Origin of the sequence: Haloarcula sp. CBA1122 (assembly GCF_009741785.1) — an archaeon.
Lineage (GTDB): Archaea > Halobacteriota > Halobacteria > Halobacteriales > Haloarculaceae > Haloarcula > Haloarcula hispanica.
In genome coordinates this window covers 1-110,987 of the sequence record NZ_WPCB01000006.1, presented here as the reverse complement: position 1 = coordinate 110,987, position 110,987 = coordinate 1, and the positions used below count along the sequence as shown (strand labels likewise).

The 110,987-nt window shown below is 64.2% G+C and carries 117 protein-coding genes, 1 tRNA gene and 4 pseudogenes (1 of these 122 running past the window's edge); 71 read left to right on the top strand and 51 right to left on the bottom strand.

Going from position 1 to position 110,987, the window contains the following annotated elements:
- Both GJ630_RS04235 and GJ630_RS04230 read left to right on the top strand, forming a co-directional pair.
- Positions 1-1,044: the 3' portion of an aminotransferase class V-fold PLP-dependent enzyme gene (locus GJ630_RS04235; RefSeq protein WP_014041378.1), read on the top strand. Its footprint begins 60 nt before the window's first position; only the last 1,044 of its 1,104 coding nucleotides appear in the window; its start codon lies off the left edge, out of view; its stop codon occupies positions 1,042-1,044.
- Positions 1,045-1,122: 78 nt separating this feature from the next.
- Positions 1,123-2,417, top strand: a pseudogene (locus tag GJ630_RS04230) (NUDIX domain-containing protein).
- Between the two features lie 18 nt (positions 2,418-2,435).
- Here the strand turns inward: GJ630_RS04230 and GJ630_RS04225 are convergent.
- Positions 2,436-3,182 carry an MBL fold metallo-hydrolase gene (locus GJ630_RS04225; RefSeq protein ID WP_129755628.1) on the bottom strand — a complete coding sequence of 249 codons (747 nt, stop codon included), beginning with the start codon at positions 3,180-3,182 and terminating at the stop codon, positions 2,436-2,438.
- 96 nt (positions 3,183-3,278) lie between these two features.
- Here GJ630_RS04225 and GJ630_RS04220 point away from each other — a divergent pair, with 96 nt between their 5' ends.
- A complete protein-coding gene (locus GJ630_RS04220; protein WP_371726941.1) occupies positions 3,279-4,415 on the top strand; it encodes a site-2 protease family protein in 1,137 nt (378 codons plus the stop codon).
- 178 nt (positions 4,416-4,593) lie between these two features.
- Entirely contained in the window at positions 4,594-5,448 is an 855-nt protein-coding gene (locus GJ630_RS04215) for a ZIP family metal transporter (protein ID WP_064288685.1), read from the top strand.
- Between the two features lie 17 nt (positions 5,449-5,465).
- On the opposite strand, the gene GJ630_RS04210 is transcribed toward GJ630_RS04215, so the two are convergent.
- The 5 genes and pseudogenes from GJ630_RS04210 to GJ630_RS04190 all read right to left on the bottom strand — a co-directional run bounded on the left by GJ630_RS04210 (position 5,466) and on the right by GJ630_RS04190 (position 10,179).
- Complete coding sequence (locus GJ630_RS04210; RefSeq protein WP_014041373.1) at positions 5,466-5,765, bottom strand: CPCC family cysteine-rich protein; 300 nt, start codon at positions 5,763-5,765, stop codon at positions 5,466-5,468.
- A gap of 68 nt (positions 5,766-5,833) precedes the next feature.
- Positions 5,834-6,118 (bottom strand): DUF6360 family protein, encoded by a 285-nt coding sequence (locus tag GJ630_RS04205; protein WP_004590818.1) that lies wholly within the window; start codon positions 6,116-6,118, stop codon positions 5,834-5,836.
- A 34-nt stretch (positions 6,119-6,152) separates the two neighbouring features.
- Positions 6,153-7,316 (bottom strand): nicotinate phosphoribosyltransferase, encoded by a 1,164-nt coding sequence (locus GJ630_RS04200; protein ID WP_064288686.1) that lies wholly within the window; start codon positions 7,314-7,316, stop codon positions 6,153-6,155.
- A gap of 52 nt (positions 7,317-7,368) precedes the next feature.
- On the bottom strand, positions 7,369-8,730 hold the full coding sequence (locus GJ630_RS04195; RefSeq protein WP_191449431.1) for an Hvo_1808 family surface protein: 1,362 nt from the start codon (positions 8,728-8,730) through the stop codon (positions 7,369-7,371).
- Positions 8,723-10,179: pseudogene (locus GJ630_RS04190) on the bottom strand (Hvo_1808 family surface protein). The gene GJ630_RS04195 and the pseudogene GJ630_RS04190 overlap by 8 nt, the downstream one beginning before the upstream one ends.
- A gap of 147 nt (positions 10,180-10,326) precedes the next feature.
- Between GJ630_RS04190 and GJ630_RS04185 the strand changes: the two are divergent.
- Positions 10,327-10,899, top strand: a complete 573-nt coding sequence (locus GJ630_RS04185; protein ID WP_014041369.1) for a cysteine hydrolase family protein — start codon at positions 10,327-10,329, stop codon at positions 10,897-10,899.
- A gap of 102 nt (positions 10,900-11,001) precedes the next feature.
- Here the strand turns inward: GJ630_RS04185 and GJ630_RS04180 are convergent.
- Positions 11,002-11,858, bottom strand: a pseudogene (locus tag GJ630_RS04180) (hypothetical protein).
- A 223-nt stretch (positions 11,859-12,081) separates the two neighbouring features.
- On the opposite strand from GJ630_RS04180, the gene GJ630_RS04175 reads away from it, so the two are divergent.
- The gene (locus GJ630_RS04175; protein WP_014041367.1) at positions 12,082-12,765 is read left to right on the top strand and encodes a lipoate--protein ligase family protein; all 684 of its coding nucleotides are present in this window, start codon (positions 12,082-12,084) and stop codon (positions 12,763-12,765) included.
- A gap of 24 nt (positions 12,766-12,789) precedes the next feature.
- Positions 12,790-14,118 carry a dihydroorotase gene (locus GJ630_RS04170; protein WP_191449430.1) on the top strand — a complete coding sequence of 443 codons (1,329 nt, stop codon included), beginning with the start codon at positions 12,790-12,792 and terminating at the stop codon, positions 14,116-14,118.
- Here GJ630_RS04170 and GJ630_RS04165 read toward each other — a convergent pair.
- The 5 genes and pseudogenes from GJ630_RS04165 to GJ630_RS04145 all read right to left on the bottom strand — a co-directional run bounded on the left by GJ630_RS04165 (position 14,110) and on the right by GJ630_RS04145 (position 20,999).
- Positions 14,110-14,475: a hypothetical protein gene (locus GJ630_RS04165; protein ID WP_014041365.1), complete on the bottom strand. Its 366-nt coding sequence runs from the start codon at positions 14,473-14,475 to the stop codon at positions 14,110-14,112. The two genes, GJ630_RS04170 and GJ630_RS04165, sit on opposite strands and share 9 nt — an antisense overlap.
- Complete coding sequence (locus GJ630_RS04160; RefSeq protein ID WP_014041364.1) at positions 14,475-15,404, bottom strand: ABC transporter permease; 930 nt, start codon at positions 15,402-15,404, stop codon at positions 14,475-14,477. The genes GJ630_RS04165 and GJ630_RS04160 overlap by 1 nt, the downstream gene beginning before the upstream one ends.
- Positions 15,401-16,483 carry an ABC transporter permease gene (locus GJ630_RS04155; RefSeq protein ID WP_014041363.1) on the bottom strand — a complete coding sequence of 361 codons (1,083 nt, stop codon included), beginning with the start codon at positions 16,481-16,483 and terminating at the stop codon, positions 15,401-15,403. Before GJ630_RS04155 ends, GJ630_RS04160 begins: the two co-directional genes overlap by 4 nt.
- A 20-nt stretch (positions 16,484-16,503) precedes the next feature.
- Positions 16,504-18,229 (bottom strand): annotated as a pseudogene (locus GJ630_RS04150) (ABC transporter substrate-binding protein).
- A 97-nt stretch (positions 18,230-18,326) separates the two neighbouring features.
- Entirely contained in the window at positions 18,327-20,999 is a 2,673-nt protein-coding gene (locus GJ630_RS04145; RefSeq protein WP_191449429.1) for an ABC transporter ATP-binding protein, read from the bottom strand.
- An 86-nt stretch (positions 21,000-21,085) separates the two neighbouring features.
- Between GJ630_RS04145 and GJ630_RS04140 the strand changes: the two genes are divergently transcribed.
- The gene (locus tag GJ630_RS04140; RefSeq protein WP_050007271.1) at positions 21,086-21,604 is read left to right on the top strand and encodes a hypothetical protein; all 519 of its coding nucleotides are present in this window, start codon (positions 21,086-21,088) and stop codon (positions 21,602-21,604) included.
- A 33-nt stretch (positions 21,605-21,637) separates the two neighbouring features.
- On the opposite strand, the gene GJ630_RS04135 is transcribed toward GJ630_RS04140, so the two are convergent.
- Together GJ630_RS04135 and GJ630_RS04130 are read right to left on the bottom strand one after the other, a co-directional pair.
- Positions 21,638-22,063 carry a hypothetical protein gene (locus GJ630_RS04135; RefSeq protein ID WP_146416874.1) on the bottom strand — a complete coding sequence of 142 codons (426 nt, stop codon included), beginning with the start codon at positions 22,061-22,063 and terminating at the stop codon, positions 21,638-21,640.
- 11 nt (positions 22,064-22,074) lie between these two features.
- Positions 22,075-22,806: a DUF5806 family protein gene (locus GJ630_RS04130; RefSeq protein ID WP_011224094.1), complete on the bottom strand. Its 732-nt coding sequence runs from the start codon at positions 22,804-22,806 to the stop codon at positions 22,075-22,077.
- Between the two features lie 115 nt (positions 22,807-22,921).
- Between GJ630_RS04130 and GJ630_RS04125 the strand changes: the two genes are divergently transcribed.
- Entirely contained in the window at positions 22,922-23,293 is a 372-nt protein-coding gene (locus GJ630_RS04125; protein WP_014041358.1) for a universal stress protein, read from the top strand.
- Complete coding sequence (locus tag GJ630_RS04120) at positions 23,290-23,811, top strand: GNAT family N-acetyltransferase (protein WP_008307801.1); 522 nt, start codon at positions 23,290-23,292, stop codon at positions 23,809-23,811. Before GJ630_RS04125 ends, GJ630_RS04120 begins: the two co-directional genes overlap by 4 nt.
- Here GJ630_RS04120 and GJ630_RS04115 read toward each other — a convergent pair.
- The gene (locus GJ630_RS04115; protein WP_008307802.1) at positions 23,808-24,248 is read right to left on the bottom strand and encodes a universal stress protein; all 441 of its coding nucleotides are present in this window, start codon (positions 24,246-24,248) and stop codon (positions 23,808-23,810) included. The two genes, GJ630_RS04120 and GJ630_RS04115, sit on opposite strands and share 4 nt — an antisense overlap.
- A 124-nt stretch (positions 24,249-24,372) precedes the next feature.
- Between GJ630_RS04115 and GJ630_RS04110 the strand changes: the two genes are divergently transcribed.
- From GJ630_RS04110 to GJ630_RS04100, 3 genes are all read left to right on the top strand, one after another.
- Positions 24,373-24,837, top strand: a complete 465-nt coding sequence (locus tag GJ630_RS04110; RefSeq protein WP_014041357.1) for a universal stress protein — start codon at positions 24,373-24,375, stop codon at positions 24,835-24,837.
- A gap of 43 nt (positions 24,838-24,880) precedes the next feature.
- Positions 24,881-25,972: a DHH family phosphoesterase gene (locus GJ630_RS04105; protein WP_050007269.1), complete on the top strand. Its 1,092-nt coding sequence runs from the start codon at positions 24,881-24,883 to the stop codon at positions 25,970-25,972.
- Between the two features lie 79 nt (positions 25,973-26,051).
- Positions 26,052-26,489 carry a hypothetical protein gene (locus GJ630_RS04100; protein WP_050037104.1) on the top strand — a complete coding sequence of 146 codons (438 nt, stop codon included), beginning with the start codon at positions 26,052-26,054 and terminating at the stop codon, positions 26,487-26,489.
- 9 nt (positions 26,490-26,498) lie between these two features.
- On the opposite strand, the gene GJ630_RS04095 is transcribed toward GJ630_RS04100, so the two are convergent.
- Complete coding sequence (locus tag GJ630_RS04095) at positions 26,499-26,930, bottom strand: DUF5807 family protein (protein ID WP_191449428.1); 432 nt, start codon at positions 26,928-26,930, stop codon at positions 26,499-26,501.
- Between the two features lie 117 nt (positions 26,931-27,047).
- On the opposite strand from GJ630_RS04095, the gene GJ630_RS04090 reads away from it, so the two are divergent.
- The gene (locus GJ630_RS04090) at positions 27,048-27,470 is read left to right on the top strand and encodes a dCTP deaminase (RefSeq protein ID WP_050007268.1); all 423 of its coding nucleotides are present in this window, start codon (positions 27,048-27,050) and stop codon (positions 27,468-27,470) included.
- 101 nt (positions 27,471-27,571) lie between these two features.
- On the opposite strand, the gene GJ630_RS04085 is transcribed toward GJ630_RS04090, so the two are convergent.
- From GJ630_RS04085 to GJ630_RS04050, 8 genes are all read right to left on the bottom strand, one after another.
- Positions 27,572-28,450, bottom strand: a complete 879-nt coding sequence (locus GJ630_RS04085) for a CheF family chemotaxis protein (RefSeq protein ID WP_191449427.1) — start codon at positions 28,448-28,450, stop codon at positions 27,572-27,574.
- A 100-nt stretch (positions 28,451-28,550) separates the two neighbouring features.
- A complete protein-coding gene (locus tag GJ630_RS04080; protein WP_014041351.1) occupies positions 28,551-28,979 on the bottom strand; it encodes a hypothetical protein in 429 nt (142 codons plus the stop codon).
- Between the two features lie 4 nt (positions 28,980-28,983).
- Complete coding sequence (locus tag GJ630_RS04075) at positions 28,984-29,373, bottom strand: 30S ribosomal protein S6e (protein ID WP_014041350.1); 390 nt, start codon at positions 29,371-29,373, stop codon at positions 28,984-28,986.
- 74 nt (positions 29,374-29,447) lie between these two features.
- Positions 29,448-30,311, bottom strand: coding sequence for a CheF family chemotaxis protein (locus GJ630_RS04070; RefSeq protein ID WP_014041349.1), 864 nt, complete (start codon positions 30,309-30,311; stop codon positions 29,448-29,450).
- Between the two features lie 59 nt (positions 30,312-30,370).
- Complete coding sequence (locus GJ630_RS04065; protein ID WP_191449426.1) at positions 30,371-31,603, bottom strand: HEAT repeat domain-containing protein; 1,233 nt, start codon at positions 31,601-31,603, stop codon at positions 30,371-30,373.
- A gap of 6 nt (positions 31,604-31,609) precedes the next feature.
- Entirely contained in the window at positions 31,610-32,419 is an 810-nt protein-coding gene (locus tag GJ630_RS04060; protein WP_191449425.1) for a protein-glutamate O-methyltransferase CheR, read from the bottom strand.
- The gene (gene cheA, locus GJ630_RS04055; protein ID WP_014041346.1) at positions 32,416-34,395 is read right to left on the bottom strand and encodes a chemotaxis protein CheA; all 1,980 of its coding nucleotides are present in this window, start codon (positions 34,393-34,395) and stop codon (positions 32,416-32,418) included. Before cheA ends, GJ630_RS04060 begins: the two co-directional genes overlap by 4 nt.
- A gap of 2 nt (positions 34,396-34,397) precedes the next feature.
- Positions 34,398-35,507 carry a chemotaxis response regulator protein-glutamate methylesterase gene (locus tag GJ630_RS04050; protein ID WP_023843419.1) on the bottom strand — a complete coding sequence of 370 codons (1,110 nt, stop codon included), beginning with the start codon at positions 35,505-35,507 and terminating at the stop codon, positions 34,398-34,400.
- 170 nt (positions 35,508-35,677) lie between these two features.
- Between GJ630_RS04050 and GJ630_RS04045 the strand changes: the two genes are divergently transcribed.
- The 18 genes from GJ630_RS04045 (at position 35,678) to flaJ (ending at position 52,261) form a co-directional block, all read left to right on the top strand.
- Positions 35,678-36,112, top strand: coding sequence for a chemotaxis protein CheW (locus tag GJ630_RS04045; protein WP_008307828.1), 435 nt, complete (start codon positions 35,678-35,680; stop codon positions 36,110-36,112).
- An 88-nt stretch (positions 36,113-36,200) separates the two neighbouring features.
- Positions 36,201-36,926, top strand: a complete 726-nt coding sequence (locus GJ630_RS04040) for an ATPase domain-containing protein (protein WP_050037098.1) — start codon at positions 36,201-36,203, stop codon at positions 36,924-36,926.
- Between the two features lie 155 nt (positions 36,927-37,081).
- Positions 37,082-37,417, top strand: a complete 336-nt coding sequence (locus tag GJ630_RS04035) for a helix-turn-helix domain-containing protein (protein WP_004515272.1) — start codon at positions 37,082-37,084, stop codon at positions 37,415-37,417.
- Between the two features lie 83 nt (positions 37,418-37,500).
- Positions 37,501-37,776, top strand: coding sequence for a hypothetical protein (locus GJ630_RS04030; RefSeq protein WP_008307830.1), 276 nt, complete (start codon positions 37,501-37,503; stop codon positions 37,774-37,776).
- A 375-nt stretch (positions 37,777-38,151) separates the two neighbouring features.
- On the top strand, positions 38,152-38,775 hold the full coding sequence (locus GJ630_RS04025; RefSeq protein WP_191449424.1) for an archaellin/type IV pilin N-terminal domain-containing protein: 624 nt from the start codon (positions 38,152-38,154) through the stop codon (positions 38,773-38,775).
- Positions 38,776-39,106: 331 nt separating this feature from the next.
- Positions 39,107-39,733 (top strand): archaellin/type IV pilin N-terminal domain-containing protein, encoded by a 627-nt coding sequence (locus GJ630_RS04020; RefSeq protein ID WP_191449423.1) that lies wholly within the window; start codon positions 39,107-39,109, stop codon positions 39,731-39,733.
- 90 nt (positions 39,734-39,823) lie between these two features.
- On the top strand, positions 39,824-40,399 hold the full coding sequence (locus GJ630_RS04015; RefSeq protein ID WP_014041342.1) for a hypothetical protein: 576 nt from the start codon (positions 39,824-39,826) through the stop codon (positions 40,397-40,399).
- Between the two features lie 129 nt (positions 40,400-40,528).
- On the top strand, positions 40,529-41,011 hold the full coding sequence (locus tag GJ630_RS04010) for a hypothetical protein (RefSeq protein WP_064288699.1): 483 nt from the start codon (positions 40,529-40,531) through the stop codon (positions 41,009-41,011).
- The gene (locus GJ630_RS04005) at positions 41,008-43,035 is read left to right on the top strand and encodes a hypothetical protein (protein WP_191449422.1); all 2,028 of its coding nucleotides are present in this window, start codon (positions 41,008-41,010) and stop codon (positions 43,033-43,035) included. Before GJ630_RS04010 ends, GJ630_RS04005 begins: the two co-directional genes overlap by 4 nt.
- Positions 43,036-43,121: 86 nt before the next feature.
- Complete coding sequence (gene cheY / locus GJ630_RS04000) at positions 43,122-43,481, top strand: chemotaxis protein CheY (RefSeq protein ID WP_004515265.1); 360 nt, start codon at positions 43,122-43,124, stop codon at positions 43,479-43,481.
- Positions 43,482-44,699 carry a chemotaxis protein CheC gene (locus GJ630_RS03995; RefSeq protein ID WP_014041338.1) on the top strand — a complete coding sequence of 406 codons (1,218 nt, stop codon included), beginning with the start codon at positions 43,482-43,484 and terminating at the stop codon, positions 44,697-44,699.
- Positions 44,699-45,220 carry a chemotaxis protein CheD gene (locus tag GJ630_RS03990; RefSeq protein ID WP_014041337.1) on the top strand — a complete coding sequence of 174 codons (522 nt, stop codon included), beginning with the start codon at positions 44,699-44,701 and terminating at the stop codon, positions 45,218-45,220. Before GJ630_RS03995 ends, GJ630_RS03990 begins: the two co-directional genes overlap by 1 nt.
- Before the next feature lie 241 nt (positions 45,221-45,461).
- On the top strand, positions 45,462-47,189 hold the full coding sequence (locus GJ630_RS03985; protein WP_191449421.1) for a FlaD/FlaE family flagellar protein: 1,728 nt from the start codon (positions 45,462-45,464) through the stop codon (positions 47,187-47,189).
- On the top strand, positions 47,173-47,610 hold the full coding sequence (locus GJ630_RS03980) for a flagellar protein F (protein WP_014041335.1): 438 nt from the start codon (positions 47,173-47,175) through the stop codon (positions 47,608-47,610). The genes GJ630_RS03985 and GJ630_RS03980 overlap by 17 nt, the downstream gene beginning before the upstream one ends.
- Position 47,611: 1 nt before the next feature.
- Positions 47,612-48,064, top strand: coding sequence for a CARDB domain-containing protein (locus GJ630_RS03975; RefSeq protein ID WP_014041334.1), 453 nt, complete (start codon positions 47,612-47,614; stop codon positions 48,062-48,064).
- Complete coding sequence (locus tag GJ630_RS03970) at positions 48,061-48,822, top strand: ATPase domain-containing protein (protein ID WP_014041333.1); 762 nt, start codon at positions 48,061-48,063, stop codon at positions 48,820-48,822. Before GJ630_RS03975 ends, GJ630_RS03970 begins: the two co-directional genes overlap by 4 nt.
- A gap of 14 nt (positions 48,823-48,836) precedes the next feature.
- Positions 48,837-50,510, top strand: a complete 1,674-nt coding sequence (locus GJ630_RS03965; protein ID WP_023843417.1) for a type II/IV secretion system ATPase subunit — start codon at positions 48,837-48,839, stop codon at positions 50,508-50,510.
- Between the two features lie 2 nt (positions 50,511-50,512).
- Positions 50,513-52,261: an archaellar assembly protein FlaJ gene (flaJ, locus tag GJ630_RS03960; protein WP_191449420.1), complete on the top strand. Its 1,749-nt coding sequence runs from the start codon at positions 50,513-50,515 to the stop codon at positions 52,259-52,261.
- 264 nt (positions 52,262-52,525) lie between these two features.
- Here flaJ and GJ630_RS03955 read toward each other — a convergent pair whose 3' ends face one another.
- Positions 52,526-53,623, bottom strand: a complete 1,098-nt coding sequence (locus GJ630_RS03955) for an aminopeptidase (RefSeq protein WP_191449419.1) — start codon at positions 53,621-53,623, stop codon at positions 52,526-52,528.
- A 244-nt stretch (positions 53,624-53,867) separates the two neighbouring features.
- Here GJ630_RS03955 and gnd point away from each other — a divergent pair, with 244 nt between their 5' ends.
- Positions 53,868-54,791: a phosphogluconate dehydrogenase (NAD(+)-dependent, decarboxylating) gene (gene gnd, locus GJ630_RS03950; protein WP_256369579.1), complete on the top strand. Its 924-nt coding sequence runs from the start codon at positions 53,868-53,870 to the stop codon at positions 54,789-54,791.
- Positions 54,792-54,809: 18 nt separating this feature from the next.
- Here the strand turns inward: gnd and GJ630_RS03945 are convergent, their stop codons facing one another.
- On the bottom strand, positions 54,810-55,259 hold the full coding sequence (locus GJ630_RS03945) for a type IV pilin (protein WP_129755612.1): 450 nt from the start codon (positions 55,257-55,259) through the stop codon (positions 54,810-54,812).
- Between the two features lie 145 nt (positions 55,260-55,404).
- Between GJ630_RS03945 and GJ630_RS03940 the strand changes: the two genes are divergently transcribed.
- The 6 genes from GJ630_RS03940 to GJ630_RS03915 all read left to right on the top strand — a co-directional run bounded on the left by GJ630_RS03940 (position 55,405) and on the right by GJ630_RS03915 (position 59,906).
- Positions 55,405-55,989: a 2Fe-2S iron-sulfur cluster-binding protein gene (locus GJ630_RS03940; protein WP_014041327.1), complete on the top strand. Its 585-nt coding sequence runs from the start codon at positions 55,405-55,407 to the stop codon at positions 55,987-55,989.
- Between the two features lie 49 nt (positions 55,990-56,038).
- Positions 56,039-56,111, top strand: a tRNA-Arg gene (locus GJ630_RS03935).
- Between the two features lie 114 nt (positions 56,112-56,225).
- The gene (locus GJ630_RS03930; RefSeq protein WP_050007261.1) at positions 56,226-57,110 is read left to right on the top strand and encodes an NAD(P)H-binding protein; all 885 of its coding nucleotides are present in this window, start codon (positions 56,226-56,228) and stop codon (positions 57,108-57,110) included.
- 43 nt (positions 57,111-57,153) lie between these two features.
- A complete protein-coding gene (locus GJ630_RS03925; protein WP_014041325.1) occupies positions 57,154-58,056 on the top strand; it encodes an NAD(P)-dependent oxidoreductase in 903 nt (300 codons plus the stop codon).
- A gap of 112 nt (positions 58,057-58,168) precedes the next feature.
- Positions 58,169-59,566, top strand: coding sequence for a selenium-binding family protein (locus GJ630_RS03920; RefSeq protein WP_014041324.1), 1,398 nt, complete (start codon positions 58,169-58,171; stop codon positions 59,564-59,566).
- Between the two features lie 22 nt (positions 59,567-59,588).
- Positions 59,589-59,906 (top strand): 2Fe-2S iron-sulfur cluster-binding protein, encoded by a 318-nt coding sequence (locus GJ630_RS03915; protein WP_014041323.1) that lies wholly within the window; start codon positions 59,589-59,591, stop codon positions 59,904-59,906.
- Positions 59,907-59,922: 16 nt separating this feature from the next.
- Here GJ630_RS03915 and GJ630_RS03910 read toward each other — a convergent pair whose 3' ends face one another.
- Positions 59,923-60,147, bottom strand: a complete 225-nt coding sequence (locus GJ630_RS03910; protein ID WP_050007275.1) for a hypothetical protein — start codon at positions 60,145-60,147, stop codon at positions 59,923-59,925.
- A gap of 215 nt (positions 60,148-60,362) precedes the next feature.
- Between GJ630_RS03910 and GJ630_RS03905 the strand changes: the two genes are divergently transcribed.
- Positions 60,363-60,695 carry a hypothetical protein gene (locus tag GJ630_RS03905; RefSeq protein WP_014041321.1) on the top strand — a complete coding sequence of 111 codons (333 nt, stop codon included), beginning with the start codon at positions 60,363-60,365 and terminating at the stop codon, positions 60,693-60,695.
- A 61-nt stretch (positions 60,696-60,756) separates the two neighbouring features.
- Positions 60,757-62,085 (top strand): M28 family peptidase, encoded by a 1,329-nt coding sequence (locus GJ630_RS03900; RefSeq protein WP_050037085.1) that lies wholly within the window; start codon positions 60,757-60,759, stop codon positions 62,083-62,085.
- Positions 62,086-62,551: 466 nt separating this feature from the next.
- Here the strand turns inward: GJ630_RS03900 and GJ630_RS03895 are convergent, their stop codons facing one another.
- Complete coding sequence (locus GJ630_RS03895) at positions 62,552-63,241, bottom strand: hypothetical protein (protein ID WP_371726923.1); 690 nt, start codon at positions 63,239-63,241, stop codon at positions 62,552-62,554.
- A 134-nt stretch (positions 63,242-63,375) separates the two neighbouring features.
- Here GJ630_RS03895 and GJ630_RS03890 point away from each other — a divergent pair, with 134 nt between their 5' ends.
- The 4 genes from GJ630_RS03890 to queC all read left to right on the top strand — a co-directional run bounded on the left by GJ630_RS03890 (position 63,376) and on the right by queC (position 65,703).
- A complete protein-coding gene (locus GJ630_RS03890) occupies positions 63,376-63,654 on the top strand; it encodes a hypothetical protein (RefSeq protein WP_371726922.1) in 279 nt (92 codons plus the stop codon).
- Between the two features lie 94 nt (positions 63,655-63,748).
- Positions 63,749-64,198 (top strand): 6-pyruvoyl tetrahydropterin synthase family protein, encoded by a 450-nt coding sequence (locus tag GJ630_RS03885; protein WP_050037084.1) that lies wholly within the window; start codon positions 63,749-63,751, stop codon positions 64,196-64,198.
- On the top strand, positions 64,198-64,980 hold the full coding sequence (locus GJ630_RS03880) for a 7-carboxy-7-deazaguanine synthase QueE (RefSeq protein WP_191449416.1): 783 nt from the start codon (positions 64,198-64,200) through the stop codon (positions 64,978-64,980). The genes GJ630_RS03885 and GJ630_RS03880 overlap by 1 nt, the downstream gene beginning before the upstream one ends.
- 24 nt (positions 64,981-65,004) lie before the next feature.
- Positions 65,005-65,703, top strand: a complete 699-nt coding sequence (queC, locus tag GJ630_RS03875) for a 7-cyano-7-deazaguanine synthase QueC (RefSeq protein ID WP_129755607.1) — start codon at positions 65,005-65,007, stop codon at positions 65,701-65,703.
- A gap of 35 nt (positions 65,704-65,738) precedes the next feature.
- Here the strand turns inward: queC and GJ630_RS03870 are convergent, their stop codons facing one another.
- The 4 genes from GJ630_RS03870 to GJ630_RS03855 all read right to left on the bottom strand — a co-directional run bounded on the left by GJ630_RS03870 (position 65,739) and on the right by GJ630_RS03855 (position 68,167).
- The gene (locus GJ630_RS03870; RefSeq protein ID WP_050007260.1) at positions 65,739-66,122 is read right to left on the bottom strand and encodes a methylglyoxal synthase; all 384 of its coding nucleotides are present in this window, start codon (positions 66,120-66,122) and stop codon (positions 65,739-65,741) included.
- Positions 66,123-66,172: 50 nt separating this feature from the next.
- Complete coding sequence (locus tag GJ630_RS03865) at positions 66,173-66,451, bottom strand: HalOD1 output domain-containing protein (protein ID WP_014041313.1); 279 nt, start codon at positions 66,449-66,451, stop codon at positions 66,173-66,175.
- Positions 66,452-66,676: 225 nt separating this feature from the next.
- Positions 66,677-67,336, bottom strand: a complete 660-nt coding sequence (locus GJ630_RS03860; RefSeq protein WP_005537411.1) for a helix-turn-helix domain-containing protein — start codon at positions 67,334-67,336, stop codon at positions 66,677-66,679.
- Positions 67,337-67,558: 222 nt separating this feature from the next.
- Positions 67,559-68,167 carry a deoxyuridine 5'-triphosphate nucleotidohydrolase gene (locus GJ630_RS03855; protein ID WP_079891625.1) on the bottom strand — a complete coding sequence of 203 codons (609 nt, stop codon included), beginning with the start codon at positions 68,165-68,167 and terminating at the stop codon, positions 67,559-67,561.
- 15 nt (positions 68,168-68,182) lie between these two features.
- Between GJ630_RS03855 and GJ630_RS03850 the strand changes: the two genes are divergently transcribed.
- The 8 genes from GJ630_RS03850 to GJ630_RS03815 all read left to right on the top strand — a co-directional run bounded on the left by GJ630_RS03850 (position 68,183) and on the right by GJ630_RS03815 (position 74,829).
- Complete coding sequence (locus GJ630_RS03850; RefSeq protein WP_008307889.1) at positions 68,183-70,156, top strand: aconitate hydratase; 1,974 nt, start codon at positions 68,183-68,185, stop codon at positions 70,154-70,156.
- A gap of 644 nt (positions 70,157-70,800) precedes the next feature.
- On the top strand, positions 70,801-71,298 hold the full coding sequence (gene rimI / locus GJ630_RS03845) for a ribosomal protein S18-alanine N-acetyltransferase (RefSeq protein WP_371726918.1): 498 nt from the start codon (positions 70,801-70,803) through the stop codon (positions 71,296-71,298).
- Between the two features lie 132 nt (positions 71,299-71,430).
- Entirely contained in the window at positions 71,431-71,886 is a 456-nt protein-coding gene (locus GJ630_RS03840; RefSeq protein ID WP_044952035.1) for a DUF5810 domain-containing protein, read from the top strand.
- A gap of 23 nt (positions 71,887-71,909) precedes the next feature.
- Positions 71,910-72,323 (top strand): DUF5809 family protein, encoded by a 414-nt coding sequence (locus GJ630_RS03835; protein ID WP_014041308.1) that lies wholly within the window; start codon positions 71,910-71,912, stop codon positions 72,321-72,323.
- Positions 72,323-72,736, top strand: a complete 414-nt coding sequence (locus GJ630_RS03830; RefSeq protein WP_050037081.1) for a hypothetical protein — start codon at positions 72,323-72,325, stop codon at positions 72,734-72,736. The genes GJ630_RS03835 and GJ630_RS03830 overlap by 1 nt, the downstream gene beginning before the upstream one ends.
- Positions 72,733-73,275, top strand: coding sequence for an NUDIX hydrolase (locus GJ630_RS03825; protein WP_050037080.1), 543 nt, complete (start codon positions 72,733-72,735; stop codon positions 73,273-73,275). The genes GJ630_RS03830 and GJ630_RS03825 overlap by 4 nt, the downstream gene beginning before the upstream one ends.
- A gap of 38 nt (positions 73,276-73,313) precedes the next feature.
- Positions 73,314-73,700 (top strand): rhodanese-like domain-containing protein, encoded by a 387-nt coding sequence (locus GJ630_RS03820; RefSeq protein WP_191449414.1) that lies wholly within the window; start codon positions 73,314-73,316, stop codon positions 73,698-73,700.
- A 343-nt stretch (positions 73,701-74,043) separates the two neighbouring features.
- Positions 74,044-74,829, top strand: a complete 786-nt coding sequence (locus GJ630_RS03815) for a hypothetical protein (protein WP_014041304.1) — start codon at positions 74,044-74,046, stop codon at positions 74,827-74,829.
- A 42-nt stretch (positions 74,830-74,871) separates the two neighbouring features.
- Here the strand turns inward: GJ630_RS03815 and GJ630_RS03810 are convergent, their stop codons facing one another.
- The gene (locus GJ630_RS03810) at positions 74,872-75,876 is read right to left on the bottom strand and encodes a phosphate uptake regulator PhoU (RefSeq protein WP_014041303.1); all 1,005 of its coding nucleotides are present in this window, start codon (positions 75,874-75,876) and stop codon (positions 74,872-74,874) included.
- A gap of 330 nt (positions 75,877-76,206) precedes the next feature.
- Here GJ630_RS03810 and GJ630_RS03805 point away from each other — a divergent pair, with 330 nt between their 5' ends.
- Genes GJ630_RS03805 through thiE form a run of 7 tightly spaced genes read left to right on the top strand, consistent with a single transcriptional unit; the run spans position 76,207 to position 84,547 of the window.
- Positions 76,207-77,358, top strand: coding sequence for a substrate-binding domain-containing protein (locus GJ630_RS03805; RefSeq protein ID WP_191449413.1), 1,152 nt, complete (start codon positions 76,207-76,209; stop codon positions 77,356-77,358).
- 59 nt (positions 77,359-77,417) lie between these two features.
- Positions 77,418-78,539, top strand: coding sequence for a phosphate ABC transporter permease subunit PstC (gene pstC / locus GJ630_RS03800; protein WP_050037077.1), 1,122 nt, complete (start codon positions 77,418-77,420; stop codon positions 78,537-78,539).
- On the top strand, positions 78,536-81,190 hold the full coding sequence (pstA, locus tag GJ630_RS03795) for a phosphate ABC transporter permease PstA (protein ID WP_191449412.1): 2,655 nt from the start codon (positions 78,536-78,538) through the stop codon (positions 81,188-81,190). Before pstC ends, pstA begins: the two co-directional genes overlap by 4 nt.
- Complete coding sequence (gene pstB, locus GJ630_RS03790; protein WP_014041299.1) at positions 81,183-82,124, top strand: phosphate ABC transporter ATP-binding protein PstB; 942 nt, start codon at positions 81,183-81,185, stop codon at positions 82,122-82,124. Before pstA ends, pstB begins: the two co-directional genes overlap by 8 nt.
- Positions 82,125-82,127: 3 nt before the next feature.
- Positions 82,128-82,805, top strand: coding sequence for a phosphate signaling complex protein PhoU (gene phoU / locus GJ630_RS03785; protein ID WP_050037074.1), 678 nt, complete (start codon positions 82,128-82,130; stop codon positions 82,803-82,805).
- 2 nt (positions 82,806-82,807) lie between these two features.
- On the top strand, positions 82,808-83,869 hold the full coding sequence (locus tag GJ630_RS03780) for a phosphate uptake regulator PhoU (RefSeq protein ID WP_064288719.1): 1,062 nt from the start codon (positions 82,808-82,810) through the stop codon (positions 83,867-83,869).
- 42 nt (positions 83,870-83,911) lie between these two features.
- Positions 83,912-84,547 (top strand): thiamine phosphate synthase, encoded by a 636-nt coding sequence (gene thiE, locus GJ630_RS03775; protein WP_014041296.1) that lies wholly within the window; start codon positions 83,912-83,914, stop codon positions 84,545-84,547.
- An 84-nt stretch (positions 84,548-84,631) separates the two neighbouring features.
- Here the strand turns inward: thiE and GJ630_RS03770 are convergent, their stop codons facing one another.
- Together GJ630_RS03770 and GJ630_RS03765 are read right to left on the bottom strand one after the other, a co-directional pair.
- Positions 84,632-84,928: a hypothetical protein gene (locus GJ630_RS03770; protein ID WP_044952033.1), complete on the bottom strand. Its 297-nt coding sequence runs from the start codon at positions 84,926-84,928 to the stop codon at positions 84,632-84,634.
- A 106-nt stretch (positions 84,929-85,034) separates the two neighbouring features.
- Positions 85,035-85,289: a glutaredoxin family protein gene (locus tag GJ630_RS03765; RefSeq protein ID WP_050007255.1), complete on the bottom strand. Its 255-nt coding sequence runs from the start codon at positions 85,287-85,289 to the stop codon at positions 85,035-85,037.
- An 86-nt stretch (positions 85,290-85,375) separates the two neighbouring features.
- Here GJ630_RS03765 and GJ630_RS03760 point away from each other — a divergent pair, with 86 nt between their 5' ends.
- From GJ630_RS03760 to GJ630_RS03750, 3 genes are all read left to right on the top strand, one after another.
- On the top strand, positions 85,376-86,317 hold the full coding sequence (locus tag GJ630_RS03760; protein WP_191449411.1) for an oxidoreductase: 942 nt from the start codon (positions 85,376-85,378) through the stop codon (positions 86,315-86,317).
- 83 nt (positions 86,318-86,400) lie between these two features.
- Entirely contained in the window at positions 86,401-87,477 is a 1,077-nt protein-coding gene (locus tag GJ630_RS03755; RefSeq protein ID WP_014041292.1) for a hemolysin family protein, read from the top strand.
- A 39-nt stretch (positions 87,478-87,516) separates the two neighbouring features.
- Positions 87,517-88,302: a hypothetical protein gene (locus tag GJ630_RS03750; protein WP_252718713.1), complete on the top strand. Its 786-nt coding sequence runs from the start codon at positions 87,517-87,519 to the stop codon at positions 88,300-88,302.
- Positions 88,303-88,307: 5 nt separating this feature from the next.
- Here the strand turns inward: GJ630_RS03750 and GJ630_RS03745 are convergent, their stop codons facing one another.
- From GJ630_RS03745 to GJ630_RS19875, 3 genes are read right to left on the bottom strand one after another with little or no spacing between them, the layout of a single operon-like run.
- Positions 88,308-88,610 carry a cupin domain-containing protein gene (locus GJ630_RS03745; RefSeq protein ID WP_014041290.1) on the bottom strand — a complete coding sequence of 101 codons (303 nt, stop codon included), beginning with the start codon at positions 88,608-88,610 and terminating at the stop codon, positions 88,308-88,310.
- Between the two features lie 57 nt (positions 88,611-88,667).
- Positions 88,668-89,435 carry a hypothetical protein gene (locus GJ630_RS19880; protein ID WP_252718712.1) on the bottom strand — a complete coding sequence of 256 codons (768 nt, stop codon included), beginning with the start codon at positions 89,433-89,435 and terminating at the stop codon, positions 88,668-88,670.
- A complete protein-coding gene (locus GJ630_RS19875; protein ID WP_252718711.1) occupies positions 89,435-89,899 on the bottom strand; it encodes a hypothetical protein in 465 nt (154 codons plus the stop codon). The genes GJ630_RS19880 and GJ630_RS19875 overlap by 1 nt, the downstream gene beginning before the upstream one ends.
- 152 nt (positions 89,900-90,051) lie before the next feature.
- On the opposite strand from GJ630_RS19875, the gene GJ630_RS03735 reads away from it, so the two are divergent.
- Entirely contained in the window at positions 90,052-90,231 is a 180-nt protein-coding gene (locus GJ630_RS03735; protein WP_191449410.1) for a ribbon-helix-helix protein, CopG family, read from the top strand.
- A gap of 28 nt (positions 90,232-90,259) precedes the next feature.
- Here the strand turns inward: GJ630_RS03735 and GJ630_RS03730 are convergent, their stop codons facing one another.
- The 3 genes from GJ630_RS03730 to GJ630_RS03720 form a co-directional block, all read right to left on the bottom strand.
- Entirely contained in the window at positions 90,260-91,495 is a 1,236-nt protein-coding gene (locus GJ630_RS03730; protein WP_191449409.1) for an MBL fold metallo-hydrolase, read from the bottom strand.
- Positions 91,496-91,908: 413 nt separating this feature from the next.
- Positions 91,909-92,214, bottom strand: coding sequence for a hypothetical protein (locus GJ630_RS03725; RefSeq protein ID WP_008307932.1), 306 nt, complete (start codon positions 92,212-92,214; stop codon positions 91,909-91,911).
- Between the two features lie 497 nt (positions 92,215-92,711).
- Positions 92,712-93,572, bottom strand: a complete 861-nt coding sequence (locus GJ630_RS03720; protein WP_014041285.1) for a sulfurtransferase — start codon at positions 93,570-93,572, stop codon at positions 92,712-92,714.
- A gap of 263 nt (positions 93,573-93,835) precedes the next feature.
- On the opposite strand from GJ630_RS03720, the gene GJ630_RS03715 reads away from it, so the two are divergent.
- Positions 93,836-94,636: a sulfurtransferase gene (locus tag GJ630_RS03715; protein WP_129755598.1), complete on the top strand. Its 801-nt coding sequence runs from the start codon at positions 93,836-93,838 to the stop codon at positions 94,634-94,636.
- A gap of 20 nt (positions 94,637-94,656) precedes the next feature.
- On the opposite strand, the gene GJ630_RS03710 is transcribed toward GJ630_RS03715, so the two are convergent.
- Together GJ630_RS03710 and GJ630_RS03705 are read right to left on the bottom strand one after the other, a co-directional pair.
- On the bottom strand, positions 94,657-95,661 hold the full coding sequence (locus GJ630_RS03710) for an AI-2E family transporter (protein ID WP_014041283.1): 1,005 nt from the start codon (positions 95,659-95,661) through the stop codon (positions 94,657-94,659).
- Between the two features lie 64 nt (positions 95,662-95,725).
- Entirely contained in the window at positions 95,726-96,808 is a 1,083-nt protein-coding gene (locus GJ630_RS03705) for a geranylgeranyl reductase family protein (protein ID WP_151103804.1), read from the bottom strand.
- A gap of 199 nt (positions 96,809-97,007) precedes the next feature.
- On the opposite strand from GJ630_RS03705, the gene GJ630_RS03700 reads away from it, so the two are divergent.
- Positions 97,008-97,394: a hypothetical protein gene (locus tag GJ630_RS03700; protein ID WP_064288728.1), complete on the top strand. Its 387-nt coding sequence runs from the start codon at positions 97,008-97,010 to the stop codon at positions 97,392-97,394.
- Positions 97,395-97,436: 42 nt separating this feature from the next.
- Here the strand turns inward: GJ630_RS03700 and GJ630_RS03695 are convergent, their stop codons facing one another.
- From GJ630_RS03695 to GJ630_RS03685, 3 genes are all read right to left on the bottom strand, one after another.
- A complete protein-coding gene (locus GJ630_RS03695; protein ID WP_191449408.1) occupies positions 97,437-98,411 on the bottom strand; it encodes a hypothetical protein in 975 nt (324 codons plus the stop codon).
- 101 nt (positions 98,412-98,512) lie between these two features.
- Complete coding sequence (locus GJ630_RS03690) at positions 98,513-100,420, bottom strand: prolyl oligopeptidase family serine peptidase (protein WP_191449407.1); 1,908 nt, start codon at positions 100,418-100,420, stop codon at positions 98,513-98,515.
- Positions 100,421-100,525: 105 nt separating this feature from the next.
- Positions 100,526-101,293 carry a hypothetical protein gene (locus GJ630_RS03685; protein WP_014041278.1) on the bottom strand — a complete coding sequence of 256 codons (768 nt, stop codon included), beginning with the start codon at positions 101,291-101,293 and terminating at the stop codon, positions 100,526-100,528.
- Positions 101,294-101,420: 127 nt separating this feature from the next.
- On the opposite strand from GJ630_RS03685, the gene GJ630_RS03680 reads away from it, so the two are divergent.
- Both GJ630_RS03680 and GJ630_RS03675 read left to right on the top strand, forming a co-directional pair.
- On the top strand, positions 101,421-101,717 hold the full coding sequence (locus GJ630_RS03680) for a UPF0175 family protein (RefSeq protein WP_050007252.1): 297 nt from the start codon (positions 101,421-101,423) through the stop codon (positions 101,715-101,717).
- On the top strand, positions 101,714-102,295 hold the full coding sequence (locus GJ630_RS03675; RefSeq protein ID WP_151103799.1) for a DUF3368 domain-containing protein: 582 nt from the start codon (positions 101,714-101,716) through the stop codon (positions 102,293-102,295). The genes GJ630_RS03680 and GJ630_RS03675 overlap by 4 nt, the downstream gene beginning before the upstream one ends.
- Here the strand turns inward: GJ630_RS03675 and uvrA are convergent.
- A complete protein-coding gene (gene uvrA, locus GJ630_RS03670; RefSeq protein WP_191449406.1) occupies positions 102,292-105,273 on the bottom strand; it encodes an excinuclease ABC subunit UvrA in 2,982 nt (993 codons plus the stop codon). The genes GJ630_RS03675 and uvrA overlap by 4 nt on opposite strands.
- A 134-nt stretch (positions 105,274-105,407) precedes the next feature.
- On the opposite strand from uvrA, the gene GJ630_RS03665 reads away from it, so the two are divergent.
- Together GJ630_RS03665 and GJ630_RS03660 are read left to right on the top strand one after the other, a co-directional pair.
- The gene (locus GJ630_RS03665) at positions 105,408-105,986 is read left to right on the top strand and encodes an LURP-one-related/scramblase family protein (RefSeq protein WP_014041276.1); all 579 of its coding nucleotides are present in this window, start codon (positions 105,408-105,410) and stop codon (positions 105,984-105,986) included.
- A gap of 45 nt (positions 105,987-106,031) precedes the next feature.
- Positions 106,032-107,438, top strand: a complete 1,407-nt coding sequence (locus tag GJ630_RS03660) for an LVIVD repeat-containing protein (RefSeq protein ID WP_191449405.1) — start codon at positions 106,032-106,034, stop codon at positions 107,436-107,438.
- A 29-nt stretch (positions 107,439-107,467) separates the two neighbouring features.
- On the opposite strand, the gene GJ630_RS03655 is transcribed toward GJ630_RS03660, so the two are convergent.
- From GJ630_RS03655 to GJ630_RS03645, 3 genes are read right to left on the bottom strand one after another with little or no spacing between them, the layout of a single operon-like run.
- On the bottom strand, positions 107,468-108,868 hold the full coding sequence (locus tag GJ630_RS03655) for a DUF402 domain-containing protein (RefSeq protein ID WP_191449404.1): 1,401 nt from the start codon (positions 108,866-108,868) through the stop codon (positions 107,468-107,470).
- A complete protein-coding gene (locus GJ630_RS03650) occupies positions 108,865-109,239 on the bottom strand; it encodes a hypothetical protein (protein ID WP_014041273.1) in 375 nt (124 codons plus the stop codon). The genes GJ630_RS03655 and GJ630_RS03650 overlap by 4 nt, the downstream gene beginning before the upstream one ends.
- Positions 109,240-109,283: 44 nt before the next feature.
- Complete coding sequence (locus tag GJ630_RS03645) at positions 109,284-109,445, bottom strand: preprotein translocase subunit Sec61beta (RefSeq protein WP_004514908.1); 162 nt, start codon at positions 109,443-109,445, stop codon at positions 109,284-109,286.
- 115 nt (positions 109,446-109,560) lie between these two features.
- On the opposite strand from GJ630_RS03645, the gene GJ630_RS03640 reads away from it, so the two are divergent.
- A complete protein-coding gene (locus GJ630_RS03640) occupies positions 109,561-109,827 on the top strand; it encodes a co-chaperone YbbN (RefSeq protein ID WP_008307970.1) in 267 nt (88 codons plus the stop codon).
- A 48-nt stretch (positions 109,828-109,875) separates the two neighbouring features.
- On the opposite strand, the gene GJ630_RS03635 is transcribed toward GJ630_RS03640, so the two are convergent.
- Positions 109,876-110,628, bottom strand: coding sequence for a response regulator (locus tag GJ630_RS03635; protein ID WP_014041272.1), 753 nt, complete (start codon positions 110,626-110,628; stop codon positions 109,876-109,878).
- Positions 110,629-110,987 lie beyond the last annotated feature (359 nt).

Genomic DNA, 110,987 nt, shown 5'->3' with positions numbered 1-110,987 from the left:
ACGGGGGCAAGCGGGCCGACGCCGCGCCCCGTAGTCGACGCTGCGACGGCGTTTCTCGAACGCCACGCCTTCGATGCACCTGCCGGCGACGGCCCTTACACGGTTGCGTGGGACGCTATCGCGGCGGCCCGCGAAGTCGTCGCCGGCCACATCGGAACCGAGGCCGCCAACGTCGCGTTCACTCGCAGTACCGCCGATGGGGTCAACATGGTTGCAGGGGCTATCGACTGGCAGCCCGGCGACGTAGTGGTCCGGACCGACCTCGAACACCCCGCCGGAACGCTCCCGTGGGACCGGCTGGCCGACACCCACGATATCGAGGTCCGCGTACTGGAAACCGAGGGTGGTCGGCTCGACATGGCTGACGTAAAAGACGCCGTGGCCGACGCCAGACTGGTGGCGCTGAGTTCGCTCACCTGGACACACGGGACCAGACTTCCGGTCGGGGATGTCGTCGACGTGGTCCACGACGCCGGCGCACAGGTGCTCGTCGACGCCGTCCAGTCCGTCGGGCAACACCCCGTCGACGTGACCGAGTGGGGCGCGGATTTCGTGGCCGCAGCGGGGCACAAGTGGTTGCTTGGTATCTGGGGCGGCGGGTTCCTCTACGTCGACCCCGACGCCTACGACCGACTGCGCCAGACTCGCATCGGCTACCGGAGCGTCGAGAATCCCACTGGGGACGGATACGAGTACTACCCGGGCGCGCGCCGGTTCGAGGTCGGCACTACCTCACCGGTCCCGTACGTCGCGCTCGCGAACGCCATCGAGACGGTCGAGGCCGTCGGATTCGATACGATTCAGGCCCGCGTCGAACGGCTGACCGACCGGCTCAAGGACGGCCTCGGCGACCGGCTGCTGAGCCCCCGCGACTACGAGTCGGGACTCGTGACGTTCACTGCCGACGACCCCGAGGCGACCGTCGAGCGACTCGCGGCCGAGGGTGTCATTATCAGGTCACTCTCCCACCCCGAGGCGCTTCGGGCGTCGGTCCATGCGTTCAACACGGCTGACGATGTCGACCGCTTGCTCGACGCGCTGTAGTTCTCTCAACGCATCCCGCCTCGACTGTGGCTCTCACTGGCCCGGACTTTATTGCCCCGGCCAGCCGTTCACGCCCGTATGGAGACACGCCCTGTCGTGACGTGCTTCCTACGCAGCGATGGCGAGGTGTTGCTGTTGCGCCGGAGCGATGCAGTCGGCTCGTATCAGGGCCAGTGGAGCGGGGTCGCGGGACACGTCGCCGACGACGCCGGGCGAGATCGGGACCCGGAGACGGCCGCACGGGCCGAAATCGACGAGGAGACCGGGCTGGTCGACGCGGTGACGCTCGTCCGGCAGGGCGACTCGTTTCGGGTCGCTGACGACGACCGGGGCGTCGATGGGTCGTTCATCCGTTCCTGTTCGACTGCGAGGCCCGCACAGTCGCGACTAACGAAGAGACGACCGAGACTGCGTGGGTCCACCCACCCGACATACTGGTCCGCGAGACGGTCCCGCGGCTGTGGACCTCCTGGGACCGCGTTCGCCCGCGAGTGGCGACAGTACGCGAGGACCGGACCCACGGCTCGGCGTGGCTGTCGCTCCGGGCACTGGAGGTGCTGCGCGACGAGGCCGCCCTGGCCGATGCCGGACGGTCTGACGACCTGGAGACGGCCGAACGGGACGGTGACGGCTGGGACATGCTCGCTGCCCTCGCCGCTGAAATCCGCGAAGCGCGCTCCTCGATGGTCGTCGTCGCGAACCGTCTCAACCGAGCGATGGCTGCCGTGACCGATGAATCGCCAGCGGCTGTCGAGCGGGCGGCGACCGAAACGCTGAATCACGCGGTGACCGCCGACCGCGTCGCCGCCGCCGTCGCCGCCGAGCACGTCGGTGACCGCCTCGCGACGCTGTCTCGCTCCGGGACAGTCCGTGCAGTGGTCGACGCCGCTGCCCCAGCGGCCGTGCTCGTCGCCGAGTCACGGCCCGGCGGTGAAGGCGTTGGCGTCGCGGAGACGTTCGCCGACAGCGCCGCGGTGACGCTGACTACTGACGCAGCGTTCGGTCACGAACTGGATGTGTGGAATGCCGACACGCTCGTCGTCGGGGCCGACCGAGTTCTTCCGGATGGCCGCGTGGTCAACAAAGTTGGAACCTGCCCAGCAGCTCTGTCGGCGGCCGCCGCGGCCGTGGACTGCTACGCCGTGTGTGCCACGGACAAGATCGCGCCACGCGCTGCGTGGGGCCGAGAAGAGCGGGAGCCAGAGGAGGTGTACGACGATGACGCCGACATCGCTGTGTCCAACCCCACCTTCGACCTGACGCCGGCATCGGCAGTGACGGTCGTCACCGAACGCGGCGTTCTGGGGACGGACGACATCGAGGAGATCGCCGAGGCCCACCGGGAGCGGAGCGGGTGGGCCGACGGTGGCTAACGCCGATCTTTCGCCCGCTCACTGCTCGTCTAACACGACCGGGACGCCGGCTTCGGCTACGTCGGCAGCGAACTCGCGGGAGTCGGCTTCGAGGTTGGAAAAGGTGTTGTAGTGGACCGGCATCACGAGGTCCGGGTCGATGGTCGCGGCCAGCGAGGCGGCCTCGTGGCGGTCCATGGTCGCCCGCGGGCCGATAGGCGGACACAGCAGCGATACCTCAAGGGTCCGATGCCCCGGCAGTACGTCCGAATCGCCCGGATAGAACGCTCTGGTCCCCTCGACGGCGATCATGAAGCCACAGCCGAAGCCCTCCGGGTGGTAGGGCGTTCCATCGGGGAGCGTATGCGGGCCGTCCGGTTCGTTGTACGCCGGCGTCGACCAGATCGGTACGTCCTTGACCGTCGTTTGCGATTTCATGCCGACTTCGACCACGTCGTAGGGCAGTGAGGACAGCGGCGGGAGGTCCCGGTCGCCCACGCGCTCGTCGATACCCTCGTAGGCGACGATGGTCGCGTTCTCGCTCGCGACGCGCTCGATGCCGTCTGGGTCGTAGTGGTGGACGTGGGTCACACACACCACGTCGCCGTCTTCCGCGCGGTAGTCGCTGCTTGGCGGGTGGCCGATACCGTCCGTGTGGGGCTCCCATTCGCCGGTGAGCACGCCGTACCGGCCCGGGTCGACGTACACCACCGTGTCGTCGCTGGCGAACCGGAGCGTCGCGTACCCCAGCCAGTCGACGATCAGCCCGTCGTGTCGAACTGTCATTAGGTGTCCGTACACGCTACACCCTGAATAAGGCCGCTACTCGCTGGCGTCGCCCCCATCAGAAGATATACCCGGCCACTGTCCGTTTGCTTGCCCGTGCGAAACTTCCACATCACGACGGTCTGGGGGATTCCGATACGGGTCAACGTCTCGCTGCTGATTTTCCTGCCGGTGCTGGCCTGGATTATCGGTAGCGGGGCTCAGATATCGGTGTACGCCGGCATCGTGAGCGCTCTCTCCGGCGTGACGCTCGACCTCACGGTGCTGACCGCGGGCCAGACGCCGTGGCTCATCGGCACCGCCGCGGCGGTGGGTCTGTTCGCCAGCGTCGCACTGCACGAACTGGGCCACGCCTGGGCGGCGATGCGCTACGGGCTCCGGGTAGAGTCGATCACGCTCTGGATTCTCGGCGGCCTTGCCAGCCTCGAATCCATGCCCAAGGAGTGGAACCGGGAACTCGTCATCGCGCTGGCCGGCCCGGCCGTGAGTATTCTGACCGGGCTCGCCTGCTACGCCGCGCTGTTTGCCCTGCCGGCGGGCGCGCAGGTGACGCTGTTCGTCGTCGGCTGGCTGGCCGTCACCAATCTCTTCCTCGCCGTGTTCAATATGCTGCCGGCGTTCCCGATGGACGGCGGCCGCGTCCTCCGGGCGCTGCTCGCGCGAAAGCGACCCTACGCGACGGCGACTCGCATCGCCGCTCGTATCGGGACCGGGTTCGCCGTGCTGTTCGCCGTCGTCGGCGTCCTCTCGTTCAGCCCGCTGTTGTTGCTGCTCGCGCTGTTCGTCTACGGTGCTGCGTCGAGCGAATCCCGCACGGTTGCCCTGGCCGCCCTGCTGGAAGGGCTGACCGTCGACGACGTGGCCAGCCCGCTCGACGCGACTATCGAGGCCAGCGCCAGTATCGAGGACCTCGTCGACCGGATGTTCGCCGACCGGCGGACGGAGTTCGCTGTCACGCGCGGCGGCGACGTGGTCGGCGTCGTCACCGTCGGCGATTTCAGGGAACTCTCGAAGGCCGAACGTGAGGCCGACACCGTCGCCGACCTGATGGAGACCGACCTGCCGCGCTTTGCCTCGGAAACTGCCGCTTTCGACGTGCTCGTCGAACTCGACACCGCCAGAGCCACCGCCGCCTTCGTCGACGGCCCCGAGGGGACCCGTGTGGTCTCCCGCGAGGACTTCTCCAGTGCGATGGAGATGCAGCGGCTCGTTGGGTCGCCGGAACCGTTCTAACACAGCGTTTACTCGCTCGAATATGGTCCCTACCAGCTAGAAGGCGCTACCTGAAGCCGGCTGGACAACCTGGGCGAGCCGGGGTTTTCCGATTCTGTACGGAGACGACGCCAGAACCTGAGACGCCACCTCCCGACTGCCGGTACATCCAAGAGGGGGCGACGTCCACTACTCGACAATGCAAACCGGGTTCGTCGAACTGTTTGTCGACCTCGTCGGCACCGACCCGCTCATAAACGGCCTCGTAGGTGGGACCATCATCGCGACGATGAACCTCTTCGGCGCGTCGCTCGTGCTGGTCTGGCGTGACCCCTCGGAGCGGGCGCTGGACACGGCGCTCGGGTTCGCCGCCGGCGTGATGCTGGCCGCCGCGTTCACGAGCCTTATCATCCCCGGCATCGAGGAGTACTCGGGCGGGAACCCGATTCCGACACTCGTCGGTGTCGCACTGGGGGCGCTGTTTCTCGACCGCGCGGACGGCCTCGTCCCGCACGCCCACTACCTCCTGACCGGGAGCCGGCGGTCGGACGCCGCCAACCCCAGCCAGGACCTCTCGATTGACGAATCCAAACTGACGGGCGTCATCCTGTTTATCCTCGCGATCACGCTGCACAACATCCCGGAAGGGCTGGCCGTCGGCGTCGGCTTCGGCGCGGCCGCCGGCGACCCGCTCCGGATCGGGGGCGCGCTCTCGCTGATGCTCGCCATCGGCATCCAGAACATCCCCGAGGGGCTGGCCGTCTCCGTCGCAGCGATCAACGCTGGTCTGGACCGTCGGCTCTACGCCGTCTTCACCGGGATTCGTTCCGGCGTCGTGGAAATCCCGCTCGCGGTGCTCGGCGCTGTCGCCGTCGTGACCGTCGAACCGCTCCTGCCCTACGCGATGGGGTTTGCGGCGGGCGCGATGCTGTTCGTGATTTCCGACGAGATAATCCCCGAGACCCACCAGCGCGGCTACGAGCGCGTCGCGACGCTCGGACTGATGGCGGGCGTCATCGTCATGCTGTACCTAGATATCGCGCTCGCAGCTTGAGTCCTGTTTCGTATCTGCTATTCCTCGTAAGGCCAGTTCGGGTCGCGGTCGAGGCCGGTCGGCTCCTCGCAGTCCCCGGCCTCGTCGGGGGAACACGCCCCGTGTTCGCTGAAGTTCTCGCGCGCTTCCGTCAGCGACACATGGTTCGTATCGCTGACGAACTCCGCGTCGCCGAACTGGATTGGGTCGTCGAGCCAGTGACACACCGGACACATCTCGTACGACCCGGGCCGCCCCTCGGGGAGTGTCTGGTAGCCACAGCACGGGCAGTAGCCCAGCTCCCGTGCGGCTGGATTACCGGGCGTCTCGGTTGACATATTTCGTGGTATGTGTCTTCACACCATAGAATTACCGACCCGTAGCGGTGCACGCTGAGACGAACAGACTACTCCGATTGCGCGTCTTCGACCTTCCCGGCGTACTCCTCCAGTTCGGCGGCGAGTTCGCGTGCCTGGGCCGCCGACAGCGTCACTGAGTCCGCGTGTGGCTTCACTGCGTCGAGATCGGTGTTGTCCATCTCTAACTGGAGTTCGACGTGGTCCGGGTTCTTCCGCGGCGCGGTCACGTTCAGCACGGCCAGGGCCTCCTCCTCGAAGCCGTGGCCCTCTACCTCACCGTCGAGCAGGTCGAAGGTCGTGTACGCGTTGACCTTCATGATGCGGTCGACCATACCGCGTGTTCGCGGGCCCGAGACTTAACGCCCGTTACTCGGCTGCGGTCGCGCCTTCGTAGTCGACCCGTTCGGCGTCCGCCGCCGCGCGGTCGATGGCCCCGTCGAGGTCGAACTCCCTGACGATGTCTCCGTCACGAATCAGTGGGTCCAGTAGCGATTCGGCGTCCTCCGGCGCGTCGCGGTCGGCCAGGCCGATGTGGTGGCCGCCGTCGGCGGTACGGTACACCGATTTTGTGCCGGTAAGCTTCCCCCGCTTGGCCGCCGGCTCGCCGTCCAGTTCCACGATATCCAGCGCGAAGTCCAGCGGATCGGCGTTGGCGACGTAGCCCCCGACGCCGAAGCCGTCGGCCACGTCCCGTAGCTCCCGGAGCGTCGTCGGGGTAAGTCCGCCGGAGAGGAACAGGTCCACGTCCTCGTGGCCGTGGGCGTCCAGCGTCCAGCGAACCTCCCGGACGATGTGGCGGAAGTCCCCGCGGCGGGATCCAGTCGTATCCAGTCGGACGCCCGCGAGGTCGTCGACGGCTTCCGCTGCGCGGAGCGCCTCGTCGACCTCGTCGCTGTAGGTGTCTGTCAGCGCGATGCGGGGCGTCTCCTCGGGGACGGCGGCGTCGAACGCCTGCCACGCCTGTTCCTGATTACCGCGGCCGAAACAGATCATGAGCGCGTGGGGCATCGTCCCACCAGCGTCCCGGTCGATGACCTCGCCCGCAGCGACGTTCGAGATACCGTCGAGACCGCCCAGCAGCGCCGAGCGCTCGATCATCGCCGCTATCGACGGGTGGACGTGACGCGAGCCAAAGGAGAGCACCGTCGACTCCGGTGCGGCGTAGCGGGCCTCTAGCGCCCGCGTCGCGATGCCTGTCGGATGCGAGAGAAAACCAAGGAGCGCCGTCTCCAGGCGACAGAACTCCCGGTACGGCCCCTCGATTCGCATTACCGGGCCGCCGTCGAACAGTTGTCCTTCGGGGAGCGCGTCAACGTCGACGCTCCGTCCTTCAAGCAACTCGGCGGCGTCTTTCAGCCCCGCCAGCAGCTTCCACTGCCCCGTCGCGAACTGGTTCGCCGTCACTTCGGCGACCACGTCCGGGTTCTTTCCGGCGTGTTCCAGCGTCTCCATTGTCCGGTCGAAGTAGGCGTCGGTCGCCCGCCCCTCGCGAATCGCCTCTGGCGAGACGACGTCGAACTCCTCGGTCATAACACGGTGTTTTCAGTGTGGCGAAAAAAGCGGTCCGGTCGGCGACTGGCCCTCAGGACTCCGCTGGCTGGTGAATCTCGTCGAGATCGCTCACTGTCGGGCCGTTGACGATGCGGACGGTCTTGCCGGACCGGACGACGCGGAAGGCGTCGTTGAACTGGTCGTCCGCTGGGACGACGTAGACGTTACTCCGGGGCTGGCTGGCGTCGTGTTCCTCGGTCAGTGCCGCCCGATACGCCTGTGCGAACTCGCTGGCGTCCTCCTCGGTATCCCAGCGGATCTCCCAGACGTAGCCGTAGCCGCCGGAGCCGTTGCGGTAGGGAACGACGAGATCACCGCCCCAGCACGCCGACATCTCGCTCTCGTAGCTGTAGCGGTCGCCCTCCGTCTGGCCGTTGTGGTACATCATCGCGTAGATCGAGGTCTCCCCGACCGTGTCGCCGACCGGGTCGTGGTCGAAGCGGCTCCACTCGTCGGTCGAGCGGTCAGCGACGCTGACGTTCACGGGCTCTTCGTCGGGATATTTCTCCGGATGGAGCACCTGCTCGGTGCTGTCGGGGAAGTCGTCGTGGAGGGCGTCGACGGCGTCCCAGCCGCCGTCAGCGCGCACCTGGTCGACGAACCGCGGCCCGGTGACGTACGGCTGGTAGAGGACGGTGAACAGCCCCTCGTTGTAGCTCGGCTGCTGGCTGGCGTCGTCTCCGTCGCTGCTTCCGCCGTCGTCACTGGTCCGGTCCGGGAGCGCGATACAGCCCCAGCCGTCACCACAGCGGCGCTCGTAGAGGATGCGGACGTAGTTGGCCTCGCCCTCGGTGACGCCCTGCCGTGACAGTTGCGTGTCCTGCGTCTCCGCGGAGCCGTTCAGCCCGAAGTGCTGGTCCTGCAGGGCGTGAACGAGTTCGTGTGAGAGCGTGCGCCGGTCGATCTGTGGCGTCTCCGTCGGGCTGACGATGACGATTTCGTCCTCGCTCGGTGAGTAGTATCCCTGGACCGTCGTCGAGAGCGTGTCGTCGATTTCGTCGCTGCTACCGGAGTCCTCGCCGATGAGCAAGAGCGCTTCCCACACCTGGTCGTTCCAGGGGTCCTGTGGACGACTGCTGCCGCCGCCCTCGTTGCCCCCGGACCGGTTCTGGTACTCGGCCCGGGAGATGACCGAAACCGGGACTGGCTCTTTGAATTCCAAGTCACGGACCTGCTCGACGCGGGCCATCGTCCGGGCGACGACAGCCTCTCGCTCCGTCTCGTTCAGGCCGTCGTCGGTCGTCACCGACACCGAGTCGTCGTACCAGTAGCCGCTCTCGTAGCCGATGGCATCGTCACCGGTCGGTGTTGCAGGGTGGTCGCTGCCGCCGAAGGATGGGACCGTACAGCCCGCCAAGACGACCGCCAGCGCAATGAGCAGTTCCTTACGCATCGTGGACCTCGTCGAGTTCGTCGGCTGTCGGCGCGTTCACGACGGTGACCGTCTCCCCATCGACTCTGACGGCGACAGCGTCGGTGTAGGGGCTATCTTCCTCGATGACCCAGTGGCCCTCCGCGGTTCTGGTACCGCCCCAGTGGGCGATGACCGCTTCCCAAGCGTCAGCGAACTCGCGGGCGTCGGCCTCGCTGTCCCAGGTCTCTTCCAGACGTAGGCCGTCTCGTCGCCGTTGTCGTAGATGTGCATCCGGCCGCCCTGCCAGCCGTCGGTGGCGGGCAGGTCGTAGTTGTACGGGTCGTCGCTGTCCAGCGATCCGTCCTCGTAGTTGATGACGTCACGCGTCCGGACGACGCTCGACTCGTTGTAGTCATCGGCGATGGTGTACGCCATCGACCCGGCGATGGCAGAGGGACCGACGACGGCGTAGTCGGGCCGGTCCCGGTCGGTCGAGGGTCTGACCCGCTCCCAGTCGTCGCTGGACCGGTCCGCCAGCGAGACGGACTCGGGTTCCCATTCGGGGTAGCGCTCGGGGTAGGTCACTTCGGCGGCCCCGTCGGGATAGTCGTCGTAGGCGTCGTTGACAGCACTCCAGCCGCCGCGTTCTCGGAGGGCTCCAATCAAGCCGGGACCGTCGCTGTAGGGGAAATACTGCATGAAGTTGATGCCGAAGTGACGGTCGCCGCCGCCACCGCCGCTCTGGGCGGGCCTGTCGATACAGCGCCATTCCTCGCCACAGCGGTCGGTGTAGGTCTGGGTGACGGCGACGGCGTCGCCTTCGACCATTCCGTTTCGACCCTGCACCTGATCCCGCGTCCGCGCGTCACTTTCGAGGCCGAAGTGCTGGTCCTGCAGGGCGTGGACGAGTTCGTGGGCCAGCGTCCCCCGGCTTATCGTCGGCGTCTCGGAATCACTGACGATGACGATTTCACCGCGCTGGCTGCTGTAGTAGCCAAGCACGCTCTCCCCGCGGTTGCTGTTCTGGACGGCGATGGAGTCGCGGTCCTCGCCGATGAAAAACAGCGCCTCGAACTTCGCGTTGTCGAACCGACGCAGCGAATCGCCGGTTTCGCCGCCGCCCGTGTTGTTTCGATACTCGGCTCGCGAGACGACGGAGACCGGCACTGTCTCCTCGAACTCCAGCCCGCGAATCCGCTCGACGCGGGCCATCGTCCGGGCGACGACGGCTTCCCGCTCCGTCTCGTTCAGCCCGTCCCCGGTTGTTATCGACAGCGATTCGTTGTACCAGTAGCCATTCTCGTAGCCCAGCCGGTCCGTCGCAGGCGCTGGCGGGGCGGAGTCGTTGCTCCCGTAGTCGGTCGCGGGCTCACTTGGCGTCAGGTCGTCGCCACCAGTTTCCGTCTCGGGCGACGCACTGGGTGCCTGACAGCCCGCCAGTAACAGCACAACGGCACAGAGAACGACGAGGGCGAAAGGGCGGCGCATCTACCTTTACGCTGGGTTACCACAGTGAAAAGTCACACGCTAATCGCGGGAACGTTCGTCGGTCAGAAAGACTGCTCGTGTTTGTTCCCGCCGTCCGAAATTCACCGTGGGAGTAACTTTCGTAGTCGCGCCCTCCCAAGGTCCCGCATGGAACTCGACCCAGCACAGACCGCTCTGGTCGTCGTCGATATGCAGAACGGCTTCTGTCACCCCGATGGAAGCCTCTATGCACCGGACAGCGAAGCAGCCATCGAACCCTGTGCCGAACTCGTCGACCGCGCCCGTGAGGCCGGCGCGAAAGTCGTGTTCACTCGCGACGTGCATCCGCCCGACCAGTTCGAGGACACCCACTACTACGACGAGTTCGACCGATGGGGCGAACACGTCGTCGAAGGTTCCTGGGAGACCGAACTCGTCGAGGACCTCGACCCGCAGGACGAGGACCTGACCGTGGTCAAGCACACCTACGACGCCTTCTACCAGACGGAACTGGAGGGATGGCTCGACGCCCACGGCGTCACGGACCTGGCTATCTGTGGCACGCTCGCGAACGTCTGCGTGCTCCACACCGCCTCTAGCGCCGGCCTGCGGGACTACCGCCCGATCCTCGTCGAGGACGCCGTCGGCTACATCGAGGACGACCACCGCGAGTACGCACTAGATCACGCCGACTGGCTGTTCGGCGAACTGACCGACCGGGGCGAACTCGCCTTCGCCTGAGATGGGGGCTGACCCATTCGCGGCGACATGGCCGAGGTCAAGGAAGGTCCCGAGTACGACCTGGACTTCCGCGCACATCCCGAGCGGTACGACAAATCGTAGTTACAGAGACGCCTCGTCACCGGTCGTGGCCTGCTCGATAGTCACCTGCACCTCGTCACCGACGGCGAGGTCGATGGTCTCACCGACGAGCTTCGCGCCGAAGCGTTCGCGGCCACAGAACAGCGCGATGCCGGTTATCGGTTCGCCGTTTGCCAGGACGGTCAGGTCGTCCCATGTGACCGTGCGGCCGTCCGCTGTCCCGACGTGCTGGCCTGCAAGGGCTGCGGCGTCGGTTCCGTCACGGCCCAGCAGCCCGCCTCCGAAGTAGTGTGGGAGCCCGCCGTCGAGGACTCCGGAATCGCCGCCGTCGGCGTCGTTGGCGATGCCGACGAAGGATTCACCAGGTGCCGGATGAGCAGGTTCGTCAAGTCGGACCCACGTTTCGCCGCCGGCGACGACGGTGCCGGTCCCGTCCCAGGAAAGCGGCGTCACGTCGACAGCCACGTCGACCGGCAGCGACCCCGACGCCCGGTAGGGGTTCGCGTCGGGATCACGGAAGCCGAGGTGGATGTGGTTCGGGACCCACGGCGCGAAAAAGCCCGCTCGGACCAGCGCTCCGAGGTCGTCGCCGACGGCCACCGTCTCGCCGGGTTCGACGGCGGGGTCGACATGCAGCAGCCGTGCCACAGTGTCGCCGGTGTCGACCAGGATGAGATGGTCGTGTTCGGCGGCGTAGGCCTTCGGCGGGGCCTGCACCGTCTTCGTGTCCAGCACTTCGCCGGCGCCGGCGACGGCGCGCGCTCGCCGTCTGGGTAGAGGTCGATGGCACACCCCTTGTCGTGGGCGTCGAACGGCGAGTTGTACAGGGAAAAGCGGTAATACTGAAAGAGTACGCCTCGCGGTATCGTGACGACCATCGGCGGCGATTAGGCGTGTGTCGGTATGGCTCTGTCGCCCGAGAGTTCAAGACCCATGCCGAGGCCACCGGTTCGTGTGCGCTGACGACGACCGCGGCGGGGACAGCGGGAGCGCGACACGTCCCGCCGCGACGGCCATGTGTCGCCTGTTCGCTATCCACCGCTGAGGGGTATCTGCTTGACCGGCGGACCGTTTTAAGCCCGAGGAGCCATACGGTCCGCTATGCGTCTGCTACGGGGTCGCACCGCCGACCCGGAAACCGACTTCGAGCGGACCCGCGAGATGGCCGAGACGGTCGCCGAGGACCGCGAGCCAGCCCTGCGAGCCTGGCGACCGCACAGACAGGTCGCATTCGGCCGCCGTGACACGAACAGCGACGGCTACGACCGAGCGCGCCGGGCCGCTCGCGACCGGGGCTACACCGTCACCGAGCGCGCCGTGGGGGGTCGCGCCGTCGCCTACACCGGGTCGACTGTCTCGTTTTCCATCGCCGTCCCGACCGATGACCCGCGAGGGTCTATCGATGACCGCTACGAGTGGGCCAAAGCCGCTGTGAAGCGCGCGCTCGACGACTGCGGCGTCACCGCTCGGACGGGCGAACCGGACGCCTCTTTCTGTCCGGGGAGCCACTCGCTGCAGGCCGATGGCAAAATCGCGGGGCTCGCACAGCGCGTCCGCCAGTCCGTCGCTGTCGTCGGCGGCATCGTCGTCGTTCGGGACCACGAGGCTATCGCCGAGGTGCTGGCTCCCATCTACGAGGCAATCGATGTCCCGTTCGACCCCCAGAGCGTCGGGAGCGTCGCCAACGCTGGGGGAACCGACGACCCCGAACAGGTTATCGTGGCGCTGGAGCGGTCGCTGGCTGACGGCCCCGACGTGTCGGTGAGCGCTATCCGAGAGACTTAGGGGTGCGCCCGGCCGACTGGGCGTATGCTCATCCGTAACGCGACGCTGCCGGACGGCCATCAACGCGATGTCCGGGTGCGTGGCGAGTCCATCGTCGAAGTCGGCCGCGACCTCGACGCATCCGACCAGCACGTCATCGAAGCGACTGGCAAGCGTCTGTTCCCGGGAATGATTGACGCTCATGTCCACTTTCGCCAGCCCGGCTACCCGCACAAGGAAACGTGGGAGACGGGATCACGGTCGGCGGCGGCCGGCGGCGTCACGACGGTCGTCGACCAGCCAAACACCGACCCGCCGACCGTCGACGGTGAGGCGTTCGACCAGAAAGCCGAGTTCGCCGCCGACTCCGTCGTCGACTGGGGTATCAACGGCGGCGTCACGGCCGACTGGATTCCGAACGTCCTCCTGCGCCGTCGCCTGTTCGCACTCGGCGAGGTGTTCCTCGCGGATTCGACCGGCGACATGGGTATCGAGGCCGACCTGTTCGCCGACGCGCTGGAGGCCGCTGCTGACACCGACGTGCCGGTCACGGTCCACGCCGAGGACGCCGACTACTTCAACGACGATGCCAAGGCTCGCGACGACGCCGACGCATGGAGTGCGTTCCGGACCGCAAAGGCAGAAGCGGAGGCCGTCGAGCGGGCCTGTACAGTCGCGAAAGAACACGACGCGACCATTCACATCGCTCACACCTCCACGCCGGAGGGCGTCGACATCGCCAGCGAGGCCGGAATGACGACCGAAGTGACGCCCCATCACTTGCTGCTCTCTCGGCGCGACCTCTCGGAACTGGGGACGTTCGGGCGAATGAATCCGCCACTGCGCCGCGAGAAGCGCCGCCAGAAGCTCTACGAGCGTGTCGTCGACGGCACCGTCGACATGATCGCGACGGACCACGCGCCACACACCCGCGAGGAGAAAGACGCCAGCATCTGGGACGCGCCGTCGGGTGTTCCCGGCGTCGAGACTGTCCTCCCGCTCCTACTAGCCGAAGCCCGGGACCCGGACAGCGGGCTCACCTACGAGCGCGTTCGGGACCTCACTGCACGCAACCCGGCCGACGTGTTCGACATCCCACAGAAGGGTGCCATCGAAGCCGGCAAGGACGCCGACCTCGTGCTCGTCGACACGACCGAGACGAGTGAGATCAGCGGTGCGGCGCTCCACTCGAAATGCGACTGGACGCCGTTCGAGGGCCACGATGCGGTGTTCCCTGAATGGACGATGGTCCGGGGGACGGTCGTCTACGAGCGCGGCGACGCGTTGGCTGACGATGCAACGCCGCAGGAAGACGTGTTCTACGACCATCAGGGCGAGAACGTCCGCGGCGCGGACAGCGAGCGGCTAGAGTAACGCCGCGACGACTGAGGTCCCGACCATTATTCCGCCGCCACCGCCACAGAGTCGGGCCATCGCCCGCCGGGAGTCGCGTTCGGTCCAGTTGCTTCGCGTGTCCATGTGTTCCTGCATGGCTTCGATGCCGCGGCCGGCGAGTATCGACCCCGACCAGCCCAGCAGGCCGAAGCCGAACACGAGCGCACCGATGGCGAACACCGTCGCTTCACTCGACCGTGCATCACCGGTGTAGAGCGTCCAGCCCGCCGTTCCGAGGCCGCCAAGTACCAGCCCAACGACCAGGCCGCTCCCCACCAGTCGTGCCCGGGCCGCAACGTACTGCCGGAGTCGGGGTGGGTCACCGCTCTGGGCCATCAGTCGATCGCGTCGCGCATCCGCGGGTCGAGCGCGTCACGCATCCCGTCACCGAGCAGATTGAACCCGAGGACGGTGATAGCGAGGAACAGCCCCGGGAAGAAGGAGAGCCACCACTCACCAGTCAGGAGGCCGTTCTCGACGCCTCGGGAGAGCATCAGGCCCCACGATGGCGTCCCGGCCTGTGCGCCGAATCCGAGGAAAGACAGCGCCGCGAGGTCGATGATGGCGAGCCCGAAGTTCAGCGTCGACTGGACGGTGATCGGCGCGAGCGTGTTCGGCAGGATGTGCCGGACGAGCACCCGCGGGTCGGTCGCGCCGAGCGCAACTGTCGCGTCGACGTACTCGTCTTCGAGCACTTTGAGCGCGGCTCCGCGGACGACCCGAGCGAACCGCGGCGTGTACACCAGCACGAGCGCCACCACGGCCCGCCAGAGCCCAAGGTCTCGCGGGAAGATGGCGACCAGCGCAAGTGCGAGCAACAGCGGCGGGAACGCCAGTAGGACGTCCATCGTTCGCATGATGACGTTGTCGGTCACGTCGCCGTAGTACGCCGCAATAATACCCAGGCCGACACCGACGGTAGTCGATGTACCGACGGTAATCGTCCCGAACTTCAGGGCCAGCCACGCGCCGTACAGGCTCCGCTTGTAGATGTCACGGGCCGCCGCGTCCGTCCCGAACAGTTGTTGATTCGCGGGCGCGGGACCGAGCCAGCCGGGCGGTGCGCGGTCAGCGATCTCAGTACCGAGCTGTGAGCTGGCAAGCGCGCCGAGGTCGTAGGTCACGCGGGCGTAGATGGCGACAGCGGCCATGCCGAGGATGATCGTCAGCCCGACGACGGCGAGGCGGTTCGTCAGCAGGTCGGCGAGGAACGGGGACGCCCGCAGGCGTCCCAGCGTGCCCCGTGTCTCGGTGTCCGTACTCATTGTTGAATCCGTGGGTCGAGATAGCTGTATGTGACGTCGACGAAGAGGTTCACGAGCGTAAACAGCAGGGCGAAGGTGAGCACCGTTCCCTGTACGACCGGGTAGTCCGAGACGCCGATGGCGGTGACGATAGTCAGCCCCATCCCGTTGATACCGAACACGGTCTCGGTCAGGACTGCCCCGCCCAGCAGCGTCCCGAACTGGATACCGATGACGGTGACGACCGGAATCAGCGCGTTCCGGAAGCCGTGTTTCATCAGCGTGATTTTCGCGCCCTGACCCTTCGCCCGCGCGGTCCGGATGTAGTCCTGCCGGATGACTTCGAGCATCGAGGAGCGCATCATCCGCGAGATCAGTGCCGTCGAGTAGACGCCGATGACCACCGCCGGCAGGAACAGGTGATGCGCCGCCGAGAGGAAGGCCTCGGTGTTCCCGAGCAGTATTGTATCGACTGTTATCATCCCGGTAAGGGGCAGCTCACGGCCGAGCAGCGTCCAGGTGTCGGGCAGAAATAGCGTTGAGGCGATACGCCCGCTGGTCGGGAACACGTCAAGGTACGTCGAGAACAGCAGGATGAGCAGCGGACCGGACCAGAATATCGGGACGGAAATACCCGTCAGTGCTCCGATTCGGGTGACGTGGTCCGTCAGCGAATCCTGCTTGACCGCGGAGATGATGCCCAGCGGCAGTCCGAGCAGGATACCCGCTGCCTGGCCGTAAATCGCGAGTTCGAGCGTGATCGGGAGTCGGTCGGAGATGACCGAGCGGACGCTGTTCCCGCGGCTAATGCTGTAGGACTGTCCGAAGTCGAACCGTGCTGCGTCCCACAGGAAGGTCAGGTACTGCTCCCAGAGCGGCCGCCGAAGTCCCAGTTCAACACGTATCTGTTCGAGCTGTTCGGCCGACGCTCGCTGGCCGGCGATAATGATAGCCGGGTCGCCCGGAGCCAGGTGGAGGATCGCGAAGACGACTGACGCGACGCCGAACAGCACCGGGATGAGCAACAGCAGTCGCTTGATGACGAACCGTGGCGGTACCACCGGCTCAGCCAGCCTGAAAAGAAACTGTGTCCAGTTCATTCGGAAGTTCCCTTGAAGCGCTACTGCAGTTCGACTGTGTTAAGATACGGGCCACCTACGGAGCTGATCGTGTAGGTGTCTTCGACGACAGCCTCGTTGACCGCCCGGAGCGTCTCGGCGTAGTCGATGAACACCCACGGGGACTCGTCGTAGGCTATCTGGCTGGCCTCTTCGTACATCGTCTCGCGGTCGCTCTCCGCGTAGGTCTTCTGGGCTTCCCGGACCAGTTCCATGTAGTCGGCGTTGGCCCAGCCGGACACGTTGAGGGTGTTGTACCCGTCGGCGTCGAAACTGACCCAGTCCTGCCCGTCGGGGACGGCGTCCATCTCGACCTGTGGGTCCAGCAGGACGTACAGGAAGTTGTCCGGGTCGGCGTTGTCGGTGTACCAGCCGAGGAAACACGCGTCGTGTTTCCCGGCCGACGTGTAGTCCAGATACGGCCCGAAGTTGGAGAACTGGTTGATGTTGACCGTCAGACCGATTTCCTCCAGGTCAGACTTCACCTGGTTCGCCGTGTTGACCGGGCTGGGGTTGTATCCGCGAGGGTTCGAGAACGTCGCGAGTTCGAACTCGAAGCCGTCGCCGTAGCCCGCCTCTTCGAGCATCGACTGGGCCTTCTCCTTGTCCGTCGGATACGGATCGAGGTCGTCGTTGTGCCCGAGCACGTCCGGTGGGAGCGCTGGGAGGCCTGGGTCGCAAAGCCCTGGTAGATCTGGTTGACGATGGCCTCGGTGTTGACGGCGTGGGCGATGGCCTGGCGGACCTGCCGGTCCCGGAACGCTCGAACCGCGCCATGTTCATCGCCATGTAGCCGTGGTTGATGCCGTCCTTCCGCAACAGCGTCGCCGTCCCGCTTTCCTCGGCGCGCTGGAAGCCGGAGGAGTCGAGGTTGTCTGTGATGTGTGAGGCCCCGTTGATGACGTCCTGCACTCGCGTGCTGTTTTCGGTGATGGTCTTGAAGATGACCGTTCCGACGTTCGGGCCGTCGCCCCAGTAGTCGTTGTTGGCCCGCAGTCGGATGCGCTCGTTCGGGTTGTCGAGCGTATCGAACTGGAAGGCCCCGGTGCCCGCGGGTTCGCTTCCGAGGTCGGCCTGATTGTCGCCCATCGATTCGATCTGGGCTTTCGAGAGGACTGCCGAGGCGAACATCGCGAGGTTCCGAAGGAACGGCGCGAACTGCTGTGTAAGCTCGATTGTCAGCTCGTAATCCTGGCTCGCGTCGACGCTTTCGATCCAGTCGCCGAGCGTGAACGGACCGTACCCCGACCGGGTATCGTCGCCGAGGTAGTACTCGTAGTCGCTCTGGGTGAACCGCTGCCAGGTTGCCTTGAAATCTGACGCGGTGAACTCTTCGCCGTTGTGGAAGGTTACACCTTCGCGAAGCGTCAGCGTCGCGGTAGTTCCCTCGAGAGTGTAGTCGGTCGCGAGCGCGTCTTCGAGTTGGCCGCCGCTCCCGGCCGCGAACTGGATGAGGGTATCAAACACCTGATTGGTGACCTTCGCCACCTCGCCGCTGGTCGACTGCTGTGGGTCGTAGTTTTCCGGGTGGTCACCGCGGGCGTACACGAGCGTCTGGTCGCTTCCGCCGTCCCCGCCGTCGCTACCAGTGCCGTCGCCACCGTCTCCACCTTCGGTTCCGCCACCATCGCCGCCGTCGCCGGAACAACCTGCGAGCGTTGCGGCTGCCGCGGCACTGCCGGCCGCGGTAAGGAAGCTCCGTCTGTCCAGAGAATCACCGGATGACATGGAACTTTGTTCAAACAGATATATTATAATTGTACCGGATAGATCAATGATTCTGCTATATATATGTTGATAGTTATGTGCAGCTAAGTAATATTATTCAGTTACTGCTTTCGTCCTCCTGTTCGTAGAGGTGACACGCTGCTGGGTGGGAGTCCGGTTGCAGCTCGGGGTGCTGTGTCTCACAGACGCTTTCGAATCGATCCCGTAGCGCCGACGCGGCGGCGTCCCAGTCCTCGTCCGCGAGATGCTCAATCGACGTTTCGACGACGCGGCGGTTCTCTCCGGTCAGGCTCGTTTCGAAGAACCGGTCGACCATCGTCTGTTTGAACGCTGCCATCGGTACCTCTCCCCTGCCGCTCGGGGGCTCGGTAAGGTCTGCGCCACCGTCCGTCGCCGCTGTGGCACTGTCGGCTTTTCGGGCCTGCTTCCGAACTGCATCGATGGCGATGGCCTCGTCCTCGACCCGTTGCCGGTAGTCCATTACCTCGCGGTACATCTCCTGTTCGATGTCGATGTCGGGCGGGATGACTTCGGGACAGCGTGTCCGGAAGTGACAGCCCGACGGCGGGTCGATCGGCGACGGAACGTCGCCTTTCAGCAGTATCCGGTCGGCCTCCACGGTCGGGTCCGGTTCCGGGATCGCCGACATGAGTGCCCGCGTGTAGGGATGTTTCGGGTCCGCGAACAGGTCCGGCGTGTCGGCGACTTCGACCACCTCACCGAGATACATCACCGCGACCCGGTCACAGATGTGGCGAACCACGCTCAGGTCGTGGGCGATAAACAGATACGTTAGGCCGAACTCATGCTGGAGGTCCTCCAGAAGGTTGATTATCTGTGCCTGGACGCTCACGTCCAGCGCCGAAACGGGTTCGTCACAGACGATGAAATCGGGGTCGACGGCGAGCGCGCGAGCGATGCCGACCCGCTGGCGCTGTCCGCCTGACAGTTCGTGCGGGTAGCGGTCGTACTGGTCCGGATCGAGCCCCACCGCCTCCATGAGGTCGGCCACGCGGTCGACCCGCTGTTCCCGGCGTGAGCCGTCACCGGTGTCTTCCGGCAGGTCGTGGATCTTCAGCGGCTCCATGATCGTCTGGCCGACTGTCATCCGCGGGTCGAGGCTGGACATCGGGTCCTGGAAGATCATCTGCAGGTCCCGACGGACTTCCCGCAGGCCATCCTTGTCGAGGTCCGCGAGGTCTTGGCCGGCGAAGACCACGGTCCCGTCTGTCGGTTCTAGCAGTCTGAGGATGGTCCGGCCAGTCGTCGATTTCCCACAGCCGGACTCGCCGACGAGCCCCAGCGTCTCGCCCTCGTAGATATCCATCGAGACGCCGTCGACGGCCTTGACCGACTCCGGCTCGCGCCCGATGTACTTGTCGAGCAGGTCGTCGGCCCGCGAGAAGTGTTTTTTCAGCCCGTCGACCTCCATGAGCTGTCTGTCCGTTCGCGTCGTCTCCGTCGCGGCGACGCCGGCGTCGCCAGTACCGTATTCGTCTGTATCGAACGATTCGAGGATACATTTCGAGCGGTGGGTGACGTCGTCCGGCCCGTGCTGGAGATACGGAATCTCGCCCTCGCGACACTCGGGCTCGGCCCACGGACAGCGGTCAGCGAAGTGGCACCCTTCGGGCATGTCGATGAGGCTGGGAACGTTTCCTTCGATTGGAGTCAGCCGCTCCGTTCCCTCGCCCGGTATCGATTCCAGCAGCGTGTACGTGTAGGGATGTGACGGGTTCTGGAATATCTCCTCGACCGGCCCCTCCTCGACGATTTCGCCGGCGTACATCACGGCGACGCGGTCGCAGGTCTCGGCGACGACGCCGAGGTCGTGCGTGATGAACAGGACCGACATCCCGAGGTCCGCCTGGAGGTCGTCGATGAGGTCCAGAATCTGTGCCTGGATAGTCACGTCGAGCGCCGTCGTCGGCTCGTCGGCGACGAGCAACTTCGGGCGGCACGCCAGCGCGATGGCGATGAGGACGCGCTGGCGCATCCCGCCGGAGAACTCGTGGGGGTACTCGTCGACGCGGTCGGCCGGCTCCGGGATTCCGACCTCTTCCAGCAGCGAGATAACGTCCGACCGGATCTCCTCGTCCATCTCGCTGCCCCGGCTGAGCGAGGGCGTAATCTCCCGGACGGCGTTGAACCACGAGTCGTTCCGCTTGCTCCCGTAGCGGTGGAGGCGCAGGCTCTCCGCGACCTGCTCGCCGACCGTTATCGCGGGGTTCAGCGATGTCATCGGGTCCTGGAAGATCATCCCCATATCGCCGCCGCGGATGTCCCGCATCACCCGCTCCGGGGCTGCCGTCAGGTCGACGTAGCCGTCGGTGATCGTGACGGGCGCCTCGCCGCCCTCCGGAAGGGCCTTTTTCGGAGCTTTCCGAATGAACTGCTCGGCGAGCGTCCTGTCGTCAGCCGTCGTCGAAACCGAGTCGGGGACACGGTTCCGGTCGACCGTCGCCGCGTCGATGGTGATGAAACCGCTGTCGCTGTCGGCCGTCCGTACTGCCTTCGGATACTGCCGAGACAGCCGTGTGACTGTCTCAAGCGCGCCGAACCGGATCTCCCCGCCGGCGATGTGTCCGGGCTCGTCGACGATGTCCATTGCCGATAACGCTGTGACGGATTTCCCTGATCCCGACTCGCCAACCAGACCGACGGTTTCGCCCTCCCTGACAGTGAGGTCGATGCCGTCGACGGCTTTGACGGTGCCGCGGTCCGTCTCGAACTGGGTTCGGAGGTCAGATAATGTTAAGAGGTCGCGCATCTGTCGCCTTCTTCTCAAAATACCAGTAAAACTGTTGTGCCACTGGCCCACCAACAATTTATCCCGGCCGCCGCCACACTCGACGTATGAACGACCCTGTCGACCCCGAGTCTAACCCCTTCGACCGTGTCGTCGGTCACTGGGAGCAGGTCATCGAGGACATGGCGGCCACGGCGACACAGTACCGCGACGACGGGCGCGAGGCTATCGAACTCCACCCCGGAGACGTGGCGGTACTGACCGGCGAGCCGCGAACGATGGCTGAACAGACTGGCGAATACGAGCCGGAGACCCGGCGGCTCGGTTTCGATGTCGTGGTTCCCGGCGACGAGTTCCGGCGGGTCGCCGACGCGCTCGAAGACCGCACCGTCGAGCGCAGCGAGGTGTTCCGGGCGACCGACGACGGGATGGTGTTCCTGCTCGTCGCGCTGGAATGTGGCGACGACCTCGCCGTGCTCGTGCCGCTGTACTACGACAAGACCGACCGCGCGGACCTCTCGCAGGTTGCCGCCGACCACGGACTGTACTCACACATCCGACCGCTCACCGACGACGAGGTTGTCACCGTCACCCACGAGGACCCTGAACCGTTCTTCCCCGAGTGAAATCTGGTTCCGGATGGGTCACAGACCGCTTAGCTACGAGGTCTCTCGGACTCGGTTCAGCCGGTATGCCGGCACGCCGAAAACGATCCCGTAGAGCAGCCGGTTGCCGATGACACCGACACCGAAGCCCGAGAGAACGGCCGCGAGTACGAGTGTCACCGACGCCTCGGAAAGCGTCACGAGGCCGGCGACAGCCCCGGACAGCACGATGAACGCCGCCAGTGCGGCGACCTCCGGGTAGACGCCCGGGACCGCGTCGTGTTCGACGACAGCCACCGTGATCCCCGTCAGGAGTCCGAACCCGACAACCACCGCCAGTACGTCGACCAGTGCTGTCCCCGCCTCCGCGTAGCCAAGCACCGCCCCGCCGATGCCAATGGCGAGGTCGGTCCGCAGCACTTTCTGTGTCGCTTCGTGGACCGACATCGATGGCTGTGTATCGGGGTCGATACCGTCCATTTCAGCCGTGTCTACTCGTCGACTTGGAATTCATTCCCACACTCCGGACAACACACCTCGTCGTGTCGCAGCGCCGCGGACTGCTCGCGGACCTCCCGCATCACCGAGGAAATCCGGTCTTCGGCCTCCATCTCGTCCTCGACGGCGAGGTCGACACCCTCGACTTCGAGGAGGAACTTCGCGACCTCGGTGGCCTCGTACATCACGTCGTCGAGGTCCTCAGCGGTGAAGAAGTCACACATCGCGCCGTAGAGGAACGTCGCCCCGGCCTTCCGGACCTTGTCCTCGAAGGCCGCGCGGGCCTGATTGACCGCCTGTGGCGTGTACGTGTCCGTCATGAACGGGACGAGTTCTGGGAGGTTCTCCCCGATTTTCGTCATCTCGACGCCAGTTTCGGTCCGGAAGTCAGCACAGAGGCGGGCGATGGCCCACTCGCGGGCGGTGATGTACGTCCGGTCCCGGAGGAAATCGTTCGCGCGGTCGTAGGTCCCGCCCTCGATTTTCTTGAAGCGGTCGTACTTTTGTACGTCGGACGGGACGTCACTGGCTTCAGAAACCGCTGTCCCGCTGGTTGGCTCGGCCGGTGCTGTCCCCTCGGTGGCCGAGTCGGCGGGGCCGCTTTCCGTGGTCTCGCCGTCGTCGGCCCCGTCATCCGCGGCCGCCGGGTCGTCCGGCTGGTGGCCGGCCGAACCGTCGTCTGCCGCCTCGACATCCGTCTCGTCCGGCGGTGCGCCCTCAGTCATAGCCGGGAATGCGTGCCCGCGGTGAAAAAGGGTATCGCCGCCGCCCCGCTGTCATTGTCTCCAACCGACAGTTCAGCCGGGTGGCTTTTTTACCGCTCCCATGCATGGCCCGACTATGAAAATACTGCTCGGTGTCGGGGGCAGCGAACTGTCCTACCAGGCACTGACCGAGACACTCGAACGCGTATCGGAAACAGGCGACGAGCTGACCGTCGCTGTCTTCGAAAACGGCGACATCGACGCCGACCTCGAAACGGTCCAGCAGCGGATACAGGAGTATATCGACGAAAGCGGGCTCGAGCCGCCGATCCGCCACGTCGAAGGCACCTCGCCGGGCAGCGAGCTGGTGAACATCGCCGAGAGCGAGGAGTTCGATAGGATCGTCCTCGGCGGTGGCGGCCGCTCGCCGCTCGGGAAGATACAGCTCGGCCCCATCGTCGAGTTCGTCCTGCTGAACGCACAGACGCCAGTGACTCTCATCCGATGACTCGAACGTACCCAGACGAACCCGCCGAAGAGTTCCCACAGCCGCCACGGACGATCACCGACCGCAAGGACCGTCCCATCGACGTCATTCCCGCCGACGACGCCGATACGGAGAGCCTCGTCGAGATGTATCTCGACTTCGACCCTGCCGACCGTGCGCAGGGCATCCCACCGGTCAAAGAGGAAGCGATCCGTGAGTGGCTCGAAACGATCCTCGACGGCGACTGTGTCAACGTCGTCGCCAAACACGACGACACTGTCGCCGGCCACGCGACGCTGGTCCCGGACAACGAGGACGAGCACGAACTCGCTATCTTCGTGCTACAGGCCTACCAGGGCGCTGGTATCGGGACGGCGCTGGTCGAGACGCTGCTGGGTCACGGTCAGGCCGAGGGCATCGACCACGTCTGGCTCACCGTCGAGCGGTGGAACGACCCGGCGATATCGCTGTACGAGAAGGTCGGCTTCGAGATCAGTAGCGCCGAGAGCTTCGAGATAGAGATGGCGATCCGTCTCTAAACGGTGAGCACTGGCTGGCTGGCGTACTCGATGACGTAGATCGCCGCGCGCCCGACGGCCTCTTCGCCCTCGCTTCTCTCCTCGCGCGGGACGACGATGAAATCCGCGTCGACGTCCTCCGCCACATCGAGGACGACGCTGCCCGGTGTCTGCATCAGTCGTGTCTCGGAGAACGCGGTCGCGGACGACGTTTCGAACGTGCCGTCGTGGACGTCGCGGAACCGTTCCCGGATGCTCTCGGTGAACGCTCGATGCTCCTCGGCGATCGCGGTTGCGCTCACGTCGCCGCTGTCGATATCCTGGTGGAGCCGTTCGTCGATGACGAACAGCAGGTGGAGATCGGCGTCGTACCGCTCCGCGACGGCGATCGCGTACTCGGCCGCTCGTTCCGACTGGTCGCTGCCGTCGACCGGCGCGAGTACGAGGTCGATGTCCATCACTCGCCAGTGCGGCCCCGGCCGGCAAAAATCCACCGAGGTTCGTGCCGACCCCGTGGCGTCATCCGGAGCGTCCCTCGCCGTGACCAACAGTGTATTTAGTCGCGGCTTCGATGCGTGGTGTATGTTCGATACGGTGGTCATCGCCACGGACGGCTCCGGCAGCGCAGAGCGGGCCGTCGAAGCGGCGCTGGACCTGGCAGCGCGCTTCGACGCAACTGTCCACGGGCTGTACGTCGTCGACACCGGCGAGGTTGAGACGACTCCCGAAGAGGTTCGCGAGGCGCTGGAGCGCGCGCTGGCGACCACTGGCGGCCGCGCCCTCTCGTTCATTCTGGAGGCCGCCGACGCCGAGGCAGACGAGGAGCTCGTCACTGCCGTCCGGGAGGGTGACCCGGCCGACGAAATCTGCAAGTACGCGGCGGAACACGACGCCGATGTCATCGTCAGCGGGACTCGGGGCCGCCACGGCGAACATGGATTCCTGCTGGGAAGCGTCGCCGAGGAACTCATCCGGGAGGCCCCCATGCCGGTGCTGACGGTCCGCCAGCTCGAAGGCGAGCCAAACCCCGAGCGCGAGGACGTGTAACGGAACCCGACGGCTTCTTGACGCCCCGCCCGCTTGCTGGGGCATGGACGATTGGCTCATCGACGACGACCGTCTCTCTATCGGCCGCAAATCCGTACTCCCCGGCGAGGGGTTCTTTATCCCGGATTCCTACGAGGAAGAGCAAGCCGAAGCGGAAGCCGCCGAGACGCTGGACGACGCCGGTGTCATTGTTATCGCCGACCCGGACGCAGACGGACTGGCCTGTACCGCACTGATTCGCGAGGCCCACGGAGAAGGCGCACTGCTGCCTGCCGGCCCACACGAACTCACCGAAGCGCTCGAATGGACCGCCGAGTACGCCGACCCCGACGCGACCGTCTTCATCTGTGACCTCTGTCCCGACCGCGAATCCGACATCGCGCCCCTCGATTCGCTGATCGAGCGCGTCGAACGCGTCGTCTGGTTCGACCACCACCAGTGGCCCGACGACCTCGCCGCCGACGTGGACGCGGCCGGCGTCGAGCGCACCGTCGGAGATAGTGAGGAAGTGTGTACCGCTGACGTGGCGCTGTCGGAACTCGACTACGACTTCGACGAGCAGTGGGCCGACCTCGCCGCCGTCACCCGCGACCACGACCTCTGGATCCGCGACGACCCCCGAAGCGACGACCTCGCGGACCTCTCGTACTGGAGCGAACCCGAGGAGTACATCGAGGCGGTTCGCGACCACGGCCCCGACCTCTCGCCGGAGTTCCACGAGTTCCTCGACGAGAAGCGCGTCGAGAAGGAGGCGCTCATCGAGAAGGCCGTCGAGCGGGCCGAACTCCGCGACGTCGGCGAGTGGACGGTCGGCGTCACCTACGGCCGCTGCTCACAGAACGAGGTCGCCGAGGCGCTGCGCGAGCAGGGCGCTGACGCCGCCGTCATCGTCAAGCCCGCCGGCTCCGCCTCGATTCGTGGGACGGATAACTTCGAGCGCGCCCACGAGGTCGCCCAGCAGGTCAACGGCGGCGGCCACCCGAAGGCGGCGGGCTGCAAGCCCGACATCTACGACGACATGATGGACTACGCCCACCACTGGACGACGCAAGGGGCCGTGGCGAAACAGGCTATCGTAGACGCCTTCCGACGGCTGCCCGAGGAAGAAGCGGAAGGCGTCGATACCGACCGATAGGCGGGCCCGTGAACGAACTGAACGGTATCTCGCCCCCTGACACAACGTTGATTTATCTCTCCCCCGTCACTGCCGGGTGATGTCCGAGTCCCTCCACACGCGAATCGCGCGCGAAACAGCTGTGCGACGGCGACTCGGAAGCGCCGTTGCCGTCGGCGTGACGCTGTACGTCCTCGACGGCTCGGTACGGTATGCTGCGGTCGCAGCGGCGCTCGCCTTCTGTGTCTGGCTCGTCGCCGACGCCGCCCAGGCCACTGTCGGCGACTACGCCGACCACATGGTGTTCGGGCTCCTCGTGTTCGGCTTCGTGGCGTACACGGTCGCGGCCGCCGGCCTAACGTGGGTCGTCGTCCCCGGGGCGCTTCTCGGCTGCTGGTTCATGATTGACGGCATCCAGCACCTCCGGCACGGCGTCACCCGCAATGAGGTCGGGGTGTCGTACTCACACGATGGCGGCCCCGTGACGGGCCTGCCGAAGGCACTGCTTGTCAGACTTGCCGAACCGTTCCTGCTGTAGGCCCGGGGACTACTCCCCGACGACCCACTTGTCGCTGTACCGTTCTCCACAGGCACAGACTGCGTAGGCGTGGACCACGTCTCCCTCGGCGTAGAGCCCGCCTACGTCCTCGTTCTGTTCCTCGGCGAAGGCGAAGACGAATCGGGTCGTGTGGTCGCTCTCCGACTCCTCCTCGGCGATCGGACAGACCGCGTCGGTCAGGTCGTCGTCGATGTCGCCCTCCGTACCCATCGCCTGCTGAGCCAGTCCCATCGGGTCGATGCCCGTCGCCGACTGGAACGCGCTGCGGCCGTCGTCGCCCGGCAGGACGAGGACGTGGCCGTCCTCGACTTCGTCTGCGTACTCGGCCAGCGCGCCGGGGTTCGAGACGGCGTCCTCGTGCAGGAAGAAGAGCACGTCTTCAGGCCGCTCGCCCGCCAGAAACTCCGTGTGTTTGGTCATGCAGGGGGAGAGTCACTCGCCGGGCAAAAGTGCCGCGTTCCGCTCGGGAACGAGACGCGCTGTGTCGCCGCCCCTTCCAGCCTCACTTTTAGGCTCACTCGTCTGGTATCGTCGTCCATGACCGACTTCGGCGAGTACGTCACGGATATCGTCCACGAACCGACCCAGACCGACAGCCCGGGGTTCGACCTCACCGTCGGCGAAGTGTACGAGGTCGTCGAGCCGGGGCGGATCGACTTCGGCGGCGGCGAACTCGACGCGGCCGGCGTCACACCCCATTCGAGCGAGAAGCGGAATCCGGACGACGACTACGAGTGGTGGACGCTGCGGGCCGGCCAGTATCTCGTCGAGTACAACGAATCGCTGACCGGCGCGGCGACGGTGACGCTCCAGCCGCGGACGGAACTGCTCGAACGCGGCGCGACGCACCCGACACTGCACGTCGACGCGCTCCCGCGCGTGCCGCTATCGGTCGGCGGCGCGGGGCTACAGCTCAAAGAGAATGCCAGAGTCAGTACGATTGTCGCGGCCGAGGAGTAAACAGGTAGACAATCCGTCTCATACGGATTGTTGTAGCGATTTACCGGTATGTGTCGACCCCGTGATCGGCACTATCCGGAAATAATCTACAACAATCCGTATCAGGCGTTGACGTCTTCGAGATGGCGGCTGGCGACGACCTTGCCAGTCGGCGTGAGCGTCGGCCCGTCGGCCGCGTCCTGAACGAGGCCGTCCTCGGCGAGGTCCTGGAGAATCATCGATACCTGTGAGGAGTCCTTGCCGAGAATGCTCGCTAGCGGCATCCCGTCCATGTCGCCGGTCGAGTACATGGCGACCAGCACCTCCTTCTTGTCCTTGGTGAGCTCGACGTTTTTGAGCTCCTCCATGAGCTCGGCGTACTCGCGGCGGAGATAGCGCCCGAGGATCGACATCTTTCGACTCGAAGCCATCGCGGCCAGCGTCGTCATGGCTGTCCCGTCTTTCATGTGCCGGACTGTCAGCACCGGCCGGCCCGTGCCGTTGATCTCCCGCGTGTTCCGGTCGAAGTCTGACACCGTTTTGAGATCGACGTTGAACGATCCGTCCTTGCGTCGGAACTCGACGTTACCGGGTGTGAGAAAGAGCTTCGCAGTCTTGAACGACTCGTCGGTGACGCGGCCACCGACGCGGGCGCGCTCTTTGACCGTCGTTTCGGTGCCGTTGATGACAGCCTTGAACAGCACTGTCCCGAACTTCTCGATCTTCTCGTCGCCAGCCTCGATGGCTGCGACGAGCCGCTTCCCCCTGTGTTCGAAGGCGATCGTCACCGTCGAGTCGAAGAAATCGCCCAGGTCGGGCGGGACCTGCCCGATGGCAATGTCGAAAATCGAGTCCAGCGGGATCGTCAGCTTGTCGTCCTCGCTTGCGGCCAGTACCAGCCGCTTTTGCGAGAGGACGATCCGACCCCTGATAGGGTCGCCCCGACCGGCCACTTCGGAGTTGAATTTGCCGACGAAATCCGCGATCACTGATTCCGACATTCGTCCGTTACCCGATGTACATCAGCACTGATATTGAGCGTTTCGCGCGAGTATCAGCAGCAAAAATCGGCTTCATTCGGGAGAACGGGGGCTAACGGCGTCAGTTGTCGAGGTTTCGAGCAATATCTGACAGCGAGGCGTCCGGCCCGCCGGTCGCCGTATAGACGACGCGCTTGCCCGGCGTTCGGAGGCCGTACTCGGTTCCGTCGGTTACCACGTCGAGATGTGCTGACCCGCCGAGCGAGACTTCGCCGTCGGCGACCCACTCCGCGAGGCGGTTCGTCCCGTCCCGTTCGCGGGCCAGTCGGCGGTTGTCGGCGACGTGTGAGAGCACCGGCTCGCCGTCGAGATTCGTCTCGACGACGGCGTGGTACCGGTCGCCGTCCAGCGCGAGGCGGACGGTGTCGCCGTCGTCGAAATCGAGTTCGTCCGGGAGCACGACCCGGGGTCGGTCGGTTCGGCCGACCGACTCGACGGGAACGCGATGCGTCTCGACGGTTTCGTGGTCACTGGGAACGCGGTCCGGCACTGACTTACTCGTCGTCGTCGCCGAGGAGTTCGGCCACGTCGTCGCTGCCGCGGGCCGTGATCTTCGCGTTGATCTGGCGCGTGTCGTCGCTGACCTCGCGGCCGCGGACGGTGATGCGCTTGCGCTCGCCGTCGGTGGTCGGTTTGAAGCCGACGCCGCCGTCGGACATGATTTCTTTCGTCATGACGCCGCGAACGTCGGGTCGCATCGGTCGGCCCGAGGTGTCCGACCCGCCGGTCAGTTCGAGCGTGTAGCCATCGAGGCCGACAGCGCCGCCGTCGACCTCGTCGCCGAGCTCGCGGCCGATGAAGCGGTTTGCGTCCTGTCCGTCGACGTCGATCTGGTAGGTGTGGCCGTCCTCCGGATCGGAGACGGCGACCGTGAATTCTGCCATACCTGTTCTCAATCAACCGCGCTTCAAAAACGCGTCGAACCGTCCGTCCCGGTCGCACCGTCTCAGCGTCACGGTTACTGGTCAGCCATCGCATCGCTCGCGATTGAGCGGCCGCGGGCCTCAAGCTGGACCTCCCGGCGTGTCCGGACCGGTTCGAGGATATCGGCTTCCATCAACCGGTCGTACACGGCTTCGACTTCCTCTATTTCCATATCGACGAAGTCCGGAATCTTGAACGGCGAGATGCCGGAGTACAGCGCCATCAGCACCTGCGTCTCCTTATCCGAGAGGTCCACGTCGTCGGCGATGTTGCGCTGCTCACCTTGCCGGACGAGTCCCTCGATGAGCGAGACGTGACGTGGCGTCCCCGAAATGTGAGTCTCGACGCTGGTCCCTTCGATGGTGTGTTCGACCTCCAGCAACGGTCGCTCGTCGCCCCGAATCGTCTTCTCCTTGGCCTCGACGGTCCCCACGTCGTCGATGTCAAGTTCGACGAACGTACCGCTGGCGATGGCCAGATTGATGCAGTCGCCGTCGAGTTTGAGTCGCCCCTTCTCCCAGCCGCCGTCCTGAACAACGCCACCCTTGACTGCGGGGTGGTTGACGAGGACGACGGTCTGGTCGAGCAGCGTGCTGTAGAGGTTCTCCTGAAATTCCTCGGCCTTTTTCGCCGAGATGAGCGTCACGTTCCGGCCGGCCTGCACCTTGATGTAGCTGTCCACCTGTGCGAGGGGCTGGTTCATCTGGCTGGCCGTGACGCTGCTGACTTTCGACAGTGGGATGGTCCGCTTGCCGTCGTTGGTTGCGAGGACGAGACGCTTGTTCGAGAGGAGTATCCGACCGGGTAGCCACTCGATGTCGTTTCGCTTGCGCCCGTCCGAGACGACCTGGACGAACTTCCCCTTCGTATCGACCAGTGCGTGTTCTCCGTCGCTCATCGGTTAGCCAGCTATCGCTCTGGTGTACGCCCCGCCGCGTCTTAATCCACTCGGCTGACTCATCCGCGGCCACCGAGCTTCGAGATAGCCGAGAACGCCTTCTTCCTGACCACGTCGTGTTCGGTTTCGTCAATGAGCTTATCCAGCGTCTTTCGGGACCGCTCGCTGCCGACCTTCCCGAGCGTGAAGATGGCCTGGCCCCGAACCTCGGGGTCGACACCGTCGTCCTGGACGATTTTGAGCAGCCGCCGCTCCACCATGTTGTCGTCGTCGCCGAGTTCGGCGAGGCTCGTGGCGGCGAACTGCCGGAGCATCTGGTCGTCGTCGTCGAGCGCGTCGACCAGTGATTCGATGACGCGGTCCCGCTCTTCCTGACTGGTGACCCGGCCGAGCATCCAGGCGGTGTTGCGCCGCTGGGCGGCCTGCGTGCTCTCTTCGAGAATCTCGACCAGCGGCACGACGACGCTCCGGTCGTCCGTGTTTGAGAGTTTCTCGACGACGGTGTCGCGGATTTCGTGGCTCTGGTCGGTCGGGACGTTCGACAGGAGTTCGATGAGCGAGTAGACTGCCGTCCGCCGAACGGCAGCCGACTCGTCTGAGAGGGCTTCGATGAGATAGTCCACCGGCCGGTCGTTGCCGAAGTTCCCGAACGCGCCGACGGCGATGCGCCGGACCCGTTCGTCGTCGTCCTCGTACAGCGGCAACAGCGCCTGGAGCGCCTGCCGGTTCCCGATGTTCCCCAGCGCGTCCGCTGCCTCGCGCCTGACGGCGGCTTTGGGGTCCGACAGGACGTTTTCGAGCGGGTTCGTCGCCCGCGAGTCGCCGATCTTCCCGGCTGACCGGGCCGCTCGCGCCCGCACTCGTGGGTCCGGGTCCTCGAAGCGCTCTGCGAGCTTCGGGACCGCGTCGGCCTGGTCTAAGTTTCCGAGGCCGTTCGCGGCCGCCATCCTGAGTTCGGGCACATCGGCGTCAAGCACCTGCATGTACGCCTTCGCCTTCACCCAGTCTGCGGCGTCGTCTTCGAGGTCGACGCCGGCCATTCCCCCGATGAGTTGCGTGATGGCGTCGTCGCCGAGTTCGTCCAGCGAGTCGATAGCCGCGCCGGTGATCGCGTCGCTGTCGCTCTGGGCCGCGTCCACGAGCGCGTTGACCACGTCGCGCCGGTCGTCGTGGTCGTCGAAGTTCCCCAGTAGCTCCGCGGCGCGGGTCTTGACCCGCTCGTTGTCGCTTTCCCTGAGGAGGCGGATGAGTTCCTGTGCCTTGCCGTCCCGTTCCAGTTCGTAGAGGCTCATTGGTCGCTACACACGCCGGTAGATGCGGTGTCGTTTGTCGACCGCTTCGAAGGAGTCCCGACACTCCGCGGGCAGCGTCTCGGTCATGCCGATCATGAGATATCCGCCCTCGCGGAGCGACCCACGGATCGTCTCGAAGATGGGGACCTTGAACTCCGAGTCGATGTAGATGAGGAGGTTCCGGCAGAACACCAGATCGAAATCGCGCTTGGGGTCGCCCCGGATGAGGTCGTGTTGCTCGAACGTGACCATCTCCTTGACCCGGTCCCGAACCTCAAACGTGTTGCCGTCCTGCTCGATGTACTTCGTGTAATCGTCCAGCGGCTCCAACTCGTCTGCGATGTCGGTCGTCTGGGAGGTCGCATACGTCCCATCGCGGGCTTCTTCGAGGATGTCGGCGTTGATGTCCGTCGCCGTGATCTCGACCCGCCGGGCGTCGATCTCGGGGTCGTCGAGTGCCAGCATCGCCGCCGAATACGGCTCGCGGCCGTCGGCACTCGGGGCCGACCAGAGCCTGACGCGACGGTTGTTCTCCGTGAGTTCTCGGAGGACCGGACGGAGCCGCTCCCACGCCTCTGGGTTCCGGAAGAAGCTGGTGACGTTGATCGACAGCGAATCGAGCAGTTCCTCGCGCTCGCCGTCGTCGCGCTCCAGCAGTCGCTGGTAGGACTGGTAGTCCTCGGTGTCGGTCCGGCGCATCCGCGCGGTGATGCGGCGGTCGAGATACGAGTCATTGTAAAAGCCCGACTCGAAGTCCATCTCCTCGCCGATGAACTCCACGAGGTCGTTGAAGGTGCGCTCGCTACCTTTGTTCATAGCGTCACCACGTCGAGGATGTGGACGATGTTCCCGTCGCCGAGAACGGCCGTGCCCGAGAGGCCGGGTGTTCCCGAGAGGATACCCTCCAGGGGCTTGACGACGACCTCCTCCTGGCTGTTGACCGAGTCACAGTGGAGCGCGACCTGGCGTTCGGACTCGCGGATGCGGACGAGCATCCCGTCGCCGTTTGCCGTCTCGCCCTCGATGTCGAAGGTGTCGTCGAGGTGGATGACCGGGTAGATCTCGTCGTTGTGCTTGATGACTTCCTGGCCGTTGACCTGCTTCGCCTCCTCTGTTCCGGTAATCTCGTCGACGTTCTTGATCGGGACGCCGTACTCCTCGCCGCCGACCTTGACGAACAGCACTTTGACGATAGCCATCGTCACCGGCAGGCGCAGCGAGACCGTCGTTCCCTCGCCCGGTTCGGAGTCGACGCTGACCGACCCGTCGAGCTGGGAGACCGTGTCGTGGACGACGTCCATGCCGACGCCGCGCCCGCTGGTGTCAGTCACTTCGTCGGCCGTCGAGAAGCCGGGGTGGAACACGAGGTCGTACACCGCGGAGTCGTCCATCGCGTCCAGTTCCTCGGGCGAGCGGACGCCCTTTTCGACGGCCTTCTCCCTGATTCCACTCACGTCGAGCCCGGCCCCGTCGTCTTCGACTTCGATGATGACGTGGTCGCGCTCGCGGGAGGCCCGGAGCGTGATGTGGCCCGTCGGGTCCTTGCCTGCCTGTTCTCGCTCCTCGGGCGACTCGATGCCGTGGTCGACGGCGTTCCGGAGGATGTGCATCAGCGGGTCCGAGATCTCGGTGAGGATGGTCCGGTCGAGTTCGATGTCCTCGCCCTCGATATTGAACTCGATGTCCTTGTCGAGTTCGCGCGCGAGGTCGCGGACGAGCCGCGGGAACTTCCCGACGACCTTCTTCAGCGGGATGAGTCGCATATCCATCACCGTGTTCTGGAGGTTCGCCGTGATCTTGTCCAGTTCGTTCAGCGTCTCGCCAGTGGAGTCGAGGTCGTCTTTCTCGACGCCACGCCGGAGCTTGATTCGGCTCGTGACCAGTTGCTCGACGAGCCCGTGGAGGTCGTCGAGCTGGTCCACGTCGACGCGCACGGACTTGATCTCGTCGACGCTGTGTTCCTCTTCGGCACCCGGGTCGGGGTCCGAACCGGAATCAGCGTCCGTGCCGCTATCGTCGACAGCCTCTGCGTCGCTTACCAGTTCGTCGGTCACGTCGGTCACGTCGAAGCTGTCGACCTTCCCAGTCGTTCCCAGTTCGGCGTCGACGGTCGCCGCGTCGGGGCCGTCGAGATACAGGACGAACGTGTCCTCGAACTCGCCGTCCTCGATATCGGCACGGCTCGGACTCGAATCGAGAATGTCGAACCGCCCCTCGATGGATTCGACGGCCAGCATCGAGTCGACGCCGAGCATGTCAGACTCCCCGACGCTGATTTCGGCCTGCAGGACTCGCTCGTTGACAGCGTCGGCGTCGATGTCGGCATCGCTGACGCTGGCATCCGCGGAGAGCGACTCATCGCTGTCCGAGGAGCCACCGTTGTCTGCCGTTTCGGTGTCGCCCGCGGCGGCGGCCCCCTCTTCGAGAACGGCTCGGAGTTCCTCGACCATCTCGTCGGTCTCCGTCCCCGATTCGCCGTGCTCTTCGATCTCCCCGACGATGACCTCGATCTTGTCGACGCCGGCGAAGACGAGGTCCATCAGGTCCGGCGTGACCTCCATCTTGCCCTGGCGCATCTCGTCGAGCAGGTCCTCCATCGCGTGCGCGAGGTTCGCTGCGTTGTCGAAGCCCATCGCTCCGAAGTTGCCCTTCAGCGTGTGGGCTGTCCGGAAGATCGAATCCATCGCCTCCGTGTTGGAGGGGTCGGATTCGAGTTCGAGCAGCGAGTTGTTGAGTTCGGTAATCGCTTCTTCACTTTCACGGATGAATGCGTCTAAATACTGGTCGTCCATTGTCAGGTCACCTCAGTGGTAATCGTGTCGATAATGCCGTCCGCAATGTCGTCGATAGGCAAGACAGTGTCCACACAGCCCGTCTCGGCGGCGCGCTTTGGCATGCCGTACACCGCGGACGTGGCCTCGTCCTGTGCGATGGTCTTGCCACCGGCTTGCTTGATCCGCCGAATCCCGTCTGCGCCGTCTTCGCCCATCCCAGTGAGGATGAGTCCGACGAGCGGGTCGTCGATTGTCTCCGCGGCCGTTCGCATCGTCACGTCGACGGCCGGCCGGACGCTGTTGACCGGTTCGTCCTGTGTCAGCTTCGTCCGCAGTCGGCCGTTCCGGTAGTTCTTGACCTCCATGTGCCGGTCGCCGGCAGCGACGAGTCCCTCGCCGCCGCCGATGCGCGCCCCGTCTGTGGCCTCCCGGACCTCGTAATCGCTTCGCGTGTTGATCCGCTCGGCAAACCGGCCGGTGAACCCCTCCGGCATGTGCTGGATGATGAGCACCCGGAGGTCAGCCTCGATGGGGAGGTTTTCCATTACCTGTTCCACCATCTTCGGGCCGCCGGTCGAAGAGCCGATGACGAGCGTCGGGTTCGCAACGTAGGTCGTCTGACTCGACGAGCCTCCGGTTGCCCTCCGGTCAGTGGCTGAACCGCCGGCTGTTGGTGAGCTCGCGCCGCTGTCGCTGCTTGTCCCGCCGTGGCTGTGTGTCGCGCCGACATCGACCGCCGCGACGGAGCTGACCATCTCGACCAGCTGGTCTTTCAGGCGTGACATCTCCATCGATACCTCGCCACCGGGCTTGGTGAAGAAGTCGACCGCACCCTTATCGAGCGCCTCGAACGTCACATCGGCGTTCTCGTCGGTGTGTGCCGACAGCATCAACACCGGTGTCGGAGACTCCGACATGATGCGCTCCGTCGCCTCGATGCCGTTCATTACCGGCATCTCGACGTCCATCGTCACGACGTCCGGTTTGTGTTCGATAACGGCCGACACCGCCTCCTCGCCATCACGCGCCTGCGCGACGACATCGATACCGCCATCGCTGAGGATATCAGAGATGACACTCCGCATGAAGTGAGAGTCGTCTGCGACCACGGCGCGGACACCATCTGCCATATCACCAACGCTCCCGTCGGCCAGGAGACATCGGCGAACGAGACATCCTCATACCTACTTCCAAATCCCGTCCGGCCCCGAAATAAATACTCCGCCCACGTAATCAAAGTTGATAGCCCAGCAGGCACCTTTATGCGCCCCTGTCCGCGACAGTTTGGATAAGAACCGCAATGGCAGCACAGTCAGCCACCACCGGCCAGGTACTCGAGTTCCAGCTCGGCTCGGAAACGTACTGCGTGAGTATCGACTACGTGACTGAGATCGTCGATATCGGCGAACTCACGTCCGTCCCGAACGCCCCGCCGCACGTCCGTGGCGTCATGGACCTGCGCGGGCGCACGACATCAATCGTCGACCCCAAGGTCGTTTTCGGTATCGAGGACGAGGGCGAAGAGAAGCGCATCATCGTCTTCGACCCGGAGATCGTCGAGGAACAGGGTGCGGCCGGCTGGCTCGTCGATGAGGTGTATCAGGTAGTCCAGATCACGCCGGAGCAGGTCGACCGGTCCCCCGCGAACGACGCCGGCTCAATCCGGGGCGTGATCAAGCGAGATGACAGTTTTGTTATCTGGGTGGACCCCGCCATCGTCCACGCTGGTGACTGATTCCGGTTTGTTTAGCGACACACCAGCAAGACTTTTTAACATTCCCGACAGAGAAGTATCTAATCAACTTCCAGTTCCTTCCGAAACTATGATTGAGCAAACCAAAACGGGGATCGAGGGCCTCGACGACATTCTGAACGGCGGTATTGTGAAGAACTCAACGACACTGGTGAGCGGTAACCCCGGTGCCGGAAAATCGATCCTCTGTCTCCAGTACATCTACAACGGCGTCGAAAAATACGACGAGAAGGGCATCTATCTCTCCTTCGAGGAAGACGCGTCGGACCTCCGAGAGGCCGCCGAATCCATCGGCTTCGAAAACTGGCAGGATCACGTCGACAACGGCGACATCAAGGTGTACGACAAGCAGGTACTCCTGCGCGAGAACGACTTCACGTCCTCACTGGATATTCTCCTGGATGAGCTCGAAGACGGCGACTACGACCGGTTGGTGCTCGACTCACTCGCCATGTTCGAACTGTTCTTCGAAAACGAGAAGGAGAAGCGGACGTATCTCCTGAAGTTCACCGACATCCTCAGCGACAGCGGTCTCACGACGCTGATGACCAACGAACAGGGGGCCGTCTTCCCGGACACCGAGATCGGGCTGGAGAACTATCTGACCGACGGCAACATCTACCTTATCCAGACGCCGACTGATACCGGTGTGAACAGATATGTCTGGGTCGCCAAAATGCGAAAGCAAAACATCGAGACGGACATCTATCCGATGGAGATCGACCGCGGCGGTATCGATGTCCACCAGAACGCCAGCGCCTTCTCGATGATGAGCGAGGAAGAATCACCAATTTAGCGATACAATAAAGCCATTATTACTCGGTAGAACGATGGATACAGCGGCACAGGCCGCTGTTTTCGCACGAGCGTCCTGTAGTGCGTGTTTGTCTCCTTTCAGTCGATATCACAGGCGATAGCTTTATTATCGACTGAATTTATTATTTGATAACGATGGATTCAGGGGAGATTCTTCAGACGCTTGGCAATAAATACAGTGCCGAAATCCTCGACGCGACGGACGAACCGGTCTCCGCACAGGAACTCAGCGACGAACTCGGAATCCCCATCGCGACGTGTTACCGACGCATCGACGAACTGACCGAACACGACCTCCTGGAACTACACGACAACATCCTCTCTGACGACCGCCGACGTATCAAGGTGTATCGGCGGAACGTGGACGAGGTCCGGGTCGATTTCGACGACGAACTGACTGTCCACATCGAAGAGCGGTCGGAAGTGACCAACAAACTCGACGAGGCGTGGCGGACCCTATCTGAGCGGTAGAACGCCTCTTCTCGGCGTTATCACGAAAGATATTTTCGAGCGTGGATTTAATAACGGGTTCGCTGTAGCCCTGTACAGTGCTGATGATAGAACTTCTCTATGCCATATCGACGCTGGTGTTCGTCGTGGCCGGACTGACAATGGTCGGGATGGCCATGCGGGCGTACGTCCAGACATCCCGGCAGGCGATGCTTCACCTCTCGGTGGGATTTTCGCTTGCAATCGCGGGCGCGGCCGCGACGATGATTAGCGCGTTCATCAACGACTTCGAGGGCGTACGGTCGTTGTTGCTAGTCAACAGTGGGTTGACGACGTTCGGCTATCTGTTCGTGATGTACAGTCTCGTCACGTACGAGTGAGTGTGTTTCTCGACTGCATCAGTTGACCACCCTGCCCGTGAGCGGATTTCTCTGTGACTCATCTCTCTGTCGACTCCGGTTTCAACGTCTATTTTCGTATAGACCGCCCCAGCTTGCACGCAACACGATACCTCCCGACCATACACCAGACAACCAGCTATTTCCATCGCTGATACCGACCTATAGAAGCAATTAAATCTGATTCTTAGAGGCGACGTAGCTCAGTTATCTTCTTCAGACCTAATTATATGTATTCTTCTGGTAAAAACCTCCACAGCCCCTCAGGACCCTATTATCAAGTAATATAATTTGGGGGGAGGTATTATTACTGACGAAAAGAACGGTTGGATAGGGTCAGACAGACCCGGATTAACAATGCTAACGGAACTAACGAACGACGACGACCGCGGGCAGGTCGGTATCGGCACCCTGATCGTGTTCATCGCGATGGTGCTGGTGGCGGCAATCGCTGCGGGCGTCCTGATTAACACGGCTGGCTTCCTCCAGAGCAGTGCGGAGGAGACCGGCCAACAGAGCAGTGACCAAGTGACGAACCGACTGCAGCTCGTCAACGCCGTCGGTGAAGACATTCAGTCATCCAGCAGTACAATCAACACGGTCAAGCTGACGGTGAAGAAGGCACCTGGTGCAGGGAACATTGATCTCGGCAGTACGATCGCCCAGTGGGTCGACTCCAGTGGCTCGTACGACCTCACCTACGAAGGAACCTACGACGGTGACCCGGGCGCGAGCGAGTTCTCCGTCGCTGACGTCCAGGACGATGACGGATCGATTTCGGGAAGTCAGGTTCTGAACGACCCGTCTGACCGCGCGACGATCATCTTCAGCGCCGAAGAGATCCGCGGCGGCGCTGCTGATGACGGCCTCGGTGAGGGTGAGACGGCGACGGTTCGTCTGAACACCCAGTCCGGCGGCACGACGACCGCTCGGTTGGTCGTCCCGGAGACTCTGTCTGGTAACTCCGCAGTCACCCTCTAAGGCGTCATATCTTTCAGTTTCAATTGCTGATATACTCGTAGCTTATTTCTGCCTTCTGCGTGCTTTCCACCGGTTAGCTTGCGGCACACTACTGGCTCCGACACGTAACGGTCATTTAGGAGTCCTCACACGGCCAGACGTTTTTGTTGACTACTGCTCTCAGAGATAGAATTCAGCGCTCCGTCTATTCTCGGACAAATATCTGCTTTGGCCGCTGAGACTGTTGCTTACGACGATCAGTGACTTGGTTATCAAGACGTATAATTTGAGAGGAGGTATTATTACCCATGAAAAGAGTCAACAGATAGGGTCAGACAGACCCGGATCAACAATGCTAACGGAACTAACGAACGACGACGACCGCGGGCAGGTCGGTATCGGCACCCTGATCGTGTTCATCGCGATGGTGCTGGTGGCGGCAATCGCTGCGGGCGTCCTGATCAACACGGCCGGCTTCCTCCAGAGCAGCGCCGAGGAAACCGGACAACAGAGCAGTGACCAAGTGACGAACCGACTGCAGCTCGTCAACGCCGTCGGTGAAGACATCGATTCTTCAAGCAACACGATCGACACGGTCAAGCTGACCGTGAAGAAGGCACCCGGTGCGGGCAACATCGACATCGGTAGTACGATCGCCCAGTGGGTCGACACTACTGGCTCGTACGACCTCACCTCGTCTGGCTACAGTGACATCCCGGACCCCGACGGGTCTTCCTTCGCTGTCGCTGATGTGCAGGACGACGACGACTCGATTTCAGGGAGCCAGGTCCTGAACGATCCGTCTGACCGCGCGACGATCGTCTTCAGCGCCGAGCTGATCCGCGGAAGCGGCACCGGTGATGGCCTCGGTGAGGGTGAGACGGCGACGGTTCGCCTGAACACTCAGTCCGGTGGCACGACGACCGCTCGGCTGGTCGTCCCGGAGACTCTGTCTGGTAACTCCGCAGTCAGCCTCTAAATTCGGTTATCCTTTCGGTTCGACGTAGTTCTCTTTTCGTCCACCCTGACCAGCGACGGAGTTATACGATAGCCTCACACACTAGTACCTATGGCTCGGCGGTCAGACGAACCGAATCCAGAGGAGGGCAAGGTACTCTCGCCCGAAGAGCTCGATATCGCCGACGACGAGCACGTCACTGAAATCGACGAGGGCCGCTACGTCGTTTCGTCGGACGTCCGCACTGACGACTCCTACGGGAACCACGTCTCATCGGATTCGGCGTCTGAATCCCCGCCGTCTCCTGCACCGGACCCGGAGCCGTCGACTCCCGAGTTCTCCGATGCGAACGTCCACGAGTGGCTTGCCGAACAGATGGCCGACTCGAACGCCAGATACGGCTTCGACGTGACCGCGAAGTTCGACGGCGACGTCGACCAGCAGCAGCTCGCTTCCAACGACATTGTCACTGTTTTCGAGAGCTTCATGCTCTGGTACGGTCGCCAGATGGACGGGTCGACACCGGTCGAAGAAGTGCTGGGTATTCTGCTGTCGGAATCGAACGTGCCGGTTCGCTATCCGCCGGCAGTCATCAAACAGCTCGTCCGGTCGACGCAACTGACGCCGGACGATTCTATCGCTGATCTCTTGGAAGCCGTCGAGGCCGCCGACGGTGCCGAACTCTGAGACGGGCCGCTGTAGGTCATTTCCACAACGACCACCTGCAATCGAGCAGCTATCGCGATGAACAGGGGCAGCAACCTGCCCAACCGACGAGGGATTTAAATCCGGGCACGGCAGTGTGTAGGGTAGATAATGGTCCCGCGCCATCCGCCGACGGCCGTTGCCCTGTTCGTTCTGGTAACGCTCGTCGTGACGGGACCGCTCGTCGGCGTCGACGCTGTCAGGCCACAGCCGACGACTATCGGCGACGGGACGGCGACTGTCAGTTCCGTCCAACTGCCGACGTCGGAATTACGGTTCACGGACGGCCGATTCGGCACGAACGTCGTGTATCTCAGAGTGCCCGATGCCAGCGTGTCCGTCGACTCCGTGACGGGGCGTCCGAGACTGCTGTATCAGGTCGCAGTCCCTGCGCTCGACATCTCCCTCGAAGACGAACAGGTCCTTTCGGACGGTCAGTCCGGGACGTACCGGCTCGCACCCGGTGACAGAGCGGTCACGCCGTCGTCACTGGAGCGGGACGTGTACAGGGGAACCGTCCTGCTTCGGGTCCAGAGCTTCGAAACCGCTGAGACAATCGTTGCTGAAAACGTGACAGTGCAGGTGGAGCAATGATTCGAGACATCGAACGGCTCACTGGCCGCTGTCGCCAGGTCGGAACGGCAATCTTCGGTGACCGCTACGGCTATGTCCTCTGGCTCGGCCTGCTCGTGACGTTCGGACTCTACTGGCGCGTTGGCATTTTCGTCACCGACACGTACACCACTGCCAACGCCCTCGTCGCTGTCTCGAACGGGCACCTCCACATCGTAGAGACGCCGTACTCCCTGACACTCGGCGCGCAACCGGGTCTGCACGAGGCCGGCGGCAGGCTTTACGGACGCAACTACGGCCAGATACTTCTGGCTGTCCCGCTGGTCTGGGCGTTGCAAGCGCTGTCCGTGCTCATTACACCCCGGCTACTGCTCCTTGGACTCTGGTCGGGCACTGCGCTCGTCTTCGTGGCTCACGTCAGCGTGCTCGGACAGCGCCACACCAGTATCACCAAGCGCACAACTCTGTGGGTCGGTAGCGGTCTGGTTGCGGTCCTGTTTCTGATCGGTGCGCTGACAGCGACAGCCCTCCCGGACACTTCGCTCCCAATAGCCGCGTTCCAGATATCGACGATGCTCGCAGCAGCGACGACCAGCGTCGTCCTCTACCGCCTCGTCGGAATCTGGCACGACCGCTCAGTCGCCCTGGCGGCTGGTGTCGCAATCGGTATCGCCTCGTCTGTCGGGTTCTGGGCTTCGCTTCCGAAACGGCACGTTCTGGTAGGGCTATTGACACTGACGACGGTGTATCTGTTCGCTCGGAGCCGAGTTGCGTATGCCGACGCCGAATTTCGGCTCGGGCTGGGTTTTCGTGCCGGCGCGTACATCGCCGCTGGTCTAGTAACCTGGACCCACGCCTTCGAGGGCTTTTTCCTCGTGGTGACGCTGGCTCTCGTAGACCTTGTCACTGCAAGGCGAAACTCGCTTCTCCATCTGGCCGTTGCCGCCCTCGCGCTCTTCCTCGGCTCGCTCCCGATGCTCGTGACGAACTTCCTTATCTCTGGTAACCCGGTCAAACCGCCGCGGTTGCTCTCCGCCGTCGGGGGTGCGAACGTCGAATTCACACCTGAGACCGGCGGCGATGCCGGAACCGGTGGCGGTAGCGGCACTGGCGGCACTGAGGGTGCCGGAACGGACGGTGGGACTGGCGGGGGTTCCGACGGGAGTGATGGCGGGTCTAGTGGTGGCAGTGATTCCACAGGGGCGGACAGTGATACCGGAACGCCGATCATAACACCGATTCTCGGCCTGTTCGACCGGATCATGGGACCTGCGGCCCCCGCGATGGTGTTCGTTTCGGATGCGGTCAGCCGTGGTCTCGACGTCCTGGCTACGCCCGAGCGACTGTCACAGATTTTCCTGCGGAGCGGCTCCGCGCCACAGATCAACTACACCCCGAACTCCTACGAGGCGATCGAACTCACGATGGTCGAGGCCGTCCCGCTTTTCGGCGCGGTCGCGGCACTCCCCGTGGTTCTAGTCCGGTCAGCTGTTCAGCGGATGCGGCAGTGGAATGTCCGTCCGTCGTACTATTCCCCCCGAACCCAGACCGATATGCTCGTTGCGACCCTCGCAACTGTGTTCACGCTCGTCTATCTGAGCCGCCTGCCACTGCACACACAGCTCACTGTTCGATATCTGCTGCCGACGGTCCCGCTGATCATGTACGGCGTCGTTCGGATTCCGGCGGTCCACGAAACCGTCAGCGACGCGAAGCGGTGGCTCGCCGGCGGGTACGCTGCGAGTACAATTGGTGGTCTCCTCATCGGACTCGGCGTCGTTGCCGGACTTGATCTGGCGCTCGGGGAAGCGGTACAGTTCCACGCACTCCTCAATCTCGGTGGTGCTGGTGTCTGTGCTGGGACTGTACTGGGCCGCACACTCGTTCCCGACCGCGTCCCGTCCAGAGTAGTCGCACTGGGTCTGGCGCTCCCGGCGGGGCTGACGACAGCGTACCTCCTCCTCTCGGGGCTCGTGTACTTCCAGTATGGCCCCTTCGCGCTCGATTTCATTCGCGTTCTCACACCGCATCTCCCCGCGGTGTAACTGGGTTTCGGGACCCACCGATATCACACGCGATAATTTACGGGACACCTTTATCTAACTCATCACGATATGTAGGCTTGATAGGCATGCCAGACGTACTGATCGCCGACGATTCAGAGTTTATGCGTAACCTCCTCCGCGAGATTCTCGAAGAAGACCACGAGATTGTTGGGGAGGTCGAGAACGGTGTCGAAGCTGTCGAAGTGTTCAAAGAAGAAGGGCCAGACCTGGTGATGATGGACATCGTGATGCCCATCCGGGATGGCATCGAGGCCACGGACGAGATCAAATCTTCCAATCCCGATGCGAACGTCATCATGTGTACAAGTGTCGGCCAGGAAGAGAAAATGAAGGAGGCAGTGAAAGCGGGGGCTGACGGATACATCACCAAGCCGTTCCAGAAACCCAGTGTGATGGAGGCCATCGAGGACGTCGTCCCCTCATAGATGAACGTCGATATTCAGTCGCTCGGTACGTTCAACCAACTCGCTCACGAGGGGGCCGAACAGGCCACGCAGTCGATGGGCCAGATGACGGGCATCGATGCCGTCGTCGACGTAACCAAGATAACGCTGCTCGACAGAGCAGATGTCGGCGAGGAACTGGCCGGCCGTGACTTCGTCGGCGTCCAGTTCTCTTTCGATGGCGTTCTGGAGGGCGATACCGTTCTTGCCTTCGACGTAGACAGCGCCGGCACGATCACCGAGGAGATGATGCCCGGTAGCAGCGACGACGAGGCGATGGCCAGGAGTGGCATCGAGGAGATCGGCAACATCATGATGAGCGGTTTCATCGACGGTTGGGCCGACTACGTCGGTGCGACCATCGATCACTCGCCGCCGGAGTACATCGAGGAGTCCGGCGGTGACGTGCTTCCCGATGCACCCGAGAACGGCGACCACCAGCAGGTGTTCGTGTTCAAATCGGAGATCGAATGGATCGACGAGTCGGTGAACTTCTACATCTACATGCTCCCTGAGTACGAAGCGCTCACGGAGATGATGATGGACCACGTCGACACGGACGGCGACGCCATCCCCATCGACAAGCTCCAGACGTTCAACGAGATGACGACTAGCGGCACCCAGAAAGCCGCTGACAACGTCGAGATGATGACCGGCATCCCGACCGAGTCGGAGGTGACTCAGATCAGTTTCGCCCCCATCGAGGACGTGCCAAAGCAGATCGGCACGGACACGTTCGTCGGGACGGTCGTCGAGTTCACCGGGACGCCCAGTGGCTACCTCATGGTGCTGTTCGACGAGGTCTCCGCGATCAACGTCGCAGAGGCGATGATGCCCATCGAGATGGACAGCGACGAGCTAACCGACCAGCACAAGGCCGCCATCGAGGAACTGGGGAACATCATGACGAGCGGGTTCGTCGACGGCTGGGCGAACGTCCTCCAGACGTCAGTCGAGCACACGCCGCCGCGGGTCGTGCACGACATGGGGCGGGCGATTATGGACCCGCTGGCGGCGCAGGTCGGACAGTATCAGGAGCACGCGTTCATCATCGACTCCCAGATGCGGACCGACGACATCGAGTTCCAGGCTGAGATTCACGCCCTGCCCAACGAGAAAGAGTTACGCGCCGCCCTCGACGACCTCGATGTCGAGCGGGCGACCGAGACGGGCGCGGACGTCGAACAGATATTCAAATAATGAAAGTATACGATGGTAGCCAAACAGAGAGTCCCGAACAAAGTACGCCCGAGCGCATCAAAGTCGGCATCGCGGAGTACAAAGTGACCACAGAGCCGGCTGTGCTGACCACGAGCGGGCTGGGCTCCTGTATCGGTATCGCGGTATACGACACCCGTAACACGGTGGCCGGGCTCGTTCACGTCATGCTTCCGTCGGCGGCTGATATCGACGGCGGCAACCATGCGAAGTTCGCGGACACGGGCATCGAAGTGCTCATCGAGGCCATGGCGGATGCCGGGGCGTCGACGGAGGCGATGGAGGCCAAAATCGCCGGCGGGAGCGATATGCTCGACTTCTCCGAGAACGGCTCCTCTATCGGTTCGCGAAACGCCAAGAAGGTGCGCGAGACGCTGGATGCACACGGCGTTCCCGTTGTCGGCGAAGACCTGGGTGGCGACCACGGCCGGTCCGTCAAACTAGAAGCGGACACCGGCAATTTCATCGTCAAAAGCGCGAACACGGATTCGATAACGCTGTGACGTCTGCGAGCAGGACTCGTGCGCGACTCCGGACGTCAGACGGGTGACTGCCGTTCGTCTGCCGGGGGCGCACTGACACACTCTGTTCCCCGATCTTCCGTCCGAAATTAATCTGAAATGTAATGGGCTAGTACTTGAATAGTTAATTTACTGTATCTGAGCCGGGAAAATGGGGTATTATTATCAAATATGATACGCTAAGGGGAATATTCAAGAGTAGAAACAGCATGAGATACAAGAGATGAGTAGTCTCGCTCTCGTGCCGCTGGCTCCAGCCGTCTCACCGGAACTGGTTGGACTGGCACCCGCCCTCTTTGTCTTGCTGACCGGCGGGCTGGTCGGTATGAGCATCAAGAATATGTTCGATTCGATCCTGTCGGACGACGAGAGCGGGGATGCGAGCGAGGACGGCGGTGGCGGCGAGATGGCCGACGGCGGCGGTCTGATGGCTGACGACGGCGGTGGCGGCGACGACCTCGGCGGTCTGGGTGGGCTCGACGACGGTGGCGACGACATGGGTGGGTTCGGTGACGACGAGTTCGGCGACATGGAAGACGCGAGCGGACCCGACACCGACGAACTGGAACACCGTCTCGACGAACTGGAAAACGAGGTCGGTAGCCTCTCTTCGACGGTCAACACGGTTCGGACAGAAAACGAGAGCATCTCCGAGTCCGTCGAAGAGACCGAGGAGAACGTCCGGAAGCTGCTCGATATCTACGAGATGGTCACCCGTGGCGTCAACCCCTTCGCCGACGACGTCGACGGCGGTATGGGCGGCATGGGCGAAGGCGGCGGCTCTTTCGGCCTGTTCGACGACGACGGGAGCGACGATACAGAGGAGGACATCGACGACGACGTCGCCAACGCCGACGCAGAGGGCTTTTTCGACGAAGACCTGACGGAGGACACTGGCGGCGACATGTCGATGGACGACGGCGGTGTCGACGACATGTTCCCCGACGACGGTGGCGACGACATGGGCGACTTCGAGGACGACGGCGGGTCGTTCGACGAGGAGTTCGACGACTTCGACGACACGGAGGACGACATGAGCATGGACGATGGGATGAGCATGGACGATGGGATGAGCATGGACGACGGGGAGAGTATGGACGAGGACAGCGACGACGGCGACGGCGGCAAATCGTTCGCAGAGCTCAAAGACGAGTACGAGTCCGGCGACGCCGAGTGGGCCGAGGGCGAGGAACCCGAGGAAGAAGCGGACGACGACGATGACCTGCTCGGCGAAGGCGATGACGACCTGCTGGGCGAGGAGGACGATATGCTGGGCGAGGAGGATTCGGACGACGATATGGGCGGGCTGGAAGACGACGACCTCTTCGACGAGGTCATCGAGGACGACGGGAGTGACGAGGCCGAGGCGGCTACGGAAGCCGAACCGGAACCGGAGCCAGAGCCGGAACCCGAGCCAGCCGTGGAACCGGAACCCGAGCCAGCCGTGGAACCGGAGCCCGAGCCCGAGCCGGAACCGGAACCGGAGCCCGAGCCCGAGCCGGAACCGGAGCCCGAGCCAGAGCCGACCGCCACGCAAACGGACACGGCAGCCGCCGGCAGCGGCGATGAATCAACGGTAGACGACAGCTCGGCCGCAGATGCGGACGACGACGGGAAACCGTACCTGGCGACGATGCCGGAAGGGTTCGCGGCGGACCTCATCATCGTCGAGTGGCTCGAGTTCCTGGTCCAGCACTCGGGCTACCGTGAGACGGCTCGCGCTATCGACTACTACGAGACTATCGACTGGATCGACGAGTCGGTCGCGGACCAGCTCAAGGAGTACCTCCGCGGCTTCAACGACGTGAACGACACCGGGGATGGGCTGTCTATCGACCACCACACGGAGAGCCTGCACTACATCTCGCAGCTTGACAGTGACAGCGGGGCTGACGCCGTTGCGCTCTCGAAACTGGTCGGTGGAGGTGGTTCCGATGGGATTCAGCGTTAGCGGCTCGGCAGCCGTCATCTTCGTGGCCGCGTTCATCGGCTTCGGAATGTTCTACTCCGCGACCGCGAACAGCTTCGAGCGCGTCAACGACGCTCGCGAGGACCAGCGAGACCAGCTGCTCGACCAGCAAAACACCGACATCTCGCTTGTCTCGGCGACATGGAACGCGAGCGGCAGCGAGAATCTCGTCGTGACCGTCGACAACACCGGCTCCGAGACGCTGTCGGTCGAAGCAACCGACCTGCTGGTCGACAACGACTATCAGGCGGGCTATGACACGACCGTTGACACCGACCCCTCGACGGATATCTGGGCGTCACAGGAGCGGTTAGAGATTACCGTCACCTCACTCAGTAGTCAACCCGACCGGGTGAAAGTCGTCACCGAGAACGGCATCGCCGAAACGATGGTGGTGAGCTAACATGGCGAGCGTTTCCGTCTCTCACCTGATCCTGTTCATCGCGTCGATGGCTATCGCCGCGAGCGTGGCCGGCGTCTTTACGAGCAGTATCGGCGAGCTGAGCAACGCTGTCTCGGAACAGGGGCTGGACGTGAGTAGCGACGTTCGGACCGATGTCGAAATCATCTCCGACAGCGGCAGCAACACCATCTATGATAACGGCGCAAACACAATCACGATTCACGTCAAAAACACCGGCTCAGAGACGTTAGCGCCAGTCCCCGGGCAGATAGATGTGTTCGTCGATGGGGCCTTCACCAGTGACTACACGGTGACGCTGGAGCCGGACGGCGGTAACAGCTGGCGGCCCGGTGAAGTCGTTCGCATCGACATCAACGGCAACCTTGACGGTGGCGACCACCGCCTCAAGCTGATTGTCAACGGCGACGAGGAGGTGTTCGAGTTCAACACATGAGTATCGCAAGTACTGACCTATTCTCGCTCGGACTGGACGATCACGACCGACTGAACAAGGAACTGGGCGGCGGTATCCCGCCCGGCAGTATCATCCTCGTCGAGGGTGACTACGGGGCCGGCAAATCCGCCATGAGCCAGCGGTTCACCTACGGCCTTTGTGAGGAGGGCCACGAAGTGACCTACCTCTCGACGGAACTCACCGTCGGGAGCTTCCTCGACCAGATGCACTCGCTGTCGTATGACATGGTCGACCACATCCTCGACGAGGACGTGCTGTTCCTGCACGCCGACATCGGCGAGTCGAACGCGCTCACCGGCGGTGACGAACAGTCCGAGCGGAAGGAACTCCTCAAGCGGCTGATGGAGGCTGAAGTGATGTGGGACGCCGACGTCGTCGTCATCGACACGTTCGACGCCATCCTCCGGAACGACCCCAAGTTCGAAGCCCTCGTTCGGCAAAACGAGGAACGACAGGCCGCACTGGAGGTCATCTCCTACTTCCGGGACGTCATCTCACAGGGCAAATGCATCATGCTCACCGTCGACCCGTCGACGCTGGACGAGGAGGCTATCGGTCCGTTCCGGGCCATCGCCGACGTGTTCATCGAACTGGAGATGATCGAGGTCGGCAACGACGTGCGCCGGCAGATCAACGTCCTCCGATTCGCCGGCATGGGCGAACAGGTCGGTGACACCATCGGGTTCTCGGTCCGCTCGGGAACCGGCATCGTCATCGAATCGCGCAGCGTCGCCTAGAGGTGATATAAGATATGACAGACCACGGACGTGCGAAACCGTCGGACGAACTTCGGCAGATGGCAGCGCGGCGGCCCCACCTGCGGGACCACCTGAAGAAGTTCAAGCAGATCACCGGTGAGTTCCCAATGCTCATCGACGAGGCCGACGACGAGTACGAGACGAACCGGCCGAACGTGCTCTACCCGGTCGGCGGCCCCATCTTCTGTCATATCTACGGCGACGTGGGCCAGGACATGAAGTACTACGCCATCGAGCCGGAACTCGACGAGGACGAGCGGGCCGTCTTCGGAAAGGTCCGGAACCGTCTGCTCCAGCGCAGCGTCAACAAGCCCGCGCCCGAAAACGAGGCCCAGTTCGACGACCGTATCGAGGAACTCCTGCAGGAAACCACCAAAGTCCGAGACGAAGACAGCGACAGCGGCGTCCTCACGCGCCTGTCGAACCTGACCGACGTGAACAGCGTCGAGGTCACACAGGAGACCTACGAGAACATCCTCTACCGGCTGAACCGCGACATCGTCGGCCTCGGCCCGCTCGAACCGGTCATGCGCGACCCGGCCAACGAGGACATTCACGTTATCGGCCGCAGCGAATGTCACGTCGACCACGGGGTCTACGGGATGCTCGAAACCACTGTCGAGTGGCAGAGCGAGGAGGCCTTCGACCAGTGGCTCCGCAACATGGGCGAACGGATGGGTGACCCGGTCTCTGACTCGGACCCTATCGTCGACTCGACGCTGCCGGACGGGTCGCGTCTGAACCTTATCTACTCCGACGACGTGAGCCTCAAAGGCCCGTCGCTCACCATCCGTCAGGGCGACGACGTTCCGCTCTCGATTTTCCAGATTACCAAGTGGATGACGCTGTCGCCGCAACTGGCCGCGTATCTCTGGCTCTGTCTGGAGAACGAACAGACGGTGTTCGTGGTCGGGGAGACGGCGTCCGGGAAGACGACGACGCTGAACGCCATCACCTCGTTCATCCCCGACGACGCGAAGATCTACACCGCGGAGGACACCGCCGAGGTGCTGCCCCCGCACAACACCTGGCAGCAACTCCTCACTCGTGAGGGCGAAGACGAGGGGACCAGTATCGACATGTTCGACCTCGTCGCCGCTGCACTGCGTTCCCGCCCCGACTACATCATCGTCGGGGAGGTTCGTGGTGAGGAAGGACGGATGGCGTTCCAGGCCGCCCAGACCGGCCACCCGGTGATGCTGACCTTCCACGCGAGCGACATCGTCTCGATGATTCAGCGCTTCACCGGCGAACCGATCAACGTCCCCGAGACGTTCATGGACGTGGCCGACGTGGCGCTGTTCCAGAACCGCGTCAAGCAGGGCGATCAGGTCCTGCGCCGCGTGACGAGCGTTCAGGAGATCGAGGGGTACTCGAAGGAGATGGACGGTGTCGTCACCCGGCAGGTGTTCAACTGGGACCCCGTCGAGGACGAGATCATCTTCCAGGGGATGAACAACTCCTTCGTCCTCGAAGAGCAGATCGCGACCCTCCTGGGGTACGAGGACACGCGTGACATCTACGACGACCTCCAGTTCCGTGCTGACATGATCGAGCGGGCCATCCAGGAGGGGATTCTGGGGTATCACGAAGTCAACGACTTCATCTCGGACTTCCAGCGTGACGGCGTCGAAGGGATTCCGTTCAACATCGCCAGGCCTGACTAACGATGGCACAGGGCGAAGCCGAAAGCGGACTCGACCTGACGATATCCGAGACGATCCAGTCGCTCGTGGAGTCCTACCGCCAGATGACGATCCCGCTGGAGCGGTATCTCTTCCTCATCCTGCTACCAGCCGTCGCCTTTTTCGTTATTTCGACGGTCGTCGCCTTGCTGCTGGATCAACCCCTTGCGGTCCGAGCACCGATTCCCCTGCTTGGATTTCTGGTGATGGCGTCGGCGATTTTCTACCCAAAGATCCTCCTGAGCCAGCGCAAACGCGAACTCAACAACCGGTTTCACCTGCTTATCACGCACATGACCGTGCTCGCGACGACGAAAATCGACCGCATGGAAGTGTTCCGAACGCTGGCCGAGGAAGACGAGTACGGCGAACTCGCGATGGAGATGCACCGCATCGTCCAGCTAGTCGACACCTGGAACCTGAGTCTCGACGACGCCTGCCGTCGCCGGGCCAAACAGGTCCCGAGCCGCGCAGTTTCGGACTTCTTCGACCGCCTCGCGTACACGCTCGGGGCCGGACAGGGACTCGACGATTACCTCCTGACTGAACAGGAGCAGATCATCCAGCACTACTCGACGGTGTACAAGAGCTCGCTCGACAGCCTGGAAGTCATGAAGGACCTCTACCTCTCGATGATTCTGTCGATGACGTTCGCGCTGGTGTTCGCCGTCGTCCTGCCGGTGCTGACCGGAACGAACCCGACGATGACCGTCAGCGCCGTCATCGTGATGTTCGTGTTCGTCCAGACCGGCTTCTACCTCGCCATCCGCTCGATGGCCCCCTACGACCCGGTGTGGTTCCACCCGGTCGACTACCCGTCGCCGATCGAGTCCAAACTCAACAAATCGATGGTCGCCGGCGTGGGACTGTCGATGCTGCTCGTGTTCATCACGCTTGGGGGGATGCTCGGCATCTCGCCGATCACGCTGAACGACCTCTTTTTCATGTTCGACGAGGTGCCGCTGCCGCTGTACGCCGCCGCGCCGATCACGCCGATGCTCATCCCCGGCATCGCCTTCCGACAGGAAGAACAGCGCATCAAGGACCGGGACTCCGAGTTCCCGAACTTCATCCGTGCGCTCGGGGCGACCGAGGGCGCGAAGCAGTCGACGACCGGTGCGGTGCTTCGTACCCTCCGCAAGAAGGACTTCGGCGCGCTCTCGCCCAACATCGATAATCTCTACAAACGACTGAATATGCGGATCGAGCCGACCTCTGCCTGGCGCTTTTTTACCGCCGACTGTCGCTCCTATCTCATCCAGACCTTCTCCGAGATGTACCTCATCGGCCGCGAGATGGGTGGATCGCCAAAGCAACTGGGCGAGCTTATCTCCGAGAACATGAATCAGGTGCTGCAACTCCGCCAGAAGCGCAAGCAGGCGGCAACGACGCTTGTGGGCCTCCTCTACGGGATGACCGCCGCGTCGACCTTCGCCTTCTTCATCGGCCTGCAGGTCGTCAACATCCTCGCTGATATGTCGCTCAACCTGAGCACCGGGAGCCGGCTCGACGCTGCCTCGCTTATCAACACTAGCGTCTACAACATCCCGCTCATCGAGTTCCTGCTGATCATCATTATCATGTTCGGCGCGATGCTGTCGTCGTTGATGATTCGGACTGTCGATGGCGGCCACAACGCCAACACGTACATGCATTTCGTGGTGCTCTCGTGGATCGGTGCTATTACTGGGACGTTCACGAAGTGGCTGGTGTCGCAGTTCCTCGCAATCTGAAGTACCTTTTTACTGCAGGGGGTTTCCTCGCGCCTGCGGCGCTGCGGGAACCCCCTGCAGTAAAAATCTACGCTAAAAACAACCTCCGAGTCGCGGCCTGCGGCCGCGCTCGGAGTGAAACCGCTCGCTCCGTTCGCGGTACAGTAACAGCGCTACAACCGCCGGCAAACCTGCCCTTCCCCGGGTCGCGCCACGCAGGGCGCTCCCGGCCCACAGAATCATGACATCTATTCCCGACCCACAGCACCGCAAGTACCGAGACAGCTACCCCTCGAAGCCGTCTTCCCAGCGGAACATGCCGTCTTGCTGGATGACTTCGCCGTCGACTTCGAGGTGCGACCCCTCGCCCATCGTCGTGATGAGGTCCTCGTGGACGGCGCTGTCGTTGCCGGACTCGCCCTCGGGCAGGCAGGCATCGTACGCGCGGCCGAGCGCGAGGTGGACTGTCCCGCCCATCTTCTCGTCGAAGAGGATATTGTCGGTGACGCGGTCGACGCCGCGGTTCATCCCGATACCGAGCTCGCCCAGTTGGCGCGAACCGCCGTCGGTCCCGATGATTTCGCCGATGACACCCTCGCCCTGTTCGGCCGCCCAGTCGACGACAACGCCGTCCTTGAACGTCAGCTCGACGTTTTTCACCCGGCGGCCCTGTATCGTCATCGGCACGTCGAAGGTGACGACGCCGGCGGTGTCGTAGGGCGCGGTGAACACCTCGCCGGAGGGGAGGTTGTGGGAGTCGTAGGCCACGCTGGCGGCGGAGTTGACGGCGATACGGCCGTCGATGTACAGCGTGATGTCCGTCCCGTCGGCCACGATTCGGACCTCTTTGCCGTCGTCGAGGATATCCTTCAGTTGGGCCTGCTCCTCCGCCAGCGCCTCCCAGTCCCGGAGCGTTGCGTCGTAGACGAAGTCTTTGTAGTCAGCGTAGGCCATCCCGGCCTGCTGGGCCATCGCCCGCGTCGGGTGCTGGGTCGACACCCAGTCGGTGTCCAGCCGGGCCTCTCTGATTGCCTGTCGCGCCGTCGAGTACGCCTGTCGCTGGTCGCTGTCCACGTCGGCCGTCTCGGTAGTGTTCCGCGACCCTTTCAGGAACAGCACGCTGTCGGCCCGTTCGTACAGCGCCAGTTCGTACTCGGGGTTCTCGGTGAATGACCCGTCGTGGGCCCCCAGATAGGCCCGCGTGAGTTCGTCCGACTGGTACGTCGACAGGAGGTTCGCGCCGCGGTCGCCAAGCTGCTCGGCCACAGCGACTGCGAGATCGTGTGCGCCGTCCTCGACAGCCACGACCACGTCGTCGCCCGCGTCGATGCGAGCGCTCCAGTCGACGAGAATCCTGGCGTGTTCGCGTATGCGGTCGTCCATATTCTCACCAAGAGTGGCCGGAACAAAACGGCGGTGGTCCCGGGATTACAACGGACGATGTGATTGTATTCCGTGGATTTTTTGCGTTCCAGAGCCGGAGTATCCGGTGCAGTACGGGACAGGACTCGTGGCAATTGCTGGCTCCCACGACCGCTTCCGAGACGGTCGGCCGGGGCGGTACCATGACTGACGACGGCACGGATGGTGTTCGTGCCACGCTTTTCTGTCGAACCGCAATCCCTACCTGTTCGGTCAGCGACTCCCCGGTATGGAACTTGGCGTCATCGGACTCGGACGCATGGGCCGCATCGTGGTCGACCGCGTGCTCGAAGCCGGCCACGAGGTCGTCGTCTTCGATATCGACGAGAAGAGCGTCGTCGACGCAGCTGAAGCCGGTGCACAGCCGGCATCGTCCATCGCCGACCTCGCGGCGAAACTCGGCTCGGAGAAACGAATCTGGCTGATGGTCCCAGCCGGGGACCCGGTCGACGCCGCGCTGGATGAACTGGCCCCATCACTGGACGATGACGATATCGTGGTCGACGGCGGTAATTCCTACTTCGAGGACTCGGTTCGCCGTGCCGAGTCGACCGATGCGGCCTACCTCGACTGTGGCACCTCCGGCGGCCCCGCCGGTGCGGAGCTGGGCTTCTCGCTGATGGTCGGCGGCCCGCAGTGGGCCTACGACGAACTGGTTCCCGTCTTCGACGCCGTCGCGACCGGCCCCGACGGCCACGACCGGATGGGGCCGGCGGGGTCGGGCCACTACGTCAAGATGGTTCACAACGGGGTCGAGTACGCGCTGATGCAGACCTACGGCGAGGGCTTCGAACTGCTGGCTAACGGCCGGTACGACCTCGATCTGGAATCGGTCGCAAACACCTGGAACAACGGGGCCGTCATCCGCTCGTGGCTGCTGGAGCTCTGCGAGGAAGCGTTCCGCGAGGAGGGCAACGACCTCGGCGACGTGGCCGACCGCGTCGAAGGCGGGTCGACTGGGACGTGGACCGTGCAAGAAGCGCTCGAACAGGAGGTGCCGATCCCGCTCATCTACCAGTCGTTGGCCGAGCGGTTCGGCTCGCGAGCCGACGACGGCCGCTTCTCGCGCCGCCTCGCCAGCCGCCTCCGATACGGCTTCGGTCGCCACGACGTCCCACGTCGGACGTGAGTGTGCTACCGTATCGCTTCAGAACTCGCTTGCCTGAGCGGTACCCTTTGCGAGCACCGTTGTCTGATCGTCCCCGTGCCAAACGAGGCTGACTTCAGCTCCGTCCTCGACGCTAACGCGTGACTGGTCGCCGGCGGTCACCTCGCCGTCGTCATCGTCCCACCCCACTGTTCGTCCGTCCGCCACTTCGATAGTGAGTTGCTCTGCACTGATCGTATCACCACCGTCATGTGTCACGACGGCAACGACGCCGTCTGTCGTCTCCTCGTACTCGAACGTGAACGAGGCCTGCGGGGCCACAGCTACGTCGCCGCCACTGCTACCCATGCCCAGTACGAAGGACGCAATTATCGCCGCGACGATGATGATGATCGGAATCAGGATGAACAGGACAGCCACGCCGACGCCCAGTCCGACGAGTACCTTTCCGGCGGTACCGAGATCGTTCCACGAATCTTTTAGTCCCACGACACACTCCATTAATTGATAGTACTAAACACTGTGGAAATTAATCGCCCGTCGCCGGGCACACAGTCGTCTGGTGGCCGGGCCGTTCGCGGGCGGCTGCGGGTGAAACAACAGCTAATTAAACCAGTATTCCATAGCCGGACACATGGTAGAACTCGTTGGACTCGCCGCCGGGGCCACGCTCACCCTGATAGTGGTCGCGCTCCACTACGCCAAAGGGACCGGTTGGGAGGCACCGGAAGACATCTCCCAGGAGGTCCTCGAGCAGCGGGCCGCGACAGTCCCCGAGACGGACTTCCCGGAGCCGTACAACCGCTCTATCGGTGGTGGCGGTGCCACAGCGATTCCGGCTGGTGAGGCCGAAGGCGAACTCGGCGAAGGCGAGGAGGCCGAAGAGGAGGACGAGGGCTTCGACCCCGACGACATCGCCGAGGACGAGGTCGAGTACTACGAGATCGAATTCGCCAAGGAGGGTGAAACGATCGAGGTCGCCAACAACGAGCCGCTCCTTGACGCCGGCGAGGAGGAAGGCTGGGACCTCCCCTATGCCTGCCGCGAGGGCCAGTGTATCTCCTGTGCCGGCCACATCGAGGACGGCCCGGCCGAGGACTACATCCGCCACAGCAACAACGATTCGCTGATGGATGACGACATGGAAGAGGGGTACTGCCTGACCTGTGTCGCCTATCCGACCAGCGACTTCACCCTCGAAACCGGCGAGTCACCTTGACGCTGCGGTTCACAACCGTTAAGACGGACAGTCTGATAGCACTTTTCGTGGGCGGCTAGTTCAGCGGACAGAACGCCTGGTTCCGGACCAGATGGTCGGGGGTTCAAATCCCTCGCCGCCCGCTATTTTGCGGCCACACTGTGACCGATACGTCTCGTCCTACAGCTCTAGACAGCGGCAGGACTGCACGGCAATCGCCGCAACGTCCTTGAGGTTCCGACACAAGGTACGAACACATGCGTGTGCTCGTTATGGGTGCGACCGGATTCATCGGACAGCGACTGGTTCATACCCTGGCCGAAGCGGGCCACGAGGTGGTGGCGTTCTCCCGGAGCGCGAGCGAGGAATCCTTTCCCGACGGCGTCGAGCCGTTCGAGGGCGATCTCGGCGACCCAGACTCCCTCGATGGCCTCTGTGACGATATCGACGTTGCGTACTACCTCATCCACTCGCTCACGTCCGAGAACTTCGCCGAGTTAGACCGTCGCTACGCCCGCCGGTTCGCCGACTCGGCGTCGGCTGCGGGGGTCGACAGGGTCGTCTATCTCAGCGGCATCAGCGGTGACGAGGAGAACCTCTCGCCTCATCTGGCGTCGCGGCGCGAAGTCGAGTCGGTGCTCGCAGAAGGGTCGTTCGATCTGACAGTGCTCCGGGCGGCGGTCATCATCGGCCCGGAAAGTGCGAGCTTCCGGATCGTCGACGACCTGACCGACCGCCTGCCGCTGATGCTCGTCCCCAAGTGGGTCCGAACGCCGTGTCAGCCCATCGGCGTCGACGACGCAATCAGCTACCTCGTGGAGCTACTCGGTGCCGACGAGACCCGCGGCGAGACCTACGACATCGGCGGGCCGTCGGTGTGGTCCTACGAGTCGCTGCTGAAACTCACCGCCGCGGAGAAGGGCAAGCGGGTGTTTATCATTGCCGTGCCGGTGATGACGCCGGGCCTGTCCTCGCACTGGCTTCGCTTCACGACAGACGTACAGTACGCCATCGCGCGGCCGCTGGCCGAGAGTATGCGGAACCCGGTCACGGTTGACCCGGAGATGGACCTGCAGGACGTCGTGCCGATTGACCAGACGCCGATCAAGGACGCCGTTCGGCGGTCGCTGATGGCATCGTAGGCCCTGCGGGACTGTTTTGGGGCTGTGCGGTGCAGACGTAGCTATGCCCGAATCGGTCGCCGTTACTGGTGGCAACGGCCGCGTCGGCCAGCACGTCCTCGAACACCTGACTGCAGCGGGGTATCGAACGGTCAACCTCTCCCGTGGGAAACGGGAGGAAGACCATTCGGACGCATACGTCAGGACTGACCTGCTCGATGCGGGCGAGGTCTACGGCGCACTCGCAAAATCCGGCCCCGACGCGGTCGTCCATCTCGGGATGATTCCCACGCCCGACCACACGCCGGGGTACCGGACCTACGAGAGCAACGTCATGTCCAGCTATCATGTGCTGGAGGCGGCCGGCGAACTGGGTGTCGATACGGTTGCCCTGGCGTCGAGTTTCAGCGCTATCGGCGGCGGGTTCGAATCAGACCCCATCACAGTCGACTACCTTCCGATCGACGAGGACCACCGCCTCACGCCGTCGAACCCGTATGCAATGGGGAAACAGGCACTGGAGATCACCGCCGACGGGTTCGCTCGCCGGAGTGCGGACGCCCCGGACACTATCACGTCGCTTCGGCTTCCGTGGGTCGTCGACGACGACCTGGCCAGGGAGACGTTCGTCGAGGCAGACCGGACACTCACCGGGTCTCGGGCGTCACCGCACTTCCACACCCAGCGGAACACGCTGTACGCGTACGTCCACACCACCGACGCCGTTCGGCTCGTCGAGCGGGCCGTCGCGGCGTCGTTCGACGGCCACGAACGCGTCTGGGTCTCGGCACCAGATACGAGCGCCGAGACGCCGAGCGCCGAACTCGCGGCGGAACTGTACCCTGATGCTGACTACCGGGGGCCGACAGCCGACGACGAGAACCCGTATGCGACGCTCATCGACACGACGAAAGCCGAGCGGCTGCTCGACTGGGAGCCGACTTGGAGCTGGCGACAACTGGCGTGAAGTCAGCGGCGGCCCGCGCATCGATCCGGACGCCGCCATTACCACGCCGCATGTAGCGGCCGTTTCATCCGGAACACGTTGCTAAAATGTAATGTGTATGTAACTAACATGCATGAGTGACGCCGAACAGCCGTCAGAGAGCGAGACACACGACCATCACGAGCATCACGACCACGAGGGGCCGGGCTATGCCACCCCGCAGGCGGCCATCGAGGAGGCCGAGCGCGAACGGACCGCCTACGTGATGGGGCTGCACGTCGGCCAGGACGTCGACGCGCCGGACTTCCTGGCCGTCGTCGACGTAGACCCCGACTCAGACACGTACAGTGAAATCATCAACCGGGTCCAGATGCCGAACAAGGGCGACGAACTCCACCACTTCGGGTGGAACGCCTGCTCGTCGTCGTGCCACATGGAGGGGTTGGAGCGCCGACACCTCGTCATTCCCGGCCAGCGCTCCTCGCGCATCCACATCGTCGACACGAAGGAGCGCCGCGACCCCGAACTGACGAAAGTCATCGAACCGGAGGCGGTGTACGACCACGACCTCTCCGCGCCCCACACCGTCCACTGCATCCCCGACGGTGAGATTCTCATTTCCATGCTCGGCGATGCCGACGGCGACCTCCCTGGCGGCTTTCTGGAACTGAACGACGACTTCGAGGTGCAGGGCCGATGGGACCCGCCCGGCGAGATCGAGATGAACTACGACTACTGGTACCAGCCCCGCCAGAACGTGATGCTGTCGACGGAGTGGGCGGCCCCGAAGACGTACTACCCCGGCTTCGACCTGGACGATGTCGAGGACGGCAAGTACGGCCAGCGGCTCAACTTCTGGGACTGGGAGGCCGGCACCGTCGAGCAGACCATCGACCTCGGCGAGGACGGCCTGATTCCGCTAGAGGCCCGCTTCCTGCACACGCCCGAGAGCACGCACGGCTACGTCGGCGCGGCGCTATCCTCGAATATCATCCATTTCCATGAATCGGATGGCGAATATCACGCCGAGCCGGTCATCGAGTTCGACGACCGCGAACACGAGGGGTGGGACATGCCGGTCCCGGCACTGGTGACGGACATCCTCATCTCGATGGACGACCGCTACCTCTTCGGGTCGAACTGGCTCCACGGCGAGGTGTGGATGTACGACATCTCGGACCCGTCGAACCCCCGAAAAGCCGATTCCATCTCTATCGGCGGCTACTTCGGCGACATCGAGCAGGTCCAGGGTCGCGATATTGTCGCCGGGCCGCAGATGCTCCAGCTCTCGCTCGACGGCGATCGGCTGTACTGGACGACCTCACTGTTTTCGTCGTGGGACAACCAGTTCTTCCCCGAGGAGGCCGAGCAGGGGTCGGTGATGCTCAAAGCCGACGTAGACCCGCGGACGGGGACGATGTCGCTGGACCGGGATTTCCTCGTGGACTTCGGCGACCTACCCGAAGGCCCTGCTCGCGCCCACGAGATCCGGTGGCCCGACGGCGACTGTACCAGCGACGTGTGGCAATGAGGACGATGCGACTGGGCGGCCGATGACCGAGGTCCTGCTGGACTGGCGGGACAGCGACCGGACGGAGACGGTTTCGGTGCCAGACGGCGAAACGATACTCGACGCCGCGGAGGCCGCGGATATCGGGCTGCCGTTCGGCTGTCGAACCGGAGCGTGCGGGACCTGTACCGCTCGCCTGCTGTCCGGCGACGTGGTCCATCACCGCCCGCCGCGGGCGCTCAAAGAGCAGCATCTGGCAGACGGCTACGTCCTGCTCTGTGTCGCCGAGCCGACGACCGACGCGCACCTCGCCGTCGGCGCGACGGTACAGGCCGAACTGGTGCCGAACCCCTGGAAGTGACCGGCACCGATTCCGCTCAGCCCGACAGCGCTTGCTGGAGGATTTGTCCCAGAAACCCGATAGCTGGAATGACGAACACTGTCGCGTGGACCCAGGCGTCGTAGGTGATGTCGCCAGGCTTGGTCAGGAGAAACAGGCCATAGAGGACGATCATCACGACGACCCACAGGACGGTGATGACCAGGAACGGCACGGCGTCCCGGACCGGCTCGGCGACCGCTTCGCGCAGTGTGGCGGACATACCCGGGTAGTCGGACGGAATCGGCAAAAGCGTACCCCGCGACGGTCCGAACCCTGCCGCCGGTTCGATGCAGTCGGTTTCGGCTTCGATGGCCGCCGGCACGTCCGCGACGGCGCTGTCATCGATGCCGTGCCCCGGACAACGGCGCACCGGACCGCTGACCGGCCAGCTATCGGGAGCCGATTTTATGTATCCTCTCCAGCCATCTCCCAGATATGACCTTCCTCCCGGTTGTTGTCGCCCTGTTCGTGTCGCCGTCCGTCACCGCGCTGGTGTACGCCGACGCCAGGCGGCGCGACCTGTCCCAGCGGTACTGCACCGCCGCCGCCTCCGCCGTCGGTCTCGCCAGTTTCGGCGGGTTTCTCGCCGCGAGTGTCCTCGGTAGCGGGCTCCTTTCGGCGTTCTACCGCCTGTTGGACCGGCCGGTCATAGCCGTCACGCCGCTCGACCTCCTTTTCTCGCTGCTCTTCTTCGGACTCGCCATCACTGCAGTCGCAGTTCTGGGATACGGGTTCGCCAGCCGGTACGGCCCGCTCGCCCCTTCGTAATTGCTTCGTCGGCCGCCCGACGACCCCTAATTTCAAACCCGGCACGGCCCCACCGGGACGTATGGACGACACTGACTGGATCGGCGAGACGTTCACCAGCACGGCCGGCTGGGATCACTTGGAGACGCTGGTCGACATCGGGAACCGGATGGCAGGCAGCGACGGCGAACGGGCGGCCGCAGAAGCGACTCGGGACGCGCTGGCGGCGTACGCCCGCGACGCTCGGCTCTCGGAGTTCGCAATCCAGGGCTGGGAACGGGGCGACAGCGCCGTCCACGTTGACGGGTCACCGGTCGCAACACAGGCCCACGAGTGTATCGCCCTGCCGCGGTCGCCGGCCGGCGAGGTGACCGGCGAACTGGTCGACGTTGGGCACGGCCTCCCGGAGGAGTTCGAAGACGCCGACTGCGAGGGCCAGATAGTGATGGCCCGCTCTGACGTGCCCGACTGGTACGACCGGTACATCCACCGCCGGGAAAAGTACTATCACGCCGTCGAGGCCGGCGCAGTCGGATTCGTTTACCGCAACCACGTCGAGGGCGTCCTGCCGCCGACCGGAAGCGTCGGGACAGCAGACGCACCTATCGGCGAGATTCCGGCTATCGGCGTCGCCAGCGAGACGGGCGCGCGACTGTCGCGTCGCTACGCGGGCGACGATATCACTGTCAGCGTCGACTGCGGGACGCCCGACGCGACGAGCCAGAACGTCCACGCCGAACTGGGACCGGACACCGACGAACGACTGCTGGTGACCAGCCACGTCGACGCTCACGACATCGCGGAGGGGGCGATGGACAACGGGGCCGGAACGGCGATGGTCGTCGAGGCCGCCCGCGCGCTGGCCGGCCGCGAAGACGAACTGGAGACACGCGTGGAGTTCGTCGCCTTCGGTGCCGAGGAGGTCGGCCTCGTGGGGTCGAACCGCCTCGCCGACGAAACTGCTCCCGACGACGTGACGGCCGTGCTCAACTTCGACGGCGTCGTCCAGGGCCGCACGCTGAAGTGTTACACCCACGGCTTCGACGCACTCGCGGCCGCCGCCGAGGACGTGGCCGACCGCTTCGATCACCCAATCTCGCTCACGCCGGAGCAAGGCCCCCACAGCGACCACTGGCCGTTCGTACGCCGGGGCGTCCCCGGCTATCATGTGACCAGCGAAACCGGCGGTGAGGGGCGTGGCTGGGGCCACACCCACGCCGATACGCTGGACAAACTGGAGCCCCGGACGTTCCGCGAGCAGGCCGTCCTCCTGACCGAACTCGCCGTGACACTTGCAGACGACTCAGTGCGATCTGCTCACAAAGACCCCGCAGAGATAGCCGATGCGCTCGAAGCCCAGAACCTCGCCGAAGGGATGCGGATTACAGGTGACTGGCCCTTCGACGACTGACGCGACGCCAGTCACTTCACTGCCGCGTTCGACTCCCGCCACCTGTGCGAAAGAACTACCAGATTTCTAGCATTTTCGCCTCCTCCAGTGTTCCGGTTCTCTGGTCGCTGACGATTGGATATAATGATTTACTCAGTATAGAAGTAACATATTTCGTAGGTTATTTACCATATGGGTACCTGGAAATCGATGGCAGGTTGATTGGTCTACGTACTGTAGCCGTATGTGAACGCCGTCACCGGCGTTCGCTGCCAAGCTCCCATGCTTATCGGTCTCGCGGAGTCCGAGGCCGAGTCGACGTGAGTAAACCATCCCTGCCGTCGTCAGTCAACACCAACACCAATACCTGACACAACGGCCGTCCATGTGCCAAGACGGCCGTCGTGTCCACTTTCGGACTATTCCTCTGAGGAACACCAGTCAGTAGCGAGCGCGATGCAAGGCGACACCCAGCGGCGGAGCCGGTCTATGACTCGTAGGCCTGTTCTACGTCAGCCTTCGCCGACGGAATGACCTGCTGTTCAGCCCGTCGCATCGACCGCAACGCCTCGTCGGTGAACTCGACGTCGAGCGTAGGGAGGGCTCGTGCCAGACCGCCCAGCACCTCACCAGGGTCGATGGTGAGTTCGAAGGCGAAGGCGTTCTGATTCTCCCGCAGTGGGACGGAGAACTCGAAATGGGTCTGGACGATGTCCGTCGCCCTGTCCTGATCATATGCGTCGGTGACAGCCGTCCAGAAGTCGTCGCTGTCGGCGGCGACAAGCGGTGCGAGGTCATCCCCGAACGACTGCTGGCGGGCCAGCAGGCTCTCTCGAATCCGGTCCCGGCGGTCGCCACGGACGGTGTCACGAAGTGCGTTCCAGTAGATATCACGGGCCAGCACTTCGTCAGCATAGGTATCGAACGCCGCGTCAGTGGCGGCGTAATCCAGTACGGGCTCCAGTTGGGCGAGTATCTGTTGCTGGTAGGACTGGAGTTTCGGCCGGACGACGTGGCGCTCCAGCGGGCGGCTGTTGTTCAGCAGTTTGCCCGCAACGCGGCTTCCGCTCCCGTTTGACCCGCGTAGCACGGCTGCCACGTCGAAGGCCGCGTACGTCTCGTCGACGAACTGCGAGAGGTAACGTTCGAACTCCCGTTCGACGGCACGTCGTGTCACACCCGACTCTGTGGGCTGCAGCGACCTATCCCTTACGCCGATGTCCGTTGCCGATAGTCGTTCGCGATACGGGCCGCCGCCCATCGCTGTACAACTAACACGAGCGTTATGACTGTGCATAACTAACCGCGGATGTGCCCAGAGACCTGCCCAGCGGCGTCCATGCGGTGCTGACACAACTCGCTGAAGAGGGCGAAACAGCGATTATCGCGGCGGAGTTCGATACGGCCCGACAGACAGTTGCGACGGCTGAGACGGTCAGCCGGAACAAACTGCCGGAGTGTGATCTGCGGTCGCGGTTGTTGCACGGCTGCGAGCAAGTGAACACCGCGCTAGATAACGACCATCCCGATGCTGCCGCCGAGTATCTACGAGCGATGAACCGACGACTTGCGGCCGTCGACGACTGCTGATACCGGTCATCAAACTACTGTTGGCTCCGTAGTATCGAGACATTGGTGGGCCAGCTCCCGTGAGAGTTAAGACACCGAATGATAATACCGTGGTATGTCTCAGCGACTATCGAAGGCCGAGGACACGCTCGCCGACGCGGGCGAACGCGAACTCGTCGTCGGCGGTGACCGGCCGATCCGGATCTCTGCGGGCCATCGACTGCGACACCACGACGGGAAATGTTCGCGCCCACACGGACACAACTACGAGATAACTGTCCGCGTCACCGGCGAACTCACCGACGAGGGGTGGGTCGTCGACAAGGGCGAGGTCACGGACGTGGTCGACGAGTGGGACCACCGCTTCCTATTGGAGGCCGGCGACCCACTGGTCGAGGCCTTCGACGCCAGCGGCGACGGCGACGCTGTGGTCGTCCTCGACCACCCGCCGACAGCCGAAGTCATGGCGACGATACTGGAGCAGCGACTCGCCGACCGCCTCCCGGAGACGGTGTCGGACGTGGCTGTCTCCGTTCGGGAGACCAGCGAACTCTGTACCCGCTGATGCCGGTCGCAAACGACGCGCCCGGGCTCGATATCGAGGGGACGGACGCCGACGCGGAGACGGGCGATCTCCCCATCAACGAACTGTTCCAGTCGCTTCAGGGCGAGGGCCGACTGGCCGGCGTCCCGAGCGTGTTCGTCCGGACCAGCGGCTGTAATCTGCGCTGTTGGTTCTGTGACTCCTATCATACCTCCTGGGAACCGACCCACGATTGGTTTACCGTCGATGACGTGCTCGCGGCTATCGAGGCGTACGACGCCGACCACGTCGTCCTCACCGGCGGCGAACCGCTCATCCAGGATTCGAGCGCGGACCTGCTGAAACGGCTGGCCGACCGGGGCTACCACACAACGGTCGAGACCAACGGGACCGTCGTCCCCGACGCCCCTATCGACCTCGCCAGCGTCAGCCCGAAACTGGCCTCCAGTACGCCGACGGCCGAACGCGATCCCGATGGTGACGGCGAGTGGGCGGACCGCCACGAGGAGCGCCGGCTCGACCTGCCGACACTGGCCGAACTCGTCGAAACCTACGACACGCAACTGAAGTTCGTCGTCACGGGCCGCGAGGATATGGCCGAAATCGAGCGCCTCGTCGAGCGACTCCGCGACGCCGTGTCTACCCGCGTTCGTGACGACGACGTGTTACTGATGCCGGAAGGCCAGACGCGCGACCAACTCGAAGCGACCCGGGAAACAGTCGCGGACCTCGCGCTGGAGTTCGGCTACCGGTACACACCGCGACTCCACGTCGACCTCTGGAACGACGCACCGGGAACGTAACTGCTTGCGACACCACGTACAACGATGACCGACGATACCCGCGCTGTCGTGCTCGCCTCCGGCGGCATGGACAGCGCCACGGCGGCCTACGAAGCACAGACACGCGGCTACGACCACCTGTACCTGCTGCACACCAGCTACGGGCAAAACACCGAAGACCGGGAGTACGACTGCGCCAGCGCGCTGGCCGACCACGTCGACGCGGCGGACTTCCTCCACGTCGAGACCGGCCACCTTACCCAGATAGGCGCGTCGTCGCTGACCGACGATTCGATGGACGTGGCGGACGCCGACACCGACAGCGACGAGATTCCGACCTCGTACGTCCCGTTCCGCAACGCCAATCTGCTGTCGATGGCGGTCTCCTACGCCGAGGCCAACGACTGCGGGGCCGTCTTCATCGGCGCACACAGCGAGGACTTCTCGGGGTACCCGGACTGCCGGCCCGCCTTCTTCGACGCCTTTCAGAGCGTTATCGACGCCGGTACGAAGCCCGGCACCGACATCGACCTCGTCGCGCCCTTCGTCGAGTGGTCCAAGACCGACATCGCCGAGCGCGGCGTCGAACTCGGCGTCCCCTACGAGGACACCTGGAGCTGCTACCGGGACGACGAACCGGCCTGCGGGACGTGCGACGCCTGCGCCTTCCGGCTGGAAGCCTTCCAGCGTATCGGCGAACGGGACCCCATCGAGTACGCGGAACGGCCGACGTACGCTGAGTAAGTAGATTGCAGGCGGTTGTCTCCCGCTCCGACGGGCTAGTCGTCGGCTTCGTCTCGAACCAGCCCTTCGAGGATGTACTCCGCTGAGGTCCGCGTCGTCGCCAGCGGCACGTCGTGGACGTCACAGATACGCAGGAGTGCCGAGATGTCCGGCTCGTGGGGCTGTGCCGTCAGCGGGTCCCGGAGGAAGACGATGCCGTCCATCCGGCCCTCGGCGACCTCAGCGCCGATCTGCGTGTCGCCTCCCATCGGCCCGCTCTCCTTTCGTTCGACGGTGAGATCGGTCTCTGCCATGATGCGCTTGCTCGTCGTACCGGTCCCGACCAGGTCGAACTCCGACAGCGTGGCTTCGTAACTCTGTGCCAGGTCGATCATCTCGGGCTTCTCGTCGTCGTGTGCGATGAGTGCGACGCGGGTCATATCTGGGGCTCTCGGGCCATCGTCTTATGTCATTTGGACATAGCACCGACTCAACTGTCGACAGAAACCTCTCCGTCAGCGGTAATCGTCACGTCGTGTCCTTCGACACCGAACGTGAGCGACTCCGTCGTCCTCTCTGTGACGACCGCACGGAGTGACTCGATGTCGACGTACGTATCCAGTCCGTCAATATCGTCCGCATCTAGATCTGTCGCTTCGATCACCGCATCGGCAATAACATCACCTGCGGGTTCGGGGCTGACCCAGTCGTCGGACCCCTCCGTGGCCCGGTTCCGCAACATATACACAGTCCCCTCGTTCGAACTCATACCACAGTGTACGCTCCCTTCTCTTATAACAGCAGATGAGTGGTTTCACTGTCTGAAGTAACCGGTGTGCCGATGACAGACCATCGGTCTTGCATCTGACGACTGTCGCTTTGAGCAACGCAGAACGCAGCTATTCGGCACTACCTACCCCCGGACCCGCTGCTCACAGCGATTCGGCGTTCCACCACCTTCGTCTTCTCTCAACCGAACTCTGTTCCGCCCCGGTTACTCCGGCGGTGAGCCGACAAGCGGCCGCTCAGGGGCCGCCAGTGTGTTCTGGACCAGCGTCCGCGTCCCCCGCCGGAGCCGCTCCGAGGCGGCCTGACTGGAGATCCCGAGCTCCGCGGCGAGGTCCGAGAGGGACGATTCTCGCGGGACGGTGAAGTAGCCACGGTTGAGCGCGAGCAACAGTACTTCTTGCTGTGGATCCGTCACGCCGAACTGGGGAGAGGCTTCCGTGTCGTCGGTGATGGTCTGAATGTCGATGTTGATATCACTGGACACGAGCACGTCACGGAACGACAGCACCGAACTCTTCTCGGGGAACCGGGCTCGAAACACCCAGTCGTCGCCGGTCTGTGCGGCACCGAGTAGGAACCCGTCCGCGTTCAACAACGCTTCTCCGATCGTATCGATTATCGTGTCAGTTGTATGCAGGGTGTACCAGTGACCATCTCCTTCTGCCGCTACGTGGGCATAGTCGGTGATACTCTCGTCCTGGGCCAGATTCGCTTCGATGGCGGGCCGCTCGACGGGGCCAATCCAGGCGACGGCACGGCAGTCGCCACTCTCGCAGTGAAGTCGCTGTATCCGTATCGCTGCTTTACTCAGCGTTTCAGCTGTTCGCTGCAAGAGGGGGGCATCGATGTGAAATTCTACTATCATGTCTCACTGTCACGCAGCAACGGTGATAAACCCCGGTCAGACAGTTGTCGTACCTGAAAACGGTGCTTGTGTAATTTCCGGGTACTGAAGGCTGACGGCAGTATGGACCGAGGTATAGTTGCTTCAAGCACCAATCGATAGCACTCAGGAAATCCACTTAAATTCACAGCATGGCCTACCATGTCTCAGGCTATGAGACGTGTTTCGGACCGCGATCACGCATCAGAGATTCTCACCCTGATACGACCCCTCGTACGTCCCCTCGTGAGCGGCGTCGGCGAGAACGAGCTGTGCGATCCGCGCGCCCTGTTCGAGTTCTATGGGATGGTGGACCTCCAGTAGCCCCTCACCTCGCCCCTCGTAGCCGGCGTCCCAGACGGCCGTATCGAGCATACACGAATTACGGAGCAACGACGACCGCGGGAGGAGAAAGCCGATGTGTCCATCCGGAATGACGACCCGGTCGGCGTACTCGACGATGTAGCCGCCGCGGTCGAGCTGGTAGATACCGTCGCTGGGTTCGAGTTCCCGACGGTCGCCGACGGTCTTGCCGCCGCGTTCGATGCGTCCCGGCTCGCTCTGCTCGTAGATCGCACCGAGCGTGAGGTCGACGCCGTTCGGTTGTACCTGTGATTCTCTCAGGTCGCCGAGGGAATCGGCGACGAACCGCCCGCTTTTGAACATACGCGATTCTGTGCGAGTGTCGTGGAAAGACCTGCCGATCTGGCCGACCGCCGTTCCGGTCGGTTGACTCGCTTCTGAGCGACGGACGGAGCGGGTTTTTATATGAAAAATACGACGGAATACGCGGGATTTATACCGCCGCGCCATCCATTGACGCACGTTATGGGACAGACGCTTACGGAAAAAATTCTCGACGACCATCTCGTCGAAGGGGAGCTAACACCCGGAGAAGAGATCGGTATCGAGATCGATCAGGTGCTGACACAGGACACGACCGGGACGCTCGTCTGGCTGCAGTTCGAAGCGCTGGGCCTCGAAGAGGTCCAGACGGAACTGGCCGCCCAGTACTGTGACCACCAGACCTACCAGTTCGACTTCAAGAACACCGACGACCACCGCTTCCTCCGCTCTGCGGCAGGCACGTTCGGGGCCCACTTCTCGCGCCCCGGCAACGGTATCTGCCACAACGTCCACAAGGAGAACTTCGCCGCACCCGGCAAGACGATGCTCGGGTCCGACTCCCACACGCCGACCCCCGGCGGTCTCGGCGAACTCGCAATCGGGTCCGGTGGGCTCGACGTCGCCGTCGCGATGGGTGGCGGCGCGTACTACATCGAGATGCCGGAAGTCGTCAACGTCCGCCTCGAAGGCGAACTGCCCGAATGGGCCACCGCCAAGGACGTCATCTTGGAGCTGCTCCGCCGGCTTTCGGTCAAGGGCGGCGTCGGCAAGGTGCTCGAATACACCGGCCCGGGCGTCGAGACGCTGACCGTCCCCGAGCGGACCACCATCACCAACATGGGGACCGAACTCGGTGCCACCTCCTCGATCTTCCCGACGGACGACCAGACCAAGGACTACCTCGAACGCCTCGGCCGTGAGGACGTCTTCGAGGACATCGGCCCCGACGAGGACGCCGAGTACGCCGACGAGATCGTCGTCGACCTCTCGGACCTCGAACCGCTCATCGCCGAGCCGTCCATGCCCGACAACGTCGTGCCCGTCTCCGAGGTCGAGGGCGTCGACGTCGAGCAGGTCATGATCGGCTCCTGTACGAACGGCGCTTACGAGGACATCCTCCCGGCCGCGAAGATGCTGGAAGGGCGCAACATCGACAAGAAGACCGAGATGATCGTCGCCCCCGGCTCCAAGCAGGCCTCCGAGATGCTGGCCCGCGAGGGCTGGACCGCGGAGATGATGGCCGCTGGCGTCAACTTCTCCGAGGCGACGTGTGGTGCCTGTATCGGCATCGGTCACGTCCCGGCCTCCGACTCCGTCTCCCTGCGGACCTTCAACCGCAACTTCGAGGGTCGCTCCGGTATCGAGGACGACAACGTCTACCTCTGCTCGCCGGAAGTCGCCACCGCGGCGGCCATCAAGGGCGAAATCGTCGACCCGCGGGACCTCGCCGACGAACTCGGCGACCTCGACGCCCCCGGTCTGGAGATGCCCGACCAGTACATCGGCAACTCCGAGTCGGACCTCATCGCGCCCGACCAGGCCGTCGACGACGAACTCATCAAGGGCCCGAACATCGGCGATGTGCCGCTGAAGGACCCGCTGGAGACCGAAGTCGGCGGTGAAGCCCTCCTGAAGATGGAGGACAACATCACGACGGACCACATCATCCCGGCCACGCAGGACATCCTGATGTACCGGTCGAACGTCCCGAAGCTCTCCGAGTTCACGCTCTCGCGCGTCGACGACACGTTCGCGGAGCGCGCACTCGAAGCCGACGGCGGCGTGCTCGTCGCTGGCGAGAACTACGGTCAGGGCTCCTCGCGCGAACACGCGGCCCTGTGCCCGATGTATCTGGGTATCGAGACCGTCCTCGCACAGAGCTTCGCCCGCATCCACAAGGCGAACCTGTTCAACTTCGGTATCGTCCCGCTCACCATCGACGAGGAGACCTACGAGAAGATCGAGGAAGGCGACGACATCGAGGTCGTCGACGACGCTGCCGAAGCCGTCCGCTCCGGCCAGGAAGAGTTCACCATCCGCGTGAACGACGACTGGGAAGCGACCGGCCAGCTCGACGCCTCCGAGCGCGAACGCGAGATCCTCGCCGCCGGTGGCAAGCTCTCGCACACGAAACAGCAGCACGACGAAGGCGGCGCTGCACCTGCAGACGACTAGAGAGACTCCGAACGTAGTGAGGAGTCTCTTGCGGGTCGAACGGCGCGTCGCGCCGTGAGACACGCGAGGTTTCGCAGAAACCTCGTATTGGGAGCGGGACCGCAGGTCCCGCGAGCAGAGCGATTCCGAGCGTCGCGCGGTCGCCTTGCGACCGCGGTTTTTTGTGAGCAGTGAAGCCGGAATAGCGAAGACGCTCGGTTTGTGCGAACGGCGCTTCGCGCCGTGAGACAGTGGGTTGCCCCTCGACCGTGATTTTTCCGGCAGTGAAACCAGGCTTAGTACCACGGCTGTCTCAGGTCAACGGCGATATACGAAGTCTGCCTCGCGACAGTGCCAGACCCATCGTGCCCTTCTGTGACTGCTGTCGCTTCCCCGGCGTGTGCAGTCGGTTCTGACAGAACCTACATCTAGTACAACTCGGCAGCGATGGAAAAGTTCGGAAAGAGGGGTGGGGGTGGGGGTGGTGGCACCCAAAACGGGTGCAACTACACGTAGACTCGTCAGACTAAAGAACCTTCCGGCGTTCTAACTCTGTCTCGGCCCTATCGATGCATGAACTATCAGCACCTATCGACAAACAGTCAGATACCAGGGTATCTTCGGTCGGCGGTAACACATATGTAGGGCCACACCGAAGTACACATGTGACAACGGTCGCTCCTGACGGGCCGGTGACGCCGGATACGCCAGCGGTTCGGCGCGCCGTCCGCGCGGATCTCATCGAGATCCACCGCATCGAACAGGCGTCGTTTCCACAGCCGTGGCCGTTTTCGGCGCTGGAGAGCTACCTCGACGAAGCGGGGTTTCTCGTCGCCGAAACCGGCAACGACGACGGCGACCCGCCCGCTGTCGCAGGCTATGTCATCGCGGATACGGTGCCGAACCACGGTACCCCGCTTGGTCATGTCAAAGACATCGCGGTTCGGCCGGCGTACCGGCGACAGGGCGTTGCGAGCGCACTGTTGCGGCGTGCGATGGAGGTCATCGGCGAGACGGGTGCCGGTTCAATAAAACTGGAGGTTCGAGCCGACAACGAGGGAGCGCGACGGCTCTACCGGCGCTTCGGGTTCGAACACCGGAAGACTATCCCGAACTACTACAGCAACGGCGAGGACGCGCTCGTGATGGTCCGTCTGCTGTAGGCGTTCTGTCTTACTCCGCTGTTGTGTCTCCTCAGTGCAGTCCCGGCGAAGAGCGGGAACGCCGGTCTGAAACGACGACCGCTCCGAGACCCCGACTACATATACGGCTCCGAATCCACGGTTCGGACACCGATGGGATACGCCTGTCCAGTGTGTGACGACCCGCAAGCCGACGACGTGCATCTGGCGAACCACCTCGCGTTCACGGCGATGACCGGCGGCGACGACCACGAGGCGTGGCTCGACGAGCGCGTCCCTGACTGGGGCCAACTCGGCGAAGACGAACTGTCCACCGAGGTCGTCGAGTACGCCGAGGAGACCGAGTTCCCGCAGGTATTCGAGGACACCGTCGACCGCAGCGGCGACGGGCACAGCCACGACCACGATCACGGCCACGGTGACCTCCCCCAGGGCGCGGACCGCCACCGGGGGTCGAACGCGCTGAGCGACCACGACAGCGAGGTGCTGGCCGAGGCTCGGGACCTGACACGGGAGATGTTGCGCGACAGCGACGACGGCGGTACGGCGGACGACGGTTCGGACGCCGATGCTGCGGATGCGACCGCGTCCGGAGACGAAACCGAATAGTCCCGCCGGCGGCAAGGGGACGTATGGAAACTGCAGGGCAGTTCGCGCCGGCATCGGCAGCCGAGGCCCGCGAGCGCTACGAAGCGTTCGGGCCGACGGCGCAGGTCGTCGTCAAGGAAGTCGCGAAGGCGATGGGCCTCGACGCGGAGGCCTACGAAGAACGTGTCACCAGCGAGGTCGTCGAGACCGCCCGCGACGTGCTGTTCGCGGAATCGCTCGCTGTCCAGGTCGGTTCGATGACGGAGTTCGAGGAGTGGCGCGCGGACACCGATTGCGAGGTGACGCTGGTCGGCGCGGAGAACGTCGACAACGTCGTCTGGCACGCCGCACCGTTCACAGAGCAGGCCGTCGCGGCGACGTTTCAGGACGAACGCCGGGCCGCCGTCGGGACGCTCCGTCGCCAGGCTTTCGGCCGCATCTACCGCGAGGTCGTCTGATGCGCCCGGTCACGCGGAACACCCTGCTCGGCATCATCGCCGTCGTCATCCTGCTACTGGCGCTGGGTGCGCTGCCGGGCCTCCTCAAGAGCGGGGACCCCTACTACACTGTCGCCACGCCGACCGACGGTGAGTACAGCGTCGACAACGGCACGGCGCTCAACTGGAGTACCCAATCCGAGCGGCGGTTCCCGTACACGAGCGCGGCGCTTTCCGACGCCTCCCCGTCGGCCGCCGGGCAGTCCGAACCGTACTGGCGCGGGCCGCTCGGATTCAAGGGCGCGTTCACTCACTCGCCCTTTGACGAACGCGACGCACTCAGCCAGCAGTACGACGGGGCCGTGACCGACGACGGCGTCGTCGTCAGGCACAACGGCACGTTTTACCACGTCGCGGTCCGACAAGACGTATGACCCGCGAACCGGCCCACGAGTGGCCAATCGTCGAGAGCGAACGCGAGTACGAGACCGGCTGGTACACCGGCGGTTACGACCGAGTTCGCCAGCCCGACGGCTCCGAGAAGGACTACTACTGGGCCGAACTGCCGGATGCGGCCGTCGTGGTTGCCACGACTGGTAACGAACTCGTCATGGTCGACCAGTACCGCCCGACCATCCGCGAGCAGTGCCTCGAACTCCCGGCTGGCATCGTCGAGGACGACGAGTCCTACACGGCCGCCGGTGCGCGCGAACTCCGCGAGGAGACCGGCTTCGAGGCCGCCGGCGTTTCACTTATCGAAGAGTTCTCGTGTTCGACCGGCGTGCTCCGCCATCGCCGTGGCATCGTCTTCGCCGAGGGGCTCGAACCCGTCGACCGGGACCTCGACGACAACGAGTTCCTCTCGGTGACGACTGTGCCCATCGACGAAGCGTTGCAGGTCGCCCGGCGCGAACCGGCTAACGACGCGACCATCGAAGGTATCCTGCTGGCACAGGCCGATGGCTTGCTGTAGCCGGTGAAGGTTTAGGTATCGCCCGCTAGCGGCTGGATATGGACGGCGAAATCGACGCCGACGAGCTACGGTCGAAACTCGACGAGGAGGCGGTCCGGGTAGTCGATATCCGCTCGCCCGGCGCGTTCGAGCGGGGCCATATTCCCGGAAGCGAGAACGTCCCGTTCCCGTCGCTCGTCGACGAGGTCGAACGGTTCGACGGTGACGACGAAGTCGTGACAGTGTGTCCGAAAGGAAAGTCAAGCGTGCAGGCCGCCCGACTCATTGCGTCGTACGAAGGGTTCGATGGCGACGTGGTAAGCTTCGAACCCGGGCTGAACGGTTGGGACGGACCGCTGGAGCGCGAGAACGCTGGCGGAGAGACAATGTCGGACAGTGCGACTGCCGACGGAGACACCGACGAAGGTCCTGCTGCACCGTTTTAGCCGCTGTTTGGAGTCGAAATGGTGGCTCAGGAAAAGTCCATCGTCACAAGGGGCTCAGCGGGGGTAACATCTCGTCATCGCCACCGTTGAGCCGTACTTGCCCGTGTGGCAAAAGTGCATCCGTTGACGACGACGCGAACGGACGATCTGACAGCATGGGTGCCCGGTATGATCTCCTCGCGTCCTGCTATTCCCGAAACCACTGGAACAAGAGTGGTCGCGCGGCCTGCTGAGCCTGTCCCGGACTACCCGTTGGCCGTTCAGCGGTAGCGGTACTGTCGACTATATAGCGAACATATAAAATACCTATACGACGACAGCTGACGGTTCGGTCGAGTACTCCGTGTCTGACACTGAGACGAGCCAGCCACAGATCGAGCAGGCGCTCGCCGTCGTTCAGCGGGAGATCGACTGTATCGAGGCTGAACTGTCGGCCTTCAGGCGCTTTCGGACCAGACTCGTGTCCATCGAACCGACGGGACAATCCGCAGGCACCGTCGACACCTCAGCCGGGGGGATGTCGGTGCTCAGTGCCCGGCAGCTGAAACCCGATACGAGTCTGCGTGCCGTCCGGGAAGCTTACCGAGAGACAGTCATGGCTGTACCGCACTTCGAGGCCGAGTACGACGATTCGCTGGAGGCGAATATGTCGATGGAGTTCGGGCCGGAACTCGGCACGCAGATCGCGACAGGAACACGCCTGCCCCCGCAATTGTACGAGGCGCTGCTGACCGCGAGCGAGGGGGCACGCGACGAACGCGAGACGTTGCTCCCGGCGCTCGAACGCGAACGGGAGTCGTTACAGTCGGTGCGGGCGACGCTCGACGACTGTGAACGCCGCGGGGCCGCACTCGGTGCGAACGCACGGCGAACGACCGACCCAGCCCGACTCGACACTATCGATGACCAGCTCGCCGAAATCGAAGCCGACTGCGAGACGGCGGCAGCGGCCCGCCAGCGACAGCTACACAGCCGGTCGGCCGCTGCCATCTCGGGCATCGACGGGACCAGTCTCGTCCGGTATCTCTACGGCGACTGTTCGGCGACGTGTCCGGCGCTCGCCGACATCCTCGCGTGCCTCGATACGATCAGGCGGCACCGCCGTCACTGTCTGGTTTCGACACGCTGAGATCACAGAACGGCTGTCCGTCGTTCCCTGTAATGACGACCCTCAGGACTGCGGTCGTGGTGCGGCCTTCTGGAGCGCGCTCTCGGCGATGTTGCCGCCGTAGTCGGCGGTCCGGGACAGGGAGTCGACGATGAGGCCCAGTACCTGTGCGCTCTGTGGGTCGAACTCGCGGATCTGCCCGTCGACTTCGCGAGCGGTTCCGTCGACGTCGGGGATCTGGCTCCGGGCCTCGTTTGCCAGTTCGACGGCCTCGTCGGAGTCCTCGGTCAACAGTGCGTCCATCGCGGTCTCGGGGACGGCGATAGCCTCGGCTTCCAGCTGATCGAGCAGTTCTGCGGTTTCCCCAGTTATTTCCCCGATTTCCTGGGAGAGGCTGGCGATCTTGGTTGCGTGGTCGGCGATACGCTCCAGTTGACGGGCGCTTGACTGGAAATCGAACACGGTCTCGCGTGGGAACCCGATCTCGTCAGCTGTCGTTGGGTTTCGGAGGACGGTGCGAAACACGCGCGAAACCATGTACCAGAGGCGGTCCACGTCGTCGTCGCGTTGCATCACGTCCGCCGCGAGGTCGTCGTCGTCCTCGATGAGCGCCTCGACAGCGTCGGAGAGCATCGTCAGCGAGACCAGCCGCATTCGTGTGATCGCGTTGTGGACCGACAGCTCCGAGGAGTCCAGCAGGTCCTGCAGGACAACCCGGTCAGTCGTCTCTTCGATCATCTCTAAACCGACCAGTCCCTGGGTCGCATCGCGGATGATCCGACGCTGTTCGGCCGTTATCCGCGTTGCTTCGAGCTGGATGATGTCGAAGCCGCTGACGTACATCGTCATCACCGCCCGCGTGAGTTCGTGCCTGTTTTCGAGTCCCTCCACGTCAAGCGTGCCCTCCACGCGGCCGTTGTCCCGCTGTGGAGCGAGCAACAGCAGGTCCCGTTCGGCGTGGAATTCGACGACGCTGCCCGCGCTCACGTCGTTTTCTGTCGCCCACTCTTTGGGGAGGGAGACGGTGTATGTCGACCCGCCTGTCACCTGGACCTTGCGTGTCTCCATGTGGCTGGCACTCGTTCACGGGATGATATAAATCCACTCATATCTATATACTATATCCAAGCTCTAATATTTGGGGACATATTCTCCGGATGACCGTCGCTCCGGCGACGATATTCGCCGGTAACGGTGATTCAAACGGCTGAAAAAGCTATATTCACCGCTCGTTCATATACGGTGTATTCGGGATGCTGAAGGCACAATGGCGACGTGATTGCTGATATATGTCCGCCTATTTGCGGGTGTTTAACATACTATGTCTATATAGTAATAACCCAATAGATATAGCTATCTTAGCAGGTTACTTATTACCTGTCTCACTGGACTCTGGTGATGGCGCACGATCCAGACGGGCTGTCAGAGTTCGTATCGCGGCGGAAATTCATCGCAACGACGGGTACGACCAGCATTGCTGCAATCGCCGGCTGTTCCAGCGGCAGCGGCGACTCCGAGTCGGACGGGGGCGCCGGCGAGAGTGCGGACACCGAAGCGGTGTCGACGGAGATGGAAGCGACCGAAAGCACCGACGAGGGTGGTAGCTCCGGCGGTACCAGCGCACTCGAATCCGGCGGCTCCTCGACGGTGTACCCCATCGCGAACACGGCGGCCTCTTACTGGAACGCCAACCGGCCGGCCAGCGACACCGAGTACTGGCCCCACGGCGAGTACGACATCGACACGGACCAGAATCTCGCCGACTACTGGGCGGGGCTCTACGGGTTCGAGGCCGGCGGTGAGGACGGCCCGCCGTTCCAGTTCACGGTCGGTCTTTCCCACTCCGGGACCGGCGTCGAGAAGGTCATGAACGGCCAGAACGACATCGGCAACTCTTCCGGGAACGTCGAGGACGAACTCCCCGACCGTGACTCCTACGAACAGTTCGTCGACCACGTCGTCGGTGTGGACGGCCAGCCGCTGGTCGTCTCCCAGGAGATCGCCGACGCCGGTGTCGAACAGGTCACCGGTGATCAACTCAAGGGCCTCTACAAGGGCGAAATCACCAACTGGAGCGAACTCGGCGGCCCGGACCGCGAGATTCAGGTGCTCGGCCGCGTCAAGGGCTCCGGGACGCGAACGTCGTTCGTCTCCAATGTCTTCGGCAACCCCGAAGAAGACACCTCTGTTGCTAACCGCTACGGCCAGAACCAGCGCCTCGCACAGGCCATCGCACAGGCCGACAACGCTATCAGCTACCTCGCGCTGGCGTTCATCGACACCGACGGGCTGGCCCCCATCGCGCTGGAATGGGAAGGGACGACCTACAGCTACCAGGACGACCAGAACGGCCTGGACTCGAAGGCCTACCCCCTCTCGCGCGACCTCCACATGTACACATGGGAAGGCACCTCGAAGAAAGAGGCCGCGGTCATCAACATGATCCTATCTGACTTCGGTCAGGACACCTTCGTCGCGCCGAACAACTACTTCAAGCTCGGCTCGCGCCGCCGCGAGGAAGAGCGCGCCAAGCTCCCCGATCAGGTGTAATCGACCGCGGTTCGAGTCGATCTGACGATTATCGGCCGTGTCGGTCGATTTTCCATACTATGACAGAGGACATACCTACGACGGAGGGCGAGGCGGTGTCGAACGGGGACAGAGCTGACGGGTCGACGCTCGCCGTCGTCACGATAGCGACGACGCTGGTGGCGACGATTCTCGTCTTCCTGTTTCGGCCCGCTCTTGCGTTGCCCATGCTACTGGCGTTCGTGTTCGTCACGGCGGTCGGCTGGGTCACCTATCAGGCCGAGGTTGCACGCCTGCTCACGCTGGTCGCGACGATCCTCACCGTGCTGACCGTCGCGTTCATCACGTTCTTCCTGTTCGCGAGCGCGCTGCCGGCGTTTCTCGAACACGGGACCGGACTGCTACTGATTCCGGAGCAGGGCGGGGAGGCCCGCTGGTTCTTCTGGCTCGAAACCGTCCTGCCGTCGGATTCGACGTTCTGGAACCCGCTCAGCGGGGCCTACTCGCTGATACCGATGATCTGGGCGACGGTGGTCGTCACCGTCATCGCAGGCGCGGTGGCGGGGCCGCTCGGCCTGTTCGGCGCGCTGTTTATCGCCGAGGTCGCCAGCGACCGCCTGCGGGAGATAATCAAGCCCGGCGTCGAGATCCTGGCCGGCATCCCCTCCATTGTCTACGGGTTCATCGGCTTCCAGGTGCTGAACGGCTTCATCCAGACGAACTTCCTCGACGACGGGGCGAGCTTCCTCATCGCTGGCATCGTCGTGGGCGTGATGGCGCTGCCGACGGTCGTCTCCGTCGGCGAGGACGCCCTCTCTAGCGTCCCACAGTCGATGGGCGACGGCTCCGTCGCCATGGGCGCGACCGAGTGGCAGACGATGAAGAGCATCTCTATCCCGGCGGCGTTCTCGGGCATCTCCGCGGCCGTCATCCTCGGCCTGGGCCGGGCCATCGGCGAGACGATGGCCGTCGCCGCGATCATGGCCTCGGGGACCCAGTTCGCCGACCCGCTGTTCGACGTGTTCGACGCCAACGCGACGCTGACCAGCCTGATCGCGACCCAGTACGGGAGCGCCTCCGAAAGCACTGTCGACGTGCTGTTCGTCGCCGGCGTCATGCTGTTCGTCATCGTCGCCGGGATGAGCATCGTCTCGCAGTACATTGAGCGACGTATGCAGCGGAAACTGAAGGGGCAACAATGAGTGACGCCTACGCGACCACGGACCGACTCGTCAGTGCGGATTCGAACAGCTACGACCGGGGGCTCGATACGGCGATCGCGCTGAGCGTCGTCGGCTTCACGCTCGGACTCATCACGCTGGTGAATCTGGTCCCGCCCGGTGCCAGTGGCAGTGCCCTCACCACGGCGCTCGGGACGCTACTTGCTGTCGTCGTCGGCGCGGTCGGGATCACCGGCCTCGCCTCCTACACCAACGTCGTCCCGGTCACCTCACAGCGAGTGCGCGGCATCGGGCTGGGCCTCGTCGTTTCGACGCTTGCGCTGACCGCGCTTGCCGCGGTCCTTCCCGTGACGATGGCGACGCTGCTTGGAACCGTGTTGCTGGCCGAAGCGCTGGCGATCACTGCCGCTGGTGTCTCCTCCCGGCTTGAACTCGTGGACACGGAGCCAAACATGAGTGCTGGGCTGCTCTCCGGCAGTGCGCTCGGCGCAATCGGCCTTGCTATGGGAGCCGCCGCCGGCGGTGCGCTTGCTGGTGCCGGCTCACTCCTGTGGCTCGTCGGGGCCGTCGTCGCCGGCGTCGGGCTGTTCCTGCTGGCGATTCTCCCCCGCGAGGACCTCGGTTCGACGCTCCCGACAGCCATCGTGGTCGGCGCGCTCGGGCTGACAATCGTGACCGGCACCATCGGCGTCGGCTGGCAGTGGAACCCCCAGACGCTCTCCGGTGGCTTCACCGGCGGCGCGGTCATCCCCGTGTTCCTCCTCGTCGGGACGCTCCTGTCAGCCTGGTCGGCCGCCAAGTGCCGGGCCGGGTTCGGCGCTCGGGGCCGCGAGTACGGAGCCTTCCTCGTCATCAACCTCAACGCCTTCCTGATGGTGGCCGTGATGGCGACAATCGTCGTGTTCGTGACGCTCAAGGGCGTCGGCTACGCCGTCCACGGACTTTCGGTCGGTGCGCTGACCGCCCTGGTCCTCCTGACGCCAGCCCTCCTCGCCGCCGTCCAGTTCGCTCGCACACCCGCGGGAACGAGTGACTGGAACGACGGCGCTCGACAGCTGTTCCGGGTCCTCCCGCTGGCGGCAGTCGGCGCGCTCGCCGCAACGTTCGTGAGTGTACTCGTCACCGGGTCCCCGCTGCGCTACTCCTACGCCTATATCGTCCAGGTCAACCGACAGGGACAGCCGCTCGATACGGCACTCGCGGTGACCCCCGACACGACGGTCGGACCGCTACTGCTGCTCGCACCAGCGGTGCTGCTCGCAGTCACCTTCTTCCGGTCGTTCGGCTCGCTCCGAAACGTCGGGACGCAGTCCGAACGGACCGGGTCGATCCGACAGGCCGTCCCGACCGCGGTTCTCGTGCTGGTCGTCCTCATCGGCTTCTTCCTGATTCTCGGCCCGGCTCCGTTCGGTCTCTCCCTCGGTGAGACGCTCGGATTCGCTGCCGTCGTCGCCGGAGCAGTCGCCGCGGGCGGCCTCGCCGTCTCCCCGCTCGTCGGCGTGCTCACGAGCGACGGGCCGACGCTGGCGGACAGCGCACAGCGCGAGGCCCCGCTGTTCACGCTGGGGGTCTTCGGCGGGCTCGGACTGTTGCTTGCCGCGCTGTTGCTCCAGCCCGTCGCCGGCATCAATCCGCGGGTCGGCCCGGTGAACCTCGTGCCCGCGGTCGCGTTCGGGGCCGCCGTCGCCTCGCTCGTACTGGCGACGCTCACGACTGTCGCAAAGCGGTCCAGCGAGGAGACGATCACCCGCCGGTTGCTCACCGAGGAGACGCGACTCGGCCTCATCGGCGCGGCCGGCTTTACCGCCCTAGTGGGTCTCCACGTCGCCGCTACCGGCGTCTCGTTCACCGTGCTCGGCGTCGCTGTCTCGAACGAGGGGAGCCTCTCGTGGCCGATGGTGATGGAGGCCTACATCCCGCTTGGGGCCGAACCCGGCGGGATCATGCCCGCAATCGTCGGCACGGTGTGGCTGGTCGTCGGGGCGACGCTGTTCGCCGTCCCGCTGGGAGTCGGTGCGGCGGTGTTCCTCACCGAGTACGCCGAGCAGGGCGAGTTCACTGCGGTCGTCGAAATCGCGACGAACGCGCTCTGGAGCACGCCGAGTATCGTCTTCGGTCTGTTCGGGGCGGCGTTCCTGATTCCGCGGCTGGGTGGCGACGAGTCGCTGCTGGCCGGAATGCTGGTGCTTGGTTTCATGCTCTTGCCGCTGGTGCTCATCACCTCGCGGGAATCGATCAAGGCCGTTCCCGACGAGTACCGGGACGCCAGCGCGGCCCTGGGTGTGACCCAGTGGGAGACGATCAAGAGCGTCGTCTTGCCGGCGGCGATGCCGGGCGTCATCACCGGTGTCATCCTCGGCGTCGGCCGTATCGCCGGTGAGACCGCCCCGCTCATTCTCGTCCTCGGATCGACGCTGAACGCGACAGAAAGCGTCGACGTCATCGACGGCTTCCGATTCGTCTCGGGGCCGCCGTTCATCGCTAACGACGCCTTGCTGACGGCCTCGGCGTCATTGCCGACACAGGTGTGGGCCGTCATCGCGGCCGGGGTGTCGGGGTCGCCGCAGATGGGGTGGGCGACGGCGTTCATCCTGCTGATGGTCGTCCTGACGTTCTATGCGGTCGGTATCACGGCGCGGACGTACTTCCGGAGGAAACTCAACTATGAGTGATAGCATCAACACGGAGCCGAGCACGGACACGCAAACGAACGGCGAGCAGACGGTCACAGCCACCTCGCCGAGCACCGAAACGACGGCCGGTGAGAGCGAGGAGCAGGTCCGCGAGGAGTGGCGGCAGTACGAGTTTGACGGCGATACGAAGCTCTCGGTCGAGAACCTCGACGTCTGGTACGGCGACGACCACGCGCTGAAAGACGTCTCGATGGAGATCCCGGAAAACAGCGTCACGGCACTCATCGGCCCGTCAGGCTGTGGCAAGTCGACGTATCTACGATGTCTGAACCGCATGAACGACCGCATCAAGGCCGCCCGCATTGATGGTTCGGTCGAACTGGAGGGCACCGAAATCTACGACCCCAACGCCAACCTCGTCGAACTCCGCAAACGTATCGGGATGGTGTTCCAGTCGCCGAACCCGTTCCCGAAATCCATCCGGGAGAACATCTCCTACGGCCCGCGCAAGCACGGCGAGATCAACAAGGGCCTGCTCGCGCGCCTGTTCGGGCGTGACGACACCGAAAAGGAGGGTGAACTCGTCGAACGCTCGCTGAAGCAGGCCGCCCTGTGGGACGAGGTCAGTGACCGCCTCGACGACAACGCCCTCGGCCTCTCGGGCGGCCAGCAACAGCGGCTCTGTATCGCCCGCTGTCTGGCCGTCGACCCCGAGGTCATCCTGATGGACGAGCCGGCGTCGGCGCTCGACCCAATCGCCACGTCGAAAATCGAGGACCTCGTCGAGGAGCTGTCGAAGGACTACACGGTCGTCATCGTCACCCACAACATGCAGCAGGCGGCCCGCATCTCCGACCAGACCGCCGTGTTCCTCACTGGCGGCGAACTCGTGGAGTACGACGACACGGACAAGATCTTCGAGAACCCCGAGAGCCAGCGCGTCGAGGACTACATCACCGGCAAGTTCGGGTGACCTATGTCACGAGAGTCGTACCAGCAAGCACTGGACGAACTCCGGGAGAACGTCGTCGAGATGGGAGACCTCGTCGTTGAGCGACTCGAAGCCGCACTCACTGCGCTTCGGTCCGTCGACGAGGACCTGGCACAGTCGGTCATCGATGGCGACGACGAAATAAACGACCTGTATCTGGCACTCGAAGCCGACTGTATCGACCTCTTCGCCCTCCAGCAGCCGGTCGCGACCGACCTCCGATTTGTCGCCGCCTCGTTCAAGATAATCACTGACCTCGAACGCGTCGCGGACCTCGCCACGAACCTCGCGGCCTACGCGCAGTCCGCCGACCGCCGTCTCGCCCCGGAAGTCGACGTCGACACAATCGGCCGCGAGGCAACCGAGATGGTCGAGCGCAGTATCGACGCGTACAGACGCGAAGACATTGACGAATGTCGTTCCATCGCGGCTGACGACGACGCCCTCGATGCGCTCTGTCAGCGGGCCAGTGAGACCGTCGCACGGGACCTCATCGAACGGGAGGCGGACAGTGACGACGGCTGGGCGGTCGAACAACTCCTTGACGACGTCTCTCGGCTCTTGTTGACCGTGCGGGACCTCGAACGCGTGGGCGACCACGCTGTCAACATCGCCGCACGCACGCTGTATATGGTCGAAACCGACTCGGAACTCATCTACTAAGCATGGAAACACGAAAGATACAGACCGTCGGTGGCGGCACGTACACCGTTTCACTGCCGAAAGAGTGGGCCGAATCGGAGAACTGCACGGCCGGGACGACGGTGAACCTCCACACACACATCGACGGCCTGCTGGTGATTCAGACCCCCGAGTCCCAGACGACGGCGCGGAACCGCGTCGAACTCGAAGCCGGGACCGACGACCCGGCCGAGATAGAACAGTTACTCCGGGCAGCCTACGCCGCCGGCGTCGAATCAGTCGTCCTCGAAGTCCCTGATGGCTACACCGACGAACAACTCCGGGCTATCGAACGCGTCACTCGGAACCTGACCGGCGTGACCGTCGCCGAGGAAACCGAGACACAAGTCACGGTCCAGACGTTGCTCGACGCCGGCGAGGTGTCGGTCAGGCAGTCGGTCCGCCAGCTCCAGTTCGTCGCCCTGTCGATGCACCGGGATGCGATGGCCGCGCTCACGACCGGGACGACCAGCGACCGATGGGCCGACCGAGACGAGCAGGCCGACCGGCTGCACGCCATGATCGACCGCTACTTCGAGCGGGGACTGGCACGGCTCGACGAGATCGACGCGCTCGGGCTGACCCGCCCCGAACTGTTCAGCCTCTGGGCGACCGCCAACGAACTCGAACGCGTGGCCGACCACGCCGAGCGAATCGGGACCGTCGCCGACCAGCTCGACGGCCAGCCAGGGCGGACCATCGTCACAGCCCTCGAAGGTATCGCTCAGGAGGTCCGAACCGTCGTCGAAGACGCTGTCCGCGTCATCATCGGTGACGCCTGCGTCGCTACCGCTCGACAGACGCTGGCCACGCGCCGGGCCGTCCGCCAGCGGATAACCGACCTCGACCGACAGCTGTTCGAATCCGGCGACGCCGACTACCGGCTCACGCGCGCCCTCGATAGTCTCTCCAGAACGGCTGAACACGGCGGCAACATCGCCGAGTTCGGCCTCCGAATGGCCGTCCGCGACGGGGCGCTCACGGCTGACAACGCCGGCACTGACGAGGCAAACGCACCGAGTTCGACAGCCGAAACGGAGTCCTGACGAACACACAGCACACAAGACCCGTCGGTCCGGAGACCCGCTATGGTCGACTGGGACGTGTACCTCGTCACGCAGGCGTCGCTCTCGGCGGGCCGGACAACCGCCGACATCGTCGCGGACGCGATTGACGGCGGCGTCGGCGTCGTCCAGCTCCGCGAGAAGGACCGAACCGCGCGCGAACGCTACGAACTCGGTCGGGAACTGCGAGCGCTGACCCGCGAGGCCGGCGTCACGTTCGTCGTTAACGACCGCGTGGACATCGCACAGGCCCTCGACGCCGACGGGGTCCACCTCGGCGACGACGACCTTCCGGTTCCCGTTGCACGGGAACTTCTGGGTGAGGACGCGCTCATCGGCCGCTCCGTTTCGACTGTCGCAGACGCCGAAGCGGCCGCGGCCGCCGGCGCGGACTACCTCGGCGTCGGCGCGGTGTTTGCCACCGGATCGAAAGACGACATCGACGACGACGAGTACGCCATCGGCACCGACCGCGTCGCCGCCATCGCCGACGCAGTGGACATTCCCTTCGTCGGTATCGGCGGAATCACGACCGAGAACGCCACCGAGGTCGTCGAAGCCGGGGCCGATGGTGTGGCTGTTATCACCGAAATTACGCAGGCCGACGACCCGGCGGCGGCCGCTGAAGCGCTGAAACACGCGGTCGAACGCGGTCAGTAGCACCGGCGTCCGTCGGCGACTGTGCGCACACTCCTGAAGTGGCCCAGCGAAAGGGGAGGATACACTCCCGACACAGTACAGCGGTCAGCCAACGATGAACTCGGGTGCAACGATGGACGCAACGACGAGACTGAGGAACACGAGAATCGCGACGGAGCGGAGGATACCGGCCGCTTGGTGTCGGCTCTTCGGAAGCGCTTCCGCAGTGCCGGCTAATCCGGTCCCGATTACCATGGCGAGCAACCAAGCAGCCGGGGTTCCTTCGACGACCCAGCCGTAGAGATACAGGCCGGCGAAGATGAGTGCACCGGCAGCGTGGACGAGTGTAATGGGGCGTCCGGACGGCTCAGTAAAGATTCTCTCGCTGATACTGGAGGGCATCGCCGACGTATTCTCCTCGAGAAATAATAAACAGCACTGGTACTTGCCCAATAGCGCCGACCCAGTCCCGACAGCGAACGGCTCTGGTGGGTCCGATGCCCTGCGGTTACGCCGACTGCTGCAGTTTCTCGCGCAACTCTCCCTCGACGACGTGGTACTTGAACGCCGGCGACCCGTCGACGAAGACGTATGGAACGCGCTCGCCGTACTCGTCGCGGAGGTCGGGGTCCTCGTCGACGTCGATGAGGTCCAGTTCGATGGCGACCCCCTCGTCGTCGGCGACCCGCTCGATTGTCTCGATGGCTTCTTCACAGAGATGACAGTCCTCCCGCGTGTAGACGGTGACCGGCACGTCGCTCATTACTGGAAACACGGGGGGCCACGGCATAAGACTCTCACTCTCCCACCGGCGATGGGTTTCAGTGTCTCGCGCCCGTATCTGCGTCAATGACAGGCTGGACTATCGAAGATATGCCCCCGCTGAGGGACCGAACTGTGGTCGTGACTGGTGCGAACAGCGGACTGGGACTCGAAGGCTCGAAGGCGTTCGCTCGCAGGGGTGCAACGGTGGTGATGGCCTGCCGGAGCGTCGAACGCGGTGAATCGGCCGCCACGGAAATTCGCGAAGCCGTTCCGAACGCGACGCTCGACGTCCGGGAGTGTGACCTGGCCGACCTGTCGAACGTCGCGGCGTTCGCCGACGGCCTCCGGGACGACTACGACGCCGTCGACATTCTCTGTAACAACGCCGGTGTCATGGCGATTCCCCGGAGCGAGACGGCCGATGGCTTCGAGACGCAGTTCGGCGTCAACCACCTGGGCCATTTCGCCCTGACCGGACACCTGCTCGACCTGCTCCGGGCCGCCGACGGCGAATCCCGGATTGTCACGCAGTCGAGTGGCGCCCACGAGATGGGCGAAATCGACTTCGACGACCTCCAGCGCGAGCGCTCCTACGGGAAGTGGTCAGCCTACGGCCAGAGCAAGCTCGCAAACCTCCTCTTCGCCTACGAACTCCAGCGTCGTCTGGGCAACCACGGCTGGGACGACGTGATAAGCGTCGCCTGCCACCCCGGCTACGCCGACACCGACCTCCAGTTCCGCGGGCCGCGGGAGATGGGGTCGACGCTGCGAACCGCGGCCATGGGCGTCGCCAACGCCGTTTTCGCGCAATCTGCCGAACAGGGCGTGCTCCCGATGCTGTACGCCGCCACCGCCGACGACGTCATCGGCGGCGAGTACGTCGGTCCCGGCGGGCTGTTCGATATGCGCGGCGCGCCAGAATTCCAGCAGTCGAACGAGACCTCGCGTGACGAGGAGACCGCCGAGCGGCTCTGGGCGGTCTCGACCGACCTCACTGGCGTCAAGTACGACTTCGAACGCCCCTGAGAACGGCCGACAGTGCTGCCGCGGCGTGAGTGGAGACTACAATCCCCACTTTTTCACCGCCGGAACGTGAACCCCGCCGGCACATGCAACCAGTCGAAGTCGCGGTCAGGCTGCTTGCAGGAATCGCCCTGATTCTCGCCAACGGCTTTTTCGTCGCCATCGAGTTCGCACTGACGCGGGCCAGACAGTACGACGAGTCCGAGTTCGACGAACCCGGCCTCCGGCGTGCCTGGGAGATGACCGACGACCTGGAGATCTATCTGACGAGCTGTCAGGTCGGCATTACCGCCTCCAGTATCGCCGTCGGTATCATCGCCGAACCGGCGCTCGCGGCCATCTTCGAGCCGTACTTCGAGACATCGGCACTGGCCGGGGTCGGCATCGGCGGCGCTATCGCGTTCCTCCTCATCAACCTCGTCCACCTGACCCACGGCGAGCAGACGCCGACGTATCTCGGCGTCGAGCGCGCGAAGTTCGTCTGCCGGTACGGTGCGACCCCGCTGTACTACTTCGCCAAGCTAATCTCGCCGATTATTTCGGTCGGTGACGGGGTCGCCAAGTGGACGCTGGGACTGTTCGGCGTCGAGATGTCCGGCGCGTGGCTCGAAGCCGAGGTCGAGAGCATCGAGTCCCGCGCCGAACTACGCAACGAACTCGGCTCCGTCCTCGACCGCGGCGACGTACCCGACGAGCGGCGCGAGGAGGTTCTCTCCGCGTTCCGCGTCGGCGACCGCGAAGTCAGCGAGGTGATGGTTCCGCGGGGGGATATCGTTGCGCTGTCGCCCACCGACGACGACGCGACCAACGCCGAGCGGATCGCCGAGACGCCCCACACCCGCTACCCGCTCGTCGGCGAGACGCTCGAAGACTTCCTCGGCATCGTCTACATCCCCGCGCTCGTCGACGAGCGCGAGGAGCAGGACGGGTCGGGCGGTCTGCTGGACGGCATCGACCTCGAAGCCGTCGCCTCACCGCCGATGACGATGTCGCCGGAAACAACCGTCAGCGACGCTATCGACCAGTTCCAGGCCGAGCGTCAGGAACTCGCATTCGTCCTTGAGGACGGCGAAGTCATCGGGCTGGTGACGGTCACGGACCTGCTCGAAGAGGTCGTCGGCGACATTCAGGACCCGATGGACGCGGAGGCCGGCGTCGCCTGACGCTGAAAGCATTTACCGGTCGCCCAGAAATCGGCGACTGTGCCCTCCCGCAGGACCGTTCTTGGAACCATCGCCTGTACGCTCGTGACCGGCTGTTCCGGACTCGGCGACGACTCCTCGACGGAAGAAGCCACGGCGACAGCGACGCCAACCCCGGTAGTGTTGTCACCGATCGACGCCGCAGCAGTGCCCGAAACGGCGACTGTCGGTGTCTTTTCCGAGACGACCGATGCACTCAAAACAGCCATCCGTGACCCCTCGGCAGACGTGACAGCCCACGAGTGGGCGCATGTGTTTCACGAGTTCGGCTGTTTCGCGTTCGACGGCGAGACGTACGCAGTCGCGGAGCGAACGACCGGATTCGGCGGCTACATCAACAAATACAGCGTGAGCGAAGTCGACGACCCCGGAAACGAGTCGACGGTACGGGTCGACGACCTCCCCGACAGCGACCGACGCGCTGTCATCGACGCGATAGACTCGGGCGAGCATCGCTACGACTCCGACGTGGGCGGCTTCGACCCGAACAGCTCGGTGTACGTCCACAACGGCTCGTACTACGTGTTCTCGCTTGCAGTCAACGGCGACAAGCCCGCCGAAGTCACGTATGCAGTCGAGGCGACGGATAGCGCCCGGTGTGTAACGCTCGAACCGCTGTCGCTCGCCGACGCGCAGGCTGAGGCGCTCGACACGGCCCTCCGGCCGGATGAGGCGGCGACTATCACTGGTGAGGCAGCCCGCGCGCTTATCGCATCGGACGTGCCCTTCGTCCTTCGGGACGGCACCTGCTACGAACTGTCTCCGGTCGACGACACCGAGTCCTGAGACGGCTATCGCGGCGGCGTGTAGAAGTTGACCGTCTCCAGTGGCTCGTCCCCGTCGTTTTCGAGACCGTGGCGTTCGCCGGCCTCGATGCGGACGAGGTCGCTGGCGTCGACCCGGTGGGCGTCGTCGTCGATGGTGACGACGCCGGTACCGCTGACCACGAACAGCCACTGGTCGCTGTGCTCGTGATAGTTTTCCGGGCCGCCGACGGACCGACCCGGCTCGACAGTCATCTCCGCGGCCTGTGCCTCGTCGGTCTCCATTGCGACCTCGAAGTAGCGGTCGAAATCGAGATGTGCCTGCTCCATACGTTTCGGTCCGTCTGCACCGTAGAGCCGCTTTCGGGAACAGAGGACGTCAGGGACTCAATCACCGCTTGTGAGCCGCCCGACCCGCCCGGTGAGTCGGGCCGCGAGACCCTCGAAGTGGGCGGTGCTCCAGCCCGCGACGACGAGTGCGCCGACCGTATTGAACACGAGGTCGTTCACGATGTCGCTCGTCCCGTACTGGGCGAGGACCGCCTCGCCGCCGATAATCGACGCGATGCCGCCGCTGGCAAATTCCAGGATCTCCCAGCCGACGCCCACCGCGAGGACGAACAGAACGACGAAGGTCGCGCGGAACTTCCTGTTGAAAGCAACCGCACCGGAGTGGCGTTCGACTGCTCGTGCGATCGCGTATCCCACGCCGGCCACGAGCGACGCCGAGACGGCGTGGGCCAGACTGTCGTACCAGCCAAACGCTTCGTACAGTTCGAACGCGCCGGCCGCGTGCAGCGTCGACGCCACCGTGATCCACAGCACAAGACCAGTGTTCATCCCGTAGCCGTACTCCCGGCGGAACAGCGCTGGCAGGAACGTTATCGCCAGCGGGCCGCCGCTGTTGACGAACAGCGTCACATTGCCCTGCGCAAGTGCGAATGCAGATAGTACACCGAGGACAGCCTGTAGCGCACGGGCAGCGATGCGATGGTGCGTGCCGTTTCCAGGAAGGGACGCGTCCGGCTGGTCAAACTCCGAGGCGTCAGCTCCTGAGACGCGCAGTCGGGCGATGCGGGTCGAGCGCTCGAAGTACAGTTCAAACACGACCCCAGCGACGAGACCGGCGGCTGCCGCAGTGACGAGGTCCCACATCAGCTCTGTCTGTCCATCGAGAAACGCGGTCCCCAGTAGCGTGTCGGCCGCATAGATACCGACCGCCCAGACGCCCGCGACGCCATCGTCACAATGACGACGAACACCGTCGCGAACCGTGGCGTCATCGTCAGTGAGGTGCACGCATCAAGGACGACGGCCAGCAACAGTGCGACCCCGGCGATCACGAGAAACGGGGTGACCTGCGGGAAACCGCCAACCGCCCGGATGAGTACTGGAACCGCGACCAGTCCGAGCAACTCCGCGGGCACCGTCGTTTCGAGGTCCCGCGTGGCAAACGGAACCGTGACCGCAATAGCGACGAGGAGTGCCGTGAGCACTGCCCAATCGAAGTGGCCACCGGCCGCGAACCGTCCGACGCCCCCGATGAGAATTCCCGTTATCGCCCACGCGCCGAGCGCGTCGAGCCGGTGGGGACCGATAAGAGACTGTAGCGAACCCATCACTGCCGTGGATACAACACGAGTCGTAATCAAAGCACGGCGGTTCCTGCAACCCTTCTGGAATTTTTCGTCGTCGCGGCCTCTGTCACACGACTGACCGACGGCTGTCTGACGAGGATATATTTCGCTGGCGGTCAAACTCCCCGTAATCAATGGACGAAGCGTTTCTGGACCTCGAATCGGTTGCGGTCGAACTGGATGAGGAGTTGCTCGACGCGATTGATGACAAGGCGTTCGCCGACCATCGCGACAACCGGGACGCTGCGGTCCGCGACCTGCTTGACGAGTGGTTGAAGCAGCGTGCCACCGGAGACGCAGACGAGAGTGACTGAACGTGGCCGAGGTCGCCTGCGTAACCGCCTACTGGATATCGACGGTCGCGCCTAGCTCGGGCGCTGTCGCGTCATAGCCGTCCTGCCGGAGCGTGGCTGCGAAAGCCTCACAGCGGTCGCCGTGGTTCACGAGTACCGGCGTGTCACGGTAGCTGTCGAGGTACGCAAACAACCCATCGCGGTCGGCGTGTGCCGAAAAGTCGTACTGCTCGACGCGCGCGCTGACCGGCATAATCCGACCGTCTATCTCGGCGCTGCCGGTCTCTATGAGGTCTCGGCCCGGCGTCCCCTCGACCTGATACCCGGTCATGGTGATCTTGTTCATCGGATTCCCGCGGATTTCGGGGATGTACGTCATCGCCGGGCCGCCGGAGAGCATCCCGCTGGTGGTGACGATGGCCGCCTTCTGGTCGGTAATGCGCTTTCGCTGGCCGTCCTTCCCAGTGACGAACCGGGCGTGGGATTTCGCCCGCTGGAGCGCGTCCGCGTCGCGGACGAACTCGGGGTACTGCCCGAGCATCTCGGTCACCTGTTTGCCCATCCCGTCCACGTAACAGGGTATGTCGTGCGCTTCGCAGATGAGCAGCATCTCCTGGGTTCGGCCGATGGCGAAAGCAGGCACGACGACGGTCCCGCCTTCCCAGAGCGTCGTTTCGACGCTCTCGACGAACCGCTCCTCGACCGTCTCCCTGGGTTCGTGGTCGACATCGGCGTAGGTGCTCTCACAGATAATCGCGTCCGCGTCGGGGCGTGCCGTCGTCCCCGAGACGAGGCGCTGGTCGTCGGTGTGGAAATCACCCGTGTACAGCAGTCGGGTGTCGCCATCGTCGACGAGGACGTGTGCGCTCCCCGGGATGTGGCCGGCGTTGTAGAACGTGACTTCGTAGCCGGCGGCCTCGAACGACTCGCGGTAGCCGTGGGTCTCTGACACCTGTGTGACCCGTCTGACGTTGGTCTCGGTGAACGGACAGTTGACGGTCCCGCCGTGGAGTTTGAGCGTGTCCCGTGCGAGCGTCATCGCCAGTTCGTACGTCGGCGGCGTCCAGTGAATCGGCGGCCGCGCGTCGCCCGACACCAGCGCCGGGATGGTCCCGACGTGGTCGAGGTGGCCGTGCGAGACGACGACGGCGTCCGGCGACGGCGTCCGCACCGGAAACCGTGGCGGTGAGTCGGTCAACATTCCGAAATCCAGCAGCAGCGACTCGTCGATGAGGACGGCGCTCCGGCCGATCTCACCCGCCCCGCCGAGAAACTGCACATCCATTATACCGACGGAAGCGTCGCGCCCGTTTCCGTTCGTCGGTTCTGACCGAATCGTGCCATCAACCGCCGGGAAGGCGGAATATCTATGAACCGGAACACGACGATATCCGGGTTCTTAGGGGCTATGAACTGTCAAGGGAGTCTTTCCGGTTGTGGTATTGTGTAAAGATAACACGTCGGCTGGGCAGTGTTATCACGCTAGCATAAACAATTATTATACTCGGGGCTCATTGTTCAGTTGTCATGGCGACACGCCAGCAACCCCCGACGACGTACCACACGTGCAGTTGCGGTGAGGAGTTCGACACGACGGAGGAACTCCTCGAACACGCACGAGAGGCACACGGGCTTAGCGTACACTGACTGGCGTCGCGCCGTTTTTCTCATCCACGCAGAAACACCGACAGCGACAGGTCAGGACGTCTTGTCGATGTCCTGTCGCACGCTGAACCGCGCGTAGCCGCCGTGTGAGAGGTCAAGCGCACCCAGCCACCAGTTCCACCGCTCGGCGAGTTGATAGTCCTCGGGCGCGTCCGCGAGGTTGTCGACGACATCCCCCACCGTCAGCTCCGCCCCGAAGTCGGTCACGAACTGGTCCGATTCCGAGAGGTCCCGCGCCTGTCTGGCCACGACCGTGACGATATCGGGGTCGGCGTCGAAGGCGTCGCGGAGTTCCCGTTCGAGTTCCTTTCGGTCCACATTCGGGTGTACGACCCGCATCTGACTTGAATGTACGGTTGGGCACACCGCTGTATTTCGGCGTCGGGAGATAGCCGTTCGGAACGGCCGCCACCGTCTCGGCGACGCTACCGGCTCCGAACAACGCTACAAAAATTCGAAAGTCGGTCTCCGATTTTGCGCTGTCGCTTACTCAGCCTCGCCTTGCTTCACGGCTCCCGGTGGTCGCCGTTCCGCTACGAGGCCGATTCCTTCGCTTCACTGCTCGCGGACAAGGCCCGCTCGCTCAACCGAGATTCTCCTTACGTCGAATCTCGCGTTAGTCGTCGGCCTCGCCCTTCTCCGCGGCTCCCGTCGGTCGCCGCTTCGATTCGAGGCTTCGTACGCTTCGCTTACTCGGCCTCGCCTTGCTTCACGGCTCCCGGTGGTCGCCGTTCCGCTACGAGGCCGATTCCTTCGCTACGCTCAGTCGTCGGCCTCGCCCTTCTCCGCGGCTCCCGTCGGTCGCCGCTTCGATTCGAGGCTTCGTACGCTGTCGCTTACTCAGCCTCGCCCTTCTCGATAGGCGCACCAACCAGATTGCCCCATTCGGTCCAGGAGCCGTCGTAGTTGATGGTGTCGTCGTAGCCCAGCAGTTCGTGCAGGGCGAACCAGGCGACGGAGGAGCGCTCACCGATGCGGCAGTAGGCGACCGTCGTGGAGTCGCCGTCGATGCCGTACTCGGCGTAGAGCTCTTCGAGCTCGTCGTAGTCCTTGAAGGTGCCGTCGTCGTTGGTGACGGCCGCCCAGGAGATGTTCTGGGCACCGGGTACGTGGCCGCCGCGCTGGGCGGTCTCCTGGAGTCCAGGGGGTGCGAGGATTTCGCCGGAGAACTCTTCGGGCGAGCGAACGTCGACGAGCGGCAGTTCACGCTCGATGGCGTTCTCGACGTCCTCTCGGTAGGCGCGGATGGACTCGCGCGGACCGGCGGCCTCGTAGTCGACTTCGGAGAACTCGGGCACTTCGTCGGTGAGTTCGTAGTCGTTCTCGACCCAGTACTCGCGACCGCCGTCGAGGAGCTTCACGTCGTCGTGACCGTAGTACTTGAACTGCCAGTATGTGTAGGCGGCGAACCAGTTGGAGTTGTCACCGTAGAGCACAACCGTCGAGTCCTCGCTGATGCCGTGGGCACCGAGCAGGTCCTCGAAGTCGTCCTTGTCGAGGATGTCCCGCGTGGTCTGGTCCTGGAGGTCCGTCTCCCAGTTGAAGCCGATTGCGCCGGGTGCGTGGCTCTCGTCGTACAGTTCCGTGTCGACGTCCACCTCTACCAGTCGGTGGGCGGGGTCGTCGCTCTGGAACTCGTCCAGATGCTCGCTGACCCAGTCGGCCGAGACGAGCACGTCGTTAGCGTAGTCAGTCATAGTGCGTCGAAGCGTAAGTCTACCAGACATATATTACCACGACTTTCGGCATGTTCGGCCACTCATCCACCCTGGCGGCATATATTACCCCTATTTGGAGGTGCCGAAAGACGGCGTTCCAGCGGTGGAGGGAATAAGGGCCATGGAGTACCATGTCCGGGACAGCTCGCTCTGTTCTCCCGTGAGAACGAGCAATATTTGCAACCACCTTCGACCGACTGCGATGGGAGTTTTCAAGCGGACAGAGCGGTAACGCCACGACAATGACTGATTTCGTCTCTGCGGAGTGGGTGGCGAGCCAGGGCGAGGGTATCCGAATCGTCGACGTGCGCGACGCCTGGGAGTACGACGGCCTCGGCCACCTCCCGAATGCGGTGAGCGTGCCCTTCGATTCGTTCCGGGCAGACGAACACGGCGCGGAGTCCGACGCCGACGCTGGCGAAGGGATGCTCCCCGACGAGGACGACTGGGCACAGTTGCTCTCGGAGGCCGGCGTCTCCCCGGAGAGCGACATCGTCGCGTACGACGACCACCACGGCGTCTTCGCCGCGCGGTTTCTGGTCACCGCAGAACTGTTCGGCCACGACCCCGCCCGGCTCCATCTCCTCGACGGCGACTTCTCCAGTTGGCAACTCGAACGGGAAACGTCGAGCGAGACGCCGGCTGTCGAGCCGACCGACTACGAGCTGACTCGTCCCGACGCGACGCCGCTGGTCGGTCCGGACGCGGTCGCTGACGCCGCGGACGACCCTGACGCGGTGCTGGTCGACACACGCGAGGACGGGGAGTACGACGAGGGCCACATCCCGGGTGCGGTCCTGCTGGACTGGCGGGCCCTCGTCGACGACGAGACGCGGGGACTGCTTCCGCAAGACGAAGCGCGATCTGTTCTCGAACGTGCAGGTATCGTCCCCGAGAAACGTATCGTCCTCTACTGTAACACCGCTCGGCGAATCAGCCACACGTACGTCGTTCTCCGGCATCTCGGCTTCGAGCAGGTGGATTTCTACGAAGGGAGCCTGACCGAATGGGAGGCACAGGGGCGGCCGCTGGAGACGAACTAACTGTTATACCGACTGCTGGCTCAGCTCAGTTGCTGCTGGTCTCCCTGCCGCTCGTTCGTCAACAGCGACGACAGTTCGACCAACAGCGCGATGACGACTGGCCCGGCGATAAAGCCGATGACGCCCAGCGTCAGCACGCCGCCGGTGAACCCGACGAAGTAGAGGCTGGCCGGGAGGCCGGTCGTGTAGCGGGCGAGTTTCGGCCTGATGACTGCGTCGGGGAGGAAGCCGACGAAGACGAGGCCGAACACGGTCACCAGTATCGCGCCGGTGATGTTTCCGTTGATGAGGTCCGCGACAGCGATGGTAAGGACGACGACGCTGGGGCCGATGACGGGGACGAACTGCAGGATGCCGGCGACCACCGCCAGCGCGAACGCGCCCTGATAGCCCAGCAGCCAGAACACGACCCACGCCACGACGAAGGTCCCGAACGCCGTCGCCGCCTGGAGAACGTAAATCGCGTACAGCGTCCCCCGGAGTCGCTGATGGAGTCGGTTGACGACCTCGTGATACGACGCCGGCACCGTCCGATAGGCGGCCTTTTTGGGCGCCTGTGGCCGCCACAGCATCGCGTAGACGAGAATCGTAAACAGGACGGCTTTCAGCGCCAGGACGGGCGATTCTGCCGCGAGGTCGACTGCGAAATCCGTGAGTATCCGTCGCGCTGATAGCAACGTCGGCGCGATCTCGACCGGGTAGCTAAACCCGCCGACATCGATGGTCACCATCGGTGGGAGTTGCTGGAAGAACGAAAACAGGTCACGACGGCGGAGATACAGCACGGCCCCGAGCGGGACGACGATGAGTGTGCCGCTGACGAAGGCGATACCAGTCGTCACGGCCGCCGACAGTCGCTTGTTGAGCCCGTGGCGCCCGAGCCACTTCGAGACGGGGAACAGGACGTATGCGACTGTGATTGCGAAGAATATCGTCGATAGCACTCGCGCGAGAAGGACTGTCGTCAGACAGCCGGTGAGAACGAGCAGGCCCGCGAGGACGTAGGTTCGTCGGCGTGTTACCACGCCCGACCTTTTCTATCGGTCGGTAAAAACGTTATCTGCACACGCCAGGCGAGTAACAGGTCCGTTAGGACCGGGAGAACAGCGCCGCCAACTGCTCCCGTGAGAACAGCGTCGTCGGCCGGTCCATGTGGACGCCGATCTCGCCCTCGAAGGCCTTCATCCCGGCTTTCTGTATCGGCTCCGGCGCGGAGTAGCCGGCCCGAACCGCGTGGCCCAGGCGGATCTCCTGCCGGAGGTCGTCGCGCCACGCACGCTCGTACTCGCCCAGCGTCGCCGGGTCCTCCGGGTCGATTTCCCGGGCCGCGTGGTCGGCCGCGGTCATGCCGTAGCGGATACCGCCGCCGGTGAAGGGTTTGGTCTGGGCGGCGGCGTCGCCGACGAGGAACGACCGCCGGCCGGTGACCCGCTTCGGCGGGCCGATGGGGATAAGTCCGGAACAGCGGTGGTCGGTTTCGACGCCGTAGCCGTCGACGAATGCCTCGAAGCGGCCGCGAGCGTCGTCGCCCGGCGGCACAGCCAGCCCGTACTCGACGCCGGCCTCGCCCCGCGGGATGCGCCAGGCGAAAAAGCGCGGGACTGTGAGGTGAACGTCGACGAAGTCGGTGTGGTCCACCTCGTCGCTGAACCCGAGCACGCCGTGCAGCAGTTCGTCGGGCTCCGGCAGGTCCAGTTCCCGCCGGACGCGGCTCTTCGGGCCGTCACAGCCGGCAACCATTTTCGCTCGGTGCGCCTCGACGCCGTCGTCGCCGCGGACCTCCACGGTGACGCCGTCCCTGTCCTCGGTGACCCCGACGACGGAGTGTGCTTCTCGAACGTCCGCACCGGCGTCGCGGGCCAACCCTGCGAGGTGCTTGTCCAGGCCGACGCGGTCGATGACGTTCGAGATGACCTCATCCTTGTAGAATGGGTGGTCTTGGCTCCCGGGGCCGCCGGTGTGGAACCGCGCGCCGGAGATCTCGTTTTGGAACAGTTCGTCGCGGGCGTCCTCGGTGAACTCCCAGATATCTGTACTCACATGGCCCGAGCAGGCCAGCGGCTTGCCGATCTCCCCCTGTTCGAACACCACCACGTCGAGCCCCCGGCTCGCCGCCTGACGCGCGTACCGGGACCCAGCCGGACCCGCGCCGACCACCACAACATCGTGCATACACGTTCTCTCGGTGTCACGAACCAAATAGCTTCTCGATTCAGACGGACTGTTGTACCCGTTTTCCGGACGACCGCTGGGTCAGCTATCCGTCCCAGGGACTCGCGAATGAGCCTGTTTCTCGGCCAACCGCCGAAACGGCCGTCGCGTCACCAGCCGAAGCAGGGCGTATTTGTCGGTGTAGCCCCTGTCACCGCCTATGGCAGAATATCAGCCTGGGGTGTGTAACATCGGAGCGAACCAGCGCCGCGCCCGCCGGCTGTCGGCCATTGCGTCGTTTGCGGTCGCCATCGGTATCGCCCTCGCCGCCACCCTCGGCGCGATACCCGACCTGTCGCTGTGGGCGACCGTCCCCTTCGTCTTCGGCGGGTACGTCGGCGCGCTGCAGGATTACTTCCGGTTCTGCGTCGCCTTCGGGGCACTCGCCCGCTACGACCTCTCCGGGTCGGGCGGGGAAAGCGGGCGCGTCGACGCAAGCGAGGCTGTTCGCGCCGACCGGCGAAAAGCGGCGAAGATTCTCCTGCTCGCGACCGTTGCGACGGCCGTGACGAGTGGTTTCGGTGCCGTTTTGCTCCGACTGGCGTAGCTGCGGACGGACTCTGATGCCGGCCACTTGCTCGGCCGCCCCTCACACGACGGCCAGTCCGCTCGGGACCTGGTCGTACTCGACCGGCCAGCCCACGCCGTCGGGACCCTCCCGAGTCCACGTCTCCCCGCGCTTTGACTGGAACAGGCCGTGGTTCGTCAGCGCGAGGAAGCCGTCGTCCGGGTCGGCGGTGAGAATCGGCCGGGCCAGTCCCGCCGGCCCCGGTAGACCGTCCATCGACTGTCTCCACCGGTCGCCGTCCCACCGGTAGACGTAGCTCTCGCCGCTGGTGCTGTGGGCCGACCGGGGGCCGCTGGCGGCCGAGACGACGATGCAGTCCGGATCGTCAGGATGGACGGCTAGCCCCCACACGTACCGATGTTCTAATCCTTCCTGCGGGTGGGTCCATGTCTCGCCGCGGTCGGTCGACAGCGCGTAGCCGTCGCCGGCGGCGGTGTACACCCGGTCCGGGGCATCGGGATGAGTCGCCAGCGTGTGGTTGTCCCGCCGCGCGCCCTCGGGGTGGTCGACCCACCTCCCACCGCCGTCGGGACTGCGGACGAACGCGCCGGCCTCGATGGCGGCGTACACCTGTTCCGGGTCGTCCGGTGCGAGGGCGATCCACCGGACATGGTGGGTGTCGGGCCGCGGCGGGAACGACCACCGCGAAGCCGAGTCCAGTTCCGTCAGCCCGGGTTTCTCAGTCCACGTCTCTCCACCGTCGGTCGACTGATAGACCGCGCTCGGCTCCGTTCCGGCCCACACCACGTCGGCATCGTGTGGGCTGACTGTGACGCTCGTCACGCGGTCCCCGGCGTCAAGGGCCGACTCCCACGTCGCTCCGCCATCGGTCGTCCGCTGGAGACCAGCGTCTACGGTGCCCACGAAGGCACGGTCCGGTTCCGCCGCTCCTGCAGCGACGCACTCGATGTCGTGACCGATGAGGCCGTCGTCCCAGCCGCTGTGGCCGTCGCCGACGAGGACGCGGTCACCGAGCGCAGCGTAGGCGGTGTGCATGGCCGACTGTACGACGCCCGAGCCAAGAACACTGGCGGTGTCAGCGACTGACCGACCGCGTCAACGCGAAGACGTACAGCGCGGCGAAGCAGCCGCCGAGCTTAGTCGTCGGCGGCGACCGTTTCGGTCCCGATCCGGCGGTCGAGGAAGCCATCGAGCAGGCGGAACAGCCGCGTTTTCTGCTCGATGTCGGAGGAGGCGTGGCCCTCCTCGCCGAGTTCCCGATACTCGAAATCGCCGTCCGGTCCCTCGGTGTAGCCGGCGACTTCGAGCGCGTCGCGGAACAGGCGGGCCTGCGAGACGGGGACTCGACGGTCGTTGACGCCGTGGACGATGAACAGCGGGGCGTCGAGGTTATCGGCGTGGGTGATGGGCGACCGCTCCTCGTACAGCTCCGGGTTCTCCGCCGGGGTGCCCATGTTCTTCTCCATGAGCTCAGTCCGGTAGTGTGGCATCGTGTTCTCGTACTGGTCTTCGAGGTCCGTGAGGCCGATCCAGGCGACGCCGGCGTCGTACAGGTCAGGGTACTGGACCATTTGCCAGTACGCCGAGTAGCCGCCGTAGGAGCCGCCGAAGACGACGATGCGGTCCTCGTCTACCCACTCACACGTCGCGAGGACGTGCTCGGCGGCCGAGGCCACGTCGCCCTGCTCGGCCCCGCCCCAGTCGTCGTACAGTTCGCGGATGAACTCGCGGCCGTGGCCGGTCGAGCCCCGGTAGTTCACCTGCAACACCGAGAAGCCCTGCTGGACGAGGAACTGCGTGTAGAGGTCGAAGGACTTGCTGTCCATCCCGCGCGGGCCGCCGTGAGGATTGACGATGAGCGGCGACGGCCGCTCGCCGGAATCGTACAGCAGACAGCCGATCTCCAGCGTGTCGTAGGAGTCGTACTCGACGGCGGCCTGCCGCGTCTCTGGCACGCCGTCGGACTCGATGGTGAAGTACTCCGCGTCGGCGAAGTCGTCAGGTGAGAACGGGCCGTACTCGGCTTCGACCAGCGCCTCTGTCTCGTCGGTGTCGAGGTCGTAGGCGAGCAGTTCGGGGCGGCGCGTCGGCGTCGTGTGTAGCGCCAGCAGGCGGTCCCCGGAAAGCACCGGGTCGCCGCCCATCATGCCGAAGGAGGCGACGCCCTCTGGCAGGTCGAGTTCGCGCTCCTCGCCGGATTCGATGGCGTACACGACGGGCACCTTCGTGGCCTCGCGGGTCCGAACGGCCAAGAACCGCTCGCCGTCGGGCAGGAGCGCCTGTGGCTCCTCCTCGTACTCGCCGCCGAACCACGTTACCTCGTCCGTCGCCAGGTCGTAGACACCGCTCCGGGACAGGTCCTCGCTGTTGTCCACGACCAGCAGGCGGTCGCCGTCGGGTCCCCAGTCGGCTGGGGCGGCTTCCGCGCCGGTGACACCGATTTCGAGGGGCTTCGGGTTTGCCCCGTCAGCGTCGCTGACGTACACGTCCATGTTGTCGAAGTCGTCGGTCTCGTTGGTCGTGTATGCCAGCTGCGAGCCGTCGGGTGAGAGGATGCCCGTGTGAACCGCGCGGTCGTAATCGGTCAGCTTCGCCGTCTCGCCGCTCCCGAGGTCGTGGCTGTAGAGGTTCATCTGGCCGTCGCGTGTCGACCCGACCAGCAGGGCCTCACCGTCCCTGCCGACGTCCTGTATCACCACCTGCCCGTCCATCTCGACGACTGCCTCGACCGACCCGTCGCGCTCGATGGCGTACACGTCGTTCTGTTCGTTGCCGTCGTCGTCGAGGTGGAAGAACACCCGCTCCCCGTCGGCTCCCCACTCGACGTGCCAGCGGGCGTTCCGGGGAACTTCGCCGTCGCTCCACTGCTCGTGGGTGCCGCTCTCGACGTCAAGGACGTGAAGCTCGTTGCGCCCGCTCACGTCGTAGTAGAAGGCCACTTCGTCGCCGTTGGGGGACGCCGTCGGATGGGCCAGCGTCGGGAGTCTGGCGAGTTCCTCCAGTACCGTTTCGGGGTCCGTCGCACCGCTTTCAGGGTCGGACATACGACGTGTGCTAACTCCGGCTAGATTGTAGTTGTTCTGCCGACACGAGAGCGTATGTGGTAAGGATGACTGTTCCTGTCGCCCCCGATGGGCGGTACCCACAGACTACGGCGTCCACCAGCGCAGGCCGACCATCACGAACACGATTGCCAGTTGCAGCAGCCCCTGCAGGCCCCCGAGCCTGGCGTTTCGCATCCCGATCTCGGAGACCAGGTCCACGTCCGGGTTCTCTGAGACGACCTGCCGGTAGATGCGGACCTCGCCGGGCAGGATGACCCCGAAGCCCTGCACGGACAGCAGCGTCACGATACCGAGCGTGGCGACGATCCACCACGAGGTCATCGCGAAGGCCGGCAGCGTGGCCGCGAGATACGCGCCGGAACCAACGACGGCGACGCCGAGGACGCCCAGCGTCTTCGGGTCGGTCAGCGCGTCGAACTGGTAGCCGATGAGGAGAACGACCGGAAGCAGCGTCGCGGCGGTCAGAATCGCCAGCCACGGGTCGGCGTTGGGGAACTTCCCGAGGCGGAGCGCCAGCAGGATGCCGCCGCTGATAGTCACCGTCGCCAGCGACGGCATCAGGAACGTCATCTTGGGCGTGAACGAGGCGAAGAAGTCGGCCCGCGCCTCTGGTTCCTGGCCGCCGAGCACCGGCCCCAACACGAGCCCCATGAACAGGTCGATGCCGGTCCACAGCACCCCAGCCATCACATGTACGTAGGTTAGCGCCCGGATGTTGCCGCTGGCGACGGCCCCCGCAAACGCAATGAGCGGGACTGCGACTGCGCCCACGGCAAAGGCCGGGTTCGCTTGCTTCGCCAGCCCACCGATACCCCGTTTCCGCTCGATGCGGTCCGCTGTCGACTGCGCCATAGCTGGCTATATCAGGTTTCGCCGTCGACTAAAACGTTGGTGGCGGGTGCGGAGATTTATCCCGGAACACGGCATCACTCTCAGGTATGACCGCACGCTTAATACGATGCAATACGTTGCATTTCGCATGGAGAACGTCACTACTCGAATGAGCGATACGGAACTCGATCTGGTGGCGCGTCTCGCTGAGGCGAAAGGAGAGAGTCGGAGCGACGCGATCCGACAGGCGATCCGGCAAGGCGCTCGCGAGGAACTCGTTCGGGTCGCCCTCCAGCGCTATCAGGACGGAGCGGTCGGGATGCGCGGTGCGGCGGAGTTGGCAGGGCTCACCATCGCGGAGATGATGGCTGAAGCGAACGACCGCGGAGTTCTGTCGAACTACGACGAGGTCGATCTGGCCGACGACGTAGACGCACTTCGATGACCTGGAACGGGCGGGTCGTACTTCTTGATGCGAGCGTTATTATTACATTAGCTGAAACCGGGTCGATTGATTTACTCGATTCCGTGCGTGGCGGATTGGCCGTCCCTCGGGCGGTAAAATTCGAGATCTCGAAAGAGCCTGCTAAATCAGCACTCGACACCTGCATAGATGAAGGGAGTATCGTTCAAACTAATATTCTCGCCTGGGCCGGAGAGGAAGATCAAGATGAACTCGTTTCCGATTCAGCAGCTCGACTCGGGAACGATCCTGGGTCAGTAATTGATACCGAAAGAAAAGTTCCAATGATCGTCGACGGCGATGTTGCACTGCTCACCGGCGCTCGACTTGCGGACGAGTGTGTCGTCATCACCGATGACAAACCGCTCCGGAATGCTTGTAAGTCAATATCGCTACCAGTTTCGGGGACAATCGGTGTACTCGTCCGTGCCGTGGAAACCGGGGATATTGATCCGGACGCCGCAAAGGAGACGCTCTATGCGATGGATGAAGTCGGAGCCCGCCTCAGTGCGAGTCTCGTGAGGCGAGTGGAGCGATTGATCGACGACGCGGCCGATTAGTCGTCGTCCGCAGCCGGCTGTTCGGCCGATAGCTCGCGGTCTGCTCGCGGCCCCTCTAGGTCGACGTTCGGCAGCAGGTCACGGAGGTACTGCCCGGTGTAGGACGCGTCGGTCCGGGCCACGTCCTCCGGGGTGCCCTCGGCGACGAGTTCGCCGCCGTTCTCGCCGCCCTCCGGCCCGAGGTCGATGATGTGGTCGGCGTTTTTCACCAGGTCGAGTTCGTGCTCGATGACGACCACCGTGTTGCCGTCGTCGGTGAGCCGGTGGAGCACGTCGATGAGCTTGCGCTCGTCCTCGGGGTGGAGCCCGGTCGTGGGTTCGTCAAGCAGGTACAGCGTCTCGCCCGAATCCTTCTTGCCGAGTTCCTCGGCGAGTTTCACCCGCTGGGCCTCCCCGCCCGAGAGGGTGGTCGAGGGCTGACCGAGGCGCATGTAATCCAGGCCCACGTCCTTCAGGAGCTCCAGCCGGCGGCGAATCCCCGAATGGCTCTCGAAGAAGTCGTAGGCCTCCTTGACGGTCATGTCGAGCACGTCGGCGATGGTCGCGCCCTTGTAGGTCACGTCCAGCGTCTCGTCGTTGTACCGCGCGCCGCCACACTCCTCGCAGGGGACCGTCACGTCCGAGAGGAAGTTCATGTCGATGGTGACCGTCCCCTGGCCGCCACACCCCTCACAGCGGCCGCCCTTGACGTTGAACGAGAACCGGCCCTTCTCGTAGCCGCGCTGTTTCGCCAGGTTCGTTTCGGCGAACAGCTCGCGAATGTGGTCGAAGACGTTGGTGTAGGTCGCCGGGTTGGACCGCGGCGTGCGGCCGATGGGCGACTGGTCGATGAGCCGCACCGTCTCGACGTTGTCGAGGCCGTCGATGGCGTCGTGCTCGCCGGGGTTCACGTCGGTGTCGTTCATCCGACGGACCAGCCCTTTGTACAGCACGTCGTGCATCAGCGTGGACTTGCCCGACCCCGAGACGCCCGTGATGGCAGTGAACGTCCCGAGCGGGATGGACACGTCGAGGTCGGCGAGGTTGTGCTGGCGAGCGCCCCGAACCGTGAGTTCGCCGTCGGCCTCGCGGCGGCTGTCGGGCACCGGAATCGTCCGCTCGCCCGAGAGGTACTCCCCGGTCACCGACGCCTCAGTGTCGATGACCTCCTCCATCGGGCCGTTGACGACGACCTCGCCGCCGCGCTTGCCCGGGCCGGGACCCATGTCGATTATCTGGTCGGCCCGGCGCATCGTCTCGGTGTCGTGTTCGACGACCAGCAGCGTGTTCCCGAGGTCCCGCAGTTCCTCCAGCGTGTTCAGCAGGCGGTCGTTGTCCCGCTGGTGGAGGCCGATGGAGGGTTCGTCAAGGACGTAGAGGACGCCGACGAGGCCGCTGCCGATCTGCGTTGCCAGCCGGATGCGCTGGCTCTCACCACCAGAGAGCGTCGAGGCCTCGCGGTCCAGCGTCAGGTAGTCCAGACCCACCTCGGTCATGAAGCCGAGGCGGGCGCGAATCTCCTTCAGAATCTCCTCGGCGATTTTCCGGTCCCGGGACGAGAGGTGCTCCTCCATCCCCTCGAAGTGGGCCAGCGCGTCGCTGATGGACATCTCGTTTACCTCGGTGATCGAGGTGCCGTCGACGAGCACCGCCCGCGATTCGGCTTTGAGCCGCGTCCCTTCACAGGCCGGGCACGTCGTGGTCGCCATGAACTCCTCGATGTGCTCGCGAGCGCGGTCCGAGTCTGTCTCGACGTGTCGCCGCTCCAGGTTCGGGATGACGCCCTCGAAGCGCTCGGTCTTCTCTCGGGTGCCGTTCTTGGTCCGCCACTCGAAGTGGACACGGCTGTCGGTCCCGTAGAGGAACTGCCGCTGGATGGATTCGTCGAGTTCCTCGAACGGCGTCGAAAGGTCCACGCCGAAGTGCTCGGCGACGTTGTCCAGTTGCCGTGAGTAGTACGTCCGGTCGTAGCTCCAGGGCTCGAAGACGTGCTTGAGCGGCTTCGATGGGTCGGTGATGACCAGATCCTCGCTGACCTCCTTGGTCTCGCCCAGCCCCTCACACTCCGGGCAGGCCCCGTGCGGCGAGTTGAACGAGAACGACCGCGTCTCGATTTCGGAGATGTCGATACCGCAGTGGGTACAGGCCAGATCCTCGGAGAGTTCGACGACGAGGCGATCCGAGGCGGTTCCGTCGCCGTCCTCCTCCCCGTCGGCGAGGTCGCCGGTCGCCCTGGCATCCGACCCGCCGAGCGTCTCCGCCGCGCCCCCGGGCGGGTCCGGCAGGATGACCTTCAGCGTCCCGTCGGCCTCTTCGAGTGCCGTCTCGACGGAGTCCGTGATGCGCGAGCGGGCGTCCGGCGATATCTTCACGCGGTCCACGACCACGTCGACGGTGTGGTCGTAGTTCTCGTCCAGGTCGGGGCGGTCCATCGTGAGGTCGAACTCCTCGCTGTCGACCTCGACGCGGCTGTACCCCTCGCTCACGAGGTCGTCGAACAGGTCCTCGAAGGCCCCCTTCTGGTCGCGGACGACCGGCGCACACAGCTTGGCGCGGGTCCCCTCGGGGAGTTCCAGAATCCGCGAGACCATGTTCTGTGCGGACTGCTCACCGACTTCACGGCCACACTCCGGACAGTGGGGCGTCCCGACGCGCGCGTACAGCAAGCGGAGGTAGTCGTGCAGTTCGGTGACGGTCCCAACCGTCGAACGGGGGTTGTTGGCGGCGTTCTTCTGGTCGATGGAGATTGCAGGGGAGAGTCCCTCCACGTTCTCGACCTGCGGCTTGTCCATCTGCCCCAGGAAGTTCCGTGCGTAGGCGGAGAGCGATTCGATGTAGCGCCGCTGGCCTTCGGCGTACACCGTCTCGAATGCGAGCGAGGATTTGCCCGACCCCGACAGCCCGGTGACGACTGTCAGTTCCTCGCGGGGGATCTCCACGTCGACGTCCTTGAGGTTGTGTTCCTCGGCCCCCCGGACCTCGATTATATCCTTGCTCATCTTGGATTTTACTTGGCCGGCAGGGGGGAAACCCTGTCGGTTCGGGCCTCGGCGGACGACTTCAGGCGCGTGACTGTTTTTATTTTGAACAGTACGTCGAAAGATTTACCACGAATATCGAATATGAGATTGGTATGGGAACGAGCGACTACGACATCAAGGGGATCGACCTCTCCGACGACAGCTACACAGTCGAACAGAGTCTGGTCCGCAACAAGTACAAAGCCATGGACGCCGCCGGGAACGTCGTCCTCCGCGGGAAACAGAAGATGATGAAGATGAAAGAGGAGTTCCCGTTCGTCGACGCAAACGACAACGAGGTGTTCCAGGTCAAGGCCGGCGGCATCATCGACGTGGCCGGCAACTACGTCCTGACCGATTCCAAGACCGGCGAAGACATCGTCATCCTCGACAACGACTACTCCATCTTCCAAGATACGTGGAAGATTCGGGACGCCAGTACCGAGGCGAAGATCGCCGAGATCACCTCACAGGGCGCGCTCGTGACCATCGCCCGAAACGTCGTCCCGTTCGGCGGCTGGATTCCCCACAAGTACGAGATCAGCGATCAGGACGGCAACCACGTCGGCAACATCGACGGGCAGTTCTCGCTGAAAGACCGCTACGAGATTACTATCGACGACGCCAGCACGGTTCCGAAGGAGCCGATCATTGCCGCGGCGATGGTTATCGACGCGATTCAGGGGAACTGACCCCTCACCGGAATCCTTCTTGCCCTGGCTCCCGCATGGACGGCTATGCGCCGCCGGACGGTCCTCCGACGACTCGCCCTCGCAGGCACAGGTGTCGGCCTCGCTACGGGGACGACCCGCGGCCATCCGATGCCGACCGGAGATGGGACAGCCGAGCCAGCGGCCTCCGACACCCCGACTGGCGAGGACCCGCTGGGCGTGCTAGAGATGGAGACGGTGTACGAGGTCGTTACCAGCCTCGACGGACACACGGCCTACGTCGCGACGGGGGACGGCATCGCGCTCGTCGACCTCGTCACGCCGACCAGTCCGCGACTGCTCAGCCGACGGACCGACCTGCTGGCCGAGAGCGATGACGGGCCAATACAGCGTGTACAGGACCTCGCTGTCAGCGGCTCACGGCTGCTGGCCGCCGGTCCCGCTCACCCCGCTGACGGAGCCCACGGTCTCGTCGTCTTCGACGTGAGCGACCGGCAGGCTCCGGAGCGAATCGCGGGCCTCGAACTGGACACACGGGTCCACAACTGTCACTTTGACGGCCGCTACGCCTATCTGACCGCAAACGACCGCGACGGCAACCCCTTGCTCGTGGCCGATATCGAAGCCGAAGAGGAAGTCGGCGAGTGGTCGCTGCTTGACGCCGGCGACGCCTGGACCGACGTGCCGACGAGTCTCTGGCCGCTGCACGACGTGTGGGTGCAGGACGACCGGGCCTACTTGGCGTACTGGGACGGCGGGACGTGGGTCGTCGACGTATCAGACCCGAGTGATATCTCGCTGGTGGCGAAGGTCCGCGGGCGCTCCCCCGAAGACCTCGCCGCCATCGAGGACCCCGGGACCGAGCGGAGCGAACCGCCGGGCAACGACCACTTCGTGACGGTCAATGAGGACGCGTCGCTGCTGGGCGTCGGCGGCGAATCATGGGACCTCGCGGACGACGACAGCGGCGGCCCCAGCGGCATCGACCTGTACGACATCAGCGACCCGACCGACGCCGAACTACTGTCGACGCTCGACCCGCCGCCGACCTCGGACCCATCGCCGGGTGGCATCCTTACGACGGCACACAACTTCGAACTGACCGACAACCGCTGTTACTCGGCGTGGTACAACGGCGGGGTCCGGGTCCACGACCTGACGGACCCGACCGCGCCTGAACTCGCGTTCGAGTGGCGCGACACTGAAACGACCTCGTTCTGGACCGCCCAGCGCGCCGCCGGCTGTTTCGTCGCCGGGAGCACGAACGCGAGCCAGGGGACCGAGGTCCAGCCCGGGCTGTACACGTTCCCCGACCCGCAGATACGGACGCCAACGCCCACGGACGACGAGGCGGGCAACGCTACCGACGCTGACGGCACCTCCCTTGGCGTCGGCGGTCCCGGCTTCGGCGTCGGGTCGGCAGTCGCGGCGGTCGGACTCGCAGCGTGGCGCGCCCGACGCCGGCGCGACTGATCTCGCCCGCCTGATTGAGCCCCGTTGCGTCACTCTAGCGCGCTCTTCACAGCGGCGGCGACGCTCCGGGCGCGCTCGGCCAGCGGTTCGGAGATGTGTCCCCGCTCGACGGCCGCGTCGAGTTCGTCGTCGTCGACCCGCTCGACGGTGCCGTCGGCGTGTTTCACCACGTCGACGTGGAGGTCCACGTACCGGGCGGTGTCGGGGAATATCTCGACGGGTGTACAGACGTTGACGTAGGTGCCCTTCTTCTCGCCGTCGCTGTCGCGGTACACCGTCGGATACCACCAGCGCCCCTCCTTGACCTTTGTCTCGGCGATGTCGCCGGCCTCTTTTGGGACGCCCAGCGCGTCGTAGGAGCCGCCGGGGCTCATCTCGCGCTCGATTGTCACCGTCCCGTCGCTCTCGACGGCCTGGACTTCACCGCTGCCCAGCGTGATGAGTCGGCCGTCGGGCTTGCCGTGACCCAGCGACAGCGACCCGCCGACCTGCGGGCCGAACTGCCGGGTCGTTACGGCGAAGGGGAAGTCCGTCTCGCCGGTTTCGGGGTCGTCACACAGCGCTTCGACGTAGTCCACAGCGGCGCTGGCCGCGCGGTCCCCGGCCTTCACGCGGTGGTGGCCCGGCATCGTCGCCGTCACCTCGCGGCGGACCTCGTCGAGGGCGAACCGGCTCTCGCGGCCGAACCACAGCCACGCCGTCGAACGTCCCTCGTCGTAACGGGTCGGCGCGCAGTCCTCGGGCGCGCCGGCCCCGTCGAGCGATGCATCGATGGCCGCCGCACGGTCGTTGGTGGCGTCGAGTGCCGCAGCCAGCGCGTCGAAGCTCGCGTCCTCGCTCACCGATTCCCACGAAACGCCCCAGCCGTCCCGGGGCTCCGCGGCGATGAGGTCCAGCATCGCCGGGCCGCCGGTCCCCGACCTGTTGGCGGTCCCGCCGCGCACGAGCGAGAGGAGCGACCCGCGAACCGCGACGGTGGTGTCCAGCACGGGGCGGCCGTTCGTCCACGGCGCGCTCGCCTCGACGACCTGTACCCGGAGGGTATCGCCCGTCGCGACGCGCTCGTCCGAGGACGAGTACGGGAGAAAGCCCTCGCCGTCGCCGAGGTCGACGACAGCGCCGCTCCCCAGCGTCTCCGTTACCGTGCCGGCGTAAATAGCGCCCTCGGGCGTCGGGTCGTCCCAGCGGAGCGTGTCCCGACCGATTTCAGTCAGGCGGTCGGTGACTGTTTCGGCAACGTCGCGGTCCCCCACGACGCCGACGCCCTGCTGGTCGTCCGTCGTCACCACGGTGACCGCCGCCCGCTCGTCGGCGAACTCGCCGTCGAAGCGGTCCTCGATAGGACCCGATGCCTGGACGACCTCGTGGTCCGCCTCGCGCAGTAACTGGGTCAGCGCCGTTGCGTAGATGCCCCTGACCCGGACGGTCATAGCGCGTCCTCGTCGGCGGCAAAGCGGACCCGTCCGTGGACTGTCGGCCCCAGCGAGAGCTCTACTTTCTCGTCGCTCAGAACGCGTCCGCCCTCGACCGGGACGCCCCAAGTGTCGAAGCGCAGATATCCCCGGATATCGTCGGCGTGGGTGAACAGGTCGCAGTATTCGACGGTGTGTTCCTGAATCTCGCTGGAACTGTGAGCGATATCCATATCGGAGTACACCGTCTCGCGGCCGTCGAAGAAGGCTTCCAGTTCTCCGGCCGCGTCGTCGGTGGCTTCGACCACCGCGTCGGAGGCCGCTTCGATGGTCGCTTGCTCAACGCCAGCATCGCGGAGCGCCTGCTGTTCGCGTTGCGTGAAGTGCATACCCGCGAGTCAGTGGCGGGGAGAGGAAAACAGTGCGGAATCGCCTACACGATCATCGCGTTCAGCACGAGCATCAACAGCCCGAACATGACGCCGGTCGCGACGATTGTTCGAGGGTCGATACGGATCGTGTTCTGGTCTTCGGCGTCGAAATATCGGACCAGTCCCGCACTGGACATCAGTCCGCCGCCGTCGCTGCCACTCATACTTCAGGGTGGTGTATCACCAACACTAAGCCTTTCGGGTCGCCCGCGATTGCGTGCCTCCGGTACACATGGATAACCCTTATCAGATACCGCGGGCTAACACGAACAGAGTACTATGACGGTTACACTGAAGGACTTCTACGCGGACTGGTGCGGCCCTTGCAAAACGCAGGACCCGATCCTCGAAGACCTCGAGGAGGACTGGACGGACGTCGAGTTCGAGAAGATCAACGTCGACGAGGAACAGGACGTTGCCAACGAGTACCAGGTGCGCTCCCTCCCGACGCTCATCATCGAGAACGACGACGGCATCGTCGAGCGCTTCGTCGGCGTCACGCAGGCCGACGACATCGACGACGCGCTGCAGCAGGCCTCGGCGTAACGCAGTCGTTTTTGCGGTTCGTCACGTCAGCCGATAGCGACCGCTAGCTCACTCCCGTTCGGCCAGCCCCGAATCGTCGATTTCGTCGACGGCGATGAGCATTCGGCCGCCGTCGAGTGCCGTCACCATCTTCGATTCGGTGAAGGTGGTTTCGTCGGCCCGCAGCCCTTTGCTCTGGCCGGTCCACTTCCCGCCGCGTTGGACGACGGGGATGACGTGCGTTCTGATGTGCTGGACCTCGTTGCTCGGGTGGAGTTCCGACCAGTGCTTGCCGACGAGTTCCTCCGACTCGTAGCCGTAAAACGAGGCGTAGGTCTCGTCGACTCGCTCGAAGCGTTCGTCCGAGCCGATAACGCCGACACCGCTGAGTTTGACTTCGCTGCCCGTCTCGAAGCTGCCGTCCGAGTCGACGGCGTGTTCGACCCGGCGGATGAGCGACGTGTACTGGTCCGTCCCGACGGACTTCTTGAGGTAGTCGGTGACGCCGGCCTGGATGATCTCGGCGGCGACGTCGCCGGTCTCCTCCCCGGAGAACAGCAACACCGGCAGTTTCTGGTGGGTCTCCCGGATGGCTTCGAGGAAGTCGATGCCGTTCATCTCCGGCATGCTGTAATCGCTGACGACACAGTCGAAATTCGTCTCCGAAGACCGAATCATCGTGAGAGCGTTCTTGGGATTCGTCTCCGTCGTGACAGTACAGTCAAGGCCGCTGTCTTCTCGTTCGAGATACGTTTCGACGAGGGCTCCCAACGCCGCGTCATCGTCGACATGGAGTATTGAGAGCGAGTCTTCCGTCTCCATTCTTTGCTATCAGGGATAGAGTACGCAAGTAGTTGACGCCTATCTTGAGGTATTTGATAACCAACTGCGCGACCAGCCGCGGGCCGCGCCAGCGTCTCGTCGCTGGCGTCGGGGAAGGGCAGGGCTGCCGCTGGAACAGGAGTAGCAGTAGCGCCGTCGTTGCGGTGGCCGAGTGAGTGCAGTAAAGCATACCGCTCGCCAGCGGCGAGCGGTTTCACTTCTCGCGACCAGCGGGAGCGAGAAGGTCGTTTAGCGTAAGATTTTTTGCGAACCCGCTCCCCACAGCTGCGCTCTGCGAGCGCGCGAGGAGAGGGGGTGACGTAAAAAGGTACTATTGGAACCGCACGCCGAGGTCGCTG

Coding starts and splice junctions, on each gene's coding strand:
- cheA (WP_014041346.1), bottom strand. CDS start 34,395: ATGGACGACCAGTATTTAGACGCATTCATCCGTGAAAGTGAAGAAGCG.
- GJ630_RS04145 (WP_191449429.1), bottom strand. CDS start 20,999: ATGCGCGACCTCTTAACATTATCTGACCTCCGAACCCAGTTCGAGACG.
- queC (WP_129755607.1), top strand. CDS start 65,005: ATGACCGACGATACCCGCGCTGTCGTGCTCGCCTCCGGCGGCATGGAC.
- GJ630_RS04165 (WP_014041365.1), bottom strand. CDS start 14,475: ATGGCCCAGAGCGGTGACCCACCCCGACTCCGGCAGTACGTTGCGGCC.
- GJ630_RS03830 (WP_050037081.1), top strand. CDS start 72,323: ATGCGCCCGGTCACGCGGAACACCCTGCTCGGCATCATCGCCGTCGTC.
- GJ630_RS04060 (WP_191449425.1), bottom strand. CDS start 32,419: ATGAACAAAGGTAGCGAGCGCACCTTCAACGACCTCGTGGAGTTCATC.
- GJ630_RS03770 (WP_044952033.1), bottom strand. CDS start 84,928: ATGCCCTCCAGTATCAGCGAGAGAATCTTTACTGAGCCGTCCGGACGC.
- GJ630_RS03865 (WP_014041313.1), bottom strand. CDS start 66,451: ATGAGTTCGAACGAGGGGACTGTGTATATGTTGCGGAACCGGGCCACG.
- GJ630_RS04095 (WP_191449428.1), bottom strand. CDS start 26,930: ATGACCAAACACACGGAGTTTCTGGCGGGCGAGCGGCCTGAAGACGTG.
- GJ630_RS03870 (WP_050007260.1), bottom strand. CDS start 66,122: ATGACCCGCGTCGCACTCATCGCACACGACGACGAGAAGCCCGAGATG.
- GJ630_RS03825 (WP_050037080.1), top strand. CDS start 72,733: ATGACCCGCGAACCGGCCCACGAGTGGCCAATCGTCGAGAGCGAACGC.
- GJ630_RS03930 (WP_050007261.1), top strand. CDS start 56,226: ATGCGTGTGCTCGTTATGGGTGCGACCGGATTCATCGGACAGCGACTG.
- GJ630_RS03910 (WP_050007275.1), bottom strand. CDS start 60,147: ATGTCCGCCACACTGCGCGAAGCGGTCGCCGAGCCGGTCCGGGACGCC.
- GJ630_RS03980 (WP_014041335.1), top strand. CDS start 47,173: ATGGGATTCAGCGTTAGCGGCTCGGCAGCCGTCATCTTCGTGGCCGCG.
- GJ630_RS03760 (WP_191449411.1), top strand. CDS start 85,376: ATGACAGGCTGGACTATCGAAGATATGCCCCCGCTGAGGGACCGAACT.
- GJ630_RS04210 (WP_014041373.1), bottom strand. CDS start 5,765: ATGTCAACCGAGACGCCCGGTAATCCAGCCGCACGGGAGCTGGGCTAC.
- GJ630_RS03995 (WP_014041338.1), top strand. CDS start 43,482: ATGAACGTCGATATTCAGTCGCTCGGTACGTTCAACCAACTCGCTCAC.
- uvrA (WP_191449406.1), bottom strand. CDS start 105,273: ATGAGCAAGGATATAATCGAGGTCCGGGGGGCCGAGGAACACAACCTC.
- GJ630_RS04040 (WP_050037098.1), top strand. CDS start 36,201: ATGATTGAGCAAACCAAAACGGGGATCGAGGGCCTCGACGACATTCTG.
- GJ630_RS03745 (WP_014041290.1), bottom strand. CDS start 88,610: ATGGAGCAGGCACATCTCGATTTCGACCGCTACTTCGAGGTCGCAATG.
- GJ630_RS04105 (WP_050007269.1), top strand. CDS start 24,881: ATGGACGATTGGCTCATCGACGACGACCGTCTCTCTATCGGCCGCAAA.
- pstB (WP_014041299.1), top strand. CDS start 81,183: ATGAGTGATAGCATCAACACGGAGCCGAGCACGGACACGCAAACGAAC.
- GJ630_RS04075 (WP_014041350.1), bottom strand. CDS start 29,373: ATGGCAGAATTCACGGTCGCCGTCTCCGATCCGGAGGACGGCCACACC.
- GJ630_RS04085 (WP_191449427.1), bottom strand. CDS start 28,450: ATGTCGGAATCAGTGATCGCGGATTTCGTCGGCAAATTCAACTCCGAA.
- GJ630_RS03855 (WP_079891625.1), bottom strand. CDS start 68,167: ATGGCGCGGCGGTATAAATCCCGCGTATTCCGTCGTATTTTTCATATA.
- GJ630_RS03925 (WP_014041325.1), top strand. CDS start 57,154: ATGCCCGAATCGGTCGCCGTTACTGGTGGCAACGGCCGCGTCGGCCAG.
- GJ630_RS03665 (WP_014041276.1), top strand. CDS start 105,408: ATGGGAACGAGCGACTACGACATCAAGGGGATCGACCTCTCCGACGAC.
- GJ630_RS04090 (WP_050007268.1), top strand. CDS start 27,048: ATGACCGACTTCGGCGAGTACGTCACGGATATCGTCCACGAACCGACC.
- GJ630_RS04170 (WP_191449430.1), top strand. CDS start 12,790: ATGCTCATCCGTAACGCGACGCTGCCGGACGGCCATCAACGCGATGTC.
- GJ630_RS03920 (WP_014041324.1), top strand. CDS start 58,169: ATGAGTGACGCCGAACAGCCGTCAGAGAGCGAGACACACGACCATCAC.
- GJ630_RS03860 (WP_005537411.1), bottom strand. CDS start 67,336: ATGATAGTAGAATTTCACATCGATGCCCCCCTCTTGCAGCGAACAGCT.
- GJ630_RS03715 (WP_129755598.1), top strand. CDS start 93,836: ATGACTGATTTCGTCTCTGCGGAGTGGGTGGCGAGCCAGGGCGAGGGT.
- GJ630_RS03975 (WP_014041334.1), top strand. CDS start 47,612: ATGGCGAGCGTTTCCGTCTCTCACCTGATCCTGTTCATCGCGTCGATG.
- GJ630_RS03940 (WP_014041327.1), top strand. CDS start 55,405: ATGGTAGAACTCGTTGGACTCGCCGCCGGGGCCACGCTCACCCTGATA.
- GJ630_RS04020 (WP_191449423.1), top strand. CDS start 39,107: ATGCTAACGGAACTAACGAACGACGACGACCGCGGGCAGGTCGGTATC.
- GJ630_RS04110 (WP_014041357.1), top strand. CDS start 24,373: ATGTTCGATACGGTGGTCATCGCCACGGACGGCTCCGGCAGCGCAGAG.
- GJ630_RS03680 (WP_050007252.1), top strand. CDS start 101,421: ATGGAGAACGTCACTACTCGAATGAGCGATACGGAACTCGATCTGGTG.
- GJ630_RS03905 (WP_014041321.1), top strand. CDS start 60,363: ATGACCTTCCTCCCGGTTGTTGTCGCCCTGTTCGTGTCGCCGTCCGTC.
- GJ630_RS03735 (WP_191449410.1), top strand. CDS start 90,052: ATGGACGAAGCGTTTCTGGACCTCGAATCGGTTGCGGTCGAACTGGAT.
- flaJ (WP_191449420.1), top strand. CDS start 50,513: ATGGCACAGGGCGAAGCCGAAAGCGGACTCGACCTGACGATATCCGAG.
- GJ630_RS03965 (WP_023843417.1), top strand. CDS start 48,837: ATGACAGACCACGGACGTGCGAAACCGTCGGACGAACTTCGGCAGATG.
- GJ630_RS03705 (WP_151103804.1), bottom strand. CDS start 96,808: ATGCACGATGTTGTGGTGGTCGGCGCGGGTCCGGCTGGGTCCCGGTAC.
- GJ630_RS04065 (WP_191449426.1), bottom strand. CDS start 31,603: ATGAGCCTCTACGAACTGGAACGGGACGGCAAGGCACAGGAACTCATC.
- GJ630_RS03970 (WP_014041333.1), top strand. CDS start 48,061: ATGAGTATCGCAAGTACTGACCTATTCTCGCTCGGACTGGACGATCAC.
- GJ630_RS04130 (WP_011224094.1), bottom strand. CDS start 22,806: ATGACTGAGGGCGCACCGCCGGACGAGACGGATGTCGAGGCGGCAGAC.
- GJ630_RS04135 (WP_146416874.1), bottom strand. CDS start 22,063: ATGGACGGTATCGACCCCGATACACAGCCATCGATGTCGGTCCACGAA.
- GJ630_RS03765 (WP_050007255.1), bottom strand. CDS start 85,289: ATGAGCGACGTGCCGGTCACCGTCTACACGCGGGAGGACTGTCATCTC.
- GJ630_RS04140 (WP_050007271.1), top strand. CDS start 21,086: ATGAACGACCCTGTCGACCCCGAGTCTAACCCCTTCGACCGTGTCGTC.
- GJ630_RS03915 (WP_014041323.1), top strand. CDS start 59,589: ATGACCGAGGTCCTGCTGGACTGGCGGGACAGCGACCGGACGGAGACG.
- GJ630_RS03640 (WP_008307970.1), top strand. CDS start 109,561: ATGACGGTTACACTGAAGGACTTCTACGCGGACTGGTGCGGCCCTTGC.
- GJ630_RS03840 (WP_044952035.1), top strand. CDS start 71,431: ATGGGATACGCCTGTCCAGTGTGTGACGACCCGCAAGCCGACGACGTG.
- cheY (WP_004515265.1), top strand. CDS start 43,122: ATGCCAGACGTACTGATCGCCGACGATTCAGAGTTTATGCGTAACCTC.
- GJ630_RS04030 (WP_008307830.1), top strand. CDS start 37,501: ATGATAGAACTTCTCTATGCCATATCGACGCTGGTGTTCGTCGTGGCC.
- GJ630_RS04125 (WP_014041358.1), top strand. CDS start 22,922: ATGAAAATACTGCTCGGTGTCGGGGGCAGCGAACTGTCCTACCAGGCA.
- pstA (WP_191449412.1), top strand. CDS start 78,536: ATGAGTGACGCCTACGCGACCACGGACCGACTCGTCAGTGCGGATTCG.
- GJ630_RS03850 (WP_008307889.1), top strand. CDS start 68,183: ATGGGACAGACGCTTACGGAAAAAATTCTCGACGACCATCTCGTCGAA.
- GJ630_RS03655 (WP_191449404.1), bottom strand. CDS start 108,868: ATGACCGTCCGGGTCAGGGGCATCTACGCAACGGCGCTGACCCAGTTA.
- GJ630_RS03635 (WP_014041272.1), bottom strand. CDS start 110,628: ATGGAGACGGAAGACTCGCTCTCAATACTCCATGTCGACGATGACGCG.
- GJ630_RS04160 (WP_014041364.1), bottom strand. CDS start 15,404: ATGAGTACGGACACCGAGACACGGGGCACGCTGGGACGCCTGCGGGCG.
- GJ630_RS04185 (WP_014041369.1), top strand. CDS start 10,327: ATGGAACTCGACCCAGCACAGACCGCTCTGGTCGTCGTCGATATGCAG.
- GJ630_RS04045 (WP_008307828.1), top strand. CDS start 35,678: ATGGCAGCACAGTCAGCCACCACCGGCCAGGTACTCGAGTTCCAGCTC.
- GJ630_RS03660 (WP_191449405.1), top strand. CDS start 106,032: ATGCGCCGCCGGACGGTCCTCCGACGACTCGCCCTCGCAGGCACAGGT.
- GJ630_RS03880 (WP_191449416.1), top strand. CDS start 64,198: ATGCCGGTCGCAAACGACGCGCCCGGGCTCGATATCGAGGGGACGGAC.
- GJ630_RS04115 (WP_008307802.1), bottom strand. CDS start 24,248: ATGGACATCGACCTCGTACTCGCGCCGGTCGACGGCAGCGACCAGTCG.
- GJ630_RS04225 (WP_129755628.1), bottom strand. CDS start 3,182: ATGACAGTTCGACACGACGGGCTGATCGTCGACTGGCTGGGGTACGCG.
- GJ630_RS03985 (WP_191449421.1), top strand. CDS start 45,462: ATGAGTAGTCTCGCTCTCGTGCCGCTGGCTCCAGCCGTCTCACCGGAA.
- GJ630_RS04175 (WP_014041367.1), top strand. CDS start 12,082: ATGCGTCTGCTACGGGGTCGCACCGCCGACCCGGAAACCGACTTCGAG.
- GJ630_RS04120 (WP_008307801.1), top strand. CDS start 23,290: ATGACTCGAACGTACCCAGACGAACCCGCCGAAGAGTTCCCACAGCCG.
- GJ630_RS04070 (WP_014041349.1), bottom strand. CDS start 30,311: ATGAGCGACGGAGAACACGCACTGGTCGATACGAAGGGGAAGTTCGTC.
- GJ630_RS03755 (WP_014041292.1), top strand. CDS start 86,401: ATGCAACCAGTCGAAGTCGCGGTCAGGCTGCTTGCAGGAATCGCCCTG.
- GJ630_RS19875 (WP_252718711.1), bottom strand. CDS start 89,899: ATGGGTTCGCTACAGTCTCTTATCGGTCCCCACCGGCTCGACGCGCTC.
- GJ630_RS04010 (WP_064288699.1), top strand. CDS start 40,529: ATGGTCCCGCGCCATCCGCCGACGGCCGTTGCCCTGTTCGTTCTGGTA.
- GJ630_RS03645 (WP_004514908.1), bottom strand. CDS start 109,445: ATGAGTGGCAGCGACGGCGGCGGACTGATGTCCAGTGCGGGACTGGTC.
- GJ630_RS03650 (WP_014041273.1), bottom strand. CDS start 109,239: ATGCACTTCACGCAACGCGAACAGCAGGCGCTCCGCGATGCTGGCGTT.
- GJ630_RS04215 (WP_064288685.1), top strand. CDS start 4,594: ATGCAAACCGGGTTCGTCGAACTGTTTGTCGACCTCGTCGGCACCGAC.
- GJ630_RS03835 (WP_014041308.1), top strand. CDS start 71,910: ATGGAAACTGCAGGGCAGTTCGCGCCGGCATCGGCAGCCGAGGCCCGC.
- GJ630_RS03685 (WP_014041278.1), bottom strand. CDS start 101,293: ATGGCGCAGTCGACAGCGGACCGCATCGAGCGGAAACGGGGTATCGGT.
- GJ630_RS03810 (WP_014041303.1), bottom strand. CDS start 75,876: ATGGAGACACGCAAGGTCCAGGTGACAGGCGGGTCGACATACACCGTC.
- GJ630_RS04155 (WP_014041363.1), bottom strand. CDS start 16,483: ATGAACTGGACACAGTTTCTTTTCAGGCTGGCTGAGCCGGTGGTACCG.
- phoU (WP_050037074.1), top strand. CDS start 82,128: ATGTCACGAGAGTCGTACCAGCAAGCACTGGACGAACTCCGGGAGAAC.
- GJ630_RS03900 (WP_050037085.1), top strand. CDS start 60,757: ATGGACGACACTGACTGGATCGGCGAGACGTTCACCAGCACGGCCGGC.
- GJ630_RS04100 (WP_050037104.1), top strand. CDS start 26,052: ATGTCCGAGTCCCTCCACACGCGAATCGCGCGCGAAACAGCTGTGCGA.
- GJ630_RS03700 (WP_064288728.1), top strand. CDS start 97,008: ATGGCAGAATATCAGCCTGGGGTGTGTAACATCGGAGCGAACCAGCGC.
- GJ630_RS03805 (WP_191449413.1), top strand. CDS start 76,207: ATGGCGCACGATCCAGACGGGCTGTCAGAGTTCGTATCGCGGCGGAAA.
- GJ630_RS03690 (WP_191449407.1), bottom strand. CDS start 100,420: ATGTCCGACCCTGAAAGCGGTGCGACGGACCCCGAAACGGTACTGGAG.
- GJ630_RS04035 (WP_004515272.1), top strand. CDS start 37,082: ATGGATTCAGGGGAGATTCTTCAGACGCTTGGCAATAAATACAGTGCC.
- GJ630_RS04025 (WP_191449424.1), top strand. CDS start 38,152: ATGCTAACGGAACTAACGAACGACGACGACCGCGGGCAGGTCGGTATC.
- GJ630_RS04050 (WP_023843419.1), bottom strand. CDS start 35,507: ATGGCAGATGGTGTCCGCGCCGTGGTCGCAGACGACTCTCACTTCATG.
- pstC (WP_050037077.1), top strand. CDS start 77,418: ATGACAGAGGACATACCTACGACGGAGGGCGAGGCGGTGTCGAACGGG.
- GJ630_RS04195 (WP_191449431.1), bottom strand. CDS start 8,730: ATGCGTAAGGAACTGCTCATTGCGCTGGCGGTCGTCTTGGCGGGCTGT.
- GJ630_RS04200 (WP_064288686.1), bottom strand. CDS start 7,316: ATGACCGAGGAGTTCGACGTCGTCTCGCCAGAGGCGATTCGCGAGGGG.
- GJ630_RS04205 (WP_004590818.1), bottom strand. CDS start 6,118: ATGGTCGACCGCATCATGAAGGTCAACGCGTACACGACCTTCGACCTG.
- GJ630_RS03885 (WP_050037084.1), top strand. CDS start 63,749: ATGTCTCAGCGACTATCGAAGGCCGAGGACACGCTCGCCGACGCGGGC.
- GJ630_RS03820 (WP_191449414.1), top strand. CDS start 73,314: ATGGACGGCGAAATCGACGCCGACGAGCTACGGTCGAAACTCGACGAG.
- GJ630_RS19880 (WP_252718712.1), bottom strand. CDS start 89,435: ATGTGGGACCTCGTCACTGCGGCAGCCGCCGGTCTCGTCGCTGGGGTC.
- GJ630_RS03955 (WP_191449419.1), bottom strand. CDS start 53,623: ATGGACGACCGCATACGCGAACACGCCAGGATTCTCGTCGACTGGAGC.
- GJ630_RS03730 (WP_191449409.1), bottom strand. CDS start 91,495: ATGGATGTGCAGTTTCTCGGCGGGGCGGGTGAGATCGGCCGGAGCGCC.
- GJ630_RS03720 (WP_014041285.1), bottom strand. CDS start 93,572: ATGACTGACTACGCTAACGACGTGCTCGTCTCGGCCGACTGGGTCAGC.
- GJ630_RS03725 (WP_008307932.1), bottom strand. CDS start 92,214: ATGCGGGTCGTACACCCGAATGTGGACCGAAAGGAACTCGAACGGGAA.
- GJ630_RS04015 (WP_014041342.1), top strand. CDS start 39,824: ATGGCTCGGCGGTCAGACGAACCGAATCCAGAGGAGGGCAAGGTACTC.
- thiE (WP_014041296.1), top strand. CDS start 83,912: ATGGTCGACTGGGACGTGTACCTCGTCACGCAGGCGTCGCTCTCGGCG.
- GJ630_RS04005 (WP_191449422.1), top strand. CDS start 41,008: ATGATTCGAGACATCGAACGGCTCACTGGCCGCTGTCGCCAGGTCGGA.
- GJ630_RS03990 (WP_014041337.1), top strand. CDS start 44,699: ATGAAAGTATACGATGGTAGCCAAACAGAGAGTCCCGAACAAAGTACG.
- GJ630_RS03780 (WP_064288719.1), top strand. CDS start 82,808: ATGGAAACACGAAAGATACAGACCGTCGGTGGCGGCACGTACACCGTT.
- GJ630_RS03695 (WP_191449408.1), bottom strand. CDS start 98,411: ATGCACACCGCCTACGCTGCGCTCGGTGACCGCGTCCTCGTCGGCGAC.
- GJ630_RS03675 (WP_151103799.1), top strand. CDS start 101,714: ATGACCTGGAACGGGCGGGTCGTACTTCTTGATGCGAGCGTTATTATT.